Here is a 115,343-nt window from a genome sequence, read left to right on the forward strand (position 1 = left end):
CTTAAAAGGAACATAACATACACGAAGTTGATCTAAAAGCACTTTCATACTCCGTTTGCTTTGTTCCGTCAATTGTTTCGCCATGGGTAATGCCGTGTGGCGATATAAGGCCGCTAATGGCTGATAGTGTAAATTTTGTTTAGGAACAATCGCATCATAAGAATCATTTATATAGCCTAGCAGCTCTTCAATAAACGCTGCGTTCATATAGGGCATATCACTGGCGACGACAAAAAACCATTCAATGTCAGGAAAAGACGCTAGAATTTGATGAAGGGCAAAAAGTGGCCCTTGATGCGGCTGCTGTTCAATGATCCATTGCACATTCTCAGATGCAAACCTAGGTTGCAGGCTAGCGTTTGTAGCAATCACCAAAGGATTTAATTGATTTTCTTGGAGGGCATTGAGGCTGTGCTTATATAAGGGTAGTCCTGCAAACGTCTCAAACATTTTCGGTTGACCATATCGAGAGGATTGACCACCAGCTAAGACAACACCAGCAACTTTCATAGGCGATTCAATTCTCCAACGAAATGTTGTATGGTTGGTAAAATAAGCTTGGTCATGGCCAATGTCACAGCGTTAGTAGAACCTGGTAAAACATAGATAGCTGTTTGATGGCGACTACCTGCTGTGGCACGACTAAACATAGCTTTGGGGCCAATTTCCTCATAGCTTAACGTTCGAAATAATTCTCCGAACCCCATCATTTCTTTTTCAAAAAGAGGCAAAATGGTGTCGTAGGTTTGGTCTCTTGGTGTAAAACCAGTTCCACCAGTGACGATAATAGCATTGATGTTGGCATGATTACACCATGTATGAATATGTTCTGAGATATCGAGCGGTTCATCCCTTGTTATTTGGTAGTCCACTACTTCAAAAGTAGCCTCCAAAAGTAAAGAATGAATGCGCTGACCAGCTAAATCCTCTGCCTTTGTCCGTGTATCACTCACGGTTAAAATGGCAGCATGGATGGGTTGTTGAAGATGTGTAGGATGCAAGGTAGAACGACCTCCTTTTCTTGCGTTATGGGAGTTTTTTAATAAAAAATGCTCCATTCATGAAGTGAAGAATGAGCACGAAATAGAAAAAAATTTCTAAGTAAGTTTCACTTTATTATAATGCTATCAATGAAAAGGTCAAACGAAAATTCATAGAAAGAAAGGCAAAATGCTCATGAATAATAGATATTCGAGACAACAATTATTTAGCCCTATTGGACAAGCGGGGCAGCAGGCAATGAAACAAAAGCATGTCCTAATCGTAGGGGTTGGTGCCTTGGGCAGTGCTAGCGCAGAAGCACTCGTGCGGGCAGGTGTTGGAAAATTGACGCTGATTGATCGAGATTATGTGGAATGGAGTAATTTGCAAAGACAGCAATTATATACTGAGCAAGACGCACAAGAGAAATTGCCAAAAGTGATCGCAGCCAAAAATCGACTACAACAAATTAACACAGAGGTCGCCATTCATGTCGCCATTATGGAAGCCTGCACAGAATCATTGCTACCGTTGCTAGACGATATAGATGTCATCGTAGACGCCACTGATAATTTTGATGTCCGCTTTCTGATGAACGATCTTGCACAACAGCATCGTATTCCATGGGTGTACGGCTCTTGTGTGAGTAGTTATGGGGCTACCTATACGATTGTGCCAGGGAAAACACCATGTTTACGCTGTTTGCTGAAGGTCATGCCTCAAACAGGGATGACCTGTGATACAGTAGGAATTATTAGTCCTCCTGTCCAAATAGTAGCGGCATATCAAGTAGCAGAGGTGTTAAAATTGCTAGTTGGCGATGACAAGGCCTTACGAAAAAGCTATTTGACGTTTGATGTTTGGCAAAATCAACATTATGAAATCAACGTAGATAAAATACGTCAGGATGATTGTCCAACCTGTGGTCACCACCCTACATATCCATCTTTAGCTTATGAAAATCAAACAAAACTAGAGGTGCTTTGTGGTCGTGATGCTGTACAAATCCGACCGCCAAATCCGACTCACTATAATTTAGAGCAGTTGGCAGACCAACTTCGTCCCTATGGGGATATTCACATGAATCCCTATTTGCTTTCTTGCCAAACAGAAGAATATCGCATTGTCATTTTTCAGGATGGGCGCGTAGTGATTCATGGAATTCAGGAGATACAAAAAGCAAAAACCATTTACTATCGTTTATTAGGATAAAGGAGTGTGCTAAATGTTGGAAAAGAGACAACCAATTCCAGTGTCGGAAGCTGTACATCGTGTAATGGAATATGCTTTTCAAGCCAAAAAGGAGTTTGTGCCATTATCGCAAGCATATGGTCGCTTTATTGCGGAGGATATTGTCGCCGATCATGATGTACCAGCCTTTGATCGATCCCCTTATGATGGCTATGCTATTCGTTCTATTGATAGTCAGGAAGCGTCCTCAGCACAGCCAGTCATATTTCAAGTCGTTGGAGAAATTGGAGCAGGCTTTGTTTACGAGGACGTAGTCGGATATCGGCAAGCCGTACGCATTATGACGGGTGCGCCAATACCAAAAGGTTGCGATGCAGTTGTAATGCTAGAATTAACCCAAACATTTGAAGAAAATCAGCAAACATGTATGTCGATTAAACGGGCGTATGTAGCTGGCACTAATATTTCCTATAAAGGTGAAGATGTGCAGCAACATACTGTTCTCGTTGAAAGAGGACAATATATTAACCCCGGCATTATGGCATTACTAGCTACATTTGGCTATGCGCAAGTGCCTGTATATCGTAAATTGGTGGTGGGTGTCATTGCTACTGGCAGTGAGTTACTAGAGCCAGAGGAATCTTTACAGCCAGGAAAAATTCGAAATAGCAATGCTTATATGATTATGGCACAAATCGAACGAACAGGTGCAGAGGTTCGATACTTTGGCAAATTTAGCGATGATCTTGATTTATGTATTCATATTGTTGAAAAAGCATTACAGGAAGTCGATATTTTATTGACAACGGGAGGCGTTTCCGTTGGAGACTATGATTACTTACCAGCTATCTACAAAGCTATTGACGCAAAGGTATTATTTAATAAAGTGGCGATGCGTCCAGGGAGTGTGACAACGGTTGCTGCTCGTGATAATCAATTATTATTTGGACTTTCTGGTAATCCTTCAGCATGCTATGTTGGTTTTGAGCTATTTGTACGTCCCATTATTCGCACAGCATTTGGCAATCAACAACCGCATGTCCGCAGAGAGCAGGCTATTTTAGGGGCAGATTTTACAAAGCCCAATCCATTTACTCGCTTTGTAAGAGCTCTAGTATACTATGAAAATGGTCAACTAATGGCTGTACCATCTGGTTTTGATAAATCGAGCGCTGTTTCTTCATTAGCGTCAGCTAATGCTTTTATCGTCTTACCTGGTGGCTCTCGTGGCTATGAAAAAAACATGCAAGTAGCAGTTTTATTGCTAGAAGATTTGCAAGGAAGTGAGTGGCCTTGGAACAACATCGAAAAATCATACAGATAGTTGGCTATCAAAATAGCGGAAAAACGACTTTAATGGAGCAATTGATCACGCACGCGACGAAAGAAGGGCTACGTGTAGGGACCATTAAACACCATGGGCATGGTGGGGCGCCGGTAGAAAATCTTTCAAAGGATAGTAATCGACACGAACAGGCAGGTGCCCGTGTTTCAGCAGTGGAGGGGGGCGGAACATTACGTTTAAGTATTCACCAACATAGCTGGCGGCTTGCGGATATACTTACGATTTATGCTACCCTTTCAATGGATATTATTTTGATTGAGGGATATAAGAGAGAACATTACCCAAAAGTCGTGTTACTACGAACAGCACAGGACCGTGTGTTACTACAACAAATTTCTAATATCCTTTGTGTCATATATTGGCCAAGCTATCCAATTGATCAGAATTTACCGAGCCCAGCCTTTTCTATTTATGAAGATACAGAATATATGGAGTTTTTGTTGAATGAAATGAGGGGAAAACTATGACGACAGCAATGTTTGAAATTATTGATAAGCCGATTGATGTGGAAGAAGTAAGGCACAAGGTACTAAGTCGAAACGCTGGTGCGATAACGCTATTCATCGGAACTGTACGTGAAATCACCCAAGGGAAGAAAACATTGTATTTGGAATATCAAGCATACCCGGCTATGGCAATTAAAATGTTTGAGCAAATTGCACAAGAACTAAAACAGCTATGGCCGGAAGCAGAAATAGCGATTACACATCGTGTAGGGCGATTGGATATTACAGATATTGCCGTAGTCATTGCCGTATCATCCCCACATCGAAAAGTAGCCTATTTGGCAAATGAATATGCAATTGACCGCATTAAGCAGATTGTGCCTATTTGGAAAAAAGAACATTGGGAAGATGGTACGCAATGGATGGGAGATCAATTAGAAAATGTCCCATATCCTGAAGGAAAACCAGCGATAGATGAGGAGGGAAATTGTGATTAACATCTTATTATTCGCTCATTTACAAGAAGTGGTTGGTGCGTCAAAGCTATCAGTAGATCTGTCAAATGTGACAGTTGCTCAAGTGAAAGAGTGGATGGAACAGCACTATCCTCAATTGACATTACAGCAGATGATGACAGCCATTAATGAGGAATTTGCAACGGATACTACCATTGTTAAATCGGGCGACACAATCGCCTTTATTCCACCTATTAGTGGGGGATGACGAAAAAGAGGCAGCTAGTTTAAACTAGCTACCTCTTTTATACTTTTAGGACATGAATGCTAAGAAGCATCAGAAATGAAATAGTGATCATGCACAAGACCCATGTCCAGGCAAGGGTCATGTTCCCCGAATCGATGGCCATATAAATCGCTAAAGGGGTTGTTTGTGTTTTCCCTGGAATATTACCCGCAAACATCAGCGTAGCCCCAAACTCACCTAATGCACGAGTAAAGCTCAATATTGCTCCCGAAACAAGAGCCTTTAGTGCCAATGGAATGGAAACGAACATAAAGACTTGCCATTCGTTAGCCCCATCTACACGTGCTGCATGTTCGATATCTCGATCAATCGAGGCAAAGCCCGTTTTGGCGGATTGATACATTAATGGAAAGGCAACAATGGTTGAGGCGATGACGGCGGCCCACCAAGTAAACATGACAGGCTGATCAAAAAGCCAGATAATCAGATTCCCTAATATACTATTCTTCCCAAATAGAACGATAAGCAGGAAACCTACTACAGTCGGAGGTAATACTAGGGGCATTAGCAATAACGTTTCCAGTAATAGCTTCCCCTTAAAGTGATGTGTCGCCATCCATTTACCCATTAAAATACCTGTCAATATAGCAATGATACCCGCAACAAAGGCAATTTCTATCGAAAGCCTAAGAGGAGACCAAAAATCGGTACCCATCCTTTATTGTGCTCCTTTAAACCCATACTTTTTAAAGACATCCATCGCCTCATCACTTTGTAAGAAGTGATAAAAATCTTCAGCCTCTTGTACATACTTACTATTTTTTATGACTCCAACCGGATAGATAATCGGCGTGTGTGTACGTTCATCTGCAGTTGCAACAACTTCGACCTTAGTAGATACAAGAGCATCTGTTTTATAAACAATTCCTGCATCTACATTTTCTGTTTCACTATAAGTAAGGACTTGACGTACATCTTTTGTATACACTATCTTGGACTCAAGTGACTCCCATAGTTGGCTATTTTTTAACGTTTCCACCCCATATTGTCCAGCAGGGACTGTTTCAGGTGTACCAAGTGCAATTTTCCCTGCTTGTTTTAAATCTTCAAAGGATTGGATTTGTTTTTCATTATTTTTTGGAACAATTAATACTAATTCATTTGCTAAAAGATCCATCCCCAATTTTGGATCAATAATCTCGTTTTTTACAAGAGCATCGAATTTATCCTCGGCTGCCGAAAAGAAAAGATCTGCAGGGGCCCCTTGTAAAATTTGTTGCTGCAATGCACCAGAACCACCAAAGTTATAGAGGATTTTAATGGTATTGTGTTCTTTTTCATAAGTAGTTTTTAGTTCTTCTAAGGCATCTTGTAAACTAGCAGCCGCAGAAATGGTTAATTCAATCGGCTCATTTACGTGCGGATCTTTATCTTCATTACCACAAGCAGCTAATAGGCCAACTAGAAGCATGGATGCAAAGAAACGATAAAATTTTTTCACTTCGTTTTTCTCCTTTTATAACTCGTTATAACAAGACATAACTAATTATAATAAGTTATAAGTGAAAAAGAAACCTGGAATTGGTAGAAAATTTCAAGATGTTCACATGTAAACAAATAAGTTACCATGTAAGAAGAGGCTTATAGGAGGAGAAAGAGATGTCACAAGAACAATCCTATACAATTGAAGAGGTTGCACAATTATTAAAGGTATCGAAATTAACGGTCTATGATTTAGTGAAAAAAGGGGATTTGCCCGTTTTCCGAGTAGGACGCCAAATGCGGGTGGACCGTACTGATTTACAAGGCTATATACAAAAACGGAAGACAGGTACCACTCCTGCTATGTCACCCGTGGCTATTTCACCTAAAAATCATTCAAAAATTATTATTAGTGGGCAAGATTTCGTGTTGGATTTAATGGCAAAATATCTAGAGAAAAGGCAATTAATAAAAGTATTACGTTCACATGAGGGTAGTTTTAATGGGGTCATGGCGTTGTACCATGGAGACTGTGACATTGCGAGTTTACATATGTTTGATGGGGATACAGGGGATTACAATACACCTTATGTAAAAAAGATTTTTGTGAGCCTTCCTTTTGTTCTCATCAATGTGATATCACGTAGGGCGGGTTTCTATGTTCAAAAGGGTAATCCGTTACAGATCCATTCATTTGAGGATTTTCAAACAAAGTCATTTACATTCATCAATCGTGAGAAAGGCTCAGGTACACGCACCTTATTAGATGAACAATTGCGTATTCATCACATAGCTCCGTCTACAATTAATGGGTATGACAAAGAAGAGATGAGCCATCTCGATGTCGCATCAGCTGTAGCAAATGGGCATGCAGATGTTGGGATAGGGATTGAGAAAACCGCCAAACTTGTCAACGTTGATTTTATTCCTGTTATGAGAGAGCGCTATGATATTGTGCTATTAAAAACACCTGACAATCAACGGTTAATTGAAGCGGTAAAGGGAATTTTGACATCAACAGACTTCCAATCCGAAGTGATCGCATTAGGAGATTATGATGTCTCCCAAATGGGACAGGTTATCTATGAAACACTGTAATTCAAACTGTATTTCGAAAATAAAAGGATTTATAATTTTTGGAAATTTTATGGTTGTGGTTTTATCTAAACATGGCAGAACATCTATGAAATTTTGAATGTAGAATTGGTGAGATGGATAATTTTGTAGGTAAAACAACTGCTAAGATATTAGCCCGCCATCAAATAGTTTGCGTAATAACGCGCAACTATTTGATGGCGGGCCTTTTTTCGTTTATAAAAAGGAGTTGGATAACGTGACATGGACAGTATTACACATTATTGGTAGTATTGCCTACGCTATTAGCGGCGCATTTGTTCCTTACAGGCCAAGTATTCTTTTATAGGTATATTTGTGCTGGGTCATACTACATCTTATGGTGGGTCCATTATTCGTAACATTGTACTTGATATACCTGTGTCCAATATATGGGAGCGGCAAACCTTATTTGTTGTTTTAGTTACACGGACGACTATTTTATTTGTAAAAAGGAATTGGATTCATCACTGGAACCGCTGGGGCTATTTTTTTGATTCTATTGGCCTTGCTTCCTTTGCGCCGCTCGCACTAAGAGAAGAAATCCATGCTGTTTTGACATTTTTTTGTGGGCTTTCCATCTGGGTAGGGTGGAAAGCCCGCTTGAATTGTCAGCTATTGTTATCTTGATTGTGGTCCTTCGATGTTATTTGTGAATAATAAATGGAAGCTTCCTTGGACATTTTTGCATGAGCCTAAATTTTCTTGTGGCTTTAAATGAAAGAATGGTTTGCTGCATCTAGTACAAATGGTTTTAAGAAGGGAGGTGTAAACGTTTAATTTATGATGTTGTTTTTCATCATCAAGGATACTTCTCTGCTGGAGTTGGATTGGTAATTGATTTTAGTCATCGAACATTCGAATATTTGTCCAATAAACAAACATGCTTATCACTTTCAACATAGTACAATTTTGTTTTAAAAGGAATTCTATATGAGTAGAATCCTTTTTTTTTGTGATTTTTTAGAGTTTTAACATGACTCTATGGAAATACTCGTAGACTAAGAGTAATGAATGGTAAATATAACTGAATTGGTATTTTTTATAAATTATGGTAGGTTATTTATTGACTATTTATTCCATGGTGTTTAATATTATAAATGGAAAATAGGTTTATTTTTTAAAGTTAATATCCTTTAATGTAATTTAAAGGGATTTATACTTTGAGGTTATAAAGAAAATTTTGGGGGCGTGATATGTGATAGAAATTTGTTTAATTAAAGTACCTGTACATATTTCAAATTATTCTGAACTAATGAATTTTGTATGTACAAAAAAAGCAAGAAGAATAGAAGCTTACTTAAATAAAATAGATGCATATAGGTCCTTACTATCCGAATTGTTGATGAAATATTTATTGATGAAGCATTTGAAATGTCATCCTTCCGACATAAATATCCAAACGAATACATATGGGAAGCCATATTGTATCAATGGAGATTATGAATTTAACATCTCTCATTCAGGTGAATGGGTTATAGGTGTCATTGGCAATTGTGATGTAGGAATTGATATTGAAGAAATGAAAGATAATTACGAAGATGAAATAATTAAAAATTATTTTTCGAGTATAGAATACACTTCGTACAATCAAACACCAACTGAAATGAAAAAAGAACGTTTTTATGACTTATGGACTTTGAAGGAAGCTTTTGTGAAAAATATTGGACTAGGTTTAAGCATTCCTTTAGATTCTTTCTCCATCGAGACTAGTCATAATGAAATTTCAATTGTACAAGATATTAGTCCGTATCCTTATTATTTCAAGCAATATAACTTGGTTACTGGTTATAAAATTTCCGTATGTAGTAAAATGAATGAATTTCCATCAGAGCAACAACTAAAGATAAAAGAGTTTTCGGCCTTAGAAAAAATTTTTTTGAATAATCTAATATTAGAGGAGGATAAATATTATGAGTAAATTAATACCTCAAGTTTTAAATCTTCTTAAAAATAAGGAACTAACAAAAGACGCAGCGAAGCAAATCATTGAATCGGTGAATGAAATTAAAAGTGAGTCTAAACCGAAAGTTGATAAAAAAATTGCCATAATAGGCATTTCTGCAGAATTACCCGGTGCTAAAAATTTTGATGAATTTTGGAATGTTTTAAGCAATGAACAGGACAAAATAACAGAATTAAGTGATAGTAGGAGATCGTTGTGTGAGGGATTCCTTGTTAATAATATGGAAAAACTTAAAATTTCAAAAGAGAAGCCGTTTTGGGATGCAGCGTGGCTAGATGAAGTTGATAAATTTGATGCTGGATTTTTTAATATTTCAGCTGCTGAAGCAAAAGTAATGGATCCACAACAGCGTAGATTTCTTCAAATCGCATACCAATGTTTTGAAGATGCTGGTTACGCAGGGAGTCGAATAAAAAATTCAAATACGGGTGTTTACATTTCAGCAGCTATGACCAATTACTCTGAAGGATTGGCTGAATTCACACCATTAAGTGTTCCAGGAAATATTCCTGCTTTTACGGCCTCAAGAATTTCTTATATTTTTAATTTAAAAGGACCGTCTTATGTCGTGAATGCTACCTGTGCCTCCTCCATGTTGGCAATTCATGAAGCCTGTGTGGGTTTAATGAATAATGATTGTGAAACGGCATTAGTCGGCGGTGTTAATATTTTCCCTTATCCAATAAATAGTGAAAAACTGTTTATGAATGCTGCGGGTATTATGTCTGAGCAACAAAAGTGTAAACCTTTTGACGACTCAGCTAGTGGGATTGGAAGAGGAGAAGGGGCAGTAGCCCTGTTATTAAAACCTTTAGATCAAGCAATAGAAGATAATGATAATATCCACGCTGTTATAATTGCCTCTAAGGTAAATAATGATGGGACTTCAGCGGGTATTACGGCGCCAAATCCTAAAGCACATGCAGATTTATTAGCTGAAACATGGGATTTAGCGGGCATTAAGCCTGAGCAAATTGACTACATTGAAGCGCATGGCACAGGTACTCATTTAGGTGATCCTATTGAAATAAAAGGCATTCAAGAAGCAGTTGAACGAAGTAATAACGATAAACAATTTTTACCAATTGGTTCTGTGAAGGGTAATATTGGCCATTTACTTGATGGAGCTGCAGGTTTATCGGGTGTAATCAAAGCACTACATGTAATAAAAAAGGGAATAGTTCCACCTACAATAAATTTAGTTGAACCAAATACACATATTGATTTTGTAAATTCTCCAGTTTTTATTCCGACAGTACCATTTAATATTAAAGAGAATAAAAAAGAAAACGAACCTATTATAGCTGGTGTAAGTTGCTTTGGCTTTAATGGTACGAATGTTCATTTACTATTAGAGGGAGCTCCAACGAAGGCTGAAATTCATAAGAAAGATCATAAAATAAAAGCATATGTCATTCCTTTTTCAGCAAAATCTGAATTATCTTTGCGAGGTACTATTGAACATTTCTCTAATTTATCTGGGGATACGATTAATCTAAGTAATTTAGCATATACGATGTGTACAGGTAGGGAGCATCATGAAATAAGATTAGCTATTATAGCTGAGACAATGGACGATCTAATAGGTGCCTGTAAAAATTTAGTCAATCTTGATATGACTAATTGGGAAAAAATTATTGATATGACAACCGATGACGATAACACTATCAAGAAATTAGCAGAAAATTTTATTACAGGTGAAAAATGTAGTTGGCATAAACAATTTCAGGATGAGAATAATCATAAAATTTCTTTACCTACATACTACTTTGATGAAAAATCTTATTGGTTACAGAGTGATGCTAGCGTAAAAGCTATAGAGGTAAAAGGAAAAACAGCTCTTGAAGAAATCATTAGTTTAGCAGAAATAATCTTAGAAACTGAGAATATTAAGCAAACGGATAGTTTTATTTCAGTAGGTGGAAACTCTCTTTCAGGACTACAATTTATTACCCGTTTGAAAAAACAATTTAATAGAGACTTTGTCTTAGATGATGTATTTCTTACATTTGAACAACTAAGTAAACAAGTAAACAATGATCATTCAGAATCGACAGAAGTCATACCTCAAATTAGTGTAGAAAACCATGAATTTCCATTATCATATGGTCAAAACAGATTGAGCATTATAGAACAATTAACAGACCAAAAAATGGTTTACAATACTCCGTTTATTTTTAAAGTTAACGGGTTAGTTGACATTGAGAGGTTACGCCAAACATTTGATGTACTTTCACAAAGACATGAATCTTTAAGAACAGTATTTGTAAAGCATGAGGATGGAAATAAACAGAAAATACTGCAAAAACCAAACTATTTATTTGAATACAAAGATTTTAGTATAGAAGATAACGCAGAAGCAAAAGCAATGGATCAACTCAATCGTTGGAAAGAAACTCCGTATGATTTAGAAGCGGGACCACTTTTAAGAGTATTTGTGTATAAAACAGAAAAAAATAAAAGTCTGTTTGCTTTAATGATGCACCATATTATTGTAGATGGCTGGTCATTATCACTATTATCGGATGAACTTTTCACTTTGTACAATAGTAGTAATAATGAAGCCTTGCCCGAAATAGAAAATACGTATGTAGATTTTGCTGCATGGCAACGTGAAAATATAGAAGGTGGTAGGTTTAAACAACATGAAGATTACTGGCTTGAAACATTAAGAGGAAGTCTACCTATTACAGAAATAACGGGCGATAAATTAAGACCAAGCACTTTCCGATATACTGGAAGGCTTAAAAGATTTGATATTAGTGCTAGCTTAGCAGATAAATTAAGAGCTTTTGCAAATACAAATGAAAGTACATTATACATGGTTTTAGTGTCGAGTGTATTTAAACTAATTAATCAGATGACTGGTGATACAGATATGGTAATCGGTACACCGGTATCTGGAAGAGTAAATGAAGAACTAGAAAAAATCATTGGTTTATTTACGAATACTATCCCATTAAGGGTTAATTATGAAGAACATGATAATTTCCTTACTTTATTAAGAAATGTTAAGACCATGTTATTGGATAGCTTTAAACATCAAGAATATCCTTTCGATTTATTAGTGGAGAAATTAGATTTACCTCGGGATACTAGTCGTTCTCCTTTATTTAATATAAACGTGGCACTTCAAAACTTTAAATTTAAAAATACGACATCAGCTTTTGATGAAGCAGAATTAACACCTATTCTTTCTGAACACAAAACGAGTAAATGGGATCTTGAATTCGAATTTGTTGAATTACCAAATGGAGAGCTATTCTGTAATCTTGAGTACTACGACGGTGTCTATTCATCAAGATTTATTGATTCATTAATTGAAACGTATTTAAAAATACTAGATATGATTTTACATGAGCATGAATTAACTAATATTGATGTAGAAAAAAGTAAAAGTGCTATAAATGGTCAATTTGTCGAGGATGGCAAAAACTTTTTAACTACTATATTAATGATGGCAGAAAAGAACCCACAAAAAACAGCATTGGAAGATAGCGCAGGTTCATTAACATATCAAGAGTTAGTAGATAGAAGTAAATCAATAGCAGAAAAATTGTTGAACAGCAACAGTGAAGTTAAAAATGCTGTCATTATTTCTGACAATAATAGAACGGCTATTTTAGGTATTTTATCTTGTTTAATGAGTAATGTCACATTTATACCTGTATCACCTAAAAACCCAAGAGCTAGAATTGAATCTATTATCAAACAAAGTCAAGCTAACTTTATTATTTCGGAAAAGAAATTCTATTCCTTATGTAATAGGCTGTTATTTGAAAATAAGAATATTCAAACGGTTATGGTGTTAGGAGAAACAGATTTAGATCAGTGTGCTGTTGTAGATTCAAGTGATTTAATGAACGAATCATTGTGGAACTATTTTGCAGAAGGACAGAAAACAGAAATAGAGGCTAGTGGTTGGAATAGTAGTTATACAGGTGAAGCTTTCAGTGCCTTAGAAATGCAGGAATATGCGGAAAACGCAGTAAACAAAATCAGAAAGTACCTACCTCAAGATTCAAATGTATTAGAGCTTGGCTGTGGCTCAGGTTTGACAACATTTGCACTTGCTCCATATACAAAAACGTATACAGCTATGGATTTATCTTCCTCTATTATCGAGAGGAATAAACAGATTGCTCAGAAATCTAACTTTAGCAATATTAAATTTGACATTTCGAAGGCTCATGCCTTTAAGAAGTTTGAAACAGCATTAGATGCAGTTGTCATTAATAGTGTTATTCATTGTTTCCCAAGCTATGGCTATTTAAAGGTAGTCCTTAAAAAAGCTATTGACTCTTTAAAAGAGGGCGGAATAATTTTCTTGGGGGATTTATTAAATATTGATAAAAAAGATGAATTTGTTTCTTCTTTACAAGCATTTAAAGAAGAAAATATGGATAAAAATACTAAATTAGATTGGGATACAGATTTATTTATTAATGAAGAAATTTTAAAAGAGCTTCTCAGTGATGTAGGAGCAGATATACAAATTGAATGTTCTGAGAAGACATACACTGTAAGCAATGAACTCAATCAATATAGATTTGATGCTGTGATCATTGTTAAAGATAAGGGCGAAAAATATAAACGAAGCAGCTCTAAAAATATGCTAAGTGAAGGTATTCATCTAGATGAGCATGTGGAAATTGAGTTAAATTCTTTTGCTAAAACTTCCCCTGCATATATTCTCTTTACATCTGGAAGTACTGGAAAACCAAAAGGTGTAGTCGTTTCAGGTAAAAATCTTAATAATTATTTAAACTGGGCTACTGCATACTATTCACCTACTGGAACATCGCTAGATATGCCATTTTTCACTTCCATATCTGTCGATTTAACGATTACTTCAATGTTTATTCCATTGATAACGGGCGGAAAAATCATTTGCTGTGAAGGGGAAATTGATCAGGCTTTTGAAAGTGTAGCCAAGATAAAAGAAACCATAACGATAAAGGGTACACCTAAACAGATCCAATATTTAGTTGAGGATGAGAGATTTGCACCAAATGTAGAATGCTTCATCCTAGGGGGAGAAGCTTTAGATATAACTTTATGTAAAACGTTGAGAGATCGATTCCCTCATGCTCGTATCATTAATGAATATGGGCCAACTGAGGCAACTGTTGGAACGATTTATCATGAAGTAACAGAGGAAGATTTACACTCAGATTATAGTCATGCGCCAATCGGATTACCGATTCATAACACGTCTGTTTACATTTTGAATAATCAGAATCAGCTAGTCCCTTCATACGGGGTTGGAGAAATCGTATTAAGTGGTGAGAGTGTTGCCCTAGGCTATTTGGGAGAGCCTAATTTAACTAGAAATAAGTTTATAGCTAACCATATTAATCATTTACAATCAGGATATTTATATAAGACAGGGGATTTAGGACAAGTATTGCCGAACGGTAAAATTGTTTGTTATGGACGGAAAGATAATATGGTTAAAATTCGCGGCCACAGAGTGGAACTGGAAGAAATCGAAAGATATTTGCGAGAAATTCCAAGTATTAAAGATGCCGTAGTTAAACTATATAAAAATGAAGATGGTGAACAGCTTTGTGCTTACTTAGTCAGTCAACAAGATATTAATCAAAGGGATATTGAAAAACATCTTTTACGATATTTACCAGAATCATTAATTCCAACGTATTACCAAAAAATAGAACAAATTCCAATGTCTAATAGTGGAAAAGTAGATAGACTTTCACTGCCAAGTCCTGAATTATACGACGATAGAAAAGTTCAGACAGATGATATTAGTAGTTTGACAGAGATTGAAAGAGAATTGCTGTCCATACTAAAAGGAATTTTAAGTGACCGTCAATTTAACATTGATTCTGATTTCTTTAAAATTGGAGGGGACTCCATCAAGGCATTAAAGTTTATCTCAAAGGCAAAGGAAAAAAATATTAATTTGAAAATTGACCATATCTTTAATTGTAGAAGTATTCGAAAAATAGCTATGAACACTACTAAAGAAATGGACACTCAAAAAGAATGGCAGGAATTAAGTTCTAAGGAGATTCCACTTGCTCCAATGCAAAGATGGTTCTTCCAACAAACATTTAAACATGCCCACTATTGGAACTTATTAATGTCAGTAGAGCTGCCTGAGAAAGTGGATGTAGCTGCTTTAGAAAAGTCTTTCCAATCAATTATTTCGGTTAATGAGAGCTTGATGACATGGTTCGATGTGAATGAGAGCAAACCAAAGGCTTTTGTTGAACCAAGCTTAGTTAACACATTTAAGCTCATTGTGAAGGATCTAAAATTAACACCTCCGGGTAGGATAAAAGAGGAAATTGAGAACATTCAATTCCAATTACAAAATAACTTTAATTTTGGAAAGGTATTACCAATAGGAGCAGTAGTGTTCCTAACAGCTAAGAAGCCTATTTTGACATTCTTTATTCATCATCTAGTTGTTGATGGGGTTTCATGGAGGGTTTTATTAGAGGAATTAGAAAATAATTATTTAGCTATAGTAAATGGTGAAGATAAAATCAGCTTCCCTATGACGCAGTTTTCTGATTGGATAGGAGAATTGTATAACAAAGAATTACACACGAATCATTCATATTGGGAAAATATAGATGTGAAAAATGTACATCCATTATGCATGCAGCCTGTCAGAAAAGATTATTTATTTAAGGATCGATATCATGTAACCAAAACTCTGAGTGAGGAAAGTACAAAGCAATTTTTACATGCTAGAGAACATTCAGAAATTTATAAACCTGATGTTCTTATTGCAGTAACATTTGCTCAAGCGTTTAGTCAACTATTCGGTCAACAAGATGTGTTATTTAACTTTGAAGGGCATGGACGAGATAGTCGCCAATCAGCGATAGATCTTAGTAGAACAATAGGTTGGTTTACTACGATGTATCCACTACAGGTGACAATTAGTACGCTAGAAGAAATGCTTTACACAGTTGGACAATCATTGAGCGAAATAGGCAGTGGATTGGACTTTATGATAGCAAGATGGATCAAAGAAAATAACAACATTACGCATATTCAACCATCCATATTGGTCAATTATTTAGGAGATTTTGATAACGATATTAGTACTTCTACAAATAGTAAAAATGGAGGGAACGGGGTGCTACAATACTCCTCAAATCTTCCTCAGGCTCCTGCTATTCATCCAGATAATGAGCTTTCTAATATTTTGGAAATAAACATCTTTATTTTGGATGGAAAACTTAATCTAAGCTTAGAGGTAGATACACAAGTGATTAGTAATGAAAAAGCTCAACTCCTCTTATCAAAATTTGAAGAAGCTTTGGTTGAATGTAGTGGAAATGCAAAGGAGCCCCAAAATACATGATAACTTCTTTTAGCAAACCAACAAACAGAGGATTTACAATCTTTTTAATGGTTGTAGCTACTCACTTTATATCTTTATTAGGTTCTTCTGTTGCAAGGTTTGGACTTGGTGTCTGGGCTTACCAAAGTACAGGTCAAGTATCTAGTTTTGCGGTCGTTTTAGTTGCAGGATTTCTTCCGGCAATTGTGTTATCGCCTTTTATAGGAATATGGATAGATAGGAAAGGTCCTCGATTATTAATATTATTAGGAGATATTATTGGACTAATTATTTCTTCAATAATTTTCTCCTCCCTTTTATTAGGGAATATAAGTATGGTTCATGTAATTGCAGGTGCTATATCGCTTTCGATAGTGAGCTCAATGCAAACGCCAGCATTACAAACATTAGCACCTAATCTAGTGCCTAAAGAAATGTTATCAAGAGCAAATGGTGTATTTTCTATGGCATCATCGACTAGTGATGTTCTGGGTCCTGTAATTGGTGGAGTAATAATGGGGTTTGGAAGTATTGTTTATATCATTGGTGCAGAGCTAGTTACTTATTGTATTGCCATTCCTATTCTCTTAATACTTTGGACAAAATTAAGTGTAAAAGTGAACAATGACAATGAAGATAGCCATGAAAATAACTCCATTTTAGGTGATCTAAAATATGGTTTCAATTATTTAATCGAGCATAAATCTCTTCTAACTTTAGTGCTATTATTCACGGTTTTAAATTTTGCACTAGGGTTCAATCAAGTAGTTGGACAGCCATATATATTGAGCTTTGGAACTGTTGAACAATTTGGCTTACTAAGCTCTATATATGGAGGAGGAATGGTATTAGGTGGGGTACTAATGTCATTCATCAAGCTGAAGAAGCACATAATATGGTTAGTACTGATTTCAAATTTTGGTATTGGTGTATTTATAACGCTCACAGGGTTATTCAATAATATGCTACTCATTGCAGTTTTTTGGGGTGGTTTAGGGTTATTACTGCCAGTGGTTAATACAGGTACACTTACTTTAATTCAACTCCATACAGAACCCAAATTACTAGGAAGAGTTTTTTCAATTGCTAGAACATTCGCTTGGATTTCATTACCCCTCGCTTATATTATAGGAGGAATACTTGCTGATAAATTAGTTGCCTCAAACGTAAATATTATCCCTTATTTAGGTAGTGGAGAACGAGGAGTGTATGGGACGCTACTCTTACTAGCTGGAGGTTTAATTATATTAACTGTGGCAATTTTCGCTCAACTAAAATACATTAAAGAATTGGATAGGAGAGAAGAAAATGATGTACAGCACAATGTCTAAAAAAATATTAAGTTTAGTAGAAGAAAATAAATTGGATACAAATTTAGCATTAAATTTACTAGATGAAATAGAAAAAGAAACAAGTGAACCACTTGCAATTGTTGGTATGTCTTTAAGATTTCCTAATGTCTCAAATCTGGATGATTTATGGACAGGTCTCATAAATAAAAAGGATTTTGTGACTGAATTTTCGAAAGAGCGTTTTGAATTGATTGTTAATTCTAATCCTAAATTGCAAGAAATGTATAGCCATTTAAAAAATAATATAACGAATGATCCAAGATCGTATGGCTCGTGGCTATCTAGCATTGAACAGTTTGATCCTGAACAATTCGGATTGAATGAACATGAAGCTCAATTTATGGGACCAGCAGAGCGTCTGTTTTTACAGGTGGCATTAGAGTCCTTATACATGGCAGGTTACAAGGAAAATGATCTAAAGGATTCAAATACTGGCGTATTTATAGCACATACACCTCATCCTGCATTTGATTATTTAAATTTATTTGAAGAAAAAGATGAACGAGCTTTTATTTCAAACATACCTGCTAATCTGGGCTATCATTTATCATATGCATTTGATCTTAAAGGTCCAGTTATGACCATTAATACGAGTTGTTCCTCTTCTTTAGCTGCTGTTCATGTTGCTAAAAATGCGCTTAAGCAGGGGGATTGTAACTTAGCAGTAGTTGCGGGAGTGAATTTGAATTTATTTCCGTATTGGGAAGAGGAAGCACCTGATTATGTTGTAAGGAGCACAAAATATAGATGTTCACCATTCGATGAAAGTGCAGATGGGATTATCGGAGGTGAAGGGGTTGCTGCTATTGTTGTAAAGAGATTATCGGATGCTATAAAGGACAACAATCACATTCATGCTGTGTTAAAGGGTTCGAGTATTAGTAGTGATGGTGCATCAAATGGCATGCAAGTCCCTAATCCTGACGCTCAATCTAAAGCAATAATGGATGCTCTGGACGATGCAAAGTTATCATTTAATGATATTGATTTTGTTGAGGCGCATGGCGCAGGTACTCAAGTAGGTGATTTACTCGAAGTAGAGGGGCTTAAAAAGGCCTATCTACAAAAATCAACTAAGACAACGGAATGTCAATTAGGCTCAATTAAGTCGAATTTTGGCCATATGGGTGATGCAGCAGGTATTGCAGGATTAATAAAAGCTGTACTATCCATAGAGAAAAGAACAGTTCCAGGTCTTAATCATTTTGCAGCAGAAAATCCTAAAATAAACTTCAAAGAAACGCCGTTCAAAGTTAGCTCAGAAAATAAAACGTTTGATGAACATAAAATTTTAAGCGCAGGTGTGAATTCTATAGGCATAAGTGGTACGAATGTTCATGTCATACTAGAGGAGTATCGACACAATAAACAGGAGCAATTAACTGAAAAATTGACACCATTGTTTATTTCAAGTAAAACTCGTAGAGCGCTATGGGATCAAATAAAAACCTTAGCTATTCATCTTAAAAATAATGAAAATTACAGTATTCAAGATTTAGCCTATACATTCAATAATAGAAGAAGTCATGAGCAGTCTAGAGTATGTATTTTTGCAAGCAATTGTCATGAACTACTTCGAAAAGTCGAAAGATTATTAAATGTAAGAACATTTGAAAAGGTACCGAGTAATTTTTATACACAAGGTATATTTTTAGCTGATGAACATGAAACGAAAGTTGATAGTATTAAAAATTTAGATGAATTTACCGCTACATCTCCAGCAGATAAAGCACTTATTAAGCGATACCTAGAAGGTAACAATATTATGGAGGAGTGTCGCGAATTATTTAATAATGGGAAATTACTACCGTTACCAGTCAGTATTTTTAATACAAAAAGAATATGGCCATCTAGTAAAGAGACATTCCAAAATCAGACGAAAGAGCTGTTCTTTGAAAAGAAATGGCTACATTATCCACATGATAATGAGACTACACATGAAGCATTAAAAGAAGGAACGACTTGGCTATACTTTATGAATAAAGATGATGAAAATATCGTTGCACTAAAGAATAGAATGACTGCTTTAGGTATAAAAATAATTGAAGTACTTGAAGCAGATAAATTTGTGCAATATACATCTGAACAATATGGTATTGACATCAATTCTGAAAAAGATATGTATAAGTTGTTTGAACACATAGGTGTGGAAGAATTAAGAAATTTAAAAGGGATTATCCACTCTTACACATTTAAGCATTTAGATGAAACAATGGAATCAAAAGAAAATATGGAAAAATCCCAAGAAGAAGGTATTTTCTCACTATTCAATATAACAAAAATGTTATTAGAGTTTGAGGTTACACATCCAATTCAATTAAATGTCATATCATCATTAACGGAGCAAGTTAAGGACAATGAAAAAATAATTCCTGCTAGGGTAACAACCTTTGGCTTAGCGAAAGTTATCTCGCAGGAACAACCGACTATTTCATCCTACTCTATCGATCATGATTTGGACGGAAGCTCTCAAGACATTGCTTCCCAATTATTAAAAGAGTTACAACAAGATAAAGATCATAGACCAGAATTAGTGGCATTTAGACAATCAAAAAGATATACAAAAGTTATTGAAAGACAAAGCGATGACTTTAATGGCAATGAAATTATAGTAAGAGAGAATGGCAATTATGTTATTGCCGGTGGTACAGGATATTTAGGTGTTCAATTAGGAAAGTTTTTAAGTGAAAAGCAAAACGTCAATATCATTTTATTGGCTAGAAATTTATTACCAGACCGAATGGAATGGGAAAAAATTATTGAGAATAATCAAGAAAAAGATGACATGTTGATTTATAAGCTGACATCAATTATGGAAATTGAAAGTCGAGGTTCTACAGTTACAATCATGGAGTGTGATGTGACTGAGGAACACGCTGTTAAAGAAACATTTGCGAAAATTAGACAGGATTTCGGTGAAATCAATGGTGCGTTTATGTTGGTCAAACAACTTTACCATCTATGGATAAAAGAGTTAAAGCTTAGTCAATTCAAAAAAGGCATTCATAACAGAGTAATCGGCACCTATTTAGTAGAAAAAGAATTAAATCCAGAACCATTAGATTTCTTTATCCTATTTTCTTCAATCTCTTCTTTAATGGGGACGAAATCTGCAAGTGAATGCTGCGCTGTGAATCAATATTTAGACTCAATGGCTGGGTATTTGAATCAAAAAGGAATAAAAGGTAAAACGATGAACTTTACGTTAATACTAGATGATAAAAAAGATTTTGGAAGTGATACGGCCATACCTCCGATTGATTTTGTAGATTTCCAAAATTCATTAAACTTATTCTTCAATAAGGGCTATGAATGGAGTCTAATTTCACGTTTTGATTTAGAGCAAGTCCATTATCTTAAACCAGTTATTAAAATCCCATTTGGCGAGAGTTTCTGGAGCGAAGTAGAACACTTTAATCATTCAAAAAATAATCAAAACGAAAGTATTTCGATGGAAGAAGAAGTAGTGAAAAGTGAGTTTACACTATCTGAGATTGAAGCAAGTATACGTGAAATTTGGAAAACAGTTTTAGGCATTTCAACTATTAAAGAAATTGATAATTTCTTTAGTTTAGGAGGAAGTTCTTTAAGTGCTCTAAGATTTGTTCATTTATTTAAAAATAAATTCATTGGTTTAAAATTTGAAATCTCTGATTTATATAGCAATCCTACATTCCAAGACCAAATTGTATACTGTGATCATTTTTATAACGCAAAAGATGAATTAAGCGATATTCTAGATGCATTTGAAAGTGATGATATTTCATCAGAAGAGGCACTGTCTCTATTATTGAATAAGCATTGAGTTGAAAGGGAAATGACTATTAACATTTGGAGGGATATCGTTTGAACACTGCAATTGTATTTCCAGGTCAAGGTTCACAATATGATTCTATGGGACAAGAATTATGCGAGAATTACCAAATAGCTCGCGATTTGTATAATGAAGCTAGCGATATTTTGGGCTACGATTTATTGAAAGCATGTGAAAACAAAAATGGAGAGCTTCGTAATACGGTCATAGTTCAGCCTGCAATTCTAGTTTATAGTATTGCCTGCTGGGAGATATTTAAAAAGAATAACGATGTAAAACAACTCTATTTAACTGGACATAGTCTAGGTGAACTGTCGGCAGTAGTTGCTGCCGACGGTATCCCTTTTGCAAAGTCCGTTGAATTAGTAAAGCTTCGTGCAACTGCTATGAGTGAATGTACTCAAGAAGGCGGTATGGTTGTTTGCTTTGGACTTAGTGGAGAAGAAGTAGAGGAAGTATGTCGAAGATTAGATACGGACGATAATCATGTAACTGTTGCAAACTTTAATTCGACAAATCAAATTGTGCTAAGTGGTCATAAAAACGCATTGGAGCTGGCATCCATTGAGTTACAGAAAAAGGGAGCCGTTACAAAGATACTACCTGTTAGTGTTCCTGCTCATAGTAGACTCATGAAGCCTGCAGAAATAAGATTTCAAGCAGCTCTACAACAAACACAGATGAATGATTGTCAATATCCTATATTTTCCTGCGCTACAGGTCAACTATACAGTAAGGCTGACGAAATAGCAGATCAATTAAGTAAACAACTTACCGAAAGTGTTAGATGGCCAAAAGTTATGGACGTTCTCATTAATAAAGATGTTGACACATTTATTGAGATGGGTCCTAAAACAATTCTAACGGATATTATAAAGATGGAATATCCTGATTATCGAGCGATACCGGTTAACGAGAAAAATGGCATCCATTCTATTTTAAATAATCTTAATGAGAATATGTTAAAAGTAGAAGAGACTATCCACTTTTTACAAGCCTGTTTAAGAGTTATTATTGGAACACCTTTTAAAGCGAAAATCGATAAGCAAGACTTTGAAAGAGAAATCCATTCTCCTTATCAGCTTATTAAACAGGAATTGAAAGAGATGAAAGAGAGCAAACAGATTACAGTAGATTCTCATAGAGTGGCAAGTTTATCTCAACAATTTTTCTCTATTTTAACGCATAAAGGATTTCATAAAAATGAAACATTGGAAATTTTAAAATTATCAATCGCAAATCCGAATTTATATTCTAAATATCTAAAAATTAATAGTTTTAAATAATTTGTTAGATTGGGGTAATAGAATGTCAAATTTCTATGAAAGTTTTTTTAGTGAAGAAATCGATTACTATGATGGACAAAGCTTATGGTTCAATCAAAAAAAATACAGTTTAAAACAATTGACTCATAAATCGTTTAAGTTAGCAACCGCTATGCAAGAAAATGGGATTATACCGGGCTGTGAACAAAAGGTTTTAATTGTTCTTAGGAGGTCACCTGCTCTTCTTGTTGCACATTTATCAACATTTATTGCTGGTGGGGTTATTGTTTGTATTGATCCAGAAACACCAAGGGACAGAATCGACAACATCATTGACGATATCAAACCTAGCATCATCATTACGCATCCAGATATTTATGAGGCAAATGCTTTTCAAGATCAGATCATTTTTAAGCTTGATGATGTTCTTCAGCATTTTAATCTGGATCATAAGGAAATTAACATAAATATTCATTTTTCTTTGAAATCAGCTGCTTATATAGTTTTTACATCAGGTACTACAGGCAAACCTAAGGGTGTAGTCGTTGAATGGAATTCTTTAAATCGCTTAATCGATTGGCATACAAAAACGTTTGATGTGACCAAAGATTCAATAGTATCTTTAACCTCTTCACCTGGATTTGACGCTTCCATTTGGGAGATTTGGGGTGCAATAGCTTCAAGAGCGTCTATATATATGACGACATTAGATGAAAGACTTAATCCAGAGCTTCTAAAAAATACGTGGATAAAGCACCAAGTAACGCATTCATTTGTATCTACCCCTATTGCTGAGCGACTAATGGAACTGGACTGGGATAATAGTCACGTAGCTTTAAAATATCTTTTAGTAGGGGGAGATAAACTAACAAAATACCCTTCAAAAGATTTACCTTTTCATGTGGTAAACAATTATGGACCAAGTGAAGGGACTGTTGTAAGTACTTCTGGGATTGTAGAGAGAGCAGATGGCAAGGTGAAAAAGCTACCTCATATTGGTTCCGCTTTACCTTATGTAAAGTGTTTTATTTTAGATCGAAATTTACAAATCATTCATGAGATAGATAGAAAAGGAACACTGTGGATATCTGGTGATGGATTAGCACGAGAGTATATTAATTTGCCGCATGAGACAAATGAAAAATTTAAACAGTTAGAAATTGACGGTGAAAATGTAAGAGCCTACAACACCGGAGATGTTGTAAGTAGAGATATTCAAGGAAATTTTAATTTCCATGGTAGAGAAGATTTTCAATTAAGCATTAATGGAGTGAGAATTGAATTAGGGGATATTGAGAGTACTCTTCAAAAACATAATAGAGTAAGTCAAGCTATAGCACTACCATTACATATAGCTTCAAATACGCTATTGACAGCATCCATTGTATTAGAAGAGGAATCCTCGATTTCAGAACTTGAACTATTTAGCTATTTGAAAGAGAAGCTGCCTAAAAATATGATACCCGTTCAACTTATTTTTCATCAACATTTACCGTTGACTAGAAACGGTAAAATAGATCGTGAATTGTTGAACAAACAGCATATAGAATATTTTAATAGTAAACAATTACTTGAATCTTCAACGAATATAAGTGAATCTTTGCAAAAGATTATTGATATTTTTTCTTCTACCTTAAACTTAAAATGCTCATCACAAACAGATTTATTTGAAGTTGGAGGAAATTCCTTAGACGCAGCACAAATTGCTATGAACGTTTCAAAAGCGTTTAATGTTGATTGTTTACCATGGCAAGTACAGCAGCAGAGAAAACCTTGTAATTTATTGGATATTCTTTCTACTTTACCAGCCTTATCATCAAATAATGAACCTACTATGTTTGATCAAAACGAGTGGTTTCCTGCAACGAGTATGCAGAAAGGTCTTTGGTATTTGTGGAAAACAAATGAAGGAAATCCATTTTATAATGTAGGCGCTACTTTTCAGATTAACGGTCTTTTTGATGAACATAAGTTTTATAGCGCCTTTGTCAATATCATAAAGAAAAATGCCGCCTTTTTTGTGAATTTTAGAGAAAATACTTCCTATGGAATTGAACAAAAAATTAGAAATATAGATGAAATAGGAGAGCATGTAGATCATCACATACAAATCCTACAGGTGAAAAATATGGAGGAGGCGCACACTCTTGCAAAGACAATTTATAATCAGCCTTTCCAGTTAGAGAGCGATTTATTGTTTAGAGGGGCAATCATTCATACAGAGAATGCAGGAGCTGTTTTTGTACTTGTATCTCATCATATTGTATGTGATGGCTTATCTTTAAAAAATATACTGCAAAATATAGCTAAAGTTTATAATGAGGAAATTACTATAGATGACATAAAATCAAGTAGTTCTGAAAATCTATATAATAACATCAATAAATTGGCTAATAAATCAGAGGATCAAAATTTGAAGGATTTTTGGTTTGAGCAATCTAAGGCATTTAAACTTGCCCAACTACCTATTCAAGAGAAATCCGAAGAATATATAAGAATTGGAAAGATTTTAGAGATTGAAAGCCATAGAGAGCTAGGTAAAAAAATTGATCAATTTTCACAGGAAATGAAATTGAGTCAGTTTACAATATTACTAACTGCTTGGGCACTAAATTTAGCAAAATATTGCATGCAAGATACAATAACGATAGGAATTCCTTATCATGGCAGAACTAATGAAAATTTAAATGATGTTGGAATGTTTGTTAATTTAGTTCCTTTAACGCTTTCCTTAAATAAAAAGGCCTCTTTTAAAGAGCTCCTGCTTGAAATTAGTAACACTGTTCATGAAAATATTGCTCATGGAGATTTCTCAATTGTTGATATTGCGGCTAACATTGATAAAAGAGAGTATCTTGATGTAGTAAATAATACATTCAGTCTTAAAGTGAATCTTGAAATGGATTTAAAGAATATCAACACAAGCTTTATCGAGCAAGATACTGGTGGATCAAGATTTCCTTTAAGTTGTTTCTTCAATGTAGAAAATGGAGAAGTAAAAGGACATATAGAATATTCATTTGCCCATTTTACTGAAGTAGAGATTCAATTGCTGGCGAAGAATTATTTGAGTTTACTAGCCTCATTAATTAATGAACCAGATCAATTATGGGGTACTGCATTTACTAAAGGTTCTATTATATCCTCCAATGATAATGGGAAACTATTACAAAAGGCTAAGCCACTCCACTGTCAATTTGAAGAGGCAGCGAAAAAATATAAGGATTATATTGCCATTCAAGAGCTGGATAGAGCATTAACATATGAACAACTCAATCAAGAAGCAGAAAAATATTCTTCATTACTGCTATCAATGGGTATTGAAAAAGGCGATTACGTGCCTATGTATATGGACAGAGGAATAGATGCCATTGCAGTAATACTAGGTGCTCTAAAAGCAGGCGCAGTATATGTTCCTTTAGATACGGAGCATCCTATAGCAAGAACACAGAAATTATTAGAGCGATTAAATCCAAAGGTTTTAATGGTAAATACAATAGATGAAATACCATATGGAGAATGGGAAGTTGTAAATACTCTAGAAAAAAATATAGTTAAAAATAATGTAAAAGCAATGGGACCTGTCTCTGTCGATGATCCAGCATATCTTATGTTTACTTCTGGCTCGACGGGTGAGCCGAAGGGTGTAGTATGTCCACATTTAGGGGCTTCTTTACGTATAGAATGGCAAAAAAACCAAAATAAACTTAAACCTGGTAATAAAACATTGTTTAAAACGCCATATACATTTGATGTATCTGTTTGGGAAATATTTTATACCCTTTGTACGGGTGCTACGTTAATTGTTGCTCCTAAAGACTTGCATCGTGATCCTTTAGGTTTATTGAAATTTATTTGTAATGAGTCAATTGATTTGTGTCATTTTGTCCCTTCTGTGTTGCAATTAATGCTTAATGAAATGGACTCTCAAAAAGATTACAAATTGCCATTAAAGTATCTTCATTTAAGTGGGGAAGCACTACCAGGTCCATTAGCTAAAAAAATAAATGAGTTGTTACCACAAGTCGAAGCATTCAATTTATATGGTCCAACTGAGGCGGGAATTGAAGTTACTGTTCAACAGGTAACAAAAGATCATTATAATATTGGTTTTCCATTACCGTATGTAGAAATGGAAGTGGTCGATGAAGCCGGGCTACCAGTTCCAAAAGGTTTTCCAGGTGAATTAATGATTGGAGGACCTTCTTTAGCAAAAGGTTATTTCAAGAATGAAATCGAAACGAACAAAGTTTTTGTAAAGCGAAATGGAAAAACCTTTTACAAGTCTGGCGATTTGGTAAAAATTTCAGCGAATGGCAGTATAGATTTTCTAGGAAGAAAAGATTCACAAGTTAAGGTAAACGGTGTAAGGGTTGAGATAGAAGAAATTGAAGCTTGTGTTATACAGCAACCACAAGTTAACGATACAGCAGTCGTATTAGGGCATGATCAAAATAACAAACCATGCTTAGTCTGCTTCTACACTTTAAATGTGAAAGATAGTCTAAGTAGAGATGATTTGAAAAAAGCAGTGTCTAAAGACTTACCAGTAACGTATATCCCATCGATGTTCGTTGAGTTAGAAAAATTACCATTAACATCTAGCGGAAAAAGAGACAGAAAACTACTTAGCTTAGAAGCTTCACAATACCTTGCAGACGGTGCTCAAAATACATTTAGGGAGCCAACGACTGAACTGGAAAAATCAATTGTAGAGGTTTGGGCTGAAGTGCTAAAGGTTAACGAAATAGGTATCGATGATAACTTTTTTGAAATCGGTGGAGATTCCATTAAATCACTTCAAATAGTATCTAAATTGCGTACCAATGGTATTGATATTACTCCGAAAGACTTTTTGAAGCACCCTACGGTATCAGAGATGTCTCTCATACTTAAATAATGTGGAAGGAGGTTAGCGTAGAATGGTACAAAATGAAAAAAAACTCCCGTTAACACCATTGCAATTAGTTATGTTAATGGAAACATTAAAAGACCCAGCGTCAGAAGCTTATTGGCAAATTTTGTCTTATGAAATTCCTAACTCATTTACATTCAAAGAGATTCAAGAAGCTTGGTTAAATACTGCCAGAGCTAATCCAGCATTAAGAACAAAATTTGAGTGGGAGCAAGAGATAGAACCAATCCAAATTATTCAAAGCAATGTAGAAGAAATTAATGTATTAGAGGTTAATTATTTATGGATTCAAGATGAATTTATGAATATAGAGAATTGGTTTAAAAGTGAGATTGGTAGGCTACAGCGAACGTTGCTAAATAAGACACAACAATTTTACCTTATTCAAAACTGGAAACCTTCTAAAAACCTATTAGTATGGGTGCATCATCATATTATTATGGATGGTTGGTCAATTGCTCAGACACTTGAGGATTTCTTTAAGCTGTTAAATAAGGATGTCACTTCATTAGCAATTCGTCCAGATATCGAACCATATTTACATTATATTAATGATCCAATGTATCAAAAAGGGCTGGAAAAATATTGGGGAAATGTGTTAAGTGATTTAGCTGAAGCAGAAACATTAGCGATAGAAAAATCACAACATATGGGTCAAAAACCATTATTTAAGTATTTGGATAAAGAGTTAAGTAAGAGAGCGGCAGAAAATCTTCATGCCTATAGCATAAAGAACAGAGTGACTACTTCAAGCGTCGCTTTAACAATATGGGGCGTGTTGATTAATCGATATCAACATACGAATAATCTATACGTAGGTTCGACTTTTGCATTAAGGCCGTATCAATTACTAGAGTCGAGTGATATGAACGGGATGCTCATAAACACATTACCAGTCAAAATAGGTATAGAAGATGAACTAACATTAAAAGAAGTATGCCTCCAGACAATGGATCATCTGCAAGATGTTTCTGAAAATAGCGGAATTCCGTATTCTAAATTATTACAGTTTGGTGGTGTATCTGGAAATACAGAAATCTTTAAAACCTCTGTCATTTTCCAAAATTTCAAGGGAAGCTTAACTAATAAAAAGAATGGTGATTTGGTTCACCAGTATGGAACAAGCTCTGATCCTTTATCAGTAACATTTGATATTACACAAGGCTCCATATGCTTACGATTAGGTTGGGATCAACAACGTTATGAGCAAACAGAGCTTCTGAGACTTCTAGATTCTCTTGAGTATATATTTGAAAATATAGATAACTATAATAATATGTTGGTTAAAAATATTAACTTAACACAAATCGAAGAGCTATATTTAAAAAATGTTTTAACGACAGATGTTTCTGCAACGTCTGAAAACTTTTCGATTCACTCTATTTTAGGAGACTACAGGGAAGATTCTTTAGCCATTTCAGATGATCAAAGAAATTTAAGCTATCAAGATGTGAAAAGATATATCAATATTGTGGCTAATGAACTACTCAAAAAAGGAGTACAGAGTGGGGATACTGTTGCATTGGTAGGGAAAAAAGGTATTGAAACAGCAATCGGTATTTTTGCTGCTTGGACAATAGGCGCTGCATGGTGTGCTATTGATACGAGTATACCTGAAGCAAGAACTAAACGTACATTAGAGATATTGCAGCCAAAAACATTATTATTCCTAGATAACATTCCAGCTATTATTGAACGTAGTACGGATGAGAAAGAAATAATAAGTGAGGCCTACAAGTTTAACCCGGGAGATGTGGCATATTATATTTCTACTTCTGGTAGTACAGGAGAACCTAAAATCGTTTCATTAAAAGCAGAAGGGTTGTTACAAATCATACAAAGCTGGAAACAATTTTATCACCTTGATAGTGAACAGTATGTTCTTCAACTAGGGAGCTGGACATCGGATGTTTTTTTAGGTGATTTGCTGAAGGCATGGTCAACGAATGGATATTTGTTTATTTGCGAGGAAGAAAAAAGAATTGATATGGCCTATTTAGCAGAAATGGCAGCTAAATATAATATTTCATTTTTAGAGTCAACCCCTGTTTTAGTAAGGGAATTTATCCACTTTTTAAATGAAGAAAATAGGGTCTTAAAAGATTTAAAAACAATCGTAGTAGGTGCTGATACGTTCAGACTTGAAGAAAAGAATGAAATATGTGACATGCTTTGGGAAGGTATCAATTTTTATAATGGCTATGGTCTAAGTGAATGTACAATTGAGTCTCTAGTTTATAAGTGTAATAACAATCAGGATAGTTCTAAATCAGGACTTTGCCCAATAGGTAAACCATTACCGGGAACCATGCTGAGAATTGTTGATAAATTAGGTAATTCTGTAGCCCCTGGCATGATAGGCGAACTACACATTGGAGGGAAACAAGTAACAAAAGGCTATGTAACCGAGGATGGTTTCGTTACCTCCACTTGTTATACTCTGGATGGTGTTAGCTACTTCCGGACTGGTGATTTAGTAAGATTAAATGCTAATGGAGTGATTGAATTTTATGGACGCAGTGATCAGCAAGTAAAAATTCGAGGCTATCGATTAGAATTAGGTGAAGTAGAGAACGCGTTATTATCACTTCAACCTGGCATGGAATGCTTTGTTAGCTGTCTTCCAAGTAATAACGGTGAAAATACTTTAATTGCCTTTGTTAGTGGGACAGACCAAAGTATTGAGACCATTAATAGTAGGATTTCTAAGATACTTCCGGATTTTGCGATTCCGAATGTAATCGTTCCATTAGAAAAGCTACCTCGCAATACGAATGGCAAGATTGATAGAGTGTCGCTAAGGAAACAAGCTGAAGAATTACTGAATCAATTAACCGCTACGTCGACTATCTCAATGTCAGGCGATATGGTTGATATGGTAAGAGAGACATGGGAAGTAGTTTTAGGAAAGAAAGTACAGTTGAATCGGAGTCTATTCGATCAAGGTGGCCACTCTTTAATTGTACTGAAATTATATAACTTACTTCGAAAAGTGTTACCTTCTTATGAGTTTGTAGTGGGTGATCTTTTCCGATATCCAACTATCAATCGGTTTGTAGAAGAAATTACGGCTAGAAAAGAGGCAGAGCCTATTGCAGAAAGTACTATACCATCTTACAGCAAAATTGAAGTACTTGAAAAAGTGAAACAAGGCGAGCTTACAGTAGAGGAAGCTATGAAAATAATAGGTGGTCATAGATTGTGAAGATGAAACAAGAAAAAGGCTATTTAGTATATAACCCAAATCCACATGCAAAATTAAAATTGCTATGTTTTCATCATGCTGGAGGTTCAGCACTTTCAATGGTTCCTTTAGTGAGAGATTTATCTGAAGATGTAGAAGTATGTTTGTTTGAATTACCTGGTAGAGGAATGACAAATGATTTACCTTTCCTATCAACATTTTGTGAGGCAAAAGAATATCTATTTAAAACAGTATTTCATTATATTGATCGCCCAGCCGTTTTATTTGGTCATAGTTTGGGAGGACTATTTGTCTATGCTTTATCAAGTTTATTGGATGAGAAAAGTCAATATATTAAAAAATTAATTATTTCAGCTGCTAGGTCCCCCATAACTGTAGCTAATCATGCGACGCATCCTGAAGCTCCGTTTACGAGGCGAACGAGGGAAAGTATTATAGCAGATATTAGAAGGCTAGGTGGAGTGCCAAATGAGCTTGAGTCTGATTCGAGGCTATTCAATTCAATAGTGGATGTTACAGGCAGAGATTTTCATTTGCTCGATACATTTAAATTCGATGATAAAGCATTGGTCAACTATCCAATGGAACTTTGGTTAGGTACACAAGATTCAGCAGTTCCTGATGGGGAAGTTAAACTGTGGGAGAAAATGGCGCTCAATGACTATAAGTGTAAGTATTTTAATGGTGGTCATTTTTACTTGAGTGAGAGTGAGGAGCCTGCTCAAGAATTGAGACAGGAACTCATGAATATTTATACCAACATCAAAGGAGGGGTGATTCATGCAAACTAAACTTAAACCAGGGGAAAGAAGACATTATAGGGAAATTGAACTTTGGAAAGATATTACCAAAGAGCAATGGGATGATTGGCATTGGCAATTAACGAACACTATTAAAACTTTAGATGATTTAAAGAAAGTTGTAAACTTAACTGAGGAAGAAGAAGAAGGAGTCAAAATTTCTCTACAAACGATTCCTTTAAATATAACTCCTTATTATGCATCTTTAATGAATCCTGATGATGTACGATGTCCAATACGTATGCAGTCAGTGCCATTATCTGCTGAAATTATGAAGAGTCACTATGATCTAGAGGATCCATTGGATGAAGATGAAGATTCCCCTGTACCAGGTATAACTCACAGGTATCCTGATAGAGTATTGTTCCTAGTTACCAACCAATGCTCCATGTATTGTCGATATTGTACAAGAAGAAGATTTTCTGGACAGGTGGGAATGGCAGTACCTAAAAAGCAGCTTGATAGAGCTATTGATTACATTAGGAATAATGAAGAAATTAGAGACGTTTTATTGTCTGGCGGAGATGCCTTATTAATTAACGATAAAATTCTTGAATATATTTTAAGCAGTTTAAGAGATATACCGCATGTTGAAATAATTCGAATTGGTACTAGAGCACCAGTCGTATTTCCTCAAAGAATAACGACTGAGTTGTGTTCGATTCTAAAAAAATATCATCCTGTATGGCTAAATACACACTTTAATACGTCGATCGAGTTAACTGATGAGGCGAAAGAAGCCTGCGAGAAGTTAGTCAATGCGGGGGTTCCAGTGGGGAATCAGTCTGTTATACTGACAGGGATAAATGATAGTGTGCCAATAATGAAAAAATTAGTGCATGATTTAGTGAAAATCCGAGTTAGACCATATTATATTTATCAGTGTGACCTGTCTGAGGGGATTAGCCATTTTAGAGCACCTATTTCTAAAGGATTGGAAATAATTGAATCTTTAAGAGGACATACTTCTGGTTATGCTGTGCCAACATTCGTGGTAGATGCACCAAACGGAGGTGGGAAGATAGCGTTACAGCCAAATTATATAATTTCCCAGAGTCCTGAGAAAGTAGTTTTAAGAAATTATGAAGGCGTTATTTCTTCTTATCCAGAGATAAAGCACTATGAATCAGGTACAGCCGATAGTTATTTTTCTGAGGTTTATGATTTAAAATCATATGACTCAACAGGCGTTTCAAAGCTTTTAGAGACTGAACCTTCGAAAAGCTTAGTTCCTACAAATCTTCGACGATATAAATTAAGAGAAAGATATAAAGAAGAGGGAGCGGAGACATTAAAGGATAAAAGAGAAAATAGAGATGTGTTAAAACAAAAGAAAATATTACAAGCACAGAAAACAAATAAATGTTAGATAGGGGAATCGTGATGGTAAGCTTTTATGGTAGTTTATCTACAGAATTATATGATATAGATAAATATATTGGTAAATCATTTGGAGATGTAGAGTATTATTCAAAAAGGTTAGAAGGTGTAAAGGGAAAGATATTAGAGCCTGCCGTTGGTAATGGTCGTATCCTAATACCTTTATTGCATAAAGGACTAAATATTGAAGGTTTTGATCTTTCTGATGACATGTTACAATTATGCAAAAAAAATTGTGCAGAAAGTGAGCTTACACCAAATCTATATTCATTAAATATGTGCAATTTTTCTTTGGAACAAAAATATGAGGCGATTATTATTCCGACTGGTTCATTCCTATTATTACATCAAAGAGAAGATTCTTTAAAAGCCTTAAAGTGTTTTTATGATCATTTAGAGGATGGAGGCCGTTTAATAGTAGACACATTCCTTCCTGATTCGTTTGAGAAGGGGTATGTTTCAACTAGAGTATTTAAGAATCAAGACGGTGACTCTATAACATTGGAAGAAGTATTGGTAGATGTGGATTACATTAATCAATTTACGATTACTCACAATAAATATCAGAAATGGGAAAACACTAAACTAATTGATACTGAGTTAGAGATCTTCCCGTTAAAGTGGTATGGAGTAGAAGAGTTTAGAGGAATTTTACAAGATATTGGATTTAAGGATGTAACAATTTCTTCAGATTATGAGTATAATAAATATCCAACAGATGGTTCACAGGTATTTACGTATGAAGCAATAAAATAATAGCACTTAATAATGAAAGAACCCCGCAATAAAAAGTGTTTGTTCTTCAAGTCCTTAAAAGTTCGATTGGTAAACGATTTGTTTACCAAATCGAACTTTTTCTTTTTTTGTTGAAAGTAGTATGGGATTCGTTTTCAGTAGGTCAAGGGCAAAAGAATACATTGGGTCAAGTTTTGAGGTAAATCACGTCATTCAACTGCACATGATGACAGAAGGAAAAAGGCTAAGATTCACAATAGACAACTGTATTTGATTCGACAGTGGATAGGAAAATAAAAGAACCTATACATTTAAAAGAGGCGCCCTTATAAAACTAAGAGACGCCTAAAACATTTGAGGTAAAAATTCCCTCATGAATCGTTGATTTTTACGTAACCATATTTTTAATATCATCCGATGCGTTAATAATCTATGTCGCTTATTAGGCCTTGCCTTCGCTTCTATTAAGCTTTGTAGTAGAATACAAGTCTCCGTTGCAAAGGCTTGAGGCTCTACGAGAACATCAAGCTTATAATCGATTAGCTGTGCTGCCTGAACCTTTGCCAGTAATTGAGCAAATTGTCTATTCATAGCTGCATAATTTTCTGCTAATTCTAGGTCGATTAGGGAATATAGTGCTTGTTCAATTTCAAGTTCCAATTCTAGTAGTAGCTCTTTGGATAGCTGTGTCATCCATATCACCTCTTTTACACGGCTATAAAACCAATAGTGGCAAATAGTATGCCAAACAACAGGGTACTAGCTATATAGCCTATAACTTGCCCCCATTTTTGCTGTTCAATTAGCTGTAATGATTCAAATCCAAAAGTTGAAAATGTCGTATAGGCTCCTAAAAAACCAATGCCGATCAGCTGCCATAACCAATCATGGAGATGGAGGGCAAAAACAAGACCGAGTGCAAAGGAACCTGTACAATTGATGAAAAAAGTTGCCCACGGATAAGGATGGGCCAATAATTTACCTAAATAAAACCTTGAAATGGCGCCTAAAAATCCTCCAATTCCAACAAGAATCATGCCAGTCGCCCCCTTGCTAGTCGTATACCCAGCCAGGCGCAGAATAAACCACCAGCAATACTTATGACAACATAGAGAACTGCTAGGAGCCACTCATTTTGTTGAACGAGTAATAATGTCTCTAAGGAAAATGTCGAATAGGTTGTAAAGGCCCCACAAAAACCAGTGCCAATCCCAAGGACAATAGGTGTGCGCTTTGTAAAAGTAGTGAAAAGCCATGCTAGGCAAAAGCAGCCAAGTAAATTTATCAATAATGTTGTGGATGGAAATCCTTCCGAGTTTGGAATGGCAAGACTCAGCCCATACCGGCAAATGGCTCCAAGAATGCCACCAATCCCAACAGTGAAAAATGATTTCAACGTAAAGACCCCTTACTAAAATGACTATTATTAAAAAGTGTATCACGAGAAGAAAATTTTAGAAATATTTCGATGTTGGGAATTTTATTAAATCGAGTTTTCAACTTTCAATGCTAACAAATGAACGAATATGTCTCTAATTATTATTTAATTACTTAGCTAGTTTATAGCTAGTACTATTAGTAGGGTGAACGATTTTGTTGTAACAAAATAATATATAAATATAGTATATAAAAATAGATTTACAGCAGGTTTTGAGAGAAAGTGTAGTCGAGATTCTAGCTAAAAAAAGTGATAGGAAATACATCATAAAACATCGCTTACGGTTTATCCGAAAATGGCTAAACCAGAAAAGGAAAACCCGACACTAATAAATAATAAATAATAAATAATAAATAACTAAATAATAATGATGATGATATATAGGTAAATAGGTAGAGGAAGAGGCATGCAACTATCTTCAAGAATTGCTGAGCGCGTAGCAGCATTTTTGGGGCTGCTCATTTCAGACTTTAGGTTAATGTCAGCTTTAAAAAAATGATGTAATGTTAAAAGTAATAAATGTCGAACATGCTTTCCTTTTGAGCATAGGTGTAAAATTGTATTTTAGTGCTTTAAAGCGTTAACTATTTTCCGGAAATGATAAAAAATAACAGTGTGATAGTTGACAATTATTTCTATAGTGTGATAATCTTCAAGAACACTATAACAAATAAACTAAAGGAGGGCATGACAATGTTAATTTTATCAGTATCATATTTAATCACAGCTACATACATTGTCCATGCCTAACGCTTATTTAAGATTGCACACAAAGGTATGGATTTCATCCGGCCTTTTATAAGAGACACATGCTCTTTTGAGGGGTATGTGTCTTTTTTGGTGCCTAAAAAGGTTATAGTAAAAATCAAAAAAGGAGTGTATGTTTATGCGAAACACTGTACGTCGAATGATTTTCAAAAAGGAATTTCTAGAAAGTGGGTAGCAATGCCACAACAGCACGGAAGAAAGAAGGTAATTATGTATGTTTGATGTTTTAAGTAAATTAGGCTGGTTCTTTAAACGCTATTGGAAACAATATACAGTCGCGATTGTGCTATTGATGATTGCTAGTGGGTTAGAGGTTGTTCCTCCATATTTACTGGGCTCAATTATTGATATTTTGACAGCAGGTGAAATGACGCCAGCAATTTTAACAAAGTATGTGTTTATTTTTATCGGGATCATTATTGGGGGCTATCTGCTGAATTTTGTGTGGCAATTCCGACTATTTGAAGGGGCTATTAACCTTGAAAAAATTTTACGTCGAAATTTGATGCAGCATTTTTTACGTATGACTCCAACCTTTTATGAAAAAAATCGCACAGGGGATTTAATGGCTCGGGCAACAAATGACTTAAATGCCGTTTCCACTACTGCTGGGTTTGGGATCATGACGTTGATTGACTCAACGATTTATATGGGGTTTATCATTTTTGCGATGGGCTATATGATTTCTTGGAAGTTAACACTATTTGCCATGCTACCAGTTCCTATTATGGCCATCCTCATTCAATATTTAGGGAAAATTGTACATGAACGTTATATGAAGGCTCAGGATTCTTTTGGGGAATTGAACGATAGTGTCCTTGAATCAGTAGCAGGTGTGCGAGTAGTGCGTGCCTATGTGCAGGAAAAAAAGGATGAGGCTAATTTTGCGGATATGAGTGAAATCGTTTATGCAAAAAATATTCATACAGCTAAAATTAACGCTTTATTTGGCCCTATTACTAAAGTGGGTACAGGAATTAGTTATGTTGTTGCGCTTGGGTATGGTGCTCATTTAGTAGCGACAGAGGCCATGACAGTAGGGCAACTTGTAACCTTTAATGTCTATTTAGGATTAGCGGTTTGGCCAATATTTGCCATTGGCGAGCTGATCAATGTCATGCAACAAGGGAATGCATCACTCGATCGTGTGCAGGAAACGTTAAACTACGAGGCGGATGTTCGAAATATTCCGAATCCACAAATGATTGCGACACCTAAAGCAATTGGCTTTGATGATTTAACTTTCCAATATCCTATGAGCCAAGTGAAAAACCTACAACAAATTTCACTGTCATTGAAAAAAGGGCAAACACTTGGAATTGTTGGAAAAACTGGCGCCGGGAAAACTACCTTCCTCCGTCAATTATTACGAGAATATCCAATCGGTCAGGGACAGCTTTCAATTGACGGTATTGATATTACTGCTCAAACGAAGGAGCAAATTCTTGATTGGATTGGCTATGTTCCACAAGACCATGTGTTATTCTCCCGTACCATTCGTGAAAATATATTATTCGGGAAAGAAGATGCGACGCAGGCAGAATTACAGCAGGCGATACGGGCTGCATATTTTGAAAAGGATTTAGAAAATCTACCAATGGGTCTTGAAACGCTTGTAGGCGAAAAAGGTGTATCTCTTTCGGGCGGTCAAAAGCAACGTGTATCTATTGCTCGTGCGCTAATTAAGGACCCTGAAATTTTAATGCTTGATGATTCACTGTCTGCTGTTGATGCGAAGACAGAGGCAAGAATTATTGAAAATATTCAGCGAGAGCGTGATGGAAAAACAACGATTATTACCACACACCGATTATCGGGTATTCAACATGCTGATATTATTATCGTGTTGGATGATGGGCAAGTTGTTGAGCAAGGAACACATGAGGAACTTCTTTCACGACAAGGATGGTACAAGGAGCAATTTGACCGTCAGCAGCTAGAAGGAGGTGCCTCATGAGTACGAGTCAACGTTTAATGCGCTATGCAATGTATTTTAAAAAGCCTATTTTTCTAGGCTTATTCTTCCTGACAATCGCCGTTTTTACGGAGCTTGTTGGGCCATTTATTGCTAAACATATTATTGATAATTACATGACGATTGGTCATATTGAAATCAAACCGATTACGTGGTTGCTAATTGTTTATTTACTATTAGCCATTGCTACGGCGATATTACGCTATTTTATGTATATTTATTTACAAATTGGTGCAAATCGGGTTGTTCAAAAATTACGTAAAGATGTTTTTGAGCATATACAAACTTTACCGATCCAGTACTTTGACAATCTACCAGCTGGCAAAATTGTTGCGCGTGTTACAAATGATACAGAGGCGGTTCGGAATTTATATGTACAGGTACTCTCCAATTTTGTGACGAGCTTTATATCCATTTTTGGCGTTTATATAGCACTCTTTATTTTAAATTGGAAGATGGCAATGCTTGCTTTAACGATGATTCCTATTGTGTATTTATGGATGATTTTATATCGAAAAGTTGCTTCCAAATATAATGATGTTATCCGTACGAAAATTGCTGATATTAATGCGATGATCAATGAATCTATCCAGGGTATGACAATTATTCAGGCATTCCGACGTGAGCAACAAATGACAAAGGAATTTGATGATATGAATAACGAGCATTACGCTTATGAGCGAAAGCTGTTAGTTCTTGATTCGGCTACTTCCTTTAACCTTGTCAATACTTTAAGGCTCATTATGTTTACCGTCTTTATTGTCTATTTTGGTACACAATCATACACAGCCACAGAAATCATTTCAGCGGGGACATTATATGCGTTTGTCGATTATTTAACAAAGCTATTTAATCCTATTACGAATATCGTGAACCAATTTTCTCAGCTTGAACGATCCCTTATTGCAGGGAAACGGGTGTTTGAGGTGCTAGATACAGATGGTGAGCCTGTCTCAGAAAAAAGTTTACCAAGATATAAGGGCAATGTCCTTTTCGAGGATGTTTCATTTGCTTATAAAGATAATGAATATGTACTTAAGAACTTATCATTCGAGGCACATCAAGGCGAAACTATTGCCTTAGTTGGTCATACAGGCTCAGGGAAAAGTTCGATTATGAATTTATTGTTCCGCTTCTATGATCCATCGAAAGGTAAGATTTCCATTGATGGCATTGATATTACATCTGTTCCTCGACAAACAATGCGGGAGCATATGGGAATTGTGCTTCAAGACCCTTATTTATTCACAGGAACCATTGCCTCCAATGTGAGCTTAAATAATCCAAACATTTCTCCAGAGAAGATTAAAGATTCTTTGAATGCTGTTGGAGGAGAACGTGTTTTAGCGAATTTGCCAAACGGATATGATGAGCCTGTAATCGAGAAAGGAAGCACATTATCTTCAGGACAACGTCAGCTCATTTCCTTTGCAAGAGCACTTGCCTTCGATCCTGCTATTTTAATACTGGATGAAGCAACATCCAATATTGATACAGAGACAGAGGAAATTATTCAGCATGCAATGGATGTCCTGAAAAAAGGACGGACAACGTTTATTATTGCCCACCGACTTTCTACGATTAAAAACGCAGATCGAATCCTAGTGCTAGATCGAGGGAGAATTGTCGAGAATGGCACACATGATGAATTGCTTGAGCTTGGCGGTATTTATGAAAAGATGTATCAAATGCAAGCCAATTCCTTACAATAATTTAAATAATAAAATCTTGCGGGTCAGACCGTAGATAGGAGCCATCGAGAATGCATTCTCGATGGCTTTTGTCATTTTCTCTCAAGACGCTCATGGAAAAGAAAAAAGAAAGACTATAGGCAGCTCAAACGTTTTAGCGTTGATCTATAGTCTAACTTCTATTAAATTAGGGTATTTTATTCATTTCACATATTTCAAGACATTGATAAAGAATAATAAGACGGAAAGGGCTACGGCAATGCCACCACCAGAAACGAATAGCTCAAATAACCACCGTGGCACATCTAGATAGACCATCATCATGCCAACTAATAGGAATGGTAGGCCAATATTGTATAGCCAGAACTGTGCTTTGGCGAGACCTGTTTCCGCAGCATCTTTATAAGTCGAATAAATGAAACCTATGAATCCAGTAGTCAGCCAACCTACCACACCAATATGAGCATGTGTCGTTTTCCATTGAAGTTGAACAGTATAATGCATAAACAGTCCAAAAGCAAAAACAATCAATAAATACAAGACTGAGAGCTTAATCCATTTAGCACCCATTTTCAACAACTCGCTTCCTGAAAGTGAACTTAGCTAGCTGCTACAGTATATTCGTGTCAAATAAAAATGATGCTTGGATGTATTTGAAAATAAATGTTGTTTGTTTTCATTAAACTAAAATATTTAATGGGAACTTTTTGTAATATGTAAACTTTTCATGGAGTTCTGCGTTGTATAGGCAGAAGGGAGGTGGACATGGTAAAGCAATCAATGAATGCGTTTTTACAGCAAGCAGGAACTTTGCTATATCGTTATTTGAGAAAACGTGGATTAGCCCATGAGGATGCAGAAGATATCGTCCAAGATACATGTTATAAATTTTTATTACATAAAAATGGAATTCAGTCAGACAAAGTAATGAGTTGGTTATATCGTGTAGCAACCAATCAATTTTATGATCTCAAAAGAAAAGAAACACGTCATCCAACAACAGAATTAGATGAAGTTCAATTGACTTCATTAATTCATATTCCTGAGATCCAGATGCTAAAAAAAGAAAAATTAAAGGACATACAGAACACATTAGAAACATTATCCATTTTGCATCAGGAATTACTAATCTTGAAATATGAGTTGGGATTATCGTATAAGGAAATATCAGCCTTGATGAATAAGAATGAAAACACACTAAAAACGCATGTCAGACGTGCTAGAGAAGAATTTACGGAACGATTTAAGGAGGATATTCATGATGAATAATGAAGAAAATGAATTTTTGTTTGATGATAAAAAAACGAAAAAAATAATGAGAAAGGCAAGGTTTTGGTCAACAGTCAAAATGATTGGGGTTACATTGGTCGTTACACCCATTGTGCTAATAGCATTATGGTATGGGCTGAGGACTTTATCGTTAAATAGTGCGCAAAAAGTAATGGATGATATTCATTTATTTAACGAAATAAGTGCGCCAAATGTCCAAATTAGTAATCAGGTTTATGACGATAATTTGTTGGGAGGGAAAATAGCAATAACAACCTATAAGGTGCTTGGAGTTCAGCATCGGCCATATATTTGGAAGCCTATTAAAAGCAATTATAATCTATTTGGAACGCTTACACGAACTGCCACTTCTAGCCCCATCCAAATAGAAGGTTCAGAATCACTGGCAGAAACATATCAAATCGAAAGGTTTAATGACTACACAGGTGATCGAGAAATGTTTTTTTATCATCCAAAAATTTCTTACGACCATTATAAAGATAATATTAGTGAACTGAATCAATTGGAGAAAAATACTTTAGTAGAATTAGCTATTTCTTTTGATGATGCCTATAGTTTTGGTGAAATTAAAAGCAAGCTTCCTTCTGAAGTACAAGTAGATTGGTGGTGGGTGGATGCATATACAGATGATACTCTAGATTTTTTTAAGCAAGGACGGAATACTATTTCAGCCAATGACTCATACATTTACGGCTTCCAATCAGAGCAATCCCAACCAAAACCCCGACGCTCTTCAAACGACGAGGTTGAGACCTTTATTCGAAATATTGAGCTTCTTCGCAAAAGCAAGAACTTTGAGTGGGAAACAAACCAGGTTTATCAAGCTTTAGTAGGAGAAAATGGAACCTTGGAGAAAAGTGATGTGAAAATAACTGGGGCTGTAGTAACTGGTACACCAGAGCAGTTGCAGTCATTACAAGGACAAACATACATTAAAGGGTCTATATTTGGTGTAATATCAAATCAGAAATAGAGAGCTCGAAAAGAGTAATCGGTACAATCATGTAGGAAAGATCAATTTTAGAAAAGCTTATTTTGGATTAACTCTTCTCCAGAATAGGCTTTTTATCTGAAGTTAATTAGTTTAAAAATAAATAGTTTAATGTTAAACTATACTTAAATAGACATGAAGGAGATGTGTTATGAATGGGTAAATTAGATAACAAAGTAGTCATTATTACTGGTGGTGCAGGTGGTATTGGTAGTGGTATGGCTAAAGCAATGGCAAAGGAAGGTGCCATTGTCACGATTGTTGACTTAAATGCAGAAGCAGGCGAAGCAATGGAGAAAGAGTTACAACAAATTTCTCCGAAGTCTATGTTTTTGCAAGCAAATTTAATGGAACGGGATCAATTACCAAAAATTATTGATACAGTTGTAGAAAAATACGGTAAACTAGATGTGCTAGTTAATAACGCTCATGCTGCGAAACAAGTTACAATAGAAGAAACAACACAAGCGGATCTTGACTTATCTTTTGGAACAGGTTTCTATCCGACATTCTATTTAATGCAAGCGGCATTACCACATTTAAAAGAAACACAAGGTAATATTATTAATTTTGCATCTGGGGCAGGTATTCAAGGCCATGAGACACAGGCAGCCTATGCTGCTGCTAAGGAAGCGATCCGAGGCATTTCTCGAGTTGCTGCAAATGAATGGGGCAGATTTGGTATTAACGTCAATATCATTAGCCCACTTGCAGATTCACCAGGTGTACAAGCATGGGCAAAAGCACAGCCAGAGTATTATGAAGCAGTGAGAAGTAAAATCCCACTAGGTCGTTTTGGTCATATTGAACAGGATATTGGACGAGTAGCTGTCTTCTTAGCTTCCGACGATTCACAATACATTACAGGTCAAACGATTATGGTAGATGGTGGTTCATTAATGCTTCATTAATCCTAGGCGTTTGAGGAGGAATTTTTTGAAACAGACAAGTATTTTTAAATTGATTCATATGATTGAACAGGTGAATAACGCCAATATTATTCGTTTTACAAAAGCGTTTCCTTATCCATTAGGAATTTCACCGATTTTAGTATTAAATGAGCTACATGTAAAAGGCCCTCAAAAACAGGCTGAACTAGCTGAAACCATTGGCTATACAAAAGGAGCAATGACAAGCATTGCTGAAAAATTAGTCAAACTTGGCTTAGCAGAAAGGCTGTATGATCCATCTGATCGCCGCACTATTCGCCTTGACATTACCGATGAGGGAAAAATAGCCTTATCAAAGGCTCAATCCATAGGGAAAGAAGTCTTTGTACAACTATTTGAAGTATTAGATGATACAGAAATTGCCCAGTATTTACAGATTCAAGAGAAGCTAGTACAGGGCATTCAAAATAAAAATGAATAGAAAAAGTTGTTTCATGTAAGAAGATCTATCCAGATCAACTCACCTCGATTAATTTTATGGAGGTGGGTTGATTTTTTTATTGGTTATTTATGCTAAAAATAATAGGTAATATTTTGTTTATTAATGGGGGTCCCATATGAAGATGAAGGCATACGCTCAAGACAGCCAATTAGAATGAAAGTAAGCCAGCTAGAAGTTCAACCGGTCACCTAATCGTTTTACATCTAATTGTAAAATAGTTGAATTTATTGAAAATTGTCCGCCTTCATTTTATAATACAATTACGGTTCTATTATAGAGACATATGAGGTGTAAAATGACATTAAAAACATTAGATAACTCATTAGAGGTTCTAAAATATTTTAATAAAGAAAATCCTACTTGGGGTGTTCGAGAATTAGCGAAAGAAATGAACATTAGCCACTCTATTATTTATAGGATATTAGCAACATTTGAACATCAGGGTTTTCTAATTCAACACCCTGAAACAAAGAAGTATGAACTTGGACTTCGTTTTCTAGAGTACGGTCAAATGGTAAAGGATAAATTAAATCTTTCTGATTTTGTGTTACCGATTATGAAAAATCTAGCTGAAGCCATTAAGGAATCCGTATTTTTAACATGGCTAGATGGCACAGATGGTGTGACGGTAGAGATTGCAGAAAGTTCTCAAACTATTAAGTTTTCTGTGTCGATTGGCACACGCACACCTTTACATATCGGAGCATCCTGTAAAACAATCATGGCTTTTCTTCCAGATGAGAAGAAAAAAGAGATAATGGATCATGGCATGAAAAAAGTAACACCGGAAACAATTACAGATCCAGATCAAATGTTAGCGGACTTAGAGAAAATTCAACAGCAAGGCTGGTGCTTTACGACGGGAGAATATTCTCACTCGGTATTTGGGGTAGGGGTCCCTCTTTTTAATAGCAAAAAAGAGGTGATTGCTTCACTAACTATTGCAGGTCCTATTTATCGAAAACCAACGGAGGAAAAACTACCTGAAATGATTAATGTTCTGCAGTATGGCGCGATGAATATTCAGCGATATTTTGATCAATATAGCTTTAAATTGTACCAAGAATAGGGTGAAAAAGAGCCCGAGATAGTTAATGACTATCTTGGGCCTTTGTTTTGGTTAGTTCTATAAATTCCTTGATGCTGGATACGGCGCTATCGATTTCTTCAAACGTATTAAAATAATGAGGAGATAAGCGAGCCATTTTACGAATATGATTGCGCTCCATGATGGTATTAGCCATAAATGTCCCAGCTTCTATAATGATGCCTCGATCCGCTAAAAAATTTGTCACATCATCTGGAGATATTCCCTCAATATTAAACGGTGTAACCGATAATCGATATTCACTATTTTGAGGGCCATAGAGGACAATGCCTGGAATCGTTTTAAGCTGCTCTATTAAATACTTCGTCAGCTGTTGAACACGCTGATAGATCAGTTGTAAACCAATGGCATTTGCGTAATCGATGGCCGCCCCTAACCCTAATATACTTGGAATAACAGGGCAGCCTGGCTCAAAACGTTTAGCTGTTTCAACAAATGAATAATCGTTGTTTTCATAATCCCAGTTAGTGCTACCCCAGCCGATTATAATGGGATCAATGGTTGAAATCAGAGCTTGTCTTACATATAAAAGGCCAGAGCCTTCTGGACCACGTAGCCATTTTCGCCCACTAGCAACTAAAAAATCACAGCCTAGCTCTGCCACATCGATAGGAAGTAAACCCACTGTTTGATTGGCATTAATTAACGTAAGCACACTGTATTGCTGGGCAAGCTCACAGATTTCCTTTGCTGGCTGAAGAGCACCAGCCGCGTTTGACATGTGGGCAAAGGCTATTAATCTTGTATGAGGCGTGATGAGCTGTTTAAGCTCTTGTAAGTCCACCATATAGTCCGTATTCGTTTTCAAAACTTTTAAGCGAACCCCTCGTTGCTGAAGGGCAAGCCAAGGTACATGGTTACTTAACATTTCAGTATCAAGTACAATCACCTCATCATCTATTTTCCAATCTAAGCCTCCTGAAATATAATTAATCGCCATTGAACCATTTGGTACAAAGGCAATTTCTTCTTTTCTTGCACCGATAAATAAAGCTGTTTTTTCCCGAATTTGCTCCACCTGTTCATACGTTTCTTTCCGAAAAGAAGGTAAATAGGGGCCGATACTTGCCTGTTTTTGAAGGTAACTTGTCATCACATTCACTACAGGCTGAGGCATGGCAGAAGCGGCAGCTGTATTCAAATAAATATATTGCGCTAGAAGGGGCATATCCTTTTGAATGGTCCTCATATTTATCATTGCATGCACCAGCCTTATAAAATGATTAACTCTTTTGAAAAGGTCATTAAATTCTCATAACTATTGTCAGTAACTAGTAGGTTATCCTCGATACGAACTCCACCAACATTCGGTAGATAGATCCCTGGCTCCACAGTAAATGCCATGCCTTCTTCTAACACTATTAAATTACGTTGCATTAAATAAGGTTCTTCATGTGCGCTTAAACCAATGCCATGACCAAGTCGATGTGTGAAATAGTCACCATAACCACCATTCCGGATAATTCCTCTTGCAATACCATCTAGGTCTTGGGCAGTCATCCCTGGTTTAATAGCGTCTATGGCTGCTTCATTGGCTTGTTTAACAAGGCTATAAATGTTTTGTAACGTTGGTGATACATCTCCTAAAGCTACCGTTCTAGTCATATCAGCCACATAGCCCTTATAAATAGCACCAAAATCAATGACAATGAATTCGCCCGCCTCAATTTTTTTAGTACTTGCTCTGCCGTGTGGGAGTGCACCACGATAGCCTGAAGCAACGATCGTACCAAAAGGTGTTCCTTCTGAGCCACGACGTCTCATTTCATATTCTAATTGGGCTGCGACTTCCATTTCTGTCACACCGGCTTGAATCGTTGGTAAAGTAGCTGCAAGACTTTCCTCAACAATTTGTACAGCCTGTCGCATAAAGGCTATTTCCTGCAGTTCTTTTTTCATGCGTAATTCGCGTATACTCTCACCAATATCGTATAAATTTTCATATGTAAGCATTTCAATCGATTTCTGCTCATGCACATGCATAATGTCAAATTCTACACCAATGGTCTGCAATGGTCCCAATTCTTTTTTTAGCTGCTGAATCGCCTGTTTGGGCCCTTCCTCATCAGAATAGGAAAAAATAACACCACCATAGCTAGGATCAATTTTATTTAGTTCTACTTGTGGCAAAAGAAAATATAAATCATTATGAGCTGTTATGACAGCGAATGTTAGACGTTCACTTTGCTTGAGATGAAGACCGGTAAAATAATGCATGTTTGGCCCGGGTACTAAAATAGCTAAATCCACGTCCTGCTGCATACGGGAAACTAACTTCTCTCTTCTTGTTTGAAACATAGTGATTCCTCCTAAAAAAGTAAGCAATAAAATCTATAGTAAATCGTTTCTATTATAGAGACGTTGTACCTTAAAAACAGTATAAATCAACAATAATGAATTTTCAATTTATTAAAATGGCGAAACATATAATGAAAAAGGAAATGAAATAACAAATGTGGGAATAGATTGGAGTAAATAAAGTAAATACTAGTGTACGTCTTTTTTTCGTCCAATATGCATATAAGTAGACTAGATAAACTTTTTTCCAACTTAATACGTCAAAAAGAGGGGCAAAATTGTTAAGCAAGAGAGGACTAACGTATGGAAAAAAATTTGAAACGCTCTAAAGAGAAAAAGAGCAAGAAAAAATTATGGCTGTGGATTGTTGGTAGCCTACTAACTATTTTTTTAATTTTTATAGGAACTGCCTACTTTACCATCCAAAAAACTATGAACAAAATAAATACACCACTTTTACAAACAACAGATGCAGCACAGCTAGAAGAAAAAACAGTGATTAAAAAAGAACCTTTCTCGGTTCTGATGCTCGGTGTAGATGAACGAAAGGATGATAGTGGACGTTCAGATACGATGATTGTGATTACTGTGAATCCTGAAAAGCAAACCATGAAAATGCTTAGTATTCCCCGTGATACTCGTACAGAAATTGTCGGTCATGATACCGTTGATAAAATTAATCATGCCTATGCTTTTGGCGGTGTTCCCATGGCTGTAGATACGGTAGAAAATTTTCTAAATATACCGATTGATTATTATGTGTTTATTAATATGGAAGGTTTTTTACAAATTATAGATACGCTTGGTGGCGTAACCATTAATAATGATATGGATTTAACCTATGACGAATATCATTACCCAAAGGGAGAAATTACATTAGATGGTAATGAAGCACTTATTTTTTCACGTATTCGTTATGAAGATCCACGAGGAGATTTTGGACGTCAAATTCGACAACGTCAAATTATTGAAGCGGTTATGAAAAAGGCTTCAACTCCGTCTACCTTATTAAAGGCAACAGATATGCTGACGGTTTTAGGTGATAATGTTCGCATGAACTTCTCTGTAAAAGAGCTTATTCAGCTTCAAGGTATTTATAAGAAAATGGATAAGGATATTGAGCAATTATCGTTTGAAAAGGGTGATGGTGAAAGAATTAACCGCATTTGGTACTACATTCCGAACGAGGAAGAGCTACAAAAAATACAAGCCGATCTAAAAAAACATTTACAAAGCAAGTAAGCTTTTGCTTACAACAAGTGATAACATACATGTAAAATTTTTGGCCATGAAGGGAGGGAGATGAATGAATGGGAGGACCCAGGTCCTTAGGTATACAGCTCTTAATCATTGCATGCAAAGCTATGTACCTAAACGCAAAATGCGAAGAAATCCAGTCCGATCAACTATCAGAGGCCTACAAGTATTATGTTTAAAATTGTTTATGTAGTGCATTAAAAAATCATTCATGTAGGGTGCATGCCTAGTTGAATGATTTTTTTTGACATCAATCATTTATCTATATTTCTTGAAATATCTGAAAATTCGTTGTATACTGACATTAGAAGTGGTTAAAAGGAGTGATTGTGATGATTATAGGCACAATATTGTTAGCATTTGCATTACCAGTGGGTATCATATTAGCAGTAGATTTATTGAACGAGCAGCAACAGGTTGCTTCACAATCTAGCCATTCTTAATTGTCAAATGAACAGAATTAGATACAATTAGATATTAATAGACAAGGCTACTTAGTAGCCTTGTCTATTTTTTATGGCGAATGAAACAATTTCTGTGATTCATTCGTCAATGAAGTATAGAAAATGTTATACTATTAAAAAAACAGTATCGGGGAATGAACATGCAAGAGGAAAAAACAACAAACTTTAAAAAAGAAATACTATCCTACATCAAAATTATTGTTATTACAGCAATTGTCGTGTTAGGCTGTAAGCAATTTTTATTTGCGCCCATTAAAGTACAGGGGGCATCGATGTACCCAACCTACCATGATAAAGATATTATAATTGTCAGTAAAACAAGTAAAATCGAGCGTTTCGATCAAATTGTTTTCCAATCACCTGTAGAAGATGAGCTATATATTAAACGTGTCATCGGTTTACCAGGTGATAAGGTGGAAATGAAAGATGATGTATTGTATGTGAATGGCAAAGCCTACAATGAAGATTACGTCAATCGTGAAACAGATGATCCTAACCAATTACGCATTACGGAAAACTTTACATTAGAGCAATTAGTGAATGAAAAAGAGGTGCCAAAGGGCATGTATTTTGTGCTTGGAGACAATCGCCTAAAAAGTAGTGATAGTCGCCATTACGGTTTAATTTCAGAGGATGCTGTTTATGGTGAGTCAAAGCTAATCGTCTATCCATTTAAGCATTTTCACGTTGGCTCAAAATAAGAAATAAGTAAGTGGCCACTTCATAGTGGTCTCTCAGACTATAGACAAACGCTCAATGAATGTTGAGCTTGCCTATAGTCTTTTTCTTTTACCATGAATTAAAGTAATCCGTTGCTATACACTACAGGCGAAATCCATTAGTTCCTAAAAATCATTGAGTGACAACTACTTGGACATGGCAAGTAGATGAAGAGAGAAGCTATGCTCAAAGAGTATGTTGAATTCAGCCGTAATTTTTTCAATAATGGAAATGAAGGAAAAAACAGAAGCCATTGAGAGTAACGTCTCGATGGCTAGTCTACAGTCTAAGGGGTTACTTAATAGTGGCCTCTTTCTTTATTTGATAGTACATCTTTACATATTTTGTCAGAAGGATAATAGACACATATCATTGAATTTTCAACGGTTTCTTTAATAGGGGGTTGATTATTTTTTATAGGAGAACTGAGAGCAGGTTCTTCGATTGTGAGCTCTTCTGCTACTAATTCAACACCATAAAATAGTAATAAAAAATAGCATAAAAATCCTACTATTCGCAAACAATCACCTCGTAAAATAGATATTGTATGTTATTATGTATGGTCAAATTCATCAAAATATAAGCAAAAAATCAAAATTTTCTCTCTAGCAATCGAAATTTTTATGAGACTGATTCTATGAAAAAAAGTATTGTCAATGAAATTTTGGTGTGCTACTATAGCTAAAGTAAATATTTGAACTGTATAACCTCAATAATATGGATTGAGGGTCTCTACCAGGAACCATAAAATCCTGACTACAAAACTTTGTTTCATTTTTGTAGTCAGGATTTTTTTATTTGATTGAGCCTATGATGTTGATAAAGAAACGTCTTCGGTATCAGGCTTATGCAGCCTCGGACATAGGAAATAGATTTTACAAAGGAGCTTATTGTGGCAAGTCCCTATGCAAAATTTGGATTTGATGTAGAGGTATCAAGGCTATTAAAAAAATCTCCTATAAAAATGAAAATGTAACGAAAGGGAGATTACAATGAATTGGAGAGTTTATATTCTTGCAGTGACTACCTTTGCGGTAGGTTTAGTTGAATTAATCGTAGGTGGAATCCTACCCAATATTGCAGAGGATTTGCACGTTTCGTTAGCAACTGCAGGGCAATTAATCACTATTTTTGCACTTGTTTATGCGATTTCTGCGCCTGTCCTACTATCTTTGACAGCCAAGATAGAACGGAAACGCTTATTTCTTATATCTTTATTTATTTTCACATTAGGTAATTTAATGACCTTCTTTAGCACAACGTTCACCGTTGTCTTAATTGCACGAATTTTTACAGCGATGAGTACAGCCTTGGTCATCGTGCTATCATTAACCATTACAACGAGAATTGTAGAGCCAAGACATCGTGCAAAAGCACTGGGGCTTGTTTTTATGGGCGTAAGCTCTGCACTTGTTATCGGTGTGCCAATGGGGATATTTATTACGGAAGCTTTCGGTTGGAGAGCCGTATTTTTAGGCATTAGCATTCTTTCGACAATCTCAATGGTTTTAATAGCTTTGTTATTAGACAAAATGCCAATCGGAGAAGTCGTACCACTGAAGAAGCAAATGAAATCATTGGCGAATTTAAAAATTCTTACAGCACAATTAACGACTTTGTTTATGCTAGCAGGTCATTATATGCTCTACGCATATTTAACACCATTTTTAGTCGAAGCCTTTGATATGAATGCTTCATGGATTAGTATTTGTTACTTAATCTTTGGTATTGCCTCTGTCAGTGGTAATGCTGTAGGTGGCTGGGTGAGCGATAAAATCGGGACAAGTAAAGCCCTTATTTTAATCGTCTCTACATTTGCGGTTGTCCTGTTCAGTATTCCTTACACAGTCATTGCCTTACCGGTCTTTTTACTGTTTACCGTTTTATGGGGGGCATTAAGTTGGGCTTTAACACCACCATTACAAAATTATTTAATTCAAGCAGATCCTCAATCATCCGATATACAGCAAAGCTTAAATACAGCAGCGCTCCAAATTGGGATTTCCATTGGCTCAGCGCTAGGTGGTGCCGTATTTGCCTTTACTGGATCTGTCATGCATTTAGCAAGTTTCGGAACTCTATTAGTTCTCTGTGCTTTAGGATGTGCTATCTTCTCCATTAAAAGAGCGCCAGTCTCACAAGAGCATTCTGCGGAATATCCGTCAGCGCAGCACCCTTCATAATAAATGGTGGAATTATCCAAAAATGATTCTGCTATAGCAGGACAATAGCGGTTTGATAGCGAATGTAAGGATAGAGGAGGTTGGTAATAGATGCAAGTAGATTTAACCGATTTTCAACATGTCAAAGTCATAGCAACGATTGATCAAACTTTTTATAGAAATGTTGGTGCTATCATACTATATGAGGAGGATTCACACACATTATCTGTACGAAAATTGACACGAAAAACAGTCGATCAATATATACCAACAGACGAACTCGAACACTTTACGTTTGCCTCTCATGCTGATGCCATTAAGTTCACGCACAAACTTACACGCATGAGTGCCTTGGATTACTTATTAGTGGCCCATAAAGAGAGACCCATACAATCATAACTGCTTTTATAAAAGCATTGGGAAAGCCATTCCCGGTGCTTTTTTTGTTTAAATGAATCTATTTGAGTGTTCTCTTTAAAAATTAATTTCTCACTAGTTTATTATCATACTCTAGTTATCTATGGAATAGATTGTTGTAGTTAATGAATTTCACACAGACTTAAGAAGTTTGAGATTATAAGGTGCCTATTATTTTCCAGAAAATAGTATACCACCTTTAAATCTTGTGAATGGAAGGAGAACCCTATGACTGAATATCATCAACAATCGTCTACTGAAGTCATGAAGATATTGAATGTCACCACAGAAGGCTTGTCCGATGGGGACGTTCAAAAAAGACAACAAGTCTATGGCTATAATGTATTAGAGGAAGGTAAAAAGATTAGTACATGGGCAGTTTTTATGGGCCAATTTAAAGATTTATTAGTCATTATTTTACTAGTTGCTGCCTTCGTTTCCTTTCTACTAGGAGAGGTAGAAAGTACAATTGTCATTATGATTGTTGTCTTTCTAAATGCTATTTTAGGCACGGTACAGCATGTTAAAGCAGAGCAATCTTTAGACAATCTGAAGGCACTAACCTCACCTATTGCCAAAGTAATGAGGAATAATCAGCTTATGGAAATTCCTTCTGAGGAGATTGTGGTGGGGGATCTTCTTATTTTGGAGGCTGGCGATTACATCAATGCGGATGGCAGACTATTGGAAAGTCATAATTTGCACATCAATGAAAGCTCTCTAACCGGAGAATCAATTGCCGTTGCCAAAAGTACTGAGCCTATTCGAAAAAACAATGTTACGATTGCAGATAAGAAAAATATGGTGTATTCAGGTAGCTTCGTCACCAATGGACGAGGGATTGTAATGGTTACAGCTATCGGGATGCAGACTGAAATAGGGAAAATCGCAAATTTACTCGATACAGCAAAGGAAAAGAAAACACCCTTACAAATTAGCTTGGACCAATTTGGTGAAAAATTAGCATTAGGTATTACAATCATTTGCTTAGCCATTTTTACAATTGACCTTATTCGCGGACGAGCTTTAGTAGAATCCTTTATGTTTGCAGTATCTCTAGCTGTCGCAGCTATTCCTGAGGCTTTGAGTTCCATCGTTACAATCGTTTTAGCATTCGGCACACAGAAGATGGCCAAGGAAAATGCGATTATTCGTAAGCTCTATGCGGTTGAAAGCTTAGGAAGTGTATCTGTTATTTGTTCTGATAAAACGGGTACTTTAACAGAAAATAAAATGGTTGTACAGGAAGTCTTTGTCGATCAGAAAAAAATTCCTCATGATTGGCTAAACCCAACAAATCCAGTGGAAAAAGAGCTGATGGTTAAGGCACTTTTATGTAGTGATGCTGTTGAGCGTGATCAGAAGGAAATTGGTGATCCGACAGAAATAGCGCTTGTAAAATTAGGGAAGCAGTACGGCTTAGATGAATTGATGATTCGCGAGCAATATCCAAGACTGGCTGAAATTCCATTTGATTCGGCGCGAAAGCTTATGAGTACTGTAAATCAAATAGATAAACGGCCTGTTCTGATTACCAAAGGGGCATTAGATGTTCTCTTACCTAAAGTGACTAGAATAAAAACGGCAGCAGGCATTTTTGAGATGACAGCTCAGCATCGTCAAAAAATCGAAGCGGTCAATCATGATTTTTCGAGGAATGGTTTACGGGTGATAGCCATTGCCTATAAAGATGTTTTACCACAGCAAACAATTGATACAAGAGTGGAAAAGGATTTAATATTTGTCGGCCTAGTGGCTATGATGGACCCTCCAAGAAAAGAGTCCAAAGAGGCAGTGGAAAATTGTATTAAGGCAGGCATTAAGCCAGTTATGATTACGGGTGACCATAAAATTACGGCCACAGCGATTGCCCAACAAATTGGGATATTAAAAAATTCAGATGAAGCCATTGAAGGACATGCTCTCGAAAGATTCACAGATCAAGAGCTACAGGAAAAAGTAGATGATTACTCTGTATATGCCCGTGTGACACCTGCTCAAAAGATCCGTATCGTCAAGGCGTGGCAGGATAAGGGACATGTTGTCGCAATGACGGGGGATGGCGTCAATGATGGACCTGCATTAAAACAAGCAGATATCGGGGTGGCAATGGGAGTGACTGGTACAGAGGTAGCAAAAGATGCCTCGTCTATGATTTTAACTGATGATAATTTTTCAACGATTGTCAAGGCCATTGCCAATGGTCGTAGCATTTATACAAATATTAAAAATGCCATTTTGTTCTTATTATCAGGAAATGCGGGAGCTATTTTTGTAGTGTTGTATGCCACAGTCCTTGGCTTACCAGTTCCTTTTGCGCCCGTCCATCTATTATTCATTAACCTATTAACAGATAGCCTTCCAGCAATCGCAATCGGATTAGAGCCGAATAATAAGAAAACGATGAAGGACAAGCCTAGAAATGTTCATACCCCTCTATTAAATAAATCATTTACGACACAGGTGGTGCTTGAAGGAATTTTAATTGCCATCTCCACCATCATTGCTTTTCAAATTGGATTATCAACTGGCGATACATTAACGGCAAGTACAATGGCGTTTACAACACTTTGTTTATCAAGATTAGTGCATGGCTTTAACTCCAGAGCCAAACAATCGATCTTTACGATTGGTGTATTTTCGAATAAATATGCATGGATTGCATTTTTAATCGGTGTCCTAAGCTTGCATATTGTATTGTTTATGCCAATGCTAACAACGGTCTTTGAAGTGGCTCCATTAACAATGGCCCAATTAGGCTTTATTTATAGTCTATCCGTGTTACCGTTCCTCGTAAATCAATGGTATAAGCTCCTGTTTGTAAGAAGTCGATAGAAGAAGATTGGATGTTAAAACCACCTACATATAACGAGTAGGTGGTTTTGCTATTGTTTAATGAGATCGGAGATGTTAAGTGAGATGCACAAGCTTAAAATGTACAAAAAAAACACACTATTAAAAATTGATTTAATAATGTGCAACGTAATGGATGGTTAGCATCATCCATCATGCCATTTTTATTGGGCTGGCGCTAGTAGCCAGCCTTTATTCTTACTGAGTTCAATCAATTTAGACCCAAGTATAGCATAGCGCATATGGAGTTCACCATATTTGGCAAGGTGCTTTTGCTTCACTGACAATTCCAATGCTTGGCTTACAGCAACTAAAGAGGAAGCAATATTCATAGATATAATGGCACTAATTTCGCTATCATGAATGATGGATTTTCCACGGATATCCGTTATTTTCATTTTACTGAATGCCAAAGTTGGAGTGGGGGCAAGCACGCCATTTTCCTTTAATAACAATGTCAGCTGTTTATTTTCCTCTTTTAAACATTGAATAAATTCCAAAATCATAATCTTTAATTTTTTATCCCGGGTATGATTAAAAAATCCATGGCTTGAGGCAATATAGCTTTGATTGACACCGAGCTGCGACCAAAGTCTAAACATTTCCTTAAACTGTAATGATGCTAGATTGTCATTTATCATCGTTATTGTGACACTTCCTAACTCCTAGTATTTATCTAAGATTAGGATGGAACAGTTTATGACATTCTATTCATCTTTTACAATAAAAGTTTAATACAAGGGGCATTTTAATAATACGTGCCATACGGATACATATGTGGGGAAGGGTAATGGTATGGATATGGATAAGGGTATTGGCATGGTTTCGGCTTCTTTTGCTTGCACGAAGAATTATCAGTTGCTGATTCTACACGATTACAGCTTTTTGGTGGTCCAATGTAAGTAGATGGAACAATCGGTGCAATAGTTTTCTTCCATTGTTCCTCATCTAAACAATAGGTGTGCGCCATTATATTCGCTGGTGTAAATTTCAATATATCGGAGCCTAAAATAACCTCTGGTGTTGGAGCATCAAAAATAGCTAGTAAATGGGTGTTATCTTCTGTGGCAATCTCATAATGCCACCAGCCCTGTGGGATATTGGCTACTTGCCCAGGCTTAATCGGGTAGTTTTGAAGTTTTTTTGTAAAGGGATTTAATAGGGAAACCGTTGCTGCACCAGAAATACAATAGACAAGCTCAGCTGCATTTTGGTGATAGTGTGGCTCAATAACATTATCTTTGCTTAAAAAAATATCCAGTAAAGAGGTATTTTCTAACGTATTTAATTGCTCAACACCAAGAATATTAATGTAATTTCGTGCATCTTTTTTAAAAAGCGTACTTTTGTTGACATCAAAGGTGAACTCTGCAGAAGGCGATGTATAATCGACATTTGTGTTAATACTTACATCCTTTCTCACTAAAATTGTGATATTCATCATCATCACAGATTATGATTGAAATGTTTATAGACTTATACAAATGCCTAGCGTTTGTCTAGAACTCCTCGCAAGCACATGCTAGAGAAATTGTATGAAATTACCACTGCTATTAAAGAACGTATGTGCGTATACTAAAAGGAACGTATGTTTTGTTTTGTGGGGAATGGAAATTTTAGCATAGTAGCCATGACTTTCAATGTTGAAGTTTTCTCGCAAACGTCCCCCGAAACATAGTAGAAAGGATGAGACAATTTGATCAAAGATCGAGGAGCCATGAAATGGACATCGATGATGCTTCCAGAGCATTTAATGCTTTTGAAAAAGTGGAAACAAGAGGTACTGACAGAACCGCCAAGGGAACGTGCAGAATGGGAACTGGAGGAATTACAGCAAACCATCACGCATGCATTATCGCAACGTAACTATATTATGTTAACTATTTGGGAAGAGGCTAATTTTGTACAATATGGTGGCATAATTAAAGGGATGAACGAGTTGGAGCTTCTGCTAGAAACAATTACAACAACGAAGCATATCGCATTGAAACATATTTATGCTGCATATATAGAAGTGGATGGCAATAACGGTATTTAAAGCAAAATCAAGTAAATGATATTCGTGCAGATCATCGTATGAATGGTACGATTCCAGCGGATGACAAAGTCACTCATTTGAACATCGCAAATGAGTGACTGTCTCCTTATAGGTGCAATTGCATCACTATTTGCTCACCAATTGGTCCCATTCGTCTTTCACCATTATCTTCAAAACCTACGTTGGTATACAAATTCTGCGCAGCGATGTTCTTGTGATTTACCACTAACACTACTTCGTTAAATTCTTTAAATTCATGTTTGACAAAGTCAGCCAGTAACAGCATTGCTTTTTTTGCATAACCCTTTCCTTGCTGTTTATGGTCCATAGATAAAGCAGTAAGTAACATCGCCTGAGGATTACTAGAATATTCCTGTACTCTTTCAGTGGCATGAAGTACGAAAAAACCAACAGGTATTGTATTACTTAAAATCACAATAGGGTACTGTCCAACTTTTTCGATTGTAATCTCTTTTGGTAAGGCAGTAAATCGGTGCTGTTCTGCAGGCAATTCAAACTCATTTAACTGCTCTACATAGTCTTCTGAAAAATGTACTAATTCAATGTTAATTGTGTCTTGCATAAACAAGCCTCCTTTTTTATTATTGTATATATAGAACAAACGTTCGTCAAGGGAGCTTGTTTAATCATCATGCGAGCCAGAGTTCTTTTACACTATAAATTACCAAAAAATAAAATAAAAGAAACACTCACAATTAGAATCAGTGTTAAAGCCATTGTCACTATACCTCTCAGCAAGGTCGCTAAATTTCTGACATCTTTCATTCCTACAACACTTAGGTAGAAACATACGATTGACAATAACAATGTCAGTGTCAATGGGTGAAGATGGACATAGGTAACAAAAAAGTCTTTTAAGGAACCGGACAGAAAAAATAATAAGATGCAACCTAAAGATAAAATAAAGGACCAGAAATTTAAATTAATTCCCATTTGTTTCCTCCTCTCTACTAAAACGATATTTCTATAAAATCTATAATAGAGTAAAGGATGCAAAAAGAGGCCACTTGGATGTAAGTGACCCCTAGAACCAATAAAGGAGTGTCATGTAAAGTAGAAAGAACTTTACAATACTATTATTATGTTAAGTTATCAATTGGATATAGTTATCTATCTTCAATGGCATAAGAAATATAATTTGCTTATCTCATGATAGGTATATCATGAGAGGGAGGGAAATAAAAAAGGCTTTGAGCTTCTTCATCATTAGAAATGACCAGAAGCTAAAGCCTTAAGATGACCATTAGCAAATGAAACTTGCGCCAACAATAATAAGTAGAATAAATAGTACAACGATTAGCACGAAAGTTGAACTGTTACCATTGCCGTCATTTCCGCCACAATAGTTATTAAAATTACCTATATTTCCACAGTATCCCACAAAGGACACCCCCTCTCTCCCTATCTATTGTATGTATAAGATTCAAATGGAGGAGCGATCATCATCCAAGTAACTAGTATTAAAATGGTGCCATCAAACAAACATCCTACACGAATGTTTCAGACTGTAGACAAACTCAATGAAATAAAGTAAAGCCGTTGATTTCCACTACGGGCGGGGTCGAGCTGCTTCCCTCGCTTCGCTCAGTCCAAGATTTCGTCTTTCCCGCTTTCCCGCTGGAGTCACCGCCCTTCGTTCCCATCAACTTCTACATAAAGTACCCCATCTACATAGGTAAATTTTTGAGAAACATCGAAACCTTTGAATGGTGCGAAGTGTCCAAGCCTTTCCCAATGTACAGAAAGTAAGAATCACAAAAAGCTTATTCAACGCCATATTGGGGAACTGTATGTGGAGGAAGCTGAACATTTATGCCATTCCTATGACATCAAACAAATTTATGCAAGCGTAAAGAAACGATTGAGCATGTCTTTGCCGATGCAAAGGAAAAGCATGGAATGTGATGGACAACCTAGAGGTCTGAAAAAATTATCCATGCAGGCGATACTTACTTTTGCTGCCATAAATTTAAAGAAACTAGCTACTTGGACGTGGCAGGCGGCTTCAAAGAGTTCTTATACTTGAAGAGTCTGTTTTATTGGATATCAAATTACCATTTTTAAACATAATGAAAGAGAAAAAAATGACAAAAGGAATCGAGTGTGAACTTCTCAATTCCTTTTGTCGACAGTCTGAAACATACTTTTAATATAACGGCTACCGCATTTGACAAGGCGGAAAACCATTAACATCTTGAATCATATGAAAATCATATTGCTTTAAAGCAAATTGGCTTTGATACAAATATTCGAGAACAAGAAGCTTCCCACCTGAAACGCCACAAAGAACACCAGATGTCCCTTGCCCATTCGTCAACGAAACACCGACCGGTTGCCCAATTAAATAGTAAATTTTATGTTGCCAAGGCACTATTGCCACTCCCTTCAGTACAATTATATGAATGTAATGGTCGATGGTGCATAGGGTAATGCCTAGGTAGGGATGACTTTAAGAGCGGACTATCAATTACGCCTGTATCAATTAGTGTATATGATATGGGAATAATTGATTTATTGGTTAACGGAGAGGTGATAGTAGTGAGGGAATATATGATGTTTGCATAGCAATGGCTATCGTTAGGGGTGGTGAGGATACAAGCCATTGTTGCTGAAGAAAACATAGCAGTTACTAACCAAATTCAATTTTAAAGAAGAGAGCTATTTAAGACAATATGTATGTCCAAGTGTGACTGGCGAATGTAGAGATATGTTGAGATATTCTTTACTACGGAAGGGATAACAACGTAGAGAAAGCTGATAGAAGAGTAGTATGATCGCCAAAAACTACGCTGTAAAGCTGGGATAGCGTTGTACAAAAACATCTTGGGGGCGATGTTAAAGTTGCTATCCCGCAATTAATGTATGTTGTCGTAGTTATGAACATAACCACTGTAAATAAATTGAAAAGTAAATGAAATAAAGAGGAAAAGTTGTTAAAATATTTTTTTAAACCTTTGAAGAGAGAAATTAAAAAAACTCAGCATACGATTAATTGTTGCCTGAGTTTTCTTTCCGAGCTACGAATGGGTGGATTCTCCACCATCCACATGTAAAACTTGCCCCGTTACATGTCTTGAATCATCCGATGCTAAATAAACGAATGTAGGGGCCACCTCAAAGGGCTGTGCCATTCGGTTAAAAAGATTTCCTCCATGTAATGCGTTTTCGTCAGAGGAAAAACTGGAGGGGATCAGTGGTGTCCAAATACGACCAGGGGCAATAGCATTGACGCGAATCTGCTTTTTAGCAATGCTTTTTGCTAAAGAACGAGTCCAGCCGACGATAGCTGCTTTTGTTGCAGAGTAATCGATTAATAAAGGCTCCCCAGCATAAGCTACAACTGAAGCGGTACCAATGATGGAGCTACCAGCTTGTAAATAAGGGAGGGCTGCTCTTGTCGTATAAAAATGTGAATAAATATTAAGTTTAAACGTTTCATCGAATTGTTCATCTGTAATGTCAGTCAGGTCATTTTGTTGAAACTGAATGCCAACATGGTTACATAATATATCTAAGCGTCCAAGCGTATGAATGGTTTCAAAAACAATATCTTTGCATTGTTTTTTTTTTCACGGAGATCCCCTGGAAGGAGTAAACATTTTTTTCCTAGTTCCTCAATTCTATTTTTAGTTCGAGTAGCGTCCTCATGCTCATCTAAATAAGCAATTGCTACATCAGCCCCCTCTTTCGCAAAGGCAATCGCAGCAGCTGCACCCATACCACTATCACCTCCGGTAATAAGGGCAACTTTCCCTTTTAATTTTCCACTACCTTTATAATGAGGGTTTTCAATGATAGGCTTCGGCACCATTAAGCTTTCGAGACCAGGTTGACGAAGCTGCCTTTGTTCGGGTTGGGTAAGGGGTACTTCTTTATATTGCGTTATTTTTCCATAGACAGGATATTGAGGGTATGGATTTTCTTTTTTATTGTCCTCAAACCATTTTTGATAAAAACGAATTTGTTCCATTAAATCTTGGTTATCTTTAGCTTGCCCGTCACTTGGATTGTTAATAACCAATCCCTCCTTTTCAACATATACTATGATTGATTATCTTCGTATGTTAAAGCAAGGAAACGACTATAATCGCAGGGGGATTGTTAGCATGGAGATTGAATTTTTCCCAGAAGTGACACGGTTACTAGAAAATAACGTAAATCCATTAAACATTCATTATGTAAATGACAGCTGGTTTACACCGAGTATTGGTGTTAGACCCCCATATTATTGGCATCCAATTTATGAACCTTATTATCCATTAGGATAAAAGAATCTATGAGCTCAAGTTTTGATCGAGCTTATTTTATTTTGTTTTAAATGAGGATGCAGCCATTACAGCAACGATGGCACAAGAGAGAAGGGGGATAAATATAATAAGTATGCGATAGTTGAATCTTGATGTTTAGGAGTGAAACTTGGACATGTTCATGACCGCTATATGGGTAACGTTCATTTTTGGCAGTTTTTCATATATATTGTTGAAGTATCCTCATGATGTTTTAAAGGTGAGCCCCTTTTCAAGAGGATTTGCAGATAGCCCAGTATTAAAAGTCTACATTCAGTTTGTAGGCTGGGTATTTGTATTACTGATCATTGGTGTTTGGACCGATGCCATCATCGAATGGCAGATCTTGTAATTTAAAAGATGAAAAATGCAGAATATTATTCCAATTTGGTGATTTTTTGCTTATTATTAAATTGGAGGTGTTTATTAGATGTATAGTAATACTGCTAATATGCTAAAACAAACTACAAATCTTATAAATTCATTGAAAAAATTAAAACAAAATCTGACCTTTGTAAAATCATATGTCACGAGCGATAAAATATTGGCTATCTATTTTTTAAGTAATGCATATAGTGACTTTAATTTATTCAAAACTATTTATTTATCAGTCACACCTGGCGATCAAAAAATTGATGAGTTCTTACAAGAGTTTGAAAAATTCTTTTTGGAAGTAAATAAATACTTACAGTTTATTTCTGAGGAAAATATGGAGGACCAACTGCATAAAGAAATAATGCTTTCGATCAATGAAACTGAAATGTACCTATTAAATTTATTAGACATCTATAGATAAATGCTTAGACATTCCTTGAAGGAATGTCTTTTTATGTACATTAAGGTGTAACTTTTTGTAAATTGAGGCCAGCTGAGGATTGTTATTACTTTATATTAATCTGTACACATTAAAGTTACCTATACATTTAAAAGCCGCAGCATCTCACACACGCTACAGTTCGAATTAAACAAATTGTCGGAAATTTAGCATTAGAAGGAGTTTCTTGTACATGCTATTATTCAACAACGTTTTAAGGAGCTAAGTATTGTATGGACCACTTTTTTGTACTTAATTTTTGGGAAATGACTGTTAGAACATTGTTTTCTTTTTTTACACTACTTATTTTGGCACGAATCCTTGGTAAAAAACAACTTGGGCAACTTACTTTTTTCCACTATATAACCGGTATTTCGATTGGTTCAATAGCATCTCAGGTTGCTGCAGTAGCTGAAACACCTTTGTTGGATGGATTAATATCGTTAATTTGGTGGGTTTTTTTAACATTTTTAGTAACCATCATTTCTTTGAAATCTAAAAAAGCACGTGTTCTATTTGATGACAAACCAACGATTGTCATTCAAAATGGCCGAATTCTAGAATTCGCTTTAAAGAAAAATCGGTTGCATATGGACGAACTTACAATGATGTTAAGGGAGAAAGCAATTTTTTCTGTACAGGATATACAATTTGCAATACTGGAGACTGATGGTAAGTTGAGCGTTTTACAAAAGACTTCAGCGCAAGCAGCTACTAAGCAAGATGTGCATGCAAACATTGCACCTCCAACATACTTGCCAACAGAGGTTATTTCAGATGGCCAGCTTATTTATGAGAATATAGTTGAACTTGAATTAACAGAAGAGTGGCTTATGAAGAAGCTGAAAAAACAAAAAGTTCAGAATGTTAAGGATGTGTATTTTGCCCAAATTCAAACAAATGGCTCATTGTATATTAGCCTGAAAGATAACAAGAGACAAGCAGACCTTTAATACATTTTTCCTAGCTGTTCATTTAGTTAGAGCATAAAGTTTCGAAACATGAGAAATGACCTCATTATTAGTCGCTGGAGGATGAAGAAAAATAACTCGCTATAATCCATATCATTTTAGGTAGATGATTCTGGTGAATAGCATGAAGATACGGTCTGATGTAAAGGTGGAACGTTTAAAAAATGAGCCATTTCCATAGAAGGAAATGGCTTAAGGGGAATTTGAATAAATTAAAAATTTACAGGACCACTTTCTGTTTAGAAAATGATCAAGCTGAAAAAAGGAACCACCAATACGTAAAGTGTTCCTATTATTTGTGTCTCAAACGAGCACTGCGTTGAGCGATTAACATTATAAAACAAAAAAACCACAGAGGATGAATATCTCTGTAGCTCCTTTAAGTAGTGGCGCACTACGCAACTTTATAGTGGCTTTTTATTTAATATTTATACGGGAAATTATTTTTATTGGCTATCTAAAGTAAAGGGGTGTGGTACTTAGAAAAAAGATAAAGGGCCATACAGCAGATATTCCTTTATAATTCATTTTGGAAAGTCTTATTAATTATAGCCGCCGTTGTACAAATGCTACTGCTCGAAATGGGTTTTGCCCTTTGGATAATGACTTTGTCATTAGCATTTCCTAATTTAGGATGTTAAACCTATCGTAAAAGAAAGCATACTAATGAATACAGCAGATGCTTTAGGATTCAGAAAGGGTTGCTGGTGATAGAGAGGTTCAAATTCTAAACTGGGTGATTAGATGGAAAAAACAGCATTGGATAGCCTCACACATCGCTTTATCAGCATCAACTATTAAGCGCGGTAAGGAAAATATCGTAAAAAGGACGTGGCATGAAAAAGTTGCTGAATGCAACCATTAAAAAATATCATTCTATATTATGGTATTATATGTTAAATGGTATGAAAATAATAGATACAAAGAGGATGTGGGAATCAAAATGGTTTTGCTTAAACTTAAATATGAATTAGAAGAAAGTGATCTACCAATGTTAAAAGATATTTATCAATCGGTTGGGTGGATGAAGCATGACGAAGGTATAATAAAAAAAGTTTTCAACGCCAGTACTCATATGGTAATTGGATTAAAAGACAACAAAATTGTTGGTGTTTGTAGAGCCCTTTCTGACGGTGTATTTAATGCTGCTATTTACGATGTTGTTGTTCATAAAGATTACCAAGGAAGAGGCATTGCGCGAATTCTATTAAATGACATCATTAAACAGTTAGAAGATGTTTCTTGCATTCAATTAATTGCAACAACAGGAAATGATTCTTTTTATGAAAAATTGGGTTTTAAAAAATTAAAAACAGGTATGGCAATCTATAAAAACCAGAAACTAGCTCAAGAGTATTTAGAATGATGGATAAAAGGTGGGCATAGATCGTATGGGCTAATATCTTCTATAAACATTTGTATCAGTGCAATAGATAGGGGGGAAATAAAAATTATTCTGAAGGAATAAAAATTATTTTCAAAAGAAGAACCTAAACAATATTAAGTGAAAAATGAAAGTCACTCAAAATAATGAGTGATTTTTCCTGTGTCTAAAATAGAAAGATGATATGAAATCAGGGTGCTAATCAAGCAGAGCAGAAACATACTCCTTTGACATAGAAAAATGAAGTGGTAGGTGCTATAAAGAAGAAGCCAAAAGTAAAACATACTCTATCAGAATTAAATTTATGGAACATAAAGACCAATTATTTTTTAAGAAATGGATGAATTTAAAATACTTGCGAAAGAACGATATAATTGAAGCGAAAAATAGTGAATTTAAAAATTTACAGGGCTATAATACGGCTAAAACAGCGGGCTTATTTGGCATAGAAATACAAGGAGCAACAATATTCGCCGTCAATCTGAAACGAATATTGAAACTTCTATGTGAAAAAGAAGGAATAGACAAAAAACAAGGTACATCTATTTGATTGAACCAAAATGTACCTTACTTTTATCTAAAAAGTTAAGCCTTAATAAAAATGTAAGTTTTTCAGTGCCCCCGCAGCAACCGTAGTCATTTAATCGCTGTTTAATGAAGAGAATGGTCTCTTATTCAACTGTCTACTTTATCGTGTTCAGTTCAGAATAGCTTGGGCTTTTTTAAAATTTAAAATAATAAAAGTATCTTACATGTATAAGTTAAGCATACGATTTTTTATTATGAAACTCGTTTTGAAAAATGCACATACGAAGAGCATCTCTATAAGAACCACCAGTAAAAAACTCCTCCCTAAGTTCTCCCTCTATACTAAATCCAGCTTTTTTATAAATATGAATAGCTTTTTCGTTTTGTTTATCGACTAATAAATAAACTTTGTGTAGATTTAAATTATTAAACGCATATTTCATAGCGAGTGTAGTTACAGTGAAAGCATACCCTTTTCCTTGAAAGTTAGGATCAATAATAATCTGGAATTCCGCGTTACGATGGATTAGGTCAATCTCTACTAGCTCAACTAGCCCGATAATTTTCTTTTCATCTTCCACAATAAAGCGTCTTTCACTTTGTTTATGAATATGTTTATCAAATAAATCTTGCAGCTCTACAAAAGATTCATAGGGCTCTTCAAACCAATAAGACATTATCTTAGAATCATTGTTTAATTTATGAACATATTTTAAATCTTCTCGTTCTAAAGGTCTTAATTTTATACTATCTAGCATTCTTTTTCTCTCCTAAAAATAGATTTCTCAAGAATTTTAGACTGTATAGTAACTATATAGTCAAGTAATTATATAGTTGTTTCTATTAAAAAGGCCACTCGTTTAGTGGCTAATCATATATTTCTTTAAAAGAGCTTTATTCATTTGTTCTTCAACTTATTTTACAATTTTACTGTATCGACACCACGTTATGTATATTTCATGTTTTGGAAGTAGTCAAATACAAAGTCATTTAGCTTACCTTCGCTATTTTTCTCCATAAAGTCATTTTAAAATGTTCAATAACATGCGTTTCGCGATAATCGAGGAATGGGAATGGATGAAGATGATTCAAGATGGCTACTATCATTACGGAACTTGGAAATCAAAAGCACCGAGGCTTTAGGGCATTGCATCAATGGATATTCAGGGTCGTTGCCATACGATTTATAGGGTGAATGGCAAGCTACCAGAGTATAGGCGAGGCAAAGCAGATTGAAAGCATGTAGATTGGTTAGGTTTAACAGCCAACGAATCTAAGGTTCAATACCACGGATTTTCTACAGTCAATGTAGAGATAAGTTTTTGTGCTAAAAGCCCACAACAAACAGACCTAGCGTTGTGTGAGATTACTGAGGCAGCTACTAAGTTTTTTTAACGGTCATTAGAAAAGGGATATCATTCCAATGCTCCTAGGTTTAAAAGCGTAGATACTTCAAGACTTGGTGATGCTCTTAAGGCTGCTGTTAAAAATTTAAATAAGAAAGTTGTAGGAGACACTGAATTGGACTGCATCGTATTTAGTAAGCCTAAGAAAGGACGGAATATAATGAAAATACTATATGTAACATTTGAATCATATGTAGTTTTGTAAAAAAAGATAAACGTTTATAATAAAGTTTGATATAAATCACCTCATTAGTTTTTCTTAGAGCTGATTTTATTGTTGAATGTTTATTTGAAATTCATTTGAATATTGTGAAGAAATGTACTTTAACTAACGAATTAGTAAAAGAACAAATGGATGTTACACTTTAAAGGAATTAGCAAAGTTTGATGGTCAGTAATCTAATAAAGTCTAAGAATAGGTATTCAAAATAATGATGAAAATGATATCCCTTGAGCATTTAGCCACTATAAAGTAATTGGGTATTGTAATTTTCTTCAATGTTAATGAAGGGGAGATTATATGGAAAACGACTGGGACAAAGCTATAGATTCTCTTTCTAAAATTAAAGTTTTTTCAAATCCAAATAACGAGCCAGTAACTATAAGTGGTGAAGCTAATGATTTGAAGTGTATAGGTGTCGGAACAGATGCGGCTGTTTTTCAGTCCCTTTCCTCCCCAGCTTATGCATTTAAAATATATGCCAAGGACAAAGTACACAAAGTAAAAGTTGAAGCTGATGTTTACCGAATATTACAAAATTCACCTTTCTTTCCAACGTGTTTTGCTTCATATGACGAGTTCCTTGTTTTAAGTTACGAAGAAGGAAAAACTCTCTTTGACTGCATATTACTAGGTATTCACATTCCAGAACAGGTTGTAAATGAAGTGGAGGATGCAAGAGAATATGTTCGGAATAAGGGCCTTAACCCTCGTGATATCCATTTGAAAAATATATTACTACAAAATGGAAGAGCAAAAATAATTGATGTTTCTGAATACACACTAAAAGGTAATGATTTTCGATGGGAGCATTTAAAAAAAGGATATGAGCAATACTATCATTTAATAGATGGAAATTCTGTGCCGTTTTGGTTAGTAGAAACGATTCGAAAGTGGTATAACCAGCGGGGAAAGAATTCTTCATATGAAGAGCTTACAAAAAATATTTCTAAATTTCTGTATAAAAAATAATTGAACTAATCGAGGCCTTACTTCATGCATGGAGTAGAGCCTTTTCTACTTAAACAAACGAAGCAAGTTATTTGAAGAAGGATGTTAAATTTCAAAGTAAAGTTGCAAAAATAATGAGAGCAACATGAAAGATATAATAGAAATAATCCTTTGTGTTATAAATGCTGTTATGTTTTTTTGTGTCTGGTTGTTTCTTTCTGTTTTTCTATCGGCAGGGGATGAATGGTGGTCCTTATACATGTTTAATATGTAGGAAATGTCGCCTTTTAATGTAGAAGTATCTTGGTTAAAAGTATTTATTTTCTAATTTTATAGTTAATTCACCTCGTTTTGTTTCATTGCTTAACCACTAAGACCCCTAGCAGCATTTCTTTTAATAAAACCTTTAAAAGTGTCTTTTGAAAGAATGCCTACACTTCAGAAAGAAGTTTCTTCAGCAGTCATTTCCCAATTTTTGTTGATAGTTACATAAGGTATCTTAACCTCATGGCTCGGTATAATTTATAAATCGCCTTTTTCTAATTTTCTGAAAGTCAATATAATGTCAATAGATATTTAAGTACAAATTGTAAATTTATGATTACAAAATGAACAGTTACTACAATGTAATGAAGGTCAAACAATATGTTTAATAAACGTTGATAATGTAACTTTAGTATCGCTTTCTTATATAAGAACCGCCAAAATATGGCGTAACAAACGGCATTATGTGGCGGTGATTGTAAAGGTGTTGTAAAAACACGCCAAAAAATGACGGGAAGAACGCCAAAAAACCGGCGTTAATTTTACCTTGATATACCATAGATGGTAATGATAGGATGTAATTGATCTAGAAACGGAATAGCAACAAAAGTTGAATATGTTCCAAATACTATAGTAAAAATGTACTTTGTAACTTCTAGCGATGCTAATTGTTTAGATGAAGATTTACTAGTTAATCTAAAAATAATTCCGTTAGATTAAATTATTTTTTTCAAAGGAGTGTTTTTATGTTAGGCTGCAGTAGTTTATCAATTCACACAACTGATGAGAAAAGTTTATTCGCTCGTACAATGGATTTTACAATGGAACCAGATAGTAAAGTGATTATTGTGCCACGTAATTATGGAATTCGATTGTTAGAGAAAGATAATAAGGTAATCAAAAATCCATATGCGTTTGTCGGAATGGGAAGTACTGACATCTCATCACCAGTTCTCTATGATGGGGTGAACGAAAAAGGATTGATGGGTGCTATGCTATACTATGCAACTTTTGCGACCTATGCGGACGAACCGAAAGAAGGCTCAAGAGGCATTAATCCGGTTTACGTCGTTTCACAAGTATTAGGAAGCTGCGCAACAATCAATGATGTCGTAGAGAAATTAGCCTCATTTACATTATTAAATGAACCAAACGAAATACTTGGCTTTGCACCACCCCTTCATTATACATTTACAGACTCTACTGGTGAATCGATTGTGATTGAACCAGATAAAACAGGAATTACCATTCATCGACCAACGATTGGGGTCATGACAAATAGCCCTGGTTATGAATGGCATCAGACAAACTTAAGAGCTTACATCGGTGTCACTCCTAATCCACCAGAAGACATTACAATGGGAGAGTTTGAATTAACACCGTTTGGACAAGGGGCAGGTGGATTGGGATTACCAGGTGATTTCACACCATCTGCACGCTTTCTTCGCGTGGCTTATTGGAAGAAATACACGCAACAAGCGAAAAATGAAACAGAAGGTGTGACAAACTTGTTCCACATTCTATCTTCTGTTAATATCCCGAAAGGAGTTGTCATGACAAAAGAAGGGAAAACAGACTATACGATTTACACGGCTACTATGTGTGCACAAAGTAAAAACTATTACTTCAAGCTTTATGATAATAGCCGAATCTCAGCTGTTTCTTTAATGAATGAAGATTTGAATGGCAAAGAGCTAATTACCTTCGAGTGGGATCGTAAACAAGATATAAAACAGTTAAACCAAGCAAATGTTATGAGTTGATATCTGCACCTGTTTTATAGGTGAGCTCCATTTCTATTGTTTTCATTAAGTAGCTACAGAATTATTAATAAGTCACCAAAATAAAGACCAGGCACTCAATTGTGATATGCTCCCTATTAGGTAGACAGATGAAAAAATAAAATCTGTTTATCTAAGGGGAGTATTTTTTATGGGGCGAAGCAAACATCCACTCGAGTTAAAACTACATAACCTTCAATTGTTTGAAGAAGGTCACTATTCTATCAACGAATTGTGTGAAAAATTTTCATTAAATCATCAAACTTTTCATAGATGGAAAATGAAATTTGAGGAGGTGGACGTGAAGGATTACAAGAAGCTACTTCATGTAAGTTCTATTCAAAAGAGTTAAAATTAGCAGCTGTGGAGGACTACATTCAACGAAATTATTCACAGAGGGAGGTGTTGGCGAAATACGAGATTAGCTGTACCTCCGTTTTAAAAAGCTGGGTAAAAAAGTATACTAGTCATAGTGAAAGATTCAGGTAAAGGAATGAGTATTCAAGTCTGTTATTCGTAGAAAGCGCAAGCCTTATCATAAATCCCCTGTACATCATGTGGCTGAGAACGTATTAAATCGAGCATTCACGTTTAATTGTGAGTTTTGTGTTCGGTCATTCGAATAATAATTCCCTTGTTTTCAAAACAATAAAATCAGCTATTCAATCATGACAATCAGCCATTAATACATAGTGATCGAGGTTTTCAATATACATCGAAGGAATTTAAGCGAATTGTGGAAACAGCCAATATGGCACAAAGTATGTCCCGTTTTGGTCGATGTATTGATAACGGACCAACCGAATCATTTTGGGGCACACTGAAGTGTGAGACTGCTTTCCTCTTTTCCATTACATGGTGGCAATACAATAAAATTGTATCAATACTGATAGGTGTTGTCAGCAAGACATTACTATTTGCCCAAGTTGATATAAAACTAGATAAGTAGATAACACAAACAAATTTAAATACTGAAGTAATCAAAACTGTTATTTTAATAGCCTTATATAAGCTTAAATTAATGGATAAAATAGGTACGGCAGCTTCTAAGCTGTTAGTTGGTAATAAGTACATAAAGAAATTAGATATTATGTTTTTATTGTTCTTAGTTACCTGTCCGTCTATTTTTCAGTACTCCAAGTAACCCCAGCAAAAAATCTTCTGTACCCCATTTGTACCCCACATATGAATACAATTAAAGGCATATATATAAAGGTAGTCCAAAAGTTGATTTCTTAGAACGTTGATATCATCATAGTTCCTCAACTTACTAGCAAACAAACCTAAATCTTAAGAAATTCTTCAGGTTCTGCTAAGGAAATATTTAAGATTAATAGTATATACTTATAAAAAAAGGAAATTCACGAAACCATTTGAAGTTTTAAAACGTATTGGTAGTTGTAGAAAGAATATTGGAGTAGGTGAAGAAATGGCACATACGATTTACATAGTATTAACTAAAACAGGGACATTATTATCGAAAGCAATAGGTATGTATACTGGTAGAGAGATGAATCATGCATCAATTGCATTTGATGAGGGGCTATACGAAATGTTTAGCTTTGGACGTAGGCAATTAAACAATCCTTTAAGTGGTGGTTTTTTGCGAGAGGATGCTGAAAGAGGGCTATTTGAGTCAGCGGATTGTGTCATTTATCGTTGTAGAATTTCTCATTATCAATATTTAGAAATGGCTAAAATCGTGCGTTATATGTATTGGAATCGAGATCGTTATAAATACAACTTTATCGGGCTTTTTGGTGTGATGATGCAGAAGGAAGTAAGAAGAGAACGCGCCTATTTTTGTTCCCAGTTTGTAGCCACGCTATTAAAAGTTGGAGGTTTAAAGATTTACCAAAATCCAGCATTAATGACACCTCACTGCCTAGCTCAATTACCATACTTAGAGCAAGTATTTGCTGGGAAACTGGCAGACTATTTACATGTTGTACGTGAGCCAGTTATGATGTATGGCTAACATCTTTCGATTGATAGAACGTATATATTAAAATGTCAGAATAGTAGGTTATTCGGGCAATCTTTTTGGGTATCGAGAAGATGGCCTGATTTTTTGCGTTAGTAATATTTTCCTCGTACGGAATGAAAATAAACCTAGTTGCACGGAAGGTGAAAATGAGTCCTATTGCTGTTAATTGGCTACCATAAAATTGGTATCATAATAATTAGGTTAGTAGAGCTGATAGTGGCAGCTGCAAGGAGGATACGTAGATGAGTGAAGAGGTTACGGTAGGCTGGGATGCGATTGATGAAGCAGTATCACAGGTGTATGGGGAACAGGGGCCAAAGCATTACGGCACCATGATTCCTTATTCTTTAGGTGGACAAGATCCTTTGGATGGTATAAGTGCCTATAAAAGTGAAACACCGGTTCCACATTGGCACTTTGTCACATATGGATTCTCGGAGTTATATGAAAAAGAGCTTGAGAATAAAGACTATAGTGGCTATGGATTTGAATTGACGTTTCGCTTAGTGCGCAGTGAAGATGAAGAGGAGCCCCCAGCGTGGGCGTTGAATTTATTACAGAATATGGGGAGATATGTTTTTAATAGTGGGAATGTTTTTAGAGCAGGTGATTATTTGGATGCTAATGGTCCCATCTGTCTGGATGCTGATACACAATTAACAGCGCTAGCCTTTACGCATGATCCTGAACTTGCTGAAATGGATACGCCGAATGGCAGGGTGGAGTTTATCCAAATGGTCGGTATTACAGAGGATGAACTAGAAGCGATGCAGACATGGAAAACACTCGGTGTGCTACAGGCGGGCATCAACCACATTCCAAGCTATGTTACTGACTTAACACGCTCCTCACTTTTAGGAAACCCTGAAATTGTAGAGGCGGTTGAGCAAGGAATGATGGAAGATGGTTCAAGTACAGGTTTTTTATTTGTTGATCAACTGGCTTGGCAAGCAGGGAAAAAGGGCTGGTTTAACAAACAATCCAATGTTGTTCAATTAGGAGCGAAACAGGCGGATGTCATTGGCAAATTATTACGTGGACGGATTTTAAAGGACAGGAATCTTAGCTTAGTCGGTCAAGAGTTAACTATCGTATTTAAACCAGATAATCTAGTAGACTATCAGCAAAATGAACAGGAAATTACCATTACCTTGAATAAAGAGGCGGTTGAGGAGTTAAGTCAAAAGTTAGTACCGCTAGAAAAACAATTTGCCATATCTTCTTTAAAAGATGTCAGTTTTGAAATTATGAAAACATATATAAAAGATCAAGAAGGAGCGGTTGTGAAAACAATCGGATAAGGTAATCTCTCGCTAAATAATTTTTGGCGAGAGATTTTTCTCTAAGAAAGGGTGAAGCATATGCAGCCATCTATAGAATATTTTTTAGCGGATGTGTGGGATCAACTTACCACCGTCTATCAGCAAGAAAGTCAGCGTCTTGAAGGTATTCAACATCAAAGCCGATTACAAGCAGGTATCTTTAATTATTTAAAAGTCACATGGAAAAAAGGAAACAGTCAATATGGGACTATTTGTATAGATATCTATGAACCATTTAGCTGGAGTGATAGTGCTTATAAGGTAAATGCAGGGACATACATACAGGAAATTATAGAACATAACTATGCTGAGGATCTTTTTTCGGCTTTATGTACAAAAATGGAGCAAATGTTTCAGTCACAGCCATATGGACCCCGATTTTTTGATTACCACTTTCAAGTGATGCTTGAAAGTGAGTTTGGTGAGACTAAGTGGCGGTTTCAAAAGGAGCTTCTTAATCATCAGAAACTAGCGTTAATGAAACAAGAGTTAGCATCTTTTCTTGAAAAGAAGGTGATGGCAGCGCTTCCTGTGCGTCCAAGTGACAATGATGAGTTTTTCTTAGCACAGCATTTAGTCAATCCCCATTTTTTTCAACAAACAGCAGAGGAAATCGAACCAATTATTCGTCAGCTACAGGAAAAACATCTGGCGAATAAAGAGCGTTTAGAAAAGTGGAACTATTATTTTACAAATGCTTTTAAACAATGGGCAGAAGACCATTTTTTAAAGGGCTATTTTCAGCAAACAAGTGATTATAGCAATGAGTGGATACTTAAAAATGAAGAAATAGAACCTTATATGGAGAAGAAAAAGCTAGATTTCTTTCTTTATGTGGCGGTCAAAATCGGTTATAAAGAACCAGCTACTCGTTTAGAATACCTCCACCTTGCTAAACAGCTTGGCTCACAGCAGGCAACGGAGTATTTACAAAAAGGAAGCGGACGTTTTGAAAGTAAGCGCAAAAGTGATTTTTTTGAGGGCGCAGCAAATGATATTTTGCAAACTATAGATATACGAATAAAAAAGGAAGAAGAAGCGGCTTATCGTGAAGCACTTCATTATATCATTCATCTTTTACAGGAAGGCTTTCCAAAGGGCTATAAAATGATGTTAAAAACAAAAGTGAAAAATTTTCTTCCACTAAAAAAGCTAGCCAAATCAAAGCTCCATCAGTTTTTTGCTAATTGCCTATCCTATCCTAGCCTTTTTCCTTTATTAGCAGACTATGCACAAGTGGCGATGGAGGAATATGCATGGTACCAGGATGTAGAGCCAAGTGAAAAATCAGCCATGCCTGGAACCTATGCGATTTTGGGATTAGGGCTATACAGTAAGGATTATTTTCAGCTTGTGCAAAGCTACATGACCCTCGTCGATTCTGAACATCAGTCCGTGCAGGATTCCTATGGGGAGGCTTTTATTGAAGCTCATGGCTTATCGGTTGAGTTTATTCCTGTGCTCGTGGCCATTCTTCTTGGTGCCAATGAATCAGCAAAACCGCTAAAAGGGATTGAAATGATGAAAGTAGACCTGCTAAAGGCGCTCGTTCAGGAATTAGAAAATAAAGAAAGCTATGAGCGTGAATTTGTTTTGTACCAATTATTTGGCGGTGCTAAGAAGCTTGCTCAGCATATTAAACAAGAAACCTCTGATAGGAAGGAGGAGCTTGAGAAATTACAAAAATGGATCACTTAGGAGGGAAAACCAAATGGGATGGGCGGAGGTTAGCAAATCCAACAATCTGGAGATGGTGCGAGATGCTGTGAACAAGCTTGATGTAAATGAACGCGACGCGCGAGGAAGAACACCGTTAATGCTATTTATCACAAACCGAATGACAACGGAAGGGATTGAGCTCCTGCTAGCGCAAAATATTGACTTGGAGGTACAAGATAGGCTGGGTGATACAGCACTCAAAAAAGCTGTGAAATTTAAGCAAAAAGAAGTTATTTCATTACTGCTTACCAGAGGGGTTCCTTTACAGGATCCAGAAGGAATGACAGCGACTGCCTGGTATGCTGCAAGAGCGCATAGCGAAATAGCCGATTTACTGTTGGATACACCTGGTGCCATCAGATTGACCTTGAATTCGGAAGAGCAGCGACAAGTAGATACCATCCTATATGAAGAAAATCTCAATAAGATGTGTCAACACATTAGCGAAGTTTCATCGTCTATTATTTTGCATGCCATAGTCAATCGTTACAACTGGGATGATGGGCCAGAGCCGATGATAGCGGCATTCAACAATCCAGTATGTACGGTGATCACCTTTATGGAAATATTTGAGCTAATGGAGGGTGATTATTGGCTGGCGCAAACAGAAGATGAACTTGAGGGTTCACCTTGGAAGCAGCTGTGGAGAGAGATGGCGGAAAAACTAAAGGTCAAGTTAGGTCTTTAGTAGGAGGAGATTTTTGATGGATCAAAAGGCAAAGAAAATTTTAATGCAAACATATTGGCAATCTGGTAGATGGAGAGACGGGGAATACACGTATACAGAGGAAGATTTTCAGTATGCGAAAAGGATGGGGCTAATGTTTGATCGCTTAACGATTTCCCATGATGAGTGTATACAAAGACTCCGACAGCTTCATGATGAAGTGATAACTAAGGATCTTGTAGTGAGGGCATTTTTGCACAGTCTCTCAACACGTAAAGTATATTTACGGAGTGCGTTATCAAGCTGGGCTCTAACTGCACAACTACCGATCCATACGTATCATGAGCGGCCGGAAGAGCTGGTATCCTATAGTGCCTGTGGCTTTTGTAACGAACATAAATTAATGTCGAATGAAGATTATATTAACGAAGATGTCAATGTCCTTAATTTTGAACGAGTGAAGTGGGGAGGTGTTCGCTTAAATTGGCTAGTGTATTGTTTGCTCGATCTAGAATGTTTAATCAAAGAACAAGAGTCATTGATAGTTTGTGCGGCAGATATAGAGATTGTCAAACAGATGCTAGAGGCTATAAAGTCCTGTAAAGATACGGATGCTGCCAGACAATTAGAAAAGCGTTGGAAGGATGTTTTTAAGTCCAACCAATATGAAAGAGATGCAGTTATGGAAATATGGGGGTATGCTGGCCTATTAGTATCGACAGATGATTATCGCAAGGAACGCGGACGGGGAACAGATTTTTTGGCTATGGCAACTTGGAGAGGACAGGACGGTTATTCAGAGGAAAAAGTGAAATTTTATTTTGGCTCTTATCTATAAAAAGAAGCTTTTTTTTGCAATGATTATAGAGTGCTCAGAAGTTGATTGTTTGCCGTGGCTCTTTTTCATGACGGCTTCATTAGCTTAACAAGCACTAAAATCCTATATGAAGGGCGAGGTGCGACAGGATGGGCGCATGGGGCTATAAAGCATTGGAAAGTGATGAAGGATTAGATGTAGTTGGCATGGTACGGGATTATATAGAACATCATCAAGAATTAACGTATATTCCATTATCGAACATTGTACAGAAAATGAAAAGTAAAGGATTTTTTGGGGAGACCATAGAGGATGTTGACTTTTTCTATGATGTTAGTGCAATGGCGTTAGCAGAGTTGTATATAGATTATCTTGATAATGGGGAATTTTGTGGTCATAAAAGCATCCATTCACAAAAACAACTGATGGCAGACGAAGACTCCTTGGCATTTATTTTAAACTATTTAAAAGACATTCGGGATGAGATGCCAGATCAATACGGAGAGAGAGAAATGATAGAACTATGGCGTGAGTCTGAGAATTGGCTTGAATGGTCATCTAATCTTGCCTATCTCATACAGAGAATCGAGCTCGATATTAGCCATTTGCAACAAAAGGAATGATAGTAAATGCCTTTTACTTGTAATTTCTATTAAGATATAGGCTATGGAGGACAATGATGACTCTACTTTTTAGGCTCTGTCCTACACATATACATTGTTTTTTCACAACGTGCAGAGGTGCTTAGTATGAAAACACCATGAAAGGATTCGAACACGATAGTGTATGGAATCCTTTCAACAGATTAGACAAAGAAAAAGCTGAATAGGGCAAATAAGATGGAAATAATAATAATTGGGGCGATCAATTTCATATGTCGTTTCCGTTCTAAAACAACAATTGCCACATATTCACGAATCATGGCATTTGGCCAATAGTAAAAGGCTGTTTTCGATCCAATGCCCTGACTGTTTAAGCCAGCAAGTCTGGCATAAATTCCTGCACGGAACAAGTGAAAATTATTTGTTGTAAAGATACTGTTATATGCTTCGCCTTGTTTGATATCGTCCATGATTTGTTTCGAAAATAACATGTTTTGATACGTATTAACAGAACGATTTTCTTGTAGCGTATGCTCAATAGGAATGCCTTTTTCAATTGCATACCTTTGCATGGCCTCTGCCTCTGGTAAATTTTCATCAGATCCTTGACCACCAGAAAAGATGATGGTAGGAGGGGTGCTCACTGTTGCTTGTTTATGATAGAAATCGATTGCTTTTTGAATGCGGCTAGCTAACAGGGGCGGCACCTTGTCATTAATTAAGCCACTCCCCAGCACAATGATAAAATCTTGATTATACTTGGGGCGATTAAATTGGTATAGAAAATAAGCTGATAAGAAATTAGATAAATGGATAAAGAAATAAAACGTAATAAGGGATACTCCAGCAAATATCGGTTGGAGATGGCTTGAAAACAAGCTAGCAGGATAGATAATCGGTAGCAGGATAAATAATAAAATACCAAGAGCCACTAGCAAGGTTAAAGAATTAGCCAAGCGTCTACCTTCCCGTTTAATTAATACTCTAGCATTTAAAAACAGACCGAACATTAAAGCAATAATTGCAAAGGGGATGAGAAGAAATAGGGCAATTAGTGGAATAACGACAGCCATTCTTAAAAAGTAAAAATCAGATGAAAAGGAAACAATAAAGCAGAATAACAGAAATGAACAGACAAACATATTAAATAGTAGTCCGTTGATCATCTTTCTCGGATCTTTCCAATAAGAAAAGAGAAAAATGAAAAATAGAATTAGTGGAATAATGCCAAAATACATAAAAATACACCTCTAGTGATGTTGTGGATGGATGATATCTTTCTATTATAAGGAATTATTAGCTGAAATCAACTAACTTCCAGCAAGAGCAATAACATAGACCTTCAAATAAGGAATCGAATAGTATCGATTTGCGTTAAATACATAGAGATCAAACCATTCTTGCTCTCACACTATTTGTTCAAGCATCACGAAGATAAAATATTTCTGTTATACTATCAAACAGATAGAGGTGATGAACATGTATATTGTAGCGATAGAAGGTCTACCCTATGATTGGCTCGAGTCCTTGCAAGAACTACATGCCCATGTCTTTGATGGTGCTATACTAACTGCTGAAAAGCTAGCGATGAAAAATGGCCTTCTTTGCCTCCTGGCGGTAGAGGATGCACATGTAATCGGCTTTAAACTAGGATATCCACATCCCGATGGTGTATTTTATAGCTGGTTGGGTGGTGTTCATTTCACAAAGAGAGGTCAGGGGATTGCTGGAAAATTAATGAAAAAACAGCATGAACATATTAAAGCATTAGGCTTTGACAAGGTTCGTACATATGGCAGGAATACTCGCAAAGCTATGCTCATTGCCAATCTTAAGCATGGTTTTGATATTACTTCAACATTTGTGGATAAAAAGGGAAGACATAAAATCATTTTCGAAAAAACAATAGATTGAGGAGTTCAACATGAAAGCATATTTAGCAAATGGATTATTTTCTTTAGGAGATCGTTTAGTAAATGAACAACTAGCAGCAGCAATTCGTGAAGCAGTACCAGACATTGCCTTATATGTTCCGCAGGAGAATGATGCCATCAATGATAAATCGGCTTACGCGGATAGTTTAGCAATTGCTCAGGCAGACTTAGAGATGCTACAAAATAGTGATGTATTAATTGCCGTATTAGATGGGGTTGAGATTGATTCTGGTGTGGCTGCGGAAATTGGGGCGTTCTCCATGCTGAATCGTCCTATTATTGGTGTACTGACAGATGTTCGCCAACAAGGACGAGATAATATGCAAAAAATAGAGGCATTGGTACGAGATGGGCTTGAGAATCAGTTTGTCTACCGTAATTTATTTGTAATTGGTTTAATTAAACGTAACGGGGTTATTACATCTTCTATTGAAGAGGCTGTGGAAGCTATACAAAAATTGTAACACGAGGAGGAATAATGATGCTATTAGCAACGTCAGATGTTGTAGCTGGAAAAGAAGTGATTGAAACATTAGGTTTAGTGAAGGGGAATTCTGTGCAGTCAAGAAACATTGGGCGTGATATGATGGCTGGACTTCGAAATATTGTGGGCGGAGAGATGAAAGAGTATGCTGAAATGTTAGTGCGCTCCCGTGAAATAGCCACACAGGCAATGGAGGAAGAGGCCAAACAATTAGGCGCAGATGCTGTTGTTGGCGTTCGTTATGCAACGTCTTCCGTGATGGATGGTACATCAGAAGTATTAGTATATGGCACAGCTGTCAGATTAAAATAATATAGTAAATGAATTAAAGTCCTTTCAGACTGTCGACAAAAGGAATTGAGAAGTTCACACTCAATTCCTTTTGTCATTTTTTTCTCTTTCATTATGTTTAAAAATGGTAATTTGATATCCAATAAAACAGACTCTTCAAGTATAACAACTCTTTGAAGCCGCCTGCCACGTCCAAGTAGCTAGTTTCTTTAAATTCATGGTAGCAAGAGAGTAAGCATCGCCTACATGGACAATTTTTTCAGACCTCTAGGTTGTCCATCGCATACCATGCTTTTCCTTTGCATCGGCAAAGACATGCTCAATCGTTTCTTTACGCTATAAATTTGTTTGATGTCATAGGAATGGCGTAAATGTTCAGCTTCCTCCACATACAGTTCCCCAATATGGCGTTGAATGAGCTTTTTGTGATTCTTACTTTCTATACATTGGGAAAGGCTTGGACACTTCGCACCATTCAAAAGTTTCGATGTTTCTCAAAAATTTACCTATGTAGATGGGGTACTTTATGTAGAAGTTGATGGGAACGAAGGGCGGTGACTCCAGTGGGAAAGCGGGAAAGACGAAATCTTGGACTGAGCGAAGCGAGGGAAGCAGCTCGACCCCGCCCGCGGAAAGCGTCCGCCCATAGTGGAAATCAACGGCTTTACTTTATTTAATCAAATGAATGAATGTCCTTTTTTCGAGTCTCCATTTTTGAATATAAAATTTTGTTTCAGTCTATGCAACAAAATGATCATTAGCAGATAAAAAAGAGGAATCGGACTTCGATTTCTCTTTTTCTTGTTATGGACAAACCATTCTATTTTATCTAACTGTTAAAGGTATCGTTTCTGTTTGGTTATCCCAGTTTATGGTGATTTCAACCTCTGTACTTTCAACTGCATTGGAGCATCCGTTAGCCATTATGAAAACACCATTTTTATCCAATGAATCTGAACCAGAAGTTTCTGTTTCATGCTGGAATGTATAGTCAATTTGCTTAGGAAGAGGTTTATCGCCTATATACCGAATAGTACCACTTGTAGCACCACAATGTTCTTGTTTCATTTTGTCATAGGTTACCTCAAACTGTACTTCCCAGTTCTCATTTTCACCTGAAAAAGTCAAAGCCTTTGGTATACAACCAAATAAGAACAACATACAAAGGGAACTAATAAAAAGTTTAATCCTCATCTTTACCCCCTTCAAAAGGTATGGGAACTTATATCACGGATAGGAATATCCATTAGCATGGATTGTGTCTATGTTTTTTTACTGAAAAAGCTTTTCTATGAATGACATATCGAAATCACTTGTAAGTTTGTAATCCTTCATATAGTTTTCTTCATATAAATAAACAAATAAATGTTCGGCATCATCTAAACGTAAGCCAACTTCACGGTCGCTGTTAATTTCCAATGTTATCCAATAAGCCTCTGTAAAATTAGATTTAGTAAACCATACTTTTTTTAATGGTTGCTCGTTCAGTTGCTGCATGATTTGATTCATTTCTGTTGCATCTGTTATCGTTATTGTCTTTTCATCTGAGGCACGAATAATTTCAATCGACTTAATTTCCTCTACATCAAGTCGTTCCGTAACCTCCGTTGAAAAATCCGTGTCACGTGTTAACAGCATTGTAGAGATATACAGAATAAGTAGTGGTAGTAAAATGCCTAGAACTATTTTATATCTTTTTTTCATGCTCTTCTCCTTAAATTCTAAAAATTCGCACATATGTATTCTTATCCACGCTATAATTGAGCATATACTGAAATGATAAAGGAAGGCAATAAAATGACACATAATCATGTAGAAAAAGAACTTTTTTATCCAGATGGAACGATCATGTATCAAGGTGGTGTCAAAAAGAATGATTTTGGTCACGATATTTATGACGGCAAAGGCATATTATTTGACCAAGATGGTGAACGATTATTCGAGGGTGAATTCGTCAATCATATGAAACAAGGAAATGGCAGGATGTATTTAAAAGGGCAACTTATTTATCAGGGCGAATTTATTCAAAATAAAAAACAAGGTCATGGCATTTTATATAAGGATGGTTTCATTCATTATGAAGGGCATTTTCGGAACGATTTAATGGATGGTTATGGCGTTTTATATTATAAAGAAGATCTCATTGCCCCTTATCATTCTTTGCGAGAACAATATCCTCATTTAAATCAGCCACAGTATGAGGGTGATTTTGTTCATGGCATGAAAAAGGGTAAAGGCAAACAATACTATCCAAATGGTTTTTTACAGTACGAAGGTGATTTTATTTGGCATCATATGCAGGGGGCGGGGAAGCTCTATTATTCTACGGAATCACCGACAGCTGAGGAGCTTTCTCTTGGTGTGACAACGCTCCAATATGAAGGCTACTTCTTTGAAGATATGAAGCATGGTAAAGGAAAAATCTATTCTCGACAAGGGGTCCTACAAGCTGAAGGCCAGTTTAAAGAGGATGCGATGACAGGACAAGGAGTACTTTATTATGCAAATGGACAGGCCTCTTATATAGGGGAGCTAGTGCAGGGCAAAAAGCATGGACGTGGTGACTTTTATAATGAAGAAGGAAAGCTTATTTACAGTGGCGAATTTATCGATGATGAACGGTTGCGGATTACGCCTGAAATCGAGCAAGAGATAGAGAAACTACAAATGCAGCTGGATAGCCTTGTAGGTCTGCCAAATGCCAAAAAGGAACTACATAATTTAATTAACTTTATAAAAATTCAAAGTTTGCGGGTGGACCATGGCTTAACAAGTTTTCCTATTACCTATCATCTTGTGTTTTCTGGCAATCCGGGCACAGGAAAAACAACAGTGGCACGTATTATCGGTCAAATTTATAAGTATCTAGGTGTACTATCTAGCGGTCATTTTGTGGAAACTGATCGTGCAGGACTTGTAGCAGGATATGTGGGACAGACAGCATTAAAGGTTCAAGAAGTGGTCCATAAAGCAAAAGGAGGTGTTCTTTTCATTGATGAAGCTTATTCCTTGATCAATGATAAACAAGATGCGTTTGGCAAGGAAGCCATTGATAGTTTATTAAAAGCGATGGAGGATTTACGAGATGACTTAGTGATCATCGTAGCCGGTTATACAGAGCTTATGGATGAATTTTTACAATCAAATCCAGGCTTTAAATCACGTTTTAATCATTTTGTACAGTTTGATAACTTTAGTACGCAGGAACTCTATGAGATTTTTGCTATGCTTTGTCAAACGAATGACTATCATTATGGTGAATCCTTTGCCCATCATATGAAAAGGCAGCTGAATCAAATACCAATAGAAAACATCTCTAATTTCTCGAACGGTCGTTATATTCGAAACTTATTTGAAAAACTAGTAACCATTCAGTCAAACCGGCTAATCCAACAGGCAACGATTACAAAGGAACAGCTGATGACATTTGAGGAGCATGACATCTTATTGGGCATGGCGGAAAATTTATTTGATAATACTTTTTAAAAATAATATGGTTGTGGGTCTGCTCTAGTGTGAGTCGGCTAGTCGATAATTAAATTAAAAGCCTTAGCTGGAATAAAGAGCGAAATAAGCAAAAGAAAACAACTAGTCTAATAGTTCTCAACATAGGAAGGGTATTCACCAAATGGGAGGGAAAAGAAAATGGATGTAAAGACACTTTTATTACAACAATGGACTAGCTGCTTAGATCAGGAAGACTGGTTTCCACCGCTTGAAAAAGTGCTAGAGGATATTACGCTTGAACAGGCAATCTGGAAACCGATTGAGGGGACAACGAATTCCATTTGGGAAATCGTTTGTCATTTACTTTTCTATAAAAAGCGACTCCTCATGCGATATTTTGGTGAAACAGAGAATGAACCGCAGGCAGAAAATAATGACGCTACTTTCCGTTTACCAACTTTGACGTTGCAAAATTGGAAGGATACAAAAGAGGAATATTTGTATGTACATCGTGAACTTGAAAACATATTAGCAAAATCAACACAAGAGGAATTGGAGAGGGAGGTCCGTGGAGAACGAACATTAGTACTTGAACTGAAGAGTATAGCCATGCATGACGCCTATCATATTGGACAAATCGTCTGTCTAAGTAAAATGCTAGGGGGCTGGCCAGGGCAACGCGACTGTTAAAAAGGATTCTGTAGAGCATAGGAACGTCCAACTCGGATGTTCCTATATTTTATACCAGAGCAATGACAATGCCGAAAGAAAAGGGGGAAGCGAATGAAAAAGCTCATAGCCTTTATTCTAGTTTGTGCTATTTTACCACGTGTGCTCACCATCAATTTTACAGTGAATAACCATATCAATGTTCATCATAAAGGCGAGAAAAGTTGAAGAGTCATAACTGAAGTGGTAATATAAGACAAAACATACGCTATCGTATTTTACAGGAGGATGATCATGCAAGTAACGAGAGATGATTGGATAAAAGCTGGCCTACAACAATTAGCAGAAGACGGTATACATAAAGTACGTATCGAGGCACTAGCTCGATCCTTAAACATTAGTAAAGGCAGCTTTTATCATTATTTTCGTGATCATCAGCAACTATTAGAGGCCATGCTCGATTATTGGGAAACACATGCAACAAAGGCCATTATTGAAAGTATGAAGCAGGAAGGAGCTACATTAGAAGAGCTCTTGCGTATAAGTTTTCATAAAGATAAGAAAATAGAAATGGGCATCTATGCTTGGTCTAAATATGATGCCCATGTCGCTACTCGCATTGTTCAAATTGAGGAACAACGAATTGACTGTGTTGCCAAGCTTTATCAAAAAAAGGGTATGGATGGAGAACAATCAATCGATCGAGCAAGGCTTGCTTATTTAACCTATGTTGGCTGGATGACTCGATATGAAGCCAACCCTCATTTTGATTTAGAGAAAATGGTGAAGCTGCTGTTATAGCAATTGATGAGTCCCTAAGAAGGTAAATAACGAATTTCTAGGGACTATATTTATCCTCTAAACATACGATGGCATATGTTGTTACTAGAAAGGGAGGAACGACTATGTTTATTTTATCACTAGTTTCAGTGTGTCTATTATCGTTGATAAGTATTATTCATGTATATTGGGCATTCGGCGGGGGCTGGGGGGCTGGAGCTGTTATTCCCATGAAAGAAGGCAGTCAACAAGCAGTTTTCAGTCCTAGAAGATGGGGAACTCTCAGTGTGGCGATGCTCGTTCTAACAGCGAGTGTTCTCATTCTTGTCCAAGGGGGGTATATAACTGCCATCCCTGCCTCCACCTATTCAAAAGTGGGATGTATCATCTGTGCTATTGTTTTTAGTATACGAGCAATTGGTGATTTCAAATATGTTGGTTTTTTTAAAACCATCAAGCATTCTCAATTTGCTAAACATGATACGAAGTTATACAGTCCCTTATGTTTGTTTTTGGGCTTCGTTTATATCATGTTATTGCTTTAAAAGTATGAATCCTCTAACATGATGAGAGTAAGCTATTGATAGGGGGAACCAATTAATGCAGCAATTGATTTACTTACTTCGTCATGGGGAGACTGAATATAATTCGGAGGGAAGATATCAAGGACAACTAGATTCACCTCTTACGGAGCTTGGTCGAGAGCAAGTGCAACAAAATGCTCGGATGCTGAAAGCCTTCATCGGTCATGCTCATGATTGGAAAATTATATCAAGCCCACTCGGAAGAGCCGTGGAGAGCACAGAAATACTTTGTGAAACGATTGATTACGATAAGAATAATGTGGAGTTTGATCAACGATTAACAGAAGTGGCAGTTGGGCAATGGGCTGGATTAAAAATGTCAGAGATTCAGCAAACTTGGCCTAATTTATTGTTGAACACAGATGCCTTTAATTGGTATTTCCATGCGCCAGATGGGGAAAGCTATGAACAGGTAGTAAACAGATTGTCCTCTTGGCTTAAAGAGATTCAGCAGCATCATCCAAAAGTGATTGTTGTCTCACACGGTCTAACGGGACGTATTTTACGAGGGATTTATGCAGGACTTCATAAAGAAGATGCACTTAAATTAGAGGTTTCTCAAGATGTGTTTTTTAAATTAGCTAATCAAGAAGTGACAAGAATTTGTTCTAATTTCGAAGATGATTATTAACGGATAAAAGCGTATTGGAGCTTTTTTCTTCTAAACTTAAGGAATATTCAAAATTGCCGCCTATTATAATGTGTAGGAGGCGTTTTTTATGAAAAAATCGGTCTTATTTTGCTGTATAATTATCGTGATTTTCGTTTTCTATTATACAAACAAAACACAAGAGTTTGCACAGCTGGAGCTACCATCCTTACATAGTAAAAATGCTTTGCTACTGAATGAACAGGGCGAGGTATTATTTGAAAAAAATGCGGATGCCATTATTTATCCTGCTTCATTAACTAAGATTATGACTGCTATTGTTGCGATTGAAATGACGGATGATTTACAAATGCAAACAATTGTCAAACCACAAACAATTGCCAAATATACAGCTCAAAATGCCTCTATGGCTGGCTTTCATGCAGGTGATTTTGTCACGATTGAAGATTTATTATATGGCACATTGCTTGCATCAGGAGCAGATGCATCGGGTACTCTTGCTGAAGCCATCGCTGGCAGTGAGGATGAATTCGTCACTTACATGAATAATAAAGCGCAGGAACTTGGCATGGACACTACGCATTTTGTCAATACAAGTGGCCTACATGATGAGGCACATGTATCAAGCCTACAGGATATTAGTAAGCTTCTCCGTTATGCATTAGAAAACCCTACTTTTTATCGAATATTTACTTCGAAAACATACACGACACATGTTCCTACAGCATTGCTAATATCTAATTCATTATTTACGAGAATGCCTGGCATGGATGGAACAATCTTGGGCGGAAAAACGGGATATACGCCAGAGGCAGGGTTATGTCTAGCATCTTTAATGGAAAAAGATGGGCGAAAATTTCTGTTTATTACGACAAATGCTCCAGGCTATGCTTGGACACCACCCCCGCATATCGAAGATGCTTTGACAGCCTACGATGCTCTATAATGGTTGGTTATTTATGTTAAACTATAAATGTTTGTGAGGGAATGAAAGAAATAAATAAATAACAGTTGCCAAATACCATGGAGGTAGAGGAATCGTGAACCAACACCCATTTAAAATTATCCCGTATAACCCCACATATGCGGAACAAACCGTGATGATGTGGCGAGACAGCAAGAAGCAGGCTATTGGCCAGGAAGAAAGGCATAGCATGGAAAGCCATATTTATTTTTTAAACCATATATTACTTGAAGAATTTCAAATAGATATAGCGCTAATGGATAATCAAGTCATTGGAATAATTGCTTATAATGAAAGTGAAATTAGTCAGCTATATATTCATATTGATTATCAAGGATTAGGGGTAGGCCAAACATTACTAGACAAAGTAAAAAAACAGTCGAATGGGAGATTAACACTATTTACGTTTGAAGTAAATAAAAACGCACAACGGTTTTATGAAAAGAATGGATTTACTATTATTGGAAGAGGGTATAAAAATGAAGAGAATTTACCGGATATTCAATATGAATGGATAAATAAATGAATAGGTAAAAAATTTGTTGAAAAGGAGCTTATCCATTTGTCACAAGGACTTATTCACCATATAGAAATAAATGTTTCTAATTTGCACAACACTATTCATTTTTGGGGATGGTTTTTAGAGGAATTAGGTTATCAACCTTTTCAGGAATGGGAAAGTGGTCGGAGCTGGAAAATAGACGACACCTATATTGTTTTTGTCCAAACGAAAGAAAGGTTTATGGATATCGCTTATCATCGAAGTCGTGTAGGTTTAAATCATTTAGCGTTCCATGCAAGTTCCCGTCAACAGGTGGATGATATGACAAAGAAACTAAGAGAAAGGGGTGTTACTATTCTTTATGCCAATAAGCATCCTTTTGGAGGGGGAGAAGAGCATTACGCTGTATATTTTGAGGACCCTGATAGAATAAAGGTTGAATTAGTAGCACCATAAATTTTATGCTTACAGCATGGCATACGTTGTTCGTATTGTTAAAACGCTTCTAATATTGGGAATCACTTGAAGCAAGAAATGTTGGTGCAGAAATCAACATGATGGATGCATAGTTTTATAGAAAATAGGGTAGGAGTACTGTATCCATGACTTTCTAAAAAACTTGAATTTGGAATCTAGTTGATTATAACTATTTTCTGGTATAGACGATTACTCTATAATGAAAGTTAAATCTTAGCAATTTTACAGACATGGAAAGACATCAAGGGCGGTGTAAATAATGAAAAAATTTTTACCTTATGCTTATGCTTTTTGTTTGACGTTTTTACTAGGCTTAATGATGGGGCAGCTGACAGCAAGTGCTGAAGGATCAGTAAAGATTCAAAAGGTTAATAAAGATGCGGTTATTTTCGAGGAGCCATCCATAAATAGCACGCCAATCGGAGAAGTGGTGAAGGGCAGCTTCATCCAAGTAACCCAAGCAAGTAAAGGGTGGACACATATTCAAACGCCCGAACAGGCCGGCTATGTGACAACCGACGTTTTAGTTAAGGTAAAATCGGAGGGATATTTAGTCATTCAGAAGGGTGGCACTTCTTTATTTACGGAGCCAAGTCAAAATGCTCGGCATGTTGGTCAACTATACGAAGGACGTATGGTATATGTATATGGCACAGCACCGGGAGGCTGGTCTTTCGCCCAATACGGTGAAGATATAGGCTATGTAGCAACAAATGCTCTCAAGAAACCTGTACCAACAAAGAAGCAAATCTATGCTCCAAATGGTGCTGTTTTACGCTTGACGGCTAGTCCAAGTGGAGAAGTTTTAGGAACGTTGTCAAATAAGTTGACTGTACAGCATTACATAACGCTTGCGGGCTGGGCTTATGTAGAAGCGGGCGACCAAAAAGGGTATGTCAAAGCTTCTGAATTAGCCAATATCCAGCTTACTAATAATAAAGTTTATAATAAAGGTGTGCCAGCACCAAAGGGTTCAAAAAAACGTGTAGCTTTAACCTTTGATGATGGGCCAGACGCCAAAGTAACACCGCAAATATTAGCTACTTTACAAAAATACGATGCAAAGGCAACATTTTTTATGGTTGGGAGAAATGTTCCAAAAAACGCTACAATCGTCAAGCAAATCTATGACGCTGGGCATGAAATTGGCAATCATACATCAAACCATAAAAAATTAACTGCTTTATCTATCTCGGGTGTCAGACAAGAAGTAAATGGCACAAGCAATGCCATCTATGCAGCGATTGGTCAGTATCCAACTGTTTTCCGTCCACCATATGGGGCGACAAATGAACAAGTTCGTTCGGTAATGACAATTCCTTCAATCTTGTGGTCCATTGATACGCTTGATTGGAAGCATCATAATCCAGATGAAATTTTAGCGTATGTGAAAGCATCTGTAAAAGATGGCAGTATTATTTTAATGCATGATATCCATCAAACGACTGCCAATGGTTTAGATAATGTCCTTCTTTATTTACAAAAGCAAGGCTATGAGTTTGTTACTGTTAGTGAAATTTTACAATAATATACGATCTAAAATCTAAATCCGATCATTTTTTAGGATTTAGATTTTTTTGTTGGGTGAATTCTTTCAATGAATTTTGAGTGGAACTGGAGTAGTGACCTTACCATAATGGAAAAAGCCGTACTAGTCTTTTAGAGACAAAGCACGGCTTTTATTTATTTAAATAAATTAATAGTTGTAATAATAATAGGAATACCAAACACGTCGATTAAAAAGGCGCCTACAATTGGTACAACGAGAAATGCTTTTTTAGAAGGACCGAAGCGTGAGACAACGGCTGACATATTGGCCATGGCATTCGGTGTTGCGCCTAGTCCATGCCCTGCGAAACCGGCAACCATCACGGCCGCATCGTAGTTTTTGCCGAGTAATTTAAACAAGACGAAGGTACTGAATACAACAATAAAGAATACTTGCGCAAAGACGATGATAAATAATGGAAGCGCTAAATCAGCAATTTCCCATAATTTAATACTCATCAGTGCCATTGAAAGGAAAACACCTAATGTCACATCGCCAATTAATGAGATACTCTTCATATTGATTGCTTCAGGTTTAAATTTGTCCATAATATTGCGGACTAAGACAGCTACAAACATAGCCCCTACATAGCCTGGCAGAACGAAGCCTGTCGCTTCTGAGAATAATGTTCCAACATAAGTACCGACAGCCATACAGAACGTAATTAATAAAACTTGAGTAAAGAATGAATCAGATGTAATTTGTTCATGTTTATTTTCATATTCGATTTCTTCAGCTTCTTGTTCATCGGGTGTTAAATTGTATTTTCCAACTAAATATTTAACGATTGGACCACCAATTAAACCACCAGCCACTAAACCACAAGTTGCAGCTGCGGCACCAATTGTCATCGCTGAGGAAATGCCTAAATCTTCTAATGTTTGTCCAAATGCAGCTGCGGCACCATGACCGCCTTCCATAGACACGGCACCAGCCATCATACCAATCAGAGGATGAATCCCCATTAATGATGCCAGAGAAACACCAATTACATTTTGCATGAGGGCAAGGAAGCCACACGCTAGCCAGTATATAATAAGTAATTTTCCGCCAAGCTTAACAAGCTTAAAGCTTGCTCCTAAGCCGATGGTTGTGAAAAACGTGATCATAAACAAGCTTTGTAATGATGTATCCAGTGAAATTTCTAAAGTTCCAGTAGTCTTTAAAATGGTCGCTAGTGCAGCAAACAGTAAGCCACCGACCACTGGTGCTGGAATACAAAATCGTTTTAAAAAACCAATTTTATTAATGAGAAAGCCGCCTAATGCAAAGAGTGCTACGGCTAGAAACACCGTTGTAATTTGATTAATTTCGATCATAAACCTTGCCCCCCAAGTAAGTTGTTCAGTGCTTCATAGACAAAATAGGCACCTAATTTAACCGTTCGTCCGTTTTCATCTAATGATGGATTAACCTCGCAAATATCAAAAGAGTGTGTATGTGGATGCGAAGTCACTTTTTGAAGAATCGTACGCACAGTTGTCGGTTCAAGTCCAAACGGTGAAGGTGCACTTACGCCTGGTGCTGCTGCTGCGTTTAAAACATCCATACATAATGTTAAAAGCACATAATCGTGTTGATCCATATAATGCTGTAAATCATCCATTAACGGCTGAATATTGGCCGCTGATGTCATGTCATCTTCTATTACATACTTCACTTGTAGCTCATCTGCTTTTTCGAATAGCTCTTTTGTATTGCCATAGCGTTGTATGCCAACAACAAAATAATCGACATGTGGATCTTGCTCTAAAATTTGACGGAACATTGTACCAGAAGAAGGCTGCTCGTCATATGGTCGTAAATCAAAATGAGCATCGATATTGATAATGCCGATTTTTGCGTCCTTTGGTAATGCCGCACGAACACCTAAATAATGACCGTACAGTGTTTCGTGACCACCACCGAGCACAACACATTGTAATTTCTTTTGTAGGAGAGTGCTAACAACATCACCAAGCTCTCGCTGTGCCTCCTCTAGTGCGTGATTGAGACAAATGATGTTCCCTACATCAATGATTTGTTGCTCCTCCTCAAACGTCCACGGTAAACTAGATAGTCCTTCACGTAGTGCGTTTGGTCCATTTGCTGCTCCTACTCGACCTTGATTTCGACGTACACCCTCATCGCAAATAAAGCCAATTATTGCAGCACCTTTCTTATCTGAAGCGCTTACATCATTCATCGCGATTCGTTTGACTTGTTGATGTAAACGGAAACTGCTTCTATTTGTTGTAGAATCTATACGGCCTTTCCATTGTTTTTGATCTGTCATTGTGTACATAATCTTATCATCCCCATTGCAAATATTATTGTAGAAAAAATATTGTTGTAATTCATTATATATTCACATAATTATAATTACTAATATATAATTAATATCAATCTATAGCTTTAAACTATAAATGAGGGAGGATCACCGTATTGGATATTAAACAACTACAATATTTTATCGCTGTTTCAGAGCATATGAATTTCTCGAAAGCCGCAGAAAGACTGCATATTTCGCAGCCTTCCTTAAGTAATGCCATCAAAAAATTAGAACATGAGATTGGCTCCCCCTTATTAGACAGAAATACTAGAAATCTGCAGTTGACGGAAGCTGGTGAGGTGCTATTTGAACGTGCAAAAGTTATTGTGAAAAATATGGAAGTGCTAAAAAAAGAAATGGATGAAGTCGTTGTACATGGCACGAGTGAAATTACGATTGGTGTGATGGAATCAATCAAGCATTGGCTTCCTAAAGTAATTGCCAACTATAAAAAAGACTATCCGCAAATGATGATCCATTTAGTGGATATTTTAGGCAGTAAGCGTGTGAAAAAATCCTTGAAAAGCTATAAAACGCATTTAATTATTACCAATCAGCTGATGGATGATCCTGAGCTTGAAGTTAAGACCTTATATGAGGAGCGTTTAGTAGCTGTTTTACCCCTACATCATCCATTAGCGAAGAAAGAGACTTTATCGATTTCAGATATTAGTGCAGAGCCTTTTATTATAAGTACAGAAGGATTTCAAACAAGACGTGATATTTTGAATACTTTTGAACAAGCAGGGAAGAGCATTGATATTCAATTTGAAATTGAACGCTTTGAAACGGCTGTATCTCTTGTCAGAGAAAATTTAGGGATAACCATCTTACCAGAAAACTATTTACAAGGCCCGACAGCTAAAACCATTGTTAAAAAGGAAATTGAAGGAGCGAATCTATGTCGGAATGTTTATTTGGTGTACTTAAAAAATCGCCATTTACCATTTGCTATCCGTCAATTACTGAAAGATGTACTGCAATTTTTTGAAACGAAAACAATGTAAACTAATCCAATTGCTATATACATGAAATTTTCCTTTTAATTAGAAAATTCATGAAATGGAATTGATTTACTAGAAAAATAGCGGTAACATTTAATGTAAGAATAAAATGAACAATCATTCATTTTTTCGGAGTTCAAGCAAAGGGGGTTTCTTCCAATGAATTTTTCCTATAGTGAAAAAGTTGTGAAGTTACAGGACAAGCTGACGAATTTTATGGAGCAATACATCTATCCGAATGAGGCCGTTTATGCTGCACAAATCGAGGCGATGGAGGATCGTTGGGGAGCGATTCCACCCATTATGGATGAGCTAAAGCAGAAAGCGCAGGAGGCTGGTTTATGGAATTTATTTTTACCAGATAGTGAATATGGAGCGGGTTTAACCAATCTAGAATACGCTCCATTATGTGAAATTATGGGACGTTCACTATTGGCGCCAGAAGTGTTTAATTGTAATGCACCAGATACAGGTAATATGGAGGTACTAGTTCGCTATGGTTCCACACAACAAAAAAAGCAGTGGCTTGAACCGTTATTACATGGGGAAATCCGATCCTGCTTTGCGATGACTGAACCTGCAGTTGCATCGAGTGATGCCACGAATATTGAGGCAAGTATTGAACGAGATGGTGATGAATATATTTTAAATGGTCATAAATGGTGGACAACAGGTGCTGGTGACCCACGCTGTAAAGTAGCTATTTTTATGGGTAAACATAAAGATTCAACAGCCCCTATTCATGAGCAACAATCTATGATTCTAATACCAATGGATACGCCAGGAGTAAAAGTGGAGCGCATGTTAACGGCTTTTGGCTATGATCATGCACCAGAGGGACATGGAGAGGTTACCTTTACGAATGTACGCGTACCCATAGACCATATTTTATGGGGAGAGGGAAAAGGCTTTGCCATTGCTCAAGGTCGCTTAGGCCCAGGAAGAATTCATCATTGCATGCGTCTTATTGGCGCAGCGGAACGGGCATTAGAGGAAATGTGTGTTCGTGTACAGGAGCGTCATGCATTTCACAGACCTCTAGCAGATCAAGGAGTGATGCGTGAACGAATTGCTGAGTCCCGTATTGATATTGAGCAAGCAAGACTTTTGACTTTAAAGGCTGCTTATATGATGGACACGGTGGGCAATAAAGAGGCAAAAGCAGAAATTGCCATGATTAAGGTTGTTGCACCGAATATGGCATTGAGAGTTATAGACAGAGCGATTCAAGCATTTGGAGCTGCTGGTGTAGGGCCTGATACAACACTTGCTGCACAGTGGGCAAACTCTCGAACATTACGATTAGCAGATGGACCAGATGAAGTACATCGTAATACAGTTGCCAAACTAGAGTTAAAAAAGCATGCGAATAAACATAAGGAGCTGGTGAAATGACTGTATTGGAATTATTTAGCTTACAGGGGAAAACAGCCATTGTGACAGGAGGGGGACGAGGACTCGGTGCGCAAATTGCCCAAGGCTTTGCAGAGGCTGGAGCCAATGTTGTCTTATGCTCGCGAAAAGTGGAAGCCTGTGAGGAGGTTGCGACAGCTCTTGAAAAGTTAGGGGTTCAAACATTAGCGTTAGCCTGTGATGTGACAAAACCAGAGGATATTGCAAATGTTGTGGCGCAAACGATGACTACGTTCGGTAAAATTGATATTTTAGTCAATAACAGTGGTGCCTCATGGGGAACTCCTGCTATCGATATGCCTTATGAAGCCTGGCAAAAAGTATTTGATGTCAATGTGAATGGAACATTTCTAATGAGCCAAGCAGTAGGCAAAAGGATGGTAGAGCAGAAAACCGGGAAAATTATTAATATTGCTTCCATCGCAGGGCTTGGTGGTACTCTACCTGCGTTTATGGATACCGTTGCCTATAATGCAAGCAAAGGTGCTGTTATAACATTAACGAAGGATTTAGCTGTCAAATGGGGACCTTATGGTGTACATGTCAATGCCATTGCACCGGGTTTTTTTCCAACCAAAATGTCCAATGTATTAATTGAACGAGGTCAAGATTATTTGATGGGTGCTACACCTTTAAAAAGACTTGGCTCCGAAAATGATTTAAAGGGTGTGGCGTTATTTCTAGCATCAGCGGCATCAGATTATGTGACAGGGGACGTCGTTGTTGTTGATGGGGGCATGAGTGCCATTATTTAAGGGAGGGATAAGATGGATACAATGCAAGTAAGGTCAAGTGAACGACTAGATGCAGTCAAATTGCACGCTTTTTTAGAAAGCCATTTTTCTGAACTACCACAGGGTCAATTGGAAATTTCACAATTTAGTGCTGGTCATTCCAATTTAACATATTGCTTGAAAATAGCTGATTTTGAAGTGGTTCTTCGTAGACCGCCACTTGGTCCGGTTGCTAAGAAGGCCCACGATATGCAGCGGGAATTTACAATTTTATCGGCATTGCATCCATTTTTACCTGCGGTTCCAAAACCTTATGTTTATATTGAGGACCGAGACATCATTGGTAGCGATTTTTTTTTAATGGAGCGCAAAAAAGGTATCGTCCTCGACACCTATTTTCCAAAAGGAATAAAACCGACTGAGGAACTAGCCCGTCAGCTGTCTGAAAAGATGGTTGACTCATTAGTAGCACTTCATGCAATTCCATATGAAGACACGCCGCTAAAAGATATGGTGAAGCCTGACGGATTTATGGAACGACAGGTACATGGTTGGATCGAGCGCTATGAAAAAGCTAAAACAGCAGAGTATGCTGAAGTAAAAGCTTTGACAGACTGGTTAAAAAAACATATTCCTCTTAATAAGGAGGCAACCATTATTCATTATGACTATAAATTGAATAATGCTATGTTCTCTGAGGACTATTCCGACATGATTGGTTTATTTGATTGGGAAATGACCACAGTAGGGGATCCACTAGCTGATGTAGGTGTCGCGATGAGTTATTGGATGCAAGCGGATGATCCAAAAATGCTATTACATGCACTAGGCGACCCACCCGTTACGGTTTTGCCAGGATTTTATTCTCGTCAGCAATTTATGGAACGTTATGCTGAAAAAAGTGGGAGAGATATTTCAGACATTCAGTATTATTGTACATTCGCTTATTTCAAATTAGCCGTCATTTGTCAGCAAATCTATTATCGCTATGCCAAAGGGCAAACACAGGATGATCGCTTCGCTCAAATGGATAAAATGGTCGCTGCCTTAATACAACAAGCTTCGGCTTCTATTTAATCGTTGGAAAAACAGTTACTTTTTTTATAGGAGTAGCTGTTTTTTTAAAAACCTTGTAACAGATTATCCGACATTAGAATATTGTTAGTAAGTATCGCTCGCACAAAAATTACTCAACTAACAAAACGTACACACGTAAAAATAATTTAAGAGAGGTGGAATGTATGTTCTTATTTTATCATATATTCTATCTTTTTGCGAAAGAATGAGTAGGGAATAAAAACAATAACAATTTATTGTTTTTCGATAAAAAAATATTGACTTAAGATGTGATGATAAGTATTATAACTATAGCAAATCAAAAAATATGTTTGATAACAATCACATACAATAATTAAATTATTTGGAGGAAGACATGATGAAGAAATATTTTTTAGCTACCATTCCTGTGATGGTAGGTGTTTTATGCTTATTGATAAAAGGAATTATTGGCGATGAGGTACTGGCAAACGGAGTAATTGTGGAGAAGAACTTCTTTTTAATCCCGTTGAGCTATTTATTTTTCTTTAGTGGCATACTAACACTGATCTTTTTTTCAACATTAAAAACACAAAATGTCGCAAAATAACGCTAAAAACAGGCTTTTCATAGAAGCCTGTTTTTTTGTTAAGACCATGTTTGATCGAGCTTGTTGCTGTAATAATGAATAGCTTTTTTGTAATCTATAATACCTTGATGGTTGGTTGTGATGACTAAAGTATTTAATAATGTTTCCATAGATTTTGCATGTTCACCAAGATTATAAAGTGTCATAGCATAAAAAACCTTGACATGCTCTGCTTCAGGAAATTCGTGGATCGCTTGTTCCAATGTCCGTTTTGCTTGTTCGTACAGCCCCAATGTCCGATACGTGCTACCTAAACCTAGATAGGCATCCAATAGAATATCCGGTTCTAATCCTAATTGAATGGCTTTTTCATAGTGGGGAACAGCTTCTTTTTCTTGTCCTAAAGAATCGTAGGTCCAGGCACATTGAAATTGGTAATAAGCACTTTCAGGTTTTTCATTGACCAACTTCACCATTAATTGGTTGGCTTCCTCCAGCTGGCCATTCTCTCTCAATGTTAGTACTTGCTCTAATTGTTTATCCATTATTAATCCCCTTGTTTGTAATGTATTGCATTAAATAGGTTATCATTCAAAAAAATTTTCTTCGATCAGCTGCTCGAAAGAATCAGCTAATAATAGGATTGTACCATGATCACAAAAGAAAAACTTTCCAGATGAGTCCATAAAAATGGGATTCCCTCCACCATCCATTGAAATGACATAGCTAGTGTCCAGGCTATTTGGAGAAAGGACATCACTGAATTGTTGACGAAATGCCAGCGCTAAATCGATGACTGTTTCATTTCCTATACTGGAACCATTAGAAAAAGCATGAATTGCTAATCCTGCATAGGCTCCCCCAAACATTTTAATGAACTGCACGTAATCCTTATGGAATTGTACACTGAGCATCTGTTGAGCACAGATAGTTTCCTCTTCACTAGCTGGTTCGCCTAATAATGTGTGGTGTTCCATATTGAGTAGAAATACCTTCAAACGTTCTAATAGACTTTCTTTCATTTCCTCCCACCCTTTAGTAGATGCTTCCTTCATTATATAATCAATAATTTGCTAGAAACCAGTAGTAATGGTATTGTTTGTGTGAAAGAAAAATACATGAGGTGAATAGAATGCTGGAGCGTTCGATGGAAAAGACACGGGAATGCAAAGAGGAAAGGGAGTGATAGATTAATAAGAAAAGAGGAAAAAAAATGAAAAGTGAACAAAAGATTATTTGTGATGGATTTGAATTACATTATTATATAAAAGGGCAGGGTGAGCCTATTTTAGTCGTAGGGAGCAGTGTATATTATCCACGACTGTTCTCAGAAACCCTTTCCCAGCATTTTCAGCTTATTTTTTTAGATCATCGTGGATTTGTGAAGCCTCCTCGTCGTTTAAAACAAGAAGATTATACCTTGGAGAAAATAGTCGACGATATTGAACAAGCCCGACAATTGTTAAAGTTAGAGCATTTCATTATTTTAGGGCACTCAGGTCATGCATTTATGGCGATGGCGTATGCCAACACATACCCTCAACATGTTCGGAAGGTGATTCTATTAAATACAGCTACAACGAATAGCCAAGAAAGACAACAGCAAAGTCTGTCCTATTTTGAAGCCACTGCCAGTATTGCGCGAAAAAAACAATTTGAACGGGAGATTGCTTTCTTAGCGCAAGATCTAAAGAAGGAACCAGAACGACGTTTTGTTCATATGTGTATTCGTATGGGTGCACATAGTTTCTATGATTATTCGTACAATGCTACTGCCATGTGGGAAGGCGTTTATACCAATATGGAAGTGATCGATTATCTTTGGGGAAAAGCCTTTGCTGAGCAGGATCTTTTACACCTAACTCGATCATTTAACAAACCCGTTTTTGTCGGACTAGGGATGTATGATTTTTTAGTTGCCCCTGTTTCACTATGGGACGCGATAGATGATACTTCTCAAGTAAAGAAAGTTATATTTGAAAAAAGTGGTCATAACCCTATGTTTGAAGAGCCCGAGTTTTTTGATAAACAGCTCATTAATTGGATAAACGAAGGGTAATTTTTTAAAACTTAGAGCAGTGGGTAACATTTATATGTTATCGTACTGCTCTTTCTTATGTAGAAAGAGGGAGCCATTAACGATGAAAATCTTTCAAAAATCTTGTTTGAGTTTTCGTCGCCTATTCCCTCTGGTTAGGTAGGTGATTTTGACTATTCGTTGTAGACGTACTCTCGTCCGGGATGACTATCGAATACAAGTAGGGAAAACTCATGACGAATCATCAGACAAAAAGGCTGCTTCCAAAAGGGAAGAGCCCATGCATTAGCTACCTGTATTAGTTTTGCTTAGGGCATTCACTTGCTGGCAGTCAATAATTACCGGTTTAGCGGTGTCATCGATTTGAAGGAAATACGCACAGCAGCTATGTGGATCGAGATAGAGAAAGTAAATACCACAAAAACAATGGCCATCAGAAAGATAGATATCTACTAATGTCCCTGGGTCCAAACGTTCTAATTGACTACAAACACAGCCTTCACAATGTTTTTTATCCTTGCTTCTTATGTGGTTTTCCAACTGTTTTTTTCTGTCTTGAGAACTATTATAATACTTGATGCGATAAGAATCATCTTCAGCCATTTCATCTATGCCGTAATAGTGACCTGTGCAATAGTTCTTCGATTCACAATAGCATTTAGAAAATTTATGATAATTATCTAAATCTCTATCCAATCTTGTTAAATATCGATTTTCATCCATTCTTGAAACGCTCCTTTATGGTTTGAATGTTAATTCCTGCGCCAATCTTCTATTTCTAATCTATGTAAAAGAGCTATCTTGAGCTGGTAATATGTCCATCTAACTGTCATTTAAAAGAAAAAACTAGACTCCTAAATAGAGTCTAGTTTTTTAAATGACTTACATAATCTTCTTTCAGTAGTCCATATATTTCTAGATCAACAACGCCTTTGCCAGACCATAATGTTGCTTGTCGTAATAAACCTTCATTGATAAAGCCATTCTTTAGTAGTACTTTTTTCGAAGGTTCATTTAATGGCATGACTTCAGCTTGAATTCGATTCACCTGAACCTCCTCTATAAGATAATTCACGACCATTTCAACTGCCTTCGTAGCAATGCCTTTTCCCCAAAAATCTTCTGCTAAGTAATATCCAATTGTCACCATATTTACTTTCTGATTAAAGTCCATAGCTTCAATAATACCCACTAATTTATTACTATGGGACGCTTCAAAAATACCCCATTTTATTCTACTTTTCTTCTTAAAGTCTCTTTCGAAATGCCCAATCATTTTTTGAACGGTTTGAAGGTTGTGTTTTGGAATAATACCACAAAACTCGAAAACCTTATTATTATCATAGATGGCAAACAAATCTTCCACATGAGACGCTTCTATTTTCTTTAATGTTAGACTAGTCGTATGTAGCAAAGGGAATTGAGTAAAAACCTTTTCAATCATCATTTTTTTGGCTCCTTTCTTAGCCTTTAATTGGAATGTAAATTTTCATTTTCAGATTATATGGATAGATAGATTGCATGACATCTGTTATTTCAAAATCAGGACCCATATCTCTATCATAATTGGAATTCGGCAACCATACCCCGTAAATGTAACGTCTTGTATTCTGAATACCTTCTGCACTACTATTCAAGATAAATTCTGCATATTGACCAGCGGGTAATTCTAAATGCGTAAATCCTTGCTGAATACGCTCCTCAAATGCTTGGACTTCCTCACCAACAATAAAGGAAAACTGACCATCCTCGTGAAAGCTTGTAGAGATTCCATATGCCACATTAGGGGCCACTTTTTGTGCAATACAGTCATAATATTGTTGACGACCAAAATCATGATAAAAGCCTGGGATTTCTTCATAATACCTCTCATCTTGTAAGGATGTTGGATAGACATAGCCGGTGATTAACTTTTTTCCTAAATGTACGATTGTAGGTTTTTGCATTGGAAGTTCACCATCTATTTTATAATCTAAAAAGTTTATTTTATTTTGCAATGGAATAGAATAGGTGTGCTTTCTGTACTTAGTCGGTGTTATCCCAAAGTACTGAACAAATGCTCGTGTAAATGCTTCTTGAGAACCGTATTCAAAGCTAATCGCTATTTCGAGTATAGATTGGGAGGTTGTTATTAATAGAACGGCCGCTTCTGAAAGCCTTCTATTGCGAATATATTGCTGTACAGAAAATCCAGTTATCGCCTGAAACAGTCGCTGAAAATGGAAGGCTGAAAAATACGATTGCGAAGAAATATTTGTGATCGACATTTTTTCTTGTAGGTTATCCTCTATATATTCTATAGCGTTTTGAATTCTTTCAAAATAATCCATACGGTCATCCTTTCTCATTCTCATCGTACTATTTAAAGGGAAATATTTCTTGATAATTTGTGCTAATTTTTACATTATAGTGGACCTATGTTTCTTTAGGAGTTATTTTGCACATCTTTAATGGGTGTGCCACTGTCAATTAAAGCCTTCATCATTACAATGAGTTTCGTTACATGGTATAAAAATTCCGTATTATAAAAAGGAGTAAAGTTAAACGCTTCAGTTTATAGACAATATGAGTTTATTACGATAAACTAATCAACGAGAGGTTTATCTCAATAAACTTAACAGGAGGGTGGTGGTCAGAATGGAGCCGTATAAATTGTTCGATGCCGAATATAAATTTACATGCCTGATTTGGGATAACGAACCTATTAATTCTACTGATCTTGTAAAGCTAAGCCAAGCAGTACTTGGCTGGAAGAAATCAACGACTTATACTGTTTTAAGAAAGTTATGTAAACGGGGAGTCCTTAAAAATGAGGAAGCAACGGTCACATCCATTGTTAAAAAAGAGGACGCACAGAAATACGAAAGTCAGATGGTTGTTGAAAAGTCCTTCAATGGATCCTTACCGCAGTTTCTAACTGCTTTTCTAGGTGGAAAGGGCATTTCTAATGAGGAAGCCGAAGAGTTGAAACGGATTATTGAGGAGGCAGCTAAATCATGAACCTGTTTCTAGTAATCCTTAATATGAGCATTACCGCAAGCTTTGTTGCACTTGCGGTTATCTTGGTGAGATTTCTTTTGACAAGAGCTCCTAAAATATTTTCTTATATTCTATGGGTAGCCGTAGCCATCCGACTGATCACCCCTGTTAGTTTTACCTCAAGTTTAAGTGTATTAGGTCTTGTAGATTTCCAAAAGAAAACTGGCACAGGTTTCATGGAATTTGTACCCCAAGAAATCGGGATGCAAAAAAATCCAGTTGTGGATATTGGAATTAAGGAGATAAGCTATTTTATAAACTCATCCTATCCAGTGGCTACCCCGATGGCAAGCGCAAACCCCATGCAAATCATCGTGTGGATTGGAAGTTTAATTTGGATTACAGGTATAGTCATTCTTTTGCTTTTTAGCATTCTGTCGTATTTGAAAATATTAGTTAAGGTCCGAACGGCAACACTTGTCAAGGATAATATATATGAGACAGATCAGATTGACACACCCTTTGTTTGCGGTTTCCTGAAACCGAAAATATATATCCCAATCGGCATGAGTGATCATGAGCTGTCTTACATTTTACTACACGAGAAGATTCATATTATGAGACGTGATTATCTGATAAAACCTTTTGCATTTATGCTCCTCATCATTCATTGGTTTAATCCGCTAATATGGTTATCTTATGCTCTTATGAGTAAAGATATGGAGATGTCCTGCGATGAAAGTGTTGTTAACAAAATGGGGCATCAGATTAAAGGAAGCTATTCAACCTCATTGCTTACACTTTCTGTTAGTAAAAAGGGGGGACTAACCGGTAGTCCAATTGCTTTTGGAGAGAGCAATGTGAAGGCAAGAATTCAAAACATTCTTACTTACCGCCAACCTTCTAAAAGGATGATTGCAGCTTATATACTCGTTATTGCAACTTTAGTTGTAGGATGTACAGCCAATCCCAAGCCTTTGCAGCAGGGACCCTTGCAGTCATTATATTCTGGATATAATTTAGAAAAGCTAATGGAGAACAAAACTCTTTATGTAGGTAACGCTAGTAAGGTAGGCGGTCTTCTCAGTGGAATGCCCGAACCGACAGGTCTTGAATGGAACGGGATGGCACTTCAAACAACAGCTCAGCCTTATGAGGTAACTGTCAATTATATAATGAATGATTCTGTTCCCGGGATAGATAAGGGGGAAATAAATAATGAAATTTATTATCGTAATTCCATTCTCCTCTTAAGTATAATTGATAACGTCGATATTATAACCTATTCGATTGTTGACAGCCCACACCAAAACGATGGAATGGTTAATACCTTTACGTTTACAAGAGAACAGGCGGACAAACTATTGGGAGAGGATGTCAGGCATTATGCCACTGATGAAACAGGTCTCCGACAATTGATTGATCGTTTAGAAAGCCTTTCATTTAGCGAAACCAATAACACCCCTTAAATGTTTTTCATCCTAACTTGGCCTTGCGGGGATACTTTAATGGATCACACATAGCGAAAATGTTTTTCCTTTAATAGACGCTATTTTGAAGTAACTACAAAAGTTCAATTTCTCAATTTATATAATGAGAAATTGGACTTTTTATATTTTATTTATAGTGCAAAATAACGCCCAAAGTGATTACACATTTCATCAGCAGCCTGATGAAAATTCTTCATTCATTACATTTGAAGCTATACGCTAATTAGTAATGACCAGCACTCTCAAGGAGAGGCTGGTCATTTTTTATTCTCTAGCCTACTTTTAGCTTTCTAGCTGTACCAATGCCTTTTGTTTTCACCTTTACCTCAATATGCACGGGGAGATTGGGGTAAAGCGTGGCCCAATCTTTTTTAATACGTTTCCATGCCTGATGGTCTTCGCGATGTAGTACCTCACTAAACTTTAAAATATCAACCTGATAGGTTTTTTGAATAGTGTGAAATGTTTGTTCTAAATTCGCTTGAACTAACTTGCTTGTTTCTTTATTAAGAGTATCAATAGTTTCTGGCTTTGTTAGATCCAATGGACAACTTATTTCCGCTATATTTTGTTCAAGTTCAACCTGTACATGGATGGAGGGTTTATCATTTTTAAAGCTGCCAGTAACTTTTGTAGAAGAATTTAAAACTTCCGCTGATATTTTCCCCTTTTCCGAACAAGGGACTTTTTGAACGGTACCTTTTATATGGTTGTGTAAGAAATTATAGCCTCTGCTTTCTTCCTCTGATAAGAAGCCTATAAGCTTATAGTTTTTAAAAACAGCAAGTCCACCGTATTGTAAATTAGCAGGACTATCCATTTTTTCGATGTTGGAGCTACTCTTTCCTGCATCTGCATCTCCATGTATTTGAATGGAGGGCAGAACAGCACTATGATCAATACTCCCTAAAGAATTGATTAAATCGTCTAAAATCACTGATTCAGTTGTTCCCAATGCATCTTCAGAGTCCTTTAAGGATTTTAACAATTTACTGGCAGGAATATCTTCTAACGGTGTTAATATACTTAAAATATCTTGCGCTGTTGATTCATGGGCAACAATAATATTAAAATCACTTCTTCCCTCAGGGTCCCTTTGAAATAAATCTAAAATACTATTCATACCATATTCAGCCATTTCTTCACCAATAATAATAACTTGAGTATGTGCATAATAGGGTTTCCTTGGCGTCTGCGTTGTTAATTTCCGAATAGCTTCGAATAAGGTTTTCCCTTTTGCGTGATAGGTAACAACAGGGACTTGAAAGCTTGTTGAATTCTTCGTCGCTATTTGACTTGGGTTAACGATTTGAATGGATAGCTCTATAAATTCGTCTGTTTTATCGACCCCAACAGCAGTGACAATAGCTAATTCATTTAACTCTCGCTTATTCCAACATCCAGTTAACAACAAAACGGTTAGAAGTAGGAGAAAGAATGACACCGTGTGTTTAATGATTGGCACCTCCTCTAGGAAAAGGGCTAAGACATTTCCGATACTAATTAGGATAAGCAAATAATAGGGAAAATAAACAAGAAGAGGAGTACGGGGGAAATTTTTTTAGAGGACAAAAGCGTCTATTAATAGAAAAAAGTATATACATCATTTTAAATAGGAGGAAAAAAGGGATGCGATCATTATTAAATGGAGTAGAGGCCATTTTTATCCCGATAAAGGACCCTCAATTATCAGTTAAATGGTATGAGGAAAAGCTTGGGTTTAAGCTTTTAAATATTGAAGAAGACGCAGCGGTCATGAAAATAGGGGAACAATCTGTTACGGTCGTATGCTTAGTCAAAACGGAGAATCATCAACCATTACATTTTCCAGATAATCATTTTGGGGTAGGGAAATACTTCAATTTCCTATCTTCAACTATTGAAGATACCTACCAATCACTAGTAGAGCAACAAGTGAAAGTAAATCCTATCGGAGGAGAAGGACAAATAAAATTTTTCACCTTCTATGATCTAGATGGAAATCCTTTAGGGGTTTGCCAATCATAAGCGGGTCACTGTTTATAACAGTGACCCTAGTAACAAATCTAGGAGGTGTAAGGCTAATTAGCTTTACACTACTATCATATACATAAATATTATATCGAAATAGTTAATTGCCTGGGAAATAGATAGAAAATTAAGAATTGTTTTAAAAATGATTTGATTATACTTTACTTTTTAACAATGTGAAGATAATGGATTGTTTCAAAAGCGGATAGATAATCAGTTTGATGTTGAAAATAAAGCTGTTGAATTGCAGATAGAGATAGATGAGTAGCCCTGATTGATCTAGCGTCTTCTTCATTTCCTCATAGCATGAGTTCATTGGTTCACCACCAGCTGCCGCCATCTTCACCATATTCTCTACTCTGTTAGAGATACCTTTTTTCATAAATAACGATTCATCACCATAGTCCAAGACAAGTGAACTGCCTACTAGAACTAGGGCAAAAAGATGGTCTATTAAGCTAGCCAGTTGTTCTTTCGTTAAGTAATAGGAGACACCTAAGTGACTAAAAAATGTTTTTTATACTGAAAGCCTTGTTTCAAAAGAGTCACTTTTCTCGTAATTGTGAGTCTTAATTGGCACCCACTTCATTCTGCAAAGTCGTCGGATGAAGTTGATTCATGTAAAAGAAAAGATTCTCAGCAAGGAGCAATCCCGAGGAAGTGGAAATGCACCGTAGACTTCTGGTGAATGATATATGTGCTACAACTGCATATGGGAAATTTCATACCTCTTTTTACAGCAACCATCTCCATTCAAAGACACTGAAAAAGGCAGCTATACAATGTCAAAAGGGAGGTATAACTTTCCGTTATTACTAGGTGGGGCAGCGGGATTTTGCTATTCAAGTAAAAGCTTAAAATATTTTTAAATTTTATGTAACTTATCGCAACGTCAACCGTCTACCTTACTAGTAGAATACAAAAACTAAAGCAAGCTAGTAACATTCACTTTTCACAAAAAGGCCAGGATTCACTTATTCCGTGATTTCCTGGTCTTTTTGTGCAGACAATCCTATTTTATACGAAAAAATAGGACAAATAGTGAAACTTTTTAGCTGTTTTTTCGTATTCATAATTGAATCTAAAGCTAAGCAATATTATTAGTAAGATTCACTTTCACTTAAAAGGCTAGAACTTACATAATTATGTAGGCATCTAGTCTTTTTTGTTGCCTTTCTACTTTTATGAAAATCATGAACTTTAGAAAATTACATAGCAATGAGTAAATCCTATGCTCGAAAAAACAAGAATTCCCCCAAAAATTAGATTGGAAAATATTTTAACTTGTTCAACGCCTTAACTTAGCGTAGTATTAATACGAATCAAAACTAAGTAAATTAGTAAGATTCACTTTCACAATAAAACCAGGCGCTCTTCTATGAGGAGCATCTGGTTTTTTGTTTTTATCTGAGATTTCAAGAACATTAATTTATGAGGCAAGCTAGCCTTATCTTACAAACGTAGCCATACTTCCAACAAGTTATTTTTTGTTAATCGAATGTCATTAGTTGTGAAAAAGAGGCGAGAGCTGAAATTCCCATGGCCCGTTTTGCCATAAAGGGATAGATTTTTTGAGCGAACCGAATTTTACAAATGATTGTTTAAATGGGTATTGTTGGATTTTTTAAAATTATAAATCAATTTTTAAATGGTAATAGTTGTCACTATAGAGGTTAGACAAAGGATGCATCAATCGAAAAAATTAATCGGTCTTTTAGTCATTGTATATGTTTGTACATTGTTAGTTTTACCCTCTACAGATGGATTCGTTTCGGAATAATTGATGGAGGTTCTATTATAATTAGCTTTATTTCCTTATTCTTCTTCGGGTAACCATAGCGGTATTAAAGAAGTTAAAGATGAACTGGATAAGCATATTGAAGCACACAATGCTAAAATTGGATAGTATGTTTTAATGATTTTAGCTTGTCTAATTTTTTTTGCTTCAGAGGGTGTCTCCAATTTAAATGACATGAAAAATTATCCTTTGTTCTTAGTCGTTGGGTTTACATTGGTCATATCACCTATCATAGAATTTATTTATTCAAAAAAAGTTAGATAACTGACAGTATTTGTTTAAGCAAAAAGGGAGGAATCGTTTTGTTAAAAACAGTACAAATTATTTTATCAACGATAGGCATCACGCTTTCCGTTTATGGACTTATTCATATGAATACCGCCTAAATTTCTTAATGATCCTTTTCCTAGGTTTATTTATGTTAACATTAGGAATTAAAGAGTTTGGGAGAGAGAGAAAATTATATGGTTGTTTTCTAGTTGGCGCATTTATATTTTCGGTATATGTGTCTATACAAAGCTTCATATTAATCTAAAAAGTTGAATTCTGGACCTTAAAGATAGTGCCAAGAAATTTTTTCTAATTAAAAACATGTTGCAATTATGGATGTTTTATTTTAGTATTTTAATATTGTGTCAAAAATATAATATAATATTTTTCTTCTTATCAAGAGAGATGGAGGGACTGGCCCGATGAAATCTCGGCAGCGGAACTATTAAGTTACTGTGCCAAATCCAGCAAGCAATGTCCTTGATAGATAAGAGGAGCGTTTTAACTATAAGGCCTCTTCTTGTTATTTCAAGATGAGGCCTTTTTTATGGTGAACAAACAAAAATAGGGCTGATTTTTAATTTTTGGGAGGTAAACAATGAGGAGAGAGAATCCATGGGCGCTAATCCCATTTGTTGTTTTTATAATTTTATTTATTGGTTCAGGGGTTATGACGGGTGATTTTTATGCCTTCCCTGTTATTGTAGCTATTAGCATTTCGGGAGCTGTGGCTCTAGCGATGAATCGAAAAGAATCGTTTTCACGGAAGGTTGATATTTTTTGCCAAGGTGCTGGAAATTTAAATGTCATGCTGATGGTTATTATTTTTCTATTAGCAGGGGCATTTTCAGAGGTAGCCAAGGGGATGGGGGCCGTAGATTCCACTGTTAACTTTGCATTATCAATTATTCCGCAAAACTTGCTTGTTGTAGGTTTATTCATCATTGCCTGTTTTATCTCTCTATCCATGGGTACGTCAGTGGGGACAATTGTTGCACTGGCGCCCATAGGAGTTGGGATAAGCGATCAGACTGAGCTATCTATTGCTTTAGTGATAGCAGCGGTTATAGGCGGTTCAATGTTTGGTGATAATTTATCTTTTATTTCAGATACTACTATTACTGCCGTTCGTTCACAAGGAGCGCAAATGAAGGACAAATTTAAGGTCAATTTTTGGATTGTATTGCCGGCAGCTATGGTTACGAGCATTATTTTAGGGTTTATGACATCCGGTGGAACAGCTCAAGTAGAGCATTTAAGCTATAATTGGGTAAAAATTGTTCCCTATGTTTTAGTGATTATTTTAGCGTTATCGGGAATGAATGTTTTCCTCGTTCTTGCATTAGGGATTGTCCTCGCCGGTGCAGTTGGCTTAGCAGATGGCAGCTATCACCTAATGAGCCTTATACAAAAAATTGGCGAAGGAATGGAAGGTATGTTTGAAATCGCCTTTCTAGCTATATTAATAGCTGGAATGGTGGAGGTTATTAAATTTAATGGAGGAATTGACTTTTTGCTCCGCCTTGTAACACGCAGGATTAAATCGCAGAAGGGCGCTGAATTAGGTATAGCTGGTCTTGTGGGCCTAACTAATTTATCTACGGCCAATAATACAATTGCTATTTTAATTGCTGGGCCGCTTGCCAAAAATATTGCTGATCAGTATGAGATTGAGCCGAAAAAATCCGCAAGTATTTTAGATATTTTCTCCTGTACGGTTCAAGGTCTTCTCCCATACGGAGCTCAATTCCTAGTAGCCGCAAGCGTTGCCAAAATATCGCCAGTGAGTATCTTACCATACGCGTTCTATCCTATTCTTATTGGTATTTGTGGTATGATAGCTATTCTCATTGGGTACCCGAAAGAAAAGAAGGCCTAAACTTTTCTTTCAGACTGTAGACAAAAGTCATCGAGAAGTTCACTCTCGATGACTTTTGTCATTTTTAATATTTGAGTAATATACTACCAAACCTAACATGCTCCACTCTTAGGAAGCTGTCTATTTTTTAGGGGATAATTCATTCAAATAGGGAGCTCATTACAATGGAAAGCCCGGTTGTCCGTTAATTGGACCCAAATATTCGGAATGAGCTATTACTTTCTTGCCTGAATTAAAGTAAACCAATCGTTGCCGTTGAACTTTCCTGCAACATTGTATATGGGCTGATAGAAACCTTTTGTATCATACATATACGAAAGCTCAATTGAATCAATCTCTATATGGTCTCCTTTTTTTATAATAAGGTCTTCCTCCTGAACGAGCGCATTATACTTTATTTGAGGAAAATCGCCTTCCTTGATCCGTTCATATACCTCTGTAGGGGATAGTATGTTTACCTCCCGTATAAATTGATTTTCATGAAGGCTGTAGGTTAATGAATACACGTGACCATCCGGTTTAAGACCAAGACTAACATCCCCAGTCCAGTAATCTTTATGTACATCGGTGCGGTCTGGTAATGTCCATTCAAATTCACCATTCTCCTGTACAGCAAATTCTGCATCTTGAGGTAGTAAAGCAAGTTCATCCATCAATGATTTCGCCTTATCTTCTTGCCCTACAGCTGAAGTTTGCTCTGGGGTATAATTATTTTCGGTTAACCACCATTGGCCCTCGGAATCATTTGTAATCAATGTATAGGGGACCTCATTTTTATCTTCCAATAAAGTCTCGTCATTGTCCTGGTTATTAGATGTACTCACCTCTAATAATCCTAATTTCTGTTGTAACAGGTCTTTTACGTCATCATTTTTAACGTTTTTCTTAAAGACAGGAGCAACAATTGATGCTGCGCTTAATTCCAATGAAGTGGATACATGAACATCTGACATTTTTGATTTTGTATAAGCGTTTATTGCTAAATGACCAAACTCTTGTTGGGCGTAGACAATGCTCATAACGATAAAAATTAAGCCCATCAATAGGGGGATAGCAAGGTTTCCAATCAGACTTTTCACCTTGACCTTTTTGTGATTGGAAATAGAAACTGCAAGTTTGTATAATTGATAGCCAATAATACCCCCAAGTGAGTTATTGATTAAATCATCAAGCTCAAAAATCCCTGCTCCTGAAAGTGTTTGATATGTTTCAATAGAGGCTGTTGCCCCCACAACTACTAGAAGTAGCCACTTAAACTCTTTACATTTAGCCATAAGTAAAGGCAAGAACATTCCTAATGGCACAAACATTAATATATTAAATAGACAATTTTGGAGATCACGTAAAGAGTATTTTTTCCACGCGTCTATATAACCGCTGAATGGTTGTAGGTTCATCTGCATGTAATGTGAAGTGCCACGACCAATAACTGTTAGCTCTAAAACAAACACAATATATCCGATAAACATTGCGCCAAGAAGAAGCTTCTTTACAGGGATTTGTTTATGGCGATCTGTTCGTCGCCTTTGATAATAAAAGTAATAAAGTGCAATTAGTAAAAACTCAAAGCCAATAATTAGGATGACTGGCAACATCAAAATTTTAATATTGCTCATGATTTCTGCAATTCCCAAGGTGTGATACTCCTTTATCAAATAATAATTTTCAAATGCTACATCTCAGGTGAGAGAATTCTTAGTAATGTCGACTTTTATAGTGTAAATGGAAATTATTAATAATTAGAGAGAATATTTATGAAGATTTCTTAAGAAAAGCGGAAAAGCCCAAGCACGCAATTGTTTTGTGCCTGAGCAAATTAGACATATGGTTTTTTTGATGGCTTTTTAATGTATAAACAAAAACACAATAATAGGGATTATTAATGATGGCAAAAGATTTAAGGTATTGCATTTTTTTATACCTAAAATACTTAAACCAGACGCTAATATCAATATACCTCCTATAATCGTCAATTCATTTAGAAGATCAGTATTGATGGAATTCTCCATTAAACTAGCTATTAAGTAAATGGAGCCTTGCCATAGAAATAATACAATACCTGAAATAGCTATCCCAATACCGAATGTAGTGGCCAAAACAATCGAAGTAATTCCATCCAATATACCGTTCGTAAGCAGATAGGTATAATCTTTCTTTAATGCAGCCTCTATTGGACCTAATATAGATAATGATCCAATACAAAATAATAAGATCGCTGTCGATAATCCTTCAGCTAAATTCCCCTTAGAGTATTTATTCACTAACGTATTAAATTTTGATTCTAAATTAAGTTTTTGACCTAATAATCCGCCTATAGCTAGACTGACAATAAAAAGTACCGGATATTTACTGGCAGGTAAATGTTGAACTAGTGCATTTATACCTAATCCCATCGCTGCTAATCCCATGGCCTGCATGAGGATTTGATGGTATTCATCCTTTATCCCGTTTTTAAAAATACTTCCAACGATGCTTCCGACTATAATCATCATTGTATTAAATATCGTTCCTAACATTTTTCATTCTCCTTTAAAAATTGTTCTTACGTAAAAAAATAAACCCTCCTGTAAGGGGAGGGTCAACATTTTATTGGTATTTGTATTTCTGTCAAGTAATCTTCTTTACTTCCTGAAATGTAATGGTCAATTATTGTTCTTTCAATAGAATCTCCGATTACTTGGAAACCGTGATCTTTAATAAAATTCAGTAAGGATTTATAATGTACAGGAGAATGACTATGATTGCCATTAAAATAAATACAGGCATATTTTCCTGCGGGTAGCGTGGTCAATAAAGGACTTTGCCGATCCTCTTCCTCGACTACAATAAATATAGAGTTGTATTCATGAAACTGGTTATCCAATAGATGGCAACTACTTACGGTTAGGCCAACGCCTCCAATAAATATAGAAGAATTCATATTGGACAAATTCTCTAACTGTCTCAGAGAAACTTCCAATTGTGGTTCAGAACTGATTTTTTCCATTAATCGTACGATTCTTCTCTCTTGTTTTTCCATGATGAAAGGGACTCCCAATGCCTTTATCTCTCGTGCTAATTTAATATCCTTAATTCGATCTTGGAACCTTCGTTTAATTCGTTCTAGTTCGTGGATTTTTTCCTCGGTTAATCGTTTCTGTTCCTCTAAGAGATGCAAAAAGTCGTCGATATCTCTGTGATCCAAATGTCCTTTAATTTCCTTTAATGAAAAACCTAATTCCTTTAAATAATGTATAGTATTTAATTGCTCAAATTGTTCTGTTGAATAGTATCTATAACCGTTGTTTTTATCTGTGTACATAGGCTTTAATAAATCAATTTCATCATAATATCTAAGGGTTTTTATGGTGGTTTTATGTAGCTTTGCCATTTCTCCAATTGAAAATCTATTCTTCATTTAAAACTTCCTTTAAAAAACGTCCTATTATCATTATAGTACTTGATTTTGTCCATGAACCCAATAAAATTTAGTATTTCACCAGAGCATCCATATGCTGGTGAGTTTGTTTGGACCAAATCCTAGGATACGAACTGCGGGATCAAGGGAGGGGAGATAAGTGAATGTGTTTAACAAATTGCCCATTGAAAAGAACCGTCGTTGGAAGAAAGGAATGTCCAATGACGGTTCTATCTGTTGACTGTATAAAATTATTACCACTAGCATGAATCAAAATTTTTAGGTGATACGATCTTTGCTTAATTTTTGTCTTTCAAGGCCCAATCATTGTGTATGATGTCTTGTAGAACATTTTTCAATTGAATAAATTGCTGTTCTGAAATATTAGATTGCTTCATGACCTGACGTGATACCTCAGGTAGCTTTCGACGAACCTTATTACCTTCCTCTGTTAAATAGATTTGCATTTGTCGTTCATCATCTTTGGAACGTTCACGACAAATGTATCCCTTTGCTTCTAATTTTTTTAGTAATGGTGTTAATGTACCTGAATCTAAAAATAAACGCTGTCCTAATTCTTTCACTGTTATTTGTTCGTTTTCCTCCAAAGCTAAAATGGTAATATAACCCGTATATGTTAAATCATATGGCTTTAATAATGATGTATAGTGTCTAATGATTTCCTTTGATGTGGCATACAAAAGAAAGCATAGTTGATTATCTAAATGATTAGGCATAAAAATCCCCTCTTTATGTTCTTCTATTAACATTTATATTAAAAATAAAATTCCTACTTGTCAAACACAATTAAATTGTGTACAATTCAATTTGTAAAAATTAAATTGTTTACAATTTAAAATACGGGATATAGAAAAGGAGTTTTGATGATGAAAGAATTATACTCAACGACTATGATTAATGAGGGTGGGCGTAGTGGTACATCCTATGCAGAGGATCAATCACTATCTTTAAAAATTGCACCCCCAGGCTCAAAATTAGACAATGTGACAAATCCAGAACAATTATTTGCTGCGGGTTATAGTGCCTGCTTTAATAGTGCGTTAGATTTAATTAAACGCCAAAAAAAGCTTAAACATGCCTCAACGATTCAAGTAACCGTTAAGTTAATGGAGCAAGCTACTTTTGATTATGTACTTGCTGTGGACATCGAAGGTCATATTGAAGGGGTAGAGTTGGAAGAGGCACAGCAATTATTAGAGCTAACACATACTGTATGTCCTTATTCAAAAGCGACAATGGGCAATATCAATGTAACAATTAAAGCAGTTTAAATTTTTTGAAAAAGAGGGAAATCATATGTTATCAACTACAACAGTAAAACAAGTTATGCAGGCACGTAAATCTGTTCGTAAATACAATGCGAATACTAAAATATCTCGTGAAACAATCATGCAGCTACTACAAGACGCTACTTCAGCTCCTTCTTCAAGCAATATGCAACCATGGCGATTTATTGTTATTGATGATAAGGAAATACAAAAAAATATTAATTTCTTTTCATTCAATCAAGAGCAAATCGAAACTGCCTCTTCTATTATTGCTGTCATTGGCGATATTGAGATGTATGTAAATGCTGAGGAAATCTATGCAAAAAATGTGGAGTTAGGTTATATGCCAGAAGAGATTGCCAAAAAACTGGCACAGGACGCATTCACAATGTATAGTTCAGCTTCGCCTAAAACATTAGAAAATATCGTCCACTTTGACGCTGGCTTAGTGTCCATGCAAATTATGCTATTGGCGAAAGAAATGGGTTATGATACAGTTCCAATGGGCGGATTTGATAAAGCTAAATTTGCGGAATACATGGAATTACCTGCAAATGAAATACCTATTTTATTATTAGCAATTGGTGAAGCGGCGGCACCTGCTTATGGTTCTTCACGTCTTCCAATTGAACGTCTTGTAAGATTTAATCGATAATGAATAATAAAACAAAGCACAGTCACTAAGAGGCTGTGCTTTGTTTCGGTATTTGTACTTTTGGGAGTTACCTATTTTTCTTGTGGAAGAATTCCTTTGCCATTGCTATGCGTTCACTAGGCAAGGTGCGATTAAGCTCTTCTTCTAACCATGCAATTGTTTTCCCTCGTAAATAGTTCCGCATCTGTTCTTCAGCTTCTAACATTACTATATTAATGGTGCAATCAGATGTAGCTGACGGACAGGAATCACAATTTCCAGTTTTGTTTGCAAAATTCGCTTTAATGTTCTTACATTGAAATATGGGACTTTCACCCTCTACAGCCTTTACAACATCCCAAAAAGAAATATCTTCAGGCCTCTTACTAAGCCTATATCCTCCTTTAACACCAGATACTGAACTGACAATACCTGCTTTAGATAGCTTACCTAATACTTTTGATAAATATGTTTCGGATAGTCCTTGAAATTCGGATAGATCCTTGATTCCGATACTTTCCTCTGGTGGCACATCTATTAAATAGACAAGACTGTGTAATGCATACTCTACCATGACGCTATATTTCATTCATATCACCTACTTCTAATCCCTTTAGAAAAACTTACATGTATCTTGTATATTATCATATCTTAAAAATACTTCATCTAAATTAAATCAGTTTGACAAAAATTAAAAACAGGCTTATATTAAAGACAATGATAATCAACGATTAAGTTAATCGGCGATTATTGTCATCCTTGATTTCTTGTGGGGAGACCGTATAGTGAGTAAATTTAATCGAAACAAGTGGTTTTCAAATTCTTCCTGCTCAAGGATGGCATGGTTGAATATGCATGAAATTTACTAAATTATCATCAAAATCAAGGAATTTAATTGAATCGGAGGAGTGTAACATGAAACAACGTATCGATTATTATGACATTGCACCTGATGCAATGAAGATAATGATGGAAATGGAGAAATACACGAAAAAGAATAGTATTGATAGAAAACTTCGTGAGCTCATTAAAATTCGTGCTTCACAAATTAATGGTTGTGCGTTCTGTATTAACATGCACACGGCTGATGCCAAAAAAATGGGGGAAACTGAACAACGTCTATACTGTATAAGTGCTTGGAGAGAGTGCACATTCTATTCAGAAGAAGAAAAGGTCGCTTTAGAATTAACTGAACACATTACTTTAGTGTCTGAAATGCGTGTACCTGATGATGTATATAAACGAGTTCGTAATTATTATACAGAGAAGGAATATGTCGATTTAGTAATTCTCATTAACCAAATCAACAGCTGGAATAGAATCTCGATTGCTATGGGCAACTTCGCCGAGTAATATAAAAAATTGGTTCTAAATGAATCTGGAGTAGGTAGAAATGTTGATAAAGCAGCATTTCTGCTTTTTTTATTTCTAATCGGAAATCATCTTAATCGAATTATCTAATGAAATGGGGGAAATCATGTTCCACGTTTGGACTGAGTAAATATGATTCCCTTTTTATTTCCAATGTAACCTCACTACGACAAACTTCTATTATATATCCACA

The 115,343-nt window shown here is 36.2% G+C and carries 105 protein-coding genes, 5 pseudogenes and 2 riboswitches (1 of these 112 running past the window's edge); of the genes and pseudogenes, 74 read left to right on the plus strand and 36 right to left on the minus strand.

The features are described 5' to 3' along the window. Together ACP3VS_RS06530 and ACP3VS_RS06535 are read right to left on the minus strand one after the other, a co-directional pair. A protein-coding gene (locus ACP3VS_RS06530) for a molybdenum cofactor guanylyltransferase (RefSeq protein WP_012294883.1) crosses the window boundary here: on the minus strand, positions 1-510 show its 5' portion. The gene continues 81 nt to the left of window position 1, outside the view; the window shows 510 of its 591 coding nt (coding positions 1-510); it begins with the start codon at positions 508-510; its stop codon lies beyond the left edge, outside the window. Then, a complete protein-coding gene (locus ACP3VS_RS06535; protein ID WP_031416173.1) occupies positions 507-1,001 on the minus strand; it encodes a MogA/MoaB family molybdenum cofactor biosynthesis protein in 495 nt (164 codons plus the stop codon). The genes ACP3VS_RS06530 and ACP3VS_RS06535 overlap by 4 nt, the downstream gene beginning before the upstream one ends. A 175-nt stretch (positions 1,002-1,176) precedes the next feature. On the opposite strand from ACP3VS_RS06535, the gene ACP3VS_RS06540 reads away from it, so the two are divergent. The 5 genes from ACP3VS_RS06540 to moaD are packed head-to-tail and all read left to right on the plus strand — an operon-like array spanning position 1,177 to position 4,686. Next, the gene (locus tag ACP3VS_RS06540) at positions 1,177-2,193 is read left to right on the plus strand and encodes a thiazole biosynthesis adenylyltransferase ThiF (protein ID WP_036162808.1); all 1,017 of its coding nucleotides are present in this window, start codon (positions 1,177-1,179) and stop codon (positions 2,191-2,193) included. A gap of 16 nt (positions 2,194-2,209) precedes the next feature. Further along, positions 2,210-3,496, plus strand: a complete 1,287-nt coding sequence (gene glp, locus ACP3VS_RS06545) for a molybdopterin molybdotransferase MoeA (protein ID WP_269204008.1) — start codon at positions 2,210-2,212, stop codon at positions 3,494-3,496. Further along, positions 3,460-3,984: a molybdopterin-guanine dinucleotide biosynthesis protein B gene (gene mobB, locus ACP3VS_RS06550; protein ID WP_012294879.1), complete on the plus strand. Its 525-nt coding sequence runs from the start codon at positions 3,460-3,462 to the stop codon at positions 3,982-3,984. Before glp ends, mobB begins: the two co-directional genes overlap by 37 nt. Then, positions 3,981-4,460, plus strand: coding sequence for a molybdenum cofactor biosynthesis protein MoaE (locus tag ACP3VS_RS06555; RefSeq protein WP_031416166.1), 480 nt, complete (start codon positions 3,981-3,983; stop codon positions 4,458-4,460). Before mobB ends, ACP3VS_RS06555 begins: the two co-directional genes overlap by 4 nt. Beyond that, a complete protein-coding gene (moaD, locus tag ACP3VS_RS06560) occupies positions 4,453-4,686 on the plus strand; it encodes a molybdopterin converting factor subunit 1 (RefSeq protein WP_036216705.1) in 234 nt (77 codons plus the stop codon). The genes ACP3VS_RS06555 and moaD overlap by 8 nt, the downstream gene beginning before the upstream one ends. Positions 4,687-4,723: 37 nt before the next feature. Here the strand turns inward: moaD and modB are convergent, their stop codons facing one another. Together modB and modA are read right to left on the minus strand one after the other, a co-directional pair. Continuing rightward, positions 4,724-5,380, minus strand: a complete 657-nt coding sequence (gene modB / locus ACP3VS_RS06565) for a molybdate ABC transporter permease subunit (RefSeq protein ID WP_012294876.1) — start codon at positions 5,378-5,380, stop codon at positions 4,724-4,726. Between the two features lie 3 nt (positions 5,381-5,383). After that, positions 5,384-6,166, minus strand: coding sequence for a molybdate ABC transporter substrate-binding protein (gene modA, locus ACP3VS_RS06570; RefSeq protein ID WP_036161998.1), 783 nt, complete (start codon positions 6,164-6,166; stop codon positions 5,384-5,386). Positions 6,167-6,324: 158 nt separating this feature from the next. On the opposite strand from modA, the gene ACP3VS_RS06575 reads away from it, so the two are divergent. The 12 genes from ACP3VS_RS06575 (at position 6,325) to ACP3VS_RS06630 (ending at position 34,037) form a co-directional block, all read left to right on the plus strand. After that, the gene (locus ACP3VS_RS06575) at positions 6,325-7,245 is read left to right on the plus strand and encodes a helix-turn-helix transcriptional regulator (protein ID WP_036161993.1); all 921 of its coding nucleotides are present in this window, start codon (positions 6,325-6,327) and stop codon (positions 7,243-7,245) included. Positions 7,246-7,578: 333 nt separating this feature from the next. Next, positions 7,579-7,890 (plus strand): hypothetical protein, encoded by a 312-nt coding sequence (locus ACP3VS_RS06580; protein ID WP_236249543.1) that lies wholly within the window; start codon positions 7,579-7,581, stop codon positions 7,888-7,890. Between the two features lie 568 nt (positions 7,891-8,458). Then, positions 8,459-9,181: a 4'-phosphopantetheinyl transferase family protein gene (locus ACP3VS_RS06585; RefSeq protein WP_063389785.1), complete on the plus strand. Its 723-nt coding sequence runs from the start codon at positions 8,459-8,461 to the stop codon at positions 9,179-9,181. Then, positions 9,174-16,571: a condensation domain-containing protein gene (locus tag ACP3VS_RS06590; protein ID WP_426388479.1), complete on the plus strand. Its 7,398-nt coding sequence runs from the start codon at positions 9,174-9,176 to the stop codon at positions 16,569-16,571. The genes ACP3VS_RS06585 and ACP3VS_RS06590 overlap by 8 nt, the downstream gene beginning before the upstream one ends. After that, positions 16,568-17,881 (plus strand): MFS transporter, encoded by a 1,314-nt coding sequence (locus ACP3VS_RS06595; RefSeq protein ID WP_036161991.1) that lies wholly within the window; start codon positions 16,568-16,570, stop codon positions 17,879-17,881. Before ACP3VS_RS06590 ends, ACP3VS_RS06595 begins: the two co-directional genes overlap by 4 nt. Next, positions 17,859-21,707: a beta-ketoacyl synthase N-terminal-like domain-containing protein gene (locus ACP3VS_RS06600; RefSeq protein ID WP_230586013.1), complete on the plus strand. Its 3,849-nt coding sequence runs from the start codon at positions 17,859-17,861 to the stop codon at positions 21,705-21,707. The genes ACP3VS_RS06595 and ACP3VS_RS06600 overlap by 23 nt, the downstream gene beginning before the upstream one ends. Before the next feature lie 41 nt (positions 21,708-21,748). Further along, positions 21,749-23,002 carry an ACP S-malonyltransferase gene (gene fabD, locus ACP3VS_RS06605; protein WP_051563268.1) on the plus strand — a complete coding sequence of 418 codons (1,254 nt, stop codon included), beginning with the start codon at positions 21,749-21,751 and terminating at the stop codon, positions 23,000-23,002. 22 nt (positions 23,003-23,024) lie between these two features. Next, a complete protein-coding gene (locus ACP3VS_RS06610) occupies positions 23,025-27,881 on the plus strand; it encodes an amino acid adenylation domain-containing protein (RefSeq protein ID WP_426388480.1) in 4,857 nt (1,618 codons plus the stop codon). Between the two features lie 22 nt (positions 27,882-27,903). Further along, entirely contained in the window at positions 27,904-31,101 is a 3,198-nt protein-coding gene (locus ACP3VS_RS06615) for a condensation domain-containing protein (protein WP_426388481.1), read from the plus strand. A 2-nt stretch (positions 31,102-31,103) separates the two neighbouring features. After that, entirely contained in the window at positions 31,104-31,892 is a 789-nt protein-coding gene (locus ACP3VS_RS06620) for a thioesterase II family protein (RefSeq protein ID WP_031416153.1), read from the plus strand. After that, positions 31,882-33,270: a lysine 2,3-aminomutase gene (ablA, locus tag ACP3VS_RS06625; protein ID WP_012294865.1), complete on the plus strand. Its 1,389-nt coding sequence runs from the start codon at positions 31,882-31,884 to the stop codon at positions 33,268-33,270. Before ACP3VS_RS06620 ends, ablA begins: the two co-directional genes overlap by 11 nt. A gap of 14 nt (positions 33,271-33,284) precedes the next feature. Then, positions 33,285-34,037: a class I SAM-dependent methyltransferase gene (locus ACP3VS_RS06630; RefSeq protein ID WP_031416151.1), complete on the plus strand. Its 753-nt coding sequence runs from the start codon at positions 33,285-33,287 to the stop codon at positions 34,035-34,037. 324 nt (positions 34,038-34,361) lie between these two features. On the opposite strand, the gene ACP3VS_RS06635 is transcribed toward ACP3VS_RS06630, so the two are convergent. The 3 genes from ACP3VS_RS06635 to crcB are packed head-to-tail and all read right to left on the minus strand — an operon-like array spanning position 34,362 to position 35,412. Beyond that, entirely contained in the window at positions 34,362-34,709 is a 348-nt protein-coding gene (locus ACP3VS_RS06635; RefSeq protein ID WP_012294863.1) for a hypothetical protein, read from the minus strand. A gap of 14 nt (positions 34,710-34,723) precedes the next feature. Further along, complete coding sequence (locus ACP3VS_RS06640; protein WP_200990443.1) at positions 34,724-35,053, minus strand: fluoride efflux transporter FluC; 330 nt, start codon at positions 35,051-35,053, stop codon at positions 34,724-34,726. Further along, positions 35,050-35,412: a fluoride efflux transporter CrcB gene (crcB, locus tag ACP3VS_RS06645; RefSeq protein WP_036161984.1), complete on the minus strand. Its 363-nt coding sequence runs from the start codon at positions 35,410-35,412 to the stop codon at positions 35,050-35,052. Before crcB ends, ACP3VS_RS06640 begins: the two co-directional genes overlap by 4 nt. Before the next feature lie 1,024 nt (positions 35,413-36,436). Here crcB and ACP3VS_RS06650 point away from each other — a divergent pair. Further along, the gene (locus ACP3VS_RS06650) at positions 36,437-38,179 is read left to right on the plus strand and encodes an ABC transporter ATP-binding protein (protein ID WP_031417076.1); all 1,743 of its coding nucleotides are present in this window, start codon (positions 36,437-36,439) and stop codon (positions 38,177-38,179) included. Next, a complete protein-coding gene (locus tag ACP3VS_RS06655) occupies positions 38,176-39,909 on the plus strand; it encodes an ABC transporter ATP-binding protein (protein ID WP_012294860.1) in 1,734 nt (577 codons plus the stop codon). Before ACP3VS_RS06650 ends, ACP3VS_RS06655 begins: the two co-directional genes overlap by 4 nt. A gap of 180 nt (positions 39,910-40,089) precedes the next feature. On the opposite strand, the gene ACP3VS_RS06660 is transcribed toward ACP3VS_RS06655, so the two are convergent. After that, a complete protein-coding gene (locus ACP3VS_RS06660; RefSeq protein WP_031417077.1) occupies positions 40,090-40,458 on the minus strand; it encodes a hypothetical protein in 369 nt (122 codons plus the stop codon). Positions 40,459-40,653: 195 nt separating this feature from the next. Here ACP3VS_RS06660 and ACP3VS_RS06665 point away from each other — a divergent pair, with 195 nt between their 5' ends. The 5 genes from ACP3VS_RS06665 to ACP3VS_RS06685 all read left to right on the plus strand — a co-directional run bounded on the left by ACP3VS_RS06665 (position 40,654) and on the right by ACP3VS_RS06685 (position 44,630). Beyond that, on the plus strand, positions 40,654-41,157 hold the full coding sequence (locus ACP3VS_RS06665; protein ID WP_031417078.1) for an RNA polymerase sigma factor: 504 nt from the start codon (positions 40,654-40,656) through the stop codon (positions 41,155-41,157). After that, positions 41,147-42,151 carry an anti sigma factor C-terminal domain-containing protein gene (locus tag ACP3VS_RS06670; RefSeq protein WP_426388482.1) on the plus strand — a complete coding sequence of 335 codons (1,005 nt, stop codon included), beginning with the start codon at positions 41,147-41,149 and terminating at the stop codon, positions 42,149-42,151. The genes ACP3VS_RS06665 and ACP3VS_RS06670 overlap by 11 nt, the downstream gene beginning before the upstream one ends. A 173-nt stretch (positions 42,152-42,324) precedes the next feature. Next, positions 42,325-43,080, plus strand: coding sequence for an SDR family NAD(P)-dependent oxidoreductase (locus tag ACP3VS_RS06675; RefSeq protein ID WP_012294858.1), 756 nt, complete (start codon positions 42,325-42,327; stop codon positions 43,078-43,080). Positions 43,081-43,105: 25 nt separating this feature from the next. Next, on the plus strand, positions 43,106-43,540 hold the full coding sequence (locus ACP3VS_RS06680) for a MarR family winged helix-turn-helix transcriptional regulator (protein ID WP_031417081.1): 435 nt from the start codon (positions 43,106-43,108) through the stop codon (positions 43,538-43,540). A gap of 316 nt (positions 43,541-43,856) precedes the next feature. Continuing rightward, the gene (locus ACP3VS_RS06685) at positions 43,857-44,630 is read left to right on the plus strand and encodes an IclR family transcriptional regulator (protein WP_012294856.1); all 774 of its coding nucleotides are present in this window, start codon (positions 43,857-43,859) and stop codon (positions 44,628-44,630) included. A gap of 22 nt (positions 44,631-44,652) precedes the next feature. Here the strand turns inward: ACP3VS_RS06685 and ACP3VS_RS06690 are convergent, their stop codons facing one another. Next, positions 44,653-45,867: an aminotransferase class V-fold PLP-dependent enzyme gene (locus ACP3VS_RS06690; protein WP_036161980.1), complete on the minus strand. Its 1,215-nt coding sequence runs from the start codon at positions 45,865-45,867 to the stop codon at positions 44,653-44,655. Between the two features lie 14 nt (positions 45,868-45,881). Next, entirely contained in the window at positions 45,882-46,967 is a 1,086-nt protein-coding gene (locus ACP3VS_RS06695) for a M24 family metallopeptidase (RefSeq protein ID WP_036216691.1), read from the minus strand. 303 nt (positions 46,968-47,270) lie between these two features. Between ACP3VS_RS06695 and ACP3VS_RS06700 the strand changes: the two genes are divergently transcribed. The 3 genes from ACP3VS_RS06700 to lepB all read left to right on the plus strand — a co-directional run bounded on the left by ACP3VS_RS06700 (position 47,271) and on the right by lepB (position 49,389). Beyond that, positions 47,271-48,209 (plus strand): LCP family protein, encoded by a 939-nt coding sequence (locus tag ACP3VS_RS06700; protein WP_197223572.1) that lies wholly within the window; start codon positions 47,271-47,273, stop codon positions 48,207-48,209. Between the two features lie 347 nt (positions 48,210-48,556). Further along, positions 48,557-48,667, plus strand: coding sequence for a hypothetical protein (locus tag ACP3VS_RS06705; RefSeq protein ID WP_031417084.1), 111 nt, complete (start codon positions 48,557-48,559; stop codon positions 48,665-48,667). A 161-nt stretch (positions 48,668-48,828) separates the two neighbouring features. After that, complete coding sequence (lepB, locus tag ACP3VS_RS06710) at positions 48,829-49,389, plus strand: signal peptidase I (protein ID WP_031417085.1); 561 nt, start codon at positions 48,829-48,831, stop codon at positions 49,387-49,389. Between the two features lie 317 nt (positions 49,390-49,706). Here the strand turns inward: lepB and ACP3VS_RS06715 are convergent, their stop codons facing one another. Continuing rightward, the gene (locus ACP3VS_RS06715; protein ID WP_036161975.1) at positions 49,707-49,928 is read right to left on the minus strand and encodes a hypothetical protein; all 222 of its coding nucleotides are present in this window, start codon (positions 49,926-49,928) and stop codon (positions 49,707-49,709) included. 159 nt (positions 49,929-50,087) lie between these two features. Next, positions 50,088-50,187: riboswitch (purine riboswitch) on the plus strand. A gap of 213 nt (positions 50,188-50,400) precedes the next feature. Here ACP3VS_RS06715 and ACP3VS_RS06720 point away from each other — a divergent pair. The 3 genes from ACP3VS_RS06720 to ACP3VS_RS06730 all read left to right on the plus strand — a co-directional run bounded on the left by ACP3VS_RS06720 (position 50,401) and on the right by ACP3VS_RS06730 (position 54,822). Then, entirely contained in the window at positions 50,401-51,591 is a 1,191-nt protein-coding gene (locus tag ACP3VS_RS06720) for an MFS transporter (RefSeq protein WP_031417087.1), read from the plus strand. A gap of 90 nt (positions 51,592-51,681) precedes the next feature. Beyond that, positions 51,682-51,969, plus strand: a complete 288-nt coding sequence (locus ACP3VS_RS06725; RefSeq protein ID WP_012294849.1) for a hypothetical protein — start codon at positions 51,682-51,684, stop codon at positions 51,967-51,969. Between the two features lie 246 nt (positions 51,970-52,215). Then, complete coding sequence (locus ACP3VS_RS06730) at positions 52,216-54,822, plus strand: cation-translocating P-type ATPase (RefSeq protein ID WP_200990442.1); 2,607 nt, start codon at positions 52,216-52,218, stop codon at positions 54,820-54,822. A gap of 182 nt (positions 54,823-55,004) precedes the next feature. Here ACP3VS_RS06730 and ACP3VS_RS06735 read toward each other — a convergent pair whose 3' ends face one another. Both ACP3VS_RS06735 and ACP3VS_RS06740 read right to left on the minus strand, forming a co-directional pair. Beyond that, entirely contained in the window at positions 55,005-55,481 is a 477-nt protein-coding gene (locus tag ACP3VS_RS06735; RefSeq protein WP_012294847.1) for a DUF3231 family protein, read from the minus strand. A gap of 107 nt (positions 55,482-55,588) precedes the next feature. Continuing rightward, positions 55,589-56,287: a cupin domain-containing protein gene (locus ACP3VS_RS06740; protein ID WP_012294846.1), complete on the minus strand. Its 699-nt coding sequence runs from the start codon at positions 56,285-56,287 to the stop codon at positions 55,589-55,591. A 249-nt stretch (positions 56,288-56,536) separates the two neighbouring features. On the opposite strand from ACP3VS_RS06740, the gene ACP3VS_RS06745 reads away from it, so the two are divergent. Next, complete coding sequence (locus ACP3VS_RS06745; RefSeq protein ID WP_031417090.1) at positions 56,537-56,878, plus strand: YolD-like family protein; 342 nt, start codon at positions 56,537-56,539, stop codon at positions 56,876-56,878. Between the two features lie 106 nt (positions 56,879-56,984). On the opposite strand, the gene ACP3VS_RS06750 is transcribed toward ACP3VS_RS06745, so the two are convergent. Beyond that, a complete protein-coding gene (locus tag ACP3VS_RS06750) occupies positions 56,985-57,461 on the minus strand; it encodes a GNAT family N-acetyltransferase (RefSeq protein ID WP_012294844.1) in 477 nt (158 codons plus the stop codon). Positions 57,462-58,142: 681 nt separating this feature from the next. Continuing rightward, the gene (locus ACP3VS_RS06755) at positions 58,143-58,280 is read right to left on the minus strand and encodes a YjcZ family sporulation protein (RefSeq protein WP_080695212.1); all 138 of its coding nucleotides are present in this window, start codon (positions 58,278-58,280) and stop codon (positions 58,143-58,145) included. Between the two features lie 321 nt (positions 58,281-58,601). Here ACP3VS_RS06755 and ACP3VS_RS06760 point away from each other — a divergent pair, with 321 nt between their 5' ends. Then, positions 58,602-58,925, plus strand: coding sequence for a transposase (locus tag ACP3VS_RS06760; RefSeq protein ID WP_289448876.1), 324 nt, complete (start codon positions 58,602-58,604; stop codon positions 58,923-58,925). A 132-nt stretch (positions 58,926-59,057) separates the two neighbouring features. Here the strand turns inward: ACP3VS_RS06760 and ACP3VS_RS06765 are convergent, their stop codons facing one another. Next, complete coding sequence (locus ACP3VS_RS06765) at positions 59,058-59,270, minus strand: hypothetical protein (protein ID WP_099806257.1); 213 nt, start codon at positions 59,268-59,270, stop codon at positions 59,058-59,060. 646 nt (positions 59,271-59,916) lie between these two features. After that, a pseudogene (locus ACP3VS_RS06770) lies at positions 59,917-60,869 on the minus strand (SDR family oxidoreductase). A gap of 136 nt (positions 60,870-61,005) precedes the next feature. On the opposite strand from ACP3VS_RS06770, the gene ACP3VS_RS06775 reads away from it, so the two are divergent. The 6 genes and pseudogenes from ACP3VS_RS06775 to ACP3VS_RS06800 all read left to right on the plus strand — a co-directional run. Beyond that, positions 61,006-61,167: a hypothetical protein gene (locus ACP3VS_RS06775; protein WP_012294839.1), complete on the plus strand. Its 162-nt coding sequence runs from the start codon at positions 61,006-61,008 to the stop codon at positions 61,165-61,167. Between the two features lie 154 nt (positions 61,168-61,321). After that, positions 61,322-61,537, plus strand: a complete 216-nt coding sequence (locus ACP3VS_RS06780; RefSeq protein ID WP_036163962.1) for a hypothetical protein — start codon at positions 61,322-61,324, stop codon at positions 61,535-61,537. A 78-nt stretch (positions 61,538-61,615) separates the two neighbouring features. Then, positions 61,616-61,981, plus strand: a complete 366-nt coding sequence (locus tag ACP3VS_RS06785) for a hypothetical protein (RefSeq protein WP_031416146.1) — start codon at positions 61,616-61,618, stop codon at positions 61,979-61,981. Positions 61,982-62,232: 251 nt separating this feature from the next. Then, positions 62,233-62,952, plus strand: a complete 720-nt coding sequence (locus ACP3VS_RS06790) for a YetF domain-containing protein (protein WP_031416145.1) — start codon at positions 62,233-62,235, stop codon at positions 62,950-62,952. A 961-nt stretch (positions 62,953-63,913) separates the two neighbouring features. Continuing rightward, positions 63,914-64,336, plus strand: coding sequence for a GNAT family N-acetyltransferase (locus ACP3VS_RS06795; protein WP_012294834.1), 423 nt, complete (start codon positions 63,914-63,916; stop codon positions 64,334-64,336). A 271-nt stretch (positions 64,337-64,607) separates the two neighbouring features. Beyond that, positions 64,608-64,904, plus strand: a pseudogene (locus ACP3VS_RS06800) (hypothetical protein); the annotation flags it as partial. A gap of 211 nt (positions 64,905-65,115) precedes the next feature. Here the strand turns inward: ACP3VS_RS06800 and speG are convergent. Then, entirely contained in the window at positions 65,116-65,640 is a 525-nt protein-coding gene (gene speG, locus ACP3VS_RS06805) for a spermidine N1-acetyltransferase (protein WP_036161962.1), read from the minus strand. A gap of 1,168 nt (positions 65,641-66,808) precedes the next feature. Here speG and ACP3VS_RS06810 point away from each other — a divergent pair. The 10 genes and pseudogenes from ACP3VS_RS06810 to ACP3VS_RS06855 all read left to right on the plus strand — a co-directional run bounded on the left by ACP3VS_RS06810 (position 66,809) and on the right by ACP3VS_RS06855 (position 76,639). Next, a complete protein-coding gene (locus ACP3VS_RS06810; RefSeq protein ID WP_012294831.1) occupies positions 66,809-67,480 on the plus strand; it encodes a serine/threonine protein kinase in 672 nt (223 codons plus the stop codon). Between the two features lie 989 nt (positions 67,481-68,469). Then, a complete protein-coding gene (locus ACP3VS_RS06815; RefSeq protein WP_012294830.1) occupies positions 68,470-69,486 on the plus strand; it encodes a choloylglycine hydrolase family protein in 1,017 nt (338 codons plus the stop codon). A gap of 169 nt (positions 69,487-69,655) precedes the next feature. Next, positions 69,656-69,856 carry a transposase gene (locus ACP3VS_RS06820; RefSeq protein ID WP_031417914.1) on the plus strand — a complete coding sequence of 67 codons (201 nt, stop codon included), beginning with the start codon at positions 69,656-69,658 and terminating at the stop codon, positions 69,854-69,856. 151 nt (positions 69,857-70,007) lie between these two features. Continuing rightward, a pseudogene (locus ACP3VS_RS06825) lies at positions 70,008-70,348 on the plus strand (DDE-type integrase/transposase/recombinase); the annotation flags it as partial. Between the two features lie 585 nt (positions 70,349-70,933). Continuing rightward, positions 70,934-71,482, plus strand: a complete 549-nt coding sequence (locus tag ACP3VS_RS06830) for a hypothetical protein (RefSeq protein ID WP_012294828.1) — start codon at positions 70,934-70,936, stop codon at positions 71,480-71,482. Between the two features lie 251 nt (positions 71,483-71,733). Then, positions 71,734-72,792 (plus strand): suppressor of fused domain protein, encoded by a 1,059-nt coding sequence (locus ACP3VS_RS06835; RefSeq protein WP_197224311.1) that lies wholly within the window; start codon positions 71,734-71,736, stop codon positions 72,790-72,792. A gap of 60 nt (positions 72,793-72,852) precedes the next feature. Continuing rightward, complete coding sequence (locus ACP3VS_RS06840) at positions 72,853-74,511, plus strand: DUF6138 family protein (RefSeq protein ID WP_036216670.1); 1,659 nt, start codon at positions 72,853-72,855, stop codon at positions 74,509-74,511. 13 nt (positions 74,512-74,524) lie between these two features. Next, positions 74,525-75,220 carry a DUF4274 domain-containing protein gene (locus ACP3VS_RS06845; protein ID WP_426388484.1) on the plus strand — a complete coding sequence of 232 codons (696 nt, stop codon included), beginning with the start codon at positions 74,525-74,527 and terminating at the stop codon, positions 75,218-75,220. Between the two features lie 16 nt (positions 75,221-75,236). Beyond that, the gene (locus ACP3VS_RS06850; protein WP_012294824.1) at positions 75,237-76,037 is read left to right on the plus strand and encodes a hypothetical protein; all 801 of its coding nucleotides are present in this window, start codon (positions 75,237-75,239) and stop codon (positions 76,035-76,037) included. Positions 76,038-76,165: 128 nt separating this feature from the next. Then, positions 76,166-76,639, plus strand: coding sequence for a DUF4259 domain-containing protein (locus tag ACP3VS_RS06855; protein WP_426388485.1), 474 nt, complete (start codon positions 76,166-76,168; stop codon positions 76,637-76,639). Between the two features lie 182 nt (positions 76,640-76,821). Here the strand turns inward: ACP3VS_RS06855 and ACP3VS_RS06860 are convergent, their stop codons facing one another. Continuing rightward, positions 76,822-77,856 carry a YdcF family protein gene (locus ACP3VS_RS06860; protein WP_426388486.1) on the minus strand — a complete coding sequence of 345 codons (1,035 nt, stop codon included), beginning with the start codon at positions 77,854-77,856 and terminating at the stop codon, positions 76,822-76,824. A 241-nt stretch (positions 77,857-78,097) separates the two neighbouring features. Between ACP3VS_RS06860 and ACP3VS_RS06865 the strand changes: the two genes are divergently transcribed. From ACP3VS_RS06865 to ACP3VS_RS06875, 3 genes are read left to right on the plus strand one after another with little or no spacing between them, the layout of a single operon-like run. Next, a complete protein-coding gene (locus ACP3VS_RS06865; protein ID WP_012294821.1) occupies positions 78,098-78,532 on the plus strand; it encodes a GNAT family N-acetyltransferase in 435 nt (144 codons plus the stop codon). 10 nt (positions 78,533-78,542) lie between these two features. Beyond that, positions 78,543-79,016, plus strand: coding sequence for a nucleoside 2-deoxyribosyltransferase (locus ACP3VS_RS06870; RefSeq protein ID WP_031417905.1), 474 nt, complete (start codon positions 78,543-78,545; stop codon positions 79,014-79,016). A 17-nt stretch (positions 79,017-79,033) separates the two neighbouring features. Beyond that, entirely contained in the window at positions 79,034-79,348 is a 315-nt protein-coding gene (locus ACP3VS_RS06875; protein WP_025117383.1) for a YbjQ family protein, read from the plus strand. A 135-nt stretch (positions 79,349-79,483) separates the two neighbouring features. Here ACP3VS_RS06875 and ACP3VS_RS06880 read toward each other — a convergent pair. The 3 genes and pseudogenes from ACP3VS_RS06880 to ACP3VS_RS06890 all read right to left on the minus strand — a co-directional run. Continuing rightward, a pseudogene (locus tag ACP3VS_RS06880) lies at positions 79,484-79,797 on the minus strand (transposase); the annotation flags it as partial. Between the two features lie 355 nt (positions 79,798-80,152). After that, positions 80,153-80,521, minus strand: a complete 369-nt coding sequence (locus tag ACP3VS_RS06885; RefSeq protein WP_036163947.1) for a hypothetical protein — start codon at positions 80,519-80,521, stop codon at positions 80,153-80,155. 78 nt (positions 80,522-80,599) lie between these two features. Continuing rightward, complete coding sequence (locus ACP3VS_RS06890; RefSeq protein WP_036163946.1) at positions 80,600-81,031, minus strand: hypothetical protein; 432 nt, start codon at positions 81,029-81,031, stop codon at positions 80,600-80,602. Between the two features lie 93 nt (positions 81,032-81,124). Between ACP3VS_RS06890 and ACP3VS_RS06895 the strand changes: the two genes are divergently transcribed. The 9 genes from ACP3VS_RS06895 (at position 81,125) to ACP3VS_RS06935 (ending at position 88,888) form a co-directional block, all read left to right on the plus strand. Continuing rightward, the gene (locus tag ACP3VS_RS06895) at positions 81,125-82,813 is read left to right on the plus strand and encodes an AAA family ATPase (protein ID WP_031417901.1); all 1,689 of its coding nucleotides are present in this window, start codon (positions 81,125-81,127) and stop codon (positions 82,811-82,813) included. Positions 82,814-82,972: 159 nt separating this feature from the next. Beyond that, positions 82,973-83,464: a DinB family protein gene (locus ACP3VS_RS06900; RefSeq protein WP_012294813.1), complete on the plus strand. Its 492-nt coding sequence runs from the start codon at positions 82,973-82,975 to the stop codon at positions 83,462-83,464. A gap of 273 nt (positions 83,465-83,737) precedes the next feature. Then, positions 83,738-84,244, plus strand: coding sequence for a TetR/AcrR family transcriptional regulator (locus ACP3VS_RS06905; protein ID WP_036161940.1), 507 nt, complete (start codon positions 83,738-83,740; stop codon positions 84,242-84,244). Positions 84,245-84,348: 104 nt separating this feature from the next. Continuing rightward, positions 84,349-84,768 carry a DUF3995 domain-containing protein gene (locus tag ACP3VS_RS06910; RefSeq protein ID WP_031417895.1) on the plus strand — a complete coding sequence of 140 codons (420 nt, stop codon included), beginning with the start codon at positions 84,349-84,351 and terminating at the stop codon, positions 84,766-84,768. Between the two features lie 55 nt (positions 84,769-84,823). Next, complete coding sequence (locus tag ACP3VS_RS06915) at positions 84,824-85,438, plus strand: histidine phosphatase family protein (RefSeq protein ID WP_036163945.1); 615 nt, start codon at positions 84,824-84,826, stop codon at positions 85,436-85,438. An 88-nt stretch (positions 85,439-85,526) separates the two neighbouring features. Beyond that, complete coding sequence (locus ACP3VS_RS06920) at positions 85,527-86,363, plus strand: D-alanyl-D-alanine carboxypeptidase family protein (RefSeq protein ID WP_036163942.1); 837 nt, start codon at positions 85,527-85,529, stop codon at positions 86,361-86,363. Positions 86,364-86,517: 154 nt separating this feature from the next. Then, on the plus strand, positions 86,518-86,907 hold the full coding sequence (locus tag ACP3VS_RS06925; RefSeq protein ID WP_206700975.1) for a GNAT family N-acetyltransferase: 390 nt from the start codon (positions 86,518-86,520) through the stop codon (positions 86,905-86,907). Between the two features lie 36 nt (positions 86,908-86,943). After that, on the plus strand, positions 86,944-87,339 hold the full coding sequence (locus ACP3VS_RS06930) for a VOC family protein (protein ID WP_012294806.1): 396 nt from the start codon (positions 86,944-86,946) through the stop codon (positions 87,337-87,339). Positions 87,340-87,619: 280 nt separating this feature from the next. Further along, the gene (locus tag ACP3VS_RS06935) at positions 87,620-88,888 is read left to right on the plus strand and encodes a polysaccharide deacetylase family protein (protein ID WP_426388487.1); all 1,269 of its coding nucleotides are present in this window, start codon (positions 87,620-87,622) and stop codon (positions 88,886-88,888) included. Positions 88,889-89,043: 155 nt separating this feature from the next. Here ACP3VS_RS06935 and gltS read toward each other — a convergent pair whose 3' ends face one another. Both gltS and hutG read right to left on the minus strand, forming a co-directional pair. Then, positions 89,044-90,228 carry a sodium/glutamate symporter gene (gltS, locus tag ACP3VS_RS06940; RefSeq protein ID WP_012294804.1) on the minus strand — a complete coding sequence of 395 codons (1,185 nt, stop codon included), beginning with the start codon at positions 90,226-90,228 and terminating at the stop codon, positions 89,044-89,046. Continuing rightward, positions 90,225-91,193, minus strand: a complete 969-nt coding sequence (hutG, locus tag ACP3VS_RS06945) for a formimidoylglutamase (RefSeq protein ID WP_036161928.1) — start codon at positions 91,191-91,193, stop codon at positions 90,225-90,227. Before hutG ends, gltS begins: the two co-directional genes overlap by 4 nt. 140 nt (positions 91,194-91,333) lie before the next feature. Between hutG and ACP3VS_RS06950 the strand changes: the two genes are divergently transcribed. From ACP3VS_RS06950 to ACP3VS_RS06970, 5 genes are all read left to right on the plus strand, one after another. Further along, positions 91,334-92,227, plus strand: a complete 894-nt coding sequence (locus ACP3VS_RS06950) for a LysR family transcriptional regulator (protein WP_012294802.1) — start codon at positions 91,334-91,336, stop codon at positions 92,225-92,227. Positions 92,228-92,383: 156 nt separating this feature from the next. Then, entirely contained in the window at positions 92,384-93,619 is a 1,236-nt protein-coding gene (locus ACP3VS_RS06955; protein WP_426388488.1) for an acyl-CoA dehydrogenase family protein, read from the plus strand. Next, complete coding sequence (locus tag ACP3VS_RS06960; RefSeq protein WP_012294800.1) at positions 93,616-94,392, plus strand: SDR family oxidoreductase; 777 nt, start codon at positions 93,616-93,618, stop codon at positions 94,390-94,392. Before ACP3VS_RS06955 ends, ACP3VS_RS06960 begins: the two co-directional genes overlap by 4 nt. A gap of 12 nt (positions 94,393-94,404) precedes the next feature. Further along, positions 94,405-95,448 carry a phosphotransferase family protein gene (locus tag ACP3VS_RS06965; RefSeq protein ID WP_012294799.1) on the plus strand — a complete coding sequence of 348 codons (1,044 nt, stop codon included), beginning with the start codon at positions 94,405-94,407 and terminating at the stop codon, positions 95,446-95,448. 355 nt (positions 95,449-95,803) lie between these two features. Next, on the plus strand, positions 95,804-96,016 hold the full coding sequence (locus ACP3VS_RS06970) for a DUF3955 domain-containing protein (RefSeq protein WP_036161924.1): 213 nt from the start codon (positions 95,804-95,806) through the stop codon (positions 96,014-96,016). Positions 96,017-96,054: 38 nt separating this feature from the next. On the opposite strand, the gene ACP3VS_RS06975 is transcribed toward ACP3VS_RS06970, so the two are convergent. Both ACP3VS_RS06975 and ACP3VS_RS06980 read right to left on the minus strand, forming a co-directional pair. After that, positions 96,055-96,540, minus strand: coding sequence for a tetratricopeptide repeat protein (locus ACP3VS_RS06975; protein WP_031417886.1), 486 nt, complete (start codon positions 96,538-96,540; stop codon positions 96,055-96,057). 42 nt (positions 96,541-96,582) lie between these two features. Next, positions 96,583-97,017 carry an SMI1/KNR4 family protein gene (locus tag ACP3VS_RS06980; RefSeq protein WP_036216653.1) on the minus strand — a complete coding sequence of 145 codons (435 nt, stop codon included), beginning with the start codon at positions 97,015-97,017 and terminating at the stop codon, positions 96,583-96,585. A 191-nt stretch (positions 97,018-97,208) separates the two neighbouring features. On the opposite strand from ACP3VS_RS06980, the gene ACP3VS_RS06985 reads away from it, so the two are divergent. Continuing rightward, positions 97,209-98,054 (plus strand): alpha/beta fold hydrolase, encoded by an 846-nt coding sequence (locus ACP3VS_RS06985; protein WP_426388489.1) that lies wholly within the window; start codon positions 97,209-97,211, stop codon positions 98,052-98,054. 264 nt (positions 98,055-98,318) lie between these two features. Here ACP3VS_RS06985 and ACP3VS_RS06990 read toward each other — a convergent pair whose 3' ends face one another. The 3 genes from ACP3VS_RS06990 to ACP3VS_RS07000 form a co-directional block, all read right to left on the minus strand. After that, positions 98,319-98,756: a hypothetical protein gene (locus tag ACP3VS_RS06990; protein WP_036163927.1), complete on the minus strand. Its 438-nt coding sequence runs from the start codon at positions 98,754-98,756 to the stop codon at positions 98,319-98,321. Between the two features lie 142 nt (positions 98,757-98,898). Next, complete coding sequence (locus tag ACP3VS_RS06995) at positions 98,899-99,480, minus strand: GNAT family N-acetyltransferase (RefSeq protein ID WP_281487093.1); 582 nt, start codon at positions 99,478-99,480, stop codon at positions 98,899-98,901. A 16-nt stretch (positions 99,481-99,496) separates the two neighbouring features. Then, positions 99,497-100,363, minus strand: a complete 867-nt coding sequence (locus ACP3VS_RS07000; RefSeq protein ID WP_200990433.1) for an effector binding domain-containing protein — start codon at positions 100,361-100,363, stop codon at positions 99,497-99,499. 307 nt (positions 100,364-100,670) lie between these two features. Here ACP3VS_RS07000 and ACP3VS_RS07005 point away from each other — a divergent pair, with 307 nt between their 5' ends. Then, positions 100,671-101,033 carry a BlaI/MecI/CopY family transcriptional regulator gene (locus ACP3VS_RS07005; RefSeq protein ID WP_012294791.1) on the plus strand — a complete coding sequence of 121 codons (363 nt, stop codon included), beginning with the start codon at positions 100,671-100,673 and terminating at the stop codon, positions 101,031-101,033. Further along, complete coding sequence (locus ACP3VS_RS07010) at positions 101,030-102,481, plus strand: M56 family metallopeptidase (protein WP_426388490.1); 1,452 nt, start codon at positions 101,030-101,032, stop codon at positions 102,479-102,481. Before ACP3VS_RS07005 ends, ACP3VS_RS07010 begins: the two co-directional genes overlap by 4 nt. Positions 102,482-102,773: 292 nt before the next feature. Here the strand turns inward: ACP3VS_RS07010 and ACP3VS_RS07015 are convergent, their stop codons facing one another. Further along, positions 102,774-103,967 carry a Ger(x)C family spore germination protein gene (locus ACP3VS_RS07015; RefSeq protein ID WP_155273062.1) on the minus strand — a complete coding sequence of 398 codons (1,194 nt, stop codon included), beginning with the start codon at positions 103,965-103,967 and terminating at the stop codon, positions 102,774-102,776. Positions 103,968-104,131: 164 nt separating this feature from the next. Between ACP3VS_RS07015 and ACP3VS_RS07020 the strand changes: the two genes are divergently transcribed. After that, positions 104,132-104,509 carry a VOC family protein gene (locus ACP3VS_RS07020; RefSeq protein ID WP_012294788.1) on the plus strand — a complete coding sequence of 126 codons (378 nt, stop codon included), beginning with the start codon at positions 104,132-104,134 and terminating at the stop codon, positions 104,507-104,509. A 164-nt stretch (positions 104,510-104,673) separates the two neighbouring features. Here ACP3VS_RS07020 and ACP3VS_RS07025 read toward each other — a convergent pair. After that, positions 104,674-105,029 (minus strand): annotated as a pseudogene (locus tag ACP3VS_RS07025) (class I SAM-dependent methyltransferase); the annotation flags it as partial. 1,699 nt (positions 105,030-106,728) lie between these two features. Between ACP3VS_RS07025 and ACP3VS_RS07030 the strand changes: the two are divergent. Together ACP3VS_RS07030 and ACP3VS_RS07035 are read left to right on the plus strand one after the other, a co-directional pair. After that, the gene (locus ACP3VS_RS07030; RefSeq protein WP_426388491.1) at positions 106,729-106,845 is read left to right on the plus strand and encodes a DUF3953 domain-containing protein; all 117 of its coding nucleotides are present in this window, start codon (positions 106,729-106,731) and stop codon (positions 106,843-106,845) included. 125 nt (positions 106,846-106,970) lie between these two features. Next, positions 106,971-107,074, plus strand: a riboswitch (SAM riboswitch). Between the two features lie 104 nt (positions 107,075-107,178). After that, positions 107,179-108,459, plus strand: coding sequence for a Na+/H+ antiporter NhaC family protein (locus ACP3VS_RS07035; RefSeq protein ID WP_325881550.1), 1,281 nt, complete (start codon positions 107,179-107,181; stop codon positions 108,457-108,459). Positions 108,460-108,674: 215 nt separating this feature from the next. Here the strand turns inward: ACP3VS_RS07035 and ACP3VS_RS07040 are convergent, their stop codons facing one another. The 4 genes from ACP3VS_RS07040 to ACP3VS_RS07055 form a co-directional block, all read right to left on the minus strand. Next, on the minus strand, positions 108,675-110,093 hold the full coding sequence (locus ACP3VS_RS07040) for a VanZ family protein (RefSeq protein ID WP_012294785.1): 1,419 nt from the start codon (positions 110,091-110,093) through the stop codon (positions 108,675-108,677). 210 nt (positions 110,094-110,303) lie between these two features. Continuing rightward, a complete protein-coding gene (locus ACP3VS_RS07045) occupies positions 110,304-110,975 on the minus strand; it encodes a DUF554 domain-containing protein (RefSeq protein ID WP_012294784.1) in 672 nt (223 codons plus the stop codon). 62 nt (positions 110,976-111,037) lie between these two features. Further along, entirely contained in the window at positions 111,038-111,856 is an 819-nt protein-coding gene (locus ACP3VS_RS07050) for a MerR family transcriptional regulator (protein WP_036161912.1), read from the minus strand. A 299-nt stretch (positions 111,857-112,155) separates the two neighbouring features. Beyond that, positions 112,156-112,593, minus strand: a complete 438-nt coding sequence (locus ACP3VS_RS07055; RefSeq protein ID WP_036161909.1) for a MarR family winged helix-turn-helix transcriptional regulator — start codon at positions 112,591-112,593, stop codon at positions 112,156-112,158. A gap of 150 nt (positions 112,594-112,743) precedes the next feature. Here ACP3VS_RS07055 and ACP3VS_RS07060 point away from each other — a divergent pair, with 150 nt between their 5' ends. Continuing rightward, positions 112,744-113,148 (plus strand): Ohr family peroxiredoxin, encoded by a 405-nt coding sequence (locus tag ACP3VS_RS07060; RefSeq protein ID WP_031417875.1) that lies wholly within the window; start codon positions 112,744-112,746, stop codon positions 113,146-113,148. Positions 113,149-113,173: 25 nt separating this feature from the next. Beyond that, on the plus strand, positions 113,174-113,800 hold the full coding sequence (locus ACP3VS_RS07065) for a nitroreductase family protein (protein ID WP_031417874.1): 627 nt from the start codon (positions 113,174-113,176) through the stop codon (positions 113,798-113,800). Between the two features lie 67 nt (positions 113,801-113,867). Here the strand turns inward: ACP3VS_RS07065 and ACP3VS_RS07070 are convergent, their stop codons facing one another. Beyond that, on the minus strand, positions 113,868-114,368 hold the full coding sequence (locus ACP3VS_RS07070; protein WP_031417873.1) for an Rrf2 family transcriptional regulator: 501 nt from the start codon (positions 114,366-114,368) through the stop codon (positions 113,868-113,870). Positions 114,369-114,694: 326 nt separating this feature from the next. Here ACP3VS_RS07070 and ACP3VS_RS07075 point away from each other — a divergent pair, with 326 nt between their 5' ends. Further along, positions 114,695-115,132, plus strand: a complete 438-nt coding sequence (locus ACP3VS_RS07075; RefSeq protein WP_012294779.1) for a carboxymuconolactone decarboxylase family protein — start codon at positions 114,695-114,697, stop codon at positions 115,130-115,132. Positions 115,133-115,343 lie beyond the last annotated feature (211 nt).

The sequence above is a fragment of the Lysinibacillus sp. VIII_CA genome (assembly GCF_049943995.1).
GTDB classification, from domain to species: domain Bacteria; phylum Bacillota; class Bacilli; order Bacillales_A; family Planococcaceae; genus Lysinibacillus; species Lysinibacillus pinottii.

Coding starts and splice junctions, on each gene's coding strand:
- ACP3VS_RS06975 (WP_031417886.1), bottom strand. CDS start 96,540: ATGGATAAACAATTAGAGCAAGTACTAACATTGAGAGAGAATGGCCAG.
- ACP3VS_RS06555 (WP_031416166.1), top strand. CDS start 3,981: ATGACGACAGCAATGTTTGAAATTATTGATAAGCCGATTGATGTGGAA.
- ACP3VS_RS07005 (WP_012294791.1), top strand. CDS start 100,671: ATGGAGCCGTATAAATTGTTCGATGCCGAATATAAATTTACATGCCTG.
- ACP3VS_RS06895 (WP_031417901.1), top strand. CDS start 81,125: ATGACACATAATCATGTAGAAAAAGAACTTTTTTATCCAGATGGAACG.
- ACP3VS_RS06890 (WP_036163946.1), bottom strand. CDS start 81,031: ATGAAAAAAAGATATAAAATAGTTCTAGGCATTTTACTACCACTACTT.
- hutG (WP_036161928.1), bottom strand. CDS start 91,193: ATGTACACAATGACAGATCAAAAACAATGGAAAGGCCGTATAGATTCT.
- ACP3VS_RS06725 (WP_012294849.1), top strand. CDS start 51,682: ATGCAAGTAGATTTAACCGATTTTCAACATGTCAAAGTCATAGCAACG.
- ACP3VS_RS06955 (WP_426388488.1), top strand. CDS start 92,384: ATGAATTTTTCCTATAGTGAAAAAGTTGTGAAGTTACAGGACAAGCTG.
- ACP3VS_RS07020 (WP_012294788.1), top strand. CDS start 104,132: ATGCGATCATTATTAAATGGAGTAGAGGCCATTTTTATCCCGATAAAG.
- ACP3VS_RS06670 (WP_426388482.1), top strand. CDS start 41,147: ATGATGAATAATGAAGAAAATGAATTTTTGTTTGATGATAAAAAAACG.
- ACP3VS_RS06700 (WP_197223572.1), top strand. CDS start 47,271: ATGGAAAAAAATTTGAAACGCTCTAAAGAGAAAAAGAGCAAGAAAAAA.
- ACP3VS_RS06970 (WP_036161924.1), top strand. CDS start 95,804: ATGATGAAGAAATATTTTTTAGCTACCATTCCTGTGATGGTAGGTGTT.
- ACP3VS_RS06905 (WP_036161940.1), top strand. CDS start 83,738: ATGCAAGTAACGAGAGATGATTGGATAAAAGCTGGCCTACAACAATTA.
- ACP3VS_RS06845 (WP_426388484.1), top strand. CDS start 74,525: ATGGGATGGGCGGAGGTTAGCAAATCCAACAATCTGGAGATGGTGCGA.
- ACP3VS_RS06705 (WP_031417084.1), top strand. CDS start 48,557: ATGATTATAGGCACAATATTGTTAGCATTTGCATTACCAGTGGGTATC.
- ACP3VS_RS06840 (WP_036216670.1), top strand. CDS start 72,853: ATGCAGCCATCTATAGAATATTTTTTAGCGGATGTGTGGGATCAACTT.
- ACP3VS_RS06790 (WP_031416145.1), top strand. CDS start 62,233: ATGGACCACTTTTTTGTACTTAATTTTTGGGAAATGACTGTTAGAACA.
- ACP3VS_RS06820 (WP_031417914.1), top strand. CDS start 69,656: ATGGGGCGAAGCAAACATCCACTCGAGTTAAAACTACATAACCTTCAA.
- ACP3VS_RS06665 (WP_031417078.1), top strand. CDS start 40,654: ATGGTAAAGCAATCAATGAATGCGTTTTTACAGCAAGCAGGAACTTTG.
- ACP3VS_RS06590 (WP_426388479.1), top strand. CDS start 9,174: ATGAGTAAATTAATACCTCAAGTTTTAAATCTTCTTAAAAATAAGGAA.
- ACP3VS_RS06920 (WP_036163942.1), top strand. CDS start 85,527: ATGAAAAAATCGGTCTTATTTTGCTGTATAATTATCGTGATTTTCGTT.
- ACP3VS_RS07030 (WP_426388491.1), top strand. CDS start 106,729: ATGTTAACATTAGGAATTAAAGAGTTTGGGAGAGAGAGAAAATTATAT.
- ACP3VS_RS06810 (WP_012294831.1), top strand. CDS start 66,809: ATGGAAAACGACTGGGACAAAGCTATAGATTCTCTTTCTAAAATTAAA.
- lepB (WP_031417085.1), top strand. CDS start 48,829: ATGCAAGAGGAAAAAACAACAAACTTTAAAAAAGAAATACTATCCTAC.
- ACP3VS_RS06690 (WP_036161980.1), bottom strand. CDS start 45,867: ATGATAAATATGAGGACCATTCAAAAGGATATGCCCCTTCTAGCGCAA.
- ACP3VS_RS07055 (WP_036161909.1), bottom strand. CDS start 112,593: ATGCCTAATCATTTAGATAATCAACTATGCTTTCTTTTGTATGCCACA.
- ACP3VS_RS06735 (WP_012294847.1), bottom strand. CDS start 55,481: ATGATAAATGACAATCTAGCATCATTACAGTTTAAGGAAATGTTTAGA.
- ACP3VS_RS06600 (WP_230586013.1), top strand. CDS start 17,859: ATGATGTACAGCACAATGTCTAAAAAAATATTAAGTTTAGTAGAAGAA.
- ACP3VS_RS06985 (WP_426388489.1), top strand. CDS start 97,209: ATGAAAAGTGAACAAAAGATTATTTGTGATGGATTTGAATTACATTAT.
- ACP3VS_RS06915 (WP_036163945.1), top strand. CDS start 84,824: ATGCAGCAATTGATTTACTTACTTCGTCATGGGGAGACTGAATATAAT.
- ACP3VS_RS06750 (WP_012294844.1), bottom strand. CDS start 57,461: ATGCAAGACACAATTAACATTGAATTAGTACATTTTTCAGAAGACTAT.
- ACP3VS_RS06830 (WP_012294828.1), top strand. CDS start 70,934: ATGGCACATACGATTTACATAGTATTAACTAAAACAGGGACATTATTA.
- ACP3VS_RS06835 (WP_197224311.1), top strand. CDS start 71,734: ATGAGTGAAGAGGTTACGGTAGGCTGGGATGCGATTGATGAAGCAGTA.
- ACP3VS_RS06695 (WP_036216691.1), bottom strand. CDS start 46,967: ATGTTTCAAACAAGAAGAGAGAAGTTAGTTTCCCGTATGCAGCAGGAC.
- ACP3VS_RS07070 (WP_031417873.1), bottom strand. CDS start 114,368: ATGAAATATAGCGTCATGGTAGAGTATGCATTACACAGTCTTGTCTAT.
- ACP3VS_RS06675 (WP_012294858.1), top strand. CDS start 42,325: ATGGGTAAATTAGATAACAAAGTAGTCATTATTACTGGTGGTGCAGGT.
- ACP3VS_RS06935 (WP_426388487.1), top strand. CDS start 87,620: ATGAAAAAATTTTTACCTTATGCTTATGCTTTTTGTTTGACGTTTTTA.
- ACP3VS_RS06960 (WP_012294800.1), top strand. CDS start 93,616: ATGACTGTATTGGAATTATTTAGCTTACAGGGGAAAACAGCCATTGTG.
- ACP3VS_RS06740 (WP_012294846.1), bottom strand. CDS start 56,287: ATGATGATGAATATCACAATTTTAGTGAGAAAGGATGTAAGTATTAAC.
- ACP3VS_RS06785 (WP_031416146.1), top strand. CDS start 61,616: ATGTATAGTAATACTGCTAATATGCTAAAACAAACTACAAATCTTATA.
- ACP3VS_RS06990 (WP_036163927.1), bottom strand. CDS start 98,756: ATGGATGAAAATCGATATTTAACAAGATTGGATAGAGATTTAGATAAT.
- ACP3VS_RS06995 (WP_281487093.1), bottom strand. CDS start 99,480: ATGATGATTGAAAAGGTTTTTACTCAATTCCCTTTGCTACATACGACT.
- ACP3VS_RS06865 (WP_012294821.1), top strand. CDS start 78,098: ATGTATATTGTAGCGATAGAAGGTCTACCCTATGATTGGCTCGAGTCC.
- ACP3VS_RS06630 (WP_031416151.1), top strand. CDS start 33,285: ATGGTAAGCTTTTATGGTAGTTTATCTACAGAATTATATGATATAGAT.
- gltS (WP_012294804.1), bottom strand. CDS start 90,228: ATGATCGAAATTAATCAAATTACAACGGTGTTTCTAGCCGTAGCACTC.
- ACP3VS_RS07050 (WP_036161912.1), bottom strand. CDS start 111,856: ATGAAGAATAGATTTTCAATTGGAGAAATGGCAAAGCTACATAAAACC.
- ACP3VS_RS07075 (WP_012294779.1), top strand. CDS start 114,695: ATGAAACAACGTATCGATTATTATGACATTGCACCTGATGCAATGAAG.
- ACP3VS_RS06640 (WP_200990443.1), bottom strand. CDS start 35,053: ATGATTCTTGTTGGAATTGGAGGATTTTTAGGCGCCATTTCAAGGTTT.
- ACP3VS_RS06660 (WP_031417077.1), bottom strand. CDS start 40,458: ATGGGTGCTAAATGGATTAAGCTCTCAGTCTTGTATTTATTGATTGTT.
- ACP3VS_RS06730 (WP_200990442.1), top strand. CDS start 52,216: ATGACTGAATATCATCAACAATCGTCTACTGAAGTCATGAAGATATTG.
- ablA (WP_012294865.1), top strand. CDS start 31,882: ATGCAAACTAAACTTAAACCAGGGGAAAGAAGACATTATAGGGAAATT.
- ACP3VS_RS06540 (WP_036162808.1), top strand. CDS start 1,177: ATGAATAATAGATATTCGAGACAACAATTATTTAGCCCTATTGGACAA.
- ACP3VS_RS07045 (WP_012294784.1), bottom strand. CDS start 110,975: ATGTTAGGAACGATATTTAATACAATGATGATTATAGTCGGAAGCATC.
- ACP3VS_RS07060 (WP_031417875.1), top strand. CDS start 112,744: ATGAAAGAATTATACTCAACGACTATGATTAATGAGGGTGGGCGTAGT.
- modB (WP_012294876.1), bottom strand. CDS start 5,380: ATGGGTACCGATTTTTGGTCTCCTCTTAGGCTTTCGATAGAAATTGCC.
- ACP3VS_RS06655 (WP_012294860.1), top strand. CDS start 38,176: ATGAGTACGAGTCAACGTTTAATGCGCTATGCAATGTATTTTAAAAAG.
- ACP3VS_RS06635 (WP_012294863.1), bottom strand. CDS start 34,709: ATGACACAGCTATCCAAAGAGCTACTACTAGAATTGGAACTTGAAATT.
- ACP3VS_RS06980 (WP_036216653.1), bottom strand. CDS start 97,017: ATGAAAGAAAGTCTATTAGAACGTTTGAAGGTATTTCTACTCAATATG.
- ACP3VS_RS06910 (WP_031417895.1), top strand. CDS start 84,349: ATGTTTATTTTATCACTAGTTTCAGTGTGTCTATTATCGTTGATAAGT.
- ACP3VS_RS07000 (WP_200990433.1), bottom strand. CDS start 100,363: ATGGATTATTTTGAAAGAATTCAAAACGCTATAGAATATATAGAGGAT.
- ACP3VS_RS06615 (WP_426388481.1), top strand. CDS start 27,904: ATGGTACAAAATGAAAAAAAACTCCCGTTAACACCATTGCAATTAGTT.
- ACP3VS_RS06885 (WP_036163947.1), bottom strand. CDS start 80,521: ATGAGGATTAAACTTTTTATTAGTTCCCTTTGTATGTTGTTCTTATTT.
- ACP3VS_RS06900 (WP_012294813.1), top strand. CDS start 82,973: ATGGATGTAAAGACACTTTTATTACAACAATGGACTAGCTGCTTAGAT.
- ACP3VS_RS06815 (WP_012294830.1), top strand. CDS start 68,470: ATGTTAGGCTGCAGTAGTTTATCAATTCACACAACTGATGAGAAAAGT.
- ACP3VS_RS06720 (WP_031417087.1), top strand. CDS start 50,401: ATGAATTGGAGAGTTTATATTCTTGCAGTGACTACCTTTGCGGTAGGT.
- ACP3VS_RS06860 (WP_426388486.1), bottom strand. CDS start 77,856: ATGTATTTTGGCATTATTCCACTAATTCTATTTTTCATTTTTCTCTTT.
- ACP3VS_RS06650 (WP_031417076.1), top strand. CDS start 36,437: ATGTTTGATGTTTTAAGTAAATTAGGCTGGTTCTTTAAACGCTATTGG.
- ACP3VS_RS06685 (WP_012294856.1), top strand. CDS start 43,857: ATGACATTAAAAACATTAGATAACTCATTAGAGGTTCTAAAATATTTT.
- speG (WP_036161962.1), bottom strand. CDS start 65,640: ATGCTAGATAGTATAAAATTAAGACCTTTAGAACGAGAAGATTTAAAA.
- ACP3VS_RS06870 (WP_031417905.1), top strand. CDS start 78,543: ATGAAAGCATATTTAGCAAATGGATTATTTTCTTTAGGAGATCGTTTA.
- ACP3VS_RS06855 (WP_426388485.1), top strand. CDS start 76,166: ATGGGCGCATGGGGCTATAAAGCATTGGAAAGTGATGAAGGATTAGAT.
- ACP3VS_RS06610 (WP_426388480.1), top strand. CDS start 23,025: ATGTCAAATTTCTATGAAAGTTTTTTTAGTGAAGAAATCGATTACTAT.
- ACP3VS_RS06925 (WP_206700975.1), top strand. CDS start 86,518: ATGATGTGGCGAGACAGCAAGAAGCAGGCTATTGGCCAGGAAGAAAGG.
- ACP3VS_RS06795 (WP_012294834.1), top strand. CDS start 63,914: ATGGTTTTGCTTAAACTTAAATATGAATTAGAAGAAAGTGATCTACCA.
- ACP3VS_RS06875 (WP_025117383.1), top strand. CDS start 79,034: ATGCTATTAGCAACGTCAGATGTTGTAGCTGGAAAAGAAGTGATTGAA.
- ACP3VS_RS06965 (WP_012294799.1), top strand. CDS start 94,405: ATGGATACAATGCAAGTAAGGTCAAGTGAACGACTAGATGCAGTCAAA.
- ACP3VS_RS07035 (WP_325881550.1), top strand. CDS start 107,179: ATGAGGAGAGAGAATCCATGGGCGCTAATCCCATTTGTTGTTTTTATA.
- ACP3VS_RS06850 (WP_012294824.1), top strand. CDS start 75,237: ATGGATCAAAAGGCAAAGAAAATTTTAATGCAAACATATTGGCAATCT.
- ACP3VS_RS06575 (WP_036161993.1), top strand. CDS start 6,325: ATGTCACAAGAACAATCCTATACAATTGAAGAGGTTGCACAATTATTA.
- ACP3VS_RS07010 (WP_426388490.1), top strand. CDS start 101,030: ATGAACCTGTTTCTAGTAATCCTTAATATGAGCATTACCGCAAGCTTT.
- ACP3VS_RS06775 (WP_012294839.1), top strand. CDS start 61,006: ATGGAGATTGAATTTTTCCCAGAAGTGACACGGTTACTAGAAAATAAC.
- ACP3VS_RS07065 (WP_031417874.1), top strand. CDS start 113,174: ATGTTATCAACTACAACAGTAAAACAAGTTATGCAGGCACGTAAATCT.
- ACP3VS_RS06780 (WP_036163962.1), top strand. CDS start 61,322: ATGTTCATGACCGCTATATGGGTAACGTTCATTTTTGGCAGTTTTTCA.
- ACP3VS_RS06620 (WP_031416153.1), top strand. CDS start 31,104: ATGAAACAAGAAAAAGGCTATTTAGTATATAACCCAAATCCACATGCA.
- ACP3VS_RS06595 (WP_036161991.1), top strand. CDS start 16,568: ATGATAACTTCTTTTAGCAAACCAACAAACAGAGGATTTACAATCTTT.